Origin of the sequence: Pseudoalteromonas sp. CO109Y (genome assembly GCF_004208935.1) — a bacterium.
Taxonomy (GTDB): domain Bacteria; phylum Pseudomonadota; class Gammaproteobacteria; order Enterobacterales; family Alteromonadaceae; genus Pseudoalteromonas; species Pseudoalteromonas shioyasakiensis.
The window spans coordinates 1-115,343 of record NZ_SGPD01000037.1 but is presented as its reverse complement, the minus strand read 5'-3'; the positions used below and the strand labels follow the sequence as shown (position 1 = coordinate 115,343).

Here is a 115,343-nt window from a genome sequence, read left to right as displayed (position 1 = left end):
TATCGTAGTCGCCACAAGCGATAGGTTGATAAGTCATTAGCTTTTTGGAATTGTTTGAGGAGTTAATCGAGCTTAGAAGATATTAAAGTGAAGAGCAAATGGCGCTCTCGGCAGGGATCGAACCTGCAACTTAGCCTCCGGAGGGCCACGTGATATCCATTTCACCACGAGAGCACATTTGTCGTCGTCAATACTGACTCGCGATATCAGCATGACAACCCGGCAATGATAATGGCATCTTGTGCTAAATGCTAGCATCGAGGCCTTTATATGCACATAAATTCAGCAATTTGCATTAAAACACTTCACTTTCGTGCAGAACCAAGGTATTAACGTATACTTAATAAAATTAATAACAAGGTGGCAGTATTGCCATGTAAGGGGAATTTGATCATGAGTTTAATGTCTACAGAGCAAGTCGCGGAGTTTTTAGGTGTAAAAGTCGAACGCGTAAAACGTCTTGCTCGCGAGCATTTACTGATCTCGAAATCACAAGATGACAAAGGTGAACCTTTGTTTAATCCAGAAGACGTAAAAAAATATAAAGAACTTGCCGAGCGAATTGGCGGTCTTTAATTTTTAGCTTTTTCTATGAAGTGGTTAAGCTGTATTAGCAGTGGCGCCACTTTATCCATCGCACCACGTTGTTCGTACCAACAAATACATAAAAGCAAAAACAGCGCATGAAATGCCTCGAGCTTTTCAACTGATAAGTAAAACTCATGATGTTCGCACACTAACGCTTGATAGCGTTTAAGTAACGCCAGTTGCTGCTCGTCATTTAACGCAAAGCTCACTACCAGCGCAGCTAAGTCGAAGTAAACATCGTTGCTTTTGGCATACTCAAAGTCGATTAAAAACATACCCGACTCATTCACAATGATATTTTCTTTCACTAAATCATTATGACAAAAACCCATGTCTTTAGGCACTGAAGCAATATAAGCCAGTGACTGTTTAATTAGCTCTGCATGTTGCTGGTACCGCGCTGTTTGTTGGTAGTAGTTAATTTCGTAGGCAATATCCATAGGTTCAGTAAGCACAGGGTAACGGTGTAAATTAACTAAGTCGGGCAATAAGCTACTACAAAATTCACCGCTGGCAATACTACCTGCCACGTATTCGAAAATAGCCGTATCGGTTGCTTGCTCTAACCAAAGTGGGGCTGGGCAGCAGCTTTGCTTTGCAAAGTGCGCTTGCGCTGCAAGGCCAATCGCCGGCCAATGGTCGCGATAGTGCTTAACCAAGAAATCTTGGCTTGCTGTTTTAACCAGGTAGTTATCATTGCTTAGCCCCTCAACCAGCGGGCTGATTGAGGTGATAACTAAACGTGAGTTGAAGCGCGTAAAAAGCGCGTGAATTTGTTGCTCAGTTTTCATCTATAGCTGTGCAAGCGGCTTAGCCTGATGCTGCTCGTATTCTTCATACCAGGTTTTAAAGCCCCACGCGGCCATAATGGTGTAAAACACGAAAAGTACTAAGGTTGGGTAATACCCTTTTTCAAAGTATAGATACATAGATGCTGCATCAATCACAATCCAGTACAACCAGTTTTCCAGTACCTTCTTGGCAACAAGGTAGGTTGTCACCACCGCAAAACAGGTGGTAAAGCTGTCTAAATAAGCAAAATCAGCGTGAGTGTAATTGGTCATCACAAAACCAATGGCAACTGAGGCCAGTGAGGTGGCAAGCAAAATCACCGCATGACGCTTTAACGACCATGAAATAATGGGCAAATGATCTTTATTATTCATGCCCCTGCGCCAAACCACCCAACCATATACCGCCATATACATGTAGTAAAAATTAAGGAGCGACTCCATCAACAGTGCGCCATTCCAGTACATTACGGTATAAATAAAGGTGCTCACAAACGCGGCTGGCCAGCACCATAAGCTTTCTTTAATCGCTAACAGTAAATACGCCATCGATAGGGCAACGGCAATATATTCCCAATGCGACATGGCAGTAAAGCCAGAGAAGGTTTCGCTTAAAAATTCCATAACTCGCGCTACTTTAGGGTTTAGTCTTCGCTAGGCGACAAGTCACCATGTAAGAATTTACAGACGAAAATAGCTTTACCAAACTCTTCATAAGAACGTTTGATTTCAGTATTAAGTACAGACATCACTAAATCATAGTCACCGAAAATCTGAGTAGATAAGGTGTTGGTGATCACTTTAAGACCTTCGTAACTGTTTACACGGTCAATAAAACCTTTGATAAACGGAATGTAGTCTTGATGTAGTGGGTACTTACTGATCTCTACTGAAAGTTTCATTATGATTTACCGAGTCTTTGAAAAGTATTGCATTGTAACCCGCTTATACTAACAAGTCATGGCTATGGTTATTTTTTAGTGTAAAATCAGCCCCGATAAACATTGAGGATTCATTATGGCACGCCGCATCACTTACAAATTTAAAAACCAGCCTCGCGAAATCAATTTTGCAAAAGATAAATACCGCGATATGTACCATGCCATTGCTGCGGCTGAAGGCATTGATTTAACCAATTATTTAAAGATGGAACAGCAAGTCGAAATGACTTCAAAAGGCTCTGCAGCAGTACGTAACTTTCGTGACCAAGAATTCGCACGAATGGGTTTCAGTGACGTGTATTTTATTAAAGAGTAACAAAGTTACTCTTGATACTCGTAGCTCACACGTGGGGTGATATTACAGAGTAACTCGTAAGGAATAGTTGTTGCGCACTGGGCAATCTCTTCAACGGGTAGCTCAGGCCCCCACATAATCACCTCATCACCCACTTTGATGTTGTCGCGGTTATCACCAATATCCACCGTGATCATGTCCATCGCTACACTGCCAACAATACCATAGCGTTGTGATTTAATAACCACAGGTGTGCCCTGCTCAGCATGACGTGGATAACCATCACCATAGCCCATCGCAACCACCGCAAGCTTAGTCGGTTTATCGCTATGCCAGCGTCCGCCATAGCCAACACACTGATCGGCATCGACATCGCGTATCGCGATAACTCGCGTTGTTAAACGCATAACAGGCTCTAGTCCGTGCTGTTGCCCTACGCCATTGAGCATTGGCGATACACCATAAAGCATCAAGCCAGGGCGCACCCACTCGCCATGACCTTTTGGCCAAGCAATAATGCCAGCAGAGTTTGCAAGGCAATGCTGCTCACTTTTGCCATCTGCCAGTGAGTCAAATAAGGCAATTTGCTGAGCGGTTTTTTCATCATTGATGTCGTCGGCGCATGAAAAATGCGTCATTAACTTAATGTCATCGCGGGCATTCGGGCTTGCTTTTAAGCGACTGTAGAAAGACTCAAATTGCGATGGCGCAATACCCAGTCGATGCATACCCGTATTCACCTTTAACCAGCACGCAATTGGTGCATCAAGGCTTGTATTTTCAAGCGTTGCGAGCTGATTTTCATCATGAATAATGGTTTGAAAGTTATTGGCAAGCAAGATAGGTAAATCATCTTTATGAAAAAAACCTTCAAGCAATACAATAGGTTTTGTCAGTCCACCTGCACGTAGCGCTAGCGCTTCGTCTATTCGAGCAACCGCAAATGCATCGGCATCATTTAAGTATTGAGCAATTTTAACTAAGCCATGGCCATAGGCATTGGCTTTAAGCACTGCCATTACTTTGCAACCAGGCGCAAAGCGCTTCACTTGTGCTAAATTATGAGCAAGTGCTTTTAGGTTGATTTCGGCAATGGCTAAGCGCATTAGTATTCGTCGTCCATAGCTGGACCCGCGTAGTTATCAAAACGCGAAAATTGACCTTGGAAGGTTAAACGTACTTTACCGATTGGACCGTTACGTTGCTTACCTATGATGATTTCGGCCACGCCTTTTTCAGTACTGTCTTCGTTATACACTTCATCACGGTAAATAAACATGATTAAGTCGGCATCCTGCTCGATTGAGCCTGATTCACGTAAGTCGGAGTTGATCGGGCGTTTATCGGCACGTTGCTCTAGGGTACGGTTAAGCTGCGATAGTGCAATAACCGGACACTGCAGTTCTTTTGCCAGTGCTTTTAATGAACGAGAGATTTCAGCAATCTCTAAGGTACGGTTATCCGATAAGCTTGGCACACGCATTAACTGCAAGTAGTCGACCATGATCATACTAATACCGCCATGGTCGCGGGCAATACGGCGTGCACGCGAACGCACATCTGTTGGTGTTAGGCCCGATGCATCATCAACATACATCTTACCTTTTTCCATCAACAAGCCCATGGTTGACGACAGACGCGCCCAATCGTCATCATCTAGCTGACCGGTACGAACTTTAGTTTGGTTAATACGACCTAGCGATGCCAGCATCCTCATCATGATTTGCTCTGAAGGCATCTCTAGTGAGTAAATAAGTACAGGCTTATCTTGTGTCATGGCTGCGTGTTCGGCTAAGTTCATCGCAAAGGTTGTTTTACCCATCGATGGACGTGCCGCCACAATGATAAGGTCAGAAGGCTGCATACCCGCTGTCATTTTATCTAGGTCAGCATAGCCGGTACTTACACCCGTCACACCATCTTGTGGCGACTGATAAAGCTCTTCAATCTTATCAACAGTTTTTTCTAAGATACTGTGTAAGTTTTGTGGGCCTTCGGTGCTTTTACTACGCTGCTCAGCAATTTTGAATACTTTACTTTCAGCAAAATCGAGCAGGTCATGACTGGTACGCCCTTCTGGGCTAAAACCAGCTTCTGCTATTTCGTTCGCAACACCAATCATTTCACGAATAACAGCGCGCTCTCGCACGATATTCGCGTAGGCATCAATGTTCGCCGCACTTGGTGTGTTCTTAGCAATTTCAGCGAGGTAGGCGAAACCACCAACACTACTTAACTGATTATTTTTCTCTAAGCTCTCAGAAATAGTGATCAAATCGATTGGATCACCGCCTTCAGCAAGACTAACCATAGCCTCAAAAATCAGCTTATGGGTTCGGGTATAAAAATCCTGCGCAACCACTAACTCAGCAACACGGTCAAACGCTTGATTATCAAGCATTAAACCACCTAAAACAGATTGCTCAGCTTCTATTGAATGGGGAGGGACTTTTAACGTATCGACTTGCTTATCTGGTTTGGCCATAACATCACAAAACTAAAATTGAATGGCTCTATTCTATCTACTTGCTAAGGCTGTGCAAATAGTTAATACCAATCGACTTAAATATTTGGTCATTCTAGCGTGCTAAATAAAGCGCTAACTGCGTTAGAAATGTCTAAAGTAGAGTAACTACATGTCAAAATTTCAGCCTTGTTATCACTTCATTTATCTGTCGCTATTTAAGACCAACAACTTAACACGATTGGTATAAGCGGGAAGTCCTCCCGCTTTATTGTAATTGAGTGAAATATTGTAATTGAGTGAACTCTAATCGTTATTTCTGTTTACGAAGTTCAATACGTCCACTAATCGTATCCATTTCGATATCAGCATCCCCACCGTTAATACTAAATTCTAAGTCGCTAGATGGGCCATATTTCGCCTTCGTTGCTTTGTCATCGCTGAGCTCATTAACAATTTTACCGTTAGCGTGAGCTTCAATTTCAAACTTTGCCGATACATCAGCTGGGAAGTAAAACTCGGCGTCACCACTGACTGATTCAAAACGAATATTGGCATCTGCTAGTAACTTGTTGATGTGAACTTCTGCTTCACCATTTACGGTATTGATGCGCAGCTTTTTAATTGCATCAAAAGCAAAGTCGATATCACCGTTTACATTTTCAAGGCGAACATCTTGTGCTTTGGTTTTTGATTTAATGTCGCCATTCACCGCGGTAAAGCGTAAAGCACCTTGCGAGTTTTTATCGTTAATTTCACCATTGACTGTTTCAAAGCGAATATCACCGTTTAAGTCGTGGGCATTTACATCACCATTGACCGTTTCAAAGCTCATGTTGCCGCTAATATCTTGCACTGTGATATCACCGTTGACGGTATCAATCTCTGCACCTGCTTCAAGCTCTTTAGCACTAACTGTGACATTCACCCCAGCAAACTCAAGCTCACTACTTTTTGGCATGTAAATGGTCAATCGAGAGCCGTCACCGCTATTCCAGCCACCTAAGTTACGCGGCATTTTTACGATAAATTCAACACGGCTGCCTTCAACCTCTAAACGATAGCCTTGTGCTTTATCGTCAAGCTCACCTTCGATTTTAAGTTGTGGTTTATCCCACCCTTCAATGCGTACATCACCACGTTGGTTTTCAATAAAAATACGTTTATTTGCAGGTACATCAATTTGTTCATTAATAGTTTGTCCTGCCATTGCCATCAGTGGCAGTAATCCTAAAGTTAAGGCTAGTAATTTCATAATTGTCACTCCTAAATCGTTTGCCACTTCGGTGCATGCACCTTGTTAATTAAGTCCAATTGTTGCTGATAAACCTGCGACAGCATTTGTAATAAAGCTGGGTTTTCAGGTTCCTTCTCAAGTGCTTGCTTAATGGCACTTTCGGCTTCTTCTAACTCTTTTAGTTGTTGCTGCCAGTTATCGGTTAATGCAGGTTGATTTTGATACTGCACCAACAAACCTTGCTTTTGCTTGGTAAAATAATCGCTCATTGCCATCATGCTATTTGGCTCACCTTGGCCAACAAAAAGCTGTACGGTCAATAGTGCGGCAATACAACAAGCGGCAACTGCAGCGAGTTTATTCCAGCCATGGGTTGGCTTATCAGTTTGCTCTGATTGCCCTGTTGCAATTGCTCGCTCAACACCGGGCCAGAGATCTTTGTCTGGGCTAATATCTTGCTTATGGTTAAGCGAGTCATTTAAAAATTGTTCAAATTCTGGCTTACTCATTTTCATACCACTCTTTTAATAACTGCCTTGCACGGTGAAATTGCGATTTACTTGAACCGACCGCCATATCAAGCATGCTTGCTATCTCTTCATGGCGATAACCTTCAATTGCATGGAGTACAAACACCATACGTGCTCGCTCAGGTAGTCTCAGTACTAATTTATCGAGGCCGTTAAAGCCGTCGCAATCTGCTGCGCTTTGCTCATCCATACCGCTTTGTTCAAAACTCACTACTTTTTGAAACCAGCTTTTATGTTTGCGAATGTAGCTAATCGCAATATTGCTGGTAACACTGTGTAACCAAGTCGAAAATTGTGAGCGTCCATCAAAGTTCGCGATTTTGTGCCACAACTGTACAAACACTTCTTGTGTTGCATCTTCGGCGTGCTCTTTGTCAGCAAGTAATCGCAAACATAGGCTATAAACCCGCTTCACATGCAACTCATAAAGTGTTGCGTAGGCTGCTTGATCACCGCTTTTTACGCGCTCAATCAAGGCATGCTCACTTTGCTGGGCGAACGCTTGTTCTGCATCTATCAACATCCTGGATGTTGTCCTTTATGATTATTGTTGTGAATTTAGTGTATTAGACGTAAGGAGGGATTCAAAAGGTTTAAATGAAATTAATTTTTTTTGTGTAAGCTACAAATAATTGAGCTTACACAATTTTATTTGAGGCTTTGCGTTATTCTCCAGGTGATGCTTCGCTTTCTTCTTCAGTTGTTTCTGCGGTTTTGTAGCTCCAACCTAAAAATACGATACGTGCCGAAGAAGCAGGCGTACCGCCATTTTGTACTTGTAATAAACCCGCATCATAGTGAGCACCACTGCCCCCTGTTGCGGTAATTGTTGAGCCACGCACACTACCAAACAGCTCACCACTGCCCGATAGCTTCACTGTTGTCAAAGGGGCATAAATAGCCGCATATAAATTCGCAGCACCACTAAATTGCACACCATTTACACCATTAAATGATGAATAAAATGATAACGACGGATGGCCACTGGTGGTTAATCCTTCTTGCTCAGTAATGACTTTTGCGCCTGCACCAATATTTACTTTTCCGGTTAATAACACTGTTAAGCTACTGTCTTTTTTAATTGTTAGGCTGGTATCCCCTTCCATCGAAAAGTCGCCATCAATCAGTAAAATAACATCACCACCAGAAACTTCCATTTTGCCGTCACTGGTCATCTTGAGTCTATCAAGTGCAAAAATGTACTCTTTGCTATTACTGCCATTGGCTTGGTTTTGCGCTTTAGAGTTAAACAAGAAAATATCGGCAAGGCTCGGCAAAATTACTTGGCTACCACCGCTACTAAAAAAGCCCTTTTCAGTATTAAGTTTAAATTGTTGCGTAGGACCAATCGAAACAGAACTATAACTGCTCACTTGGTCTGTGATGTCTGTCATTTTCTCTGGCAAAATTAACGGGTCGCAACTGGTGTCTGGATTTGTTGGGTCATAATCGGGGGCTGTTGGGTCAGCAACGGTTATCGGTTCTACATTCGGGTTTACGTTAAACTTGCTATCACTGTAGTGCACACCATCTTGTTGATTATTGTAGGTGTCTTTAAAATCGCCTGAGCCGCCATACATAATATCCAGAGCTTCGCCTTGGCTATTCGTAATGAATGTTGACCACTGCATTTTCGCATCACCATTGGCTCGCACAACCCCCGAAACAGTCCCACCACGGTGGGTATAATAACCTCGGGTATAGACATTACCGTCAACACGTAAACCACTGCCAGGAGAGATATAAACGCCGGTATTTGAATGGATATTACCAATAATTGGTGATGAACCATTTAAGTAGATAACCCCGGTTGCTTTTACATCGCCTTTTATCGGTGAATGGCCCGATAGCACCACATCTGAATCACCAGCAATCGTTGAAACATCACCATCATTAGATTTGGTTTCTTCATAGGTGCCTTTGCTCGAATCGTAACTATCGATACTGCCACTTCCCGACAAGTTAACCCCTTTACAGCCCACCATCGCATTAGTGAAAATCGAGCTTCCCTTCGCGCCTTGTACAGCAAAACGGGCGACTAAATTACTTTGCGCATCACCATCAAATCGTTGCCCTAAGCTTGCAATTTCAAGCTCACCGGCAGCGTTTTGACTTAAACTGGCATTAAAAATGGCATCATCAGCGATAACACCAGAGCCCGATGCATTACTGGTTTTACTGATCAAATCTTCAACCGCTAATACACCTTCCTCATTCAAGGTTTGTTGCAATAACTTAGCTTGTTCAAACACACCTTTTTCAGCCATTAAGCGACTGTTTAATTTCTTTTGAAAGTTACCACTTAAGCGCTCTTGAACAATGTTTTCACGCAGCGAACTAAGCACCACGATGCTGGCCATACTGGTTAAGATCAACACTGTTATTAGGGTAAAACCATTTTGCTTGTTATACACTGCCAGCTCCGTATGCTTTGACTAATATTGCATTGGTTAAGGCAATATCAATATTAATGCCATTGCCAAATTGAGCAGGTAAATCATTTGGCTTTACAGTAACGGTAACAAGCTCCCCGGCGATATCAAATGACAAAGCTTCGATACCTGTCAGTAATCGCTCTGAGGCAGCACCATCGAGTGAACACATTAAGTTACTACCATTTAAGCTATATACTTCAACCACCTGCGCAGTTGTTGCAGAGCCATCACAGGCAATGACACCACTTGGCTGAGTAATAGTAATTGTGCTTTTATCTGCACTTATGGTGGGTGTTAGTTGTGTTTGCTTTATGCTGCGGTTGAATACTTTACTGGTATAGCGAATCACTTCTTGAGCGTTTTCAAGCTCTTTACTCACTTCAATCGTGCTTTTAATCGCCGAGTAAGACAAGCTCACCCCAGCTAATAAAAAAGCACCTGCTGCCAATGCCACCATCAGTTCAACTAAGGTAAAACCCTGAACGTGTTTATTCATGAGCACACCGCCGTTAAATCAGGGAAACTGGCATTTAGGCTAATTTGATTTTCTGCATTGTCTGTCATGCGCTTATCAACCCAAGCCACATTAACTTGCATATCATCACTGTAAGTAGCTGGAATAGTCAGCTGATAATCACTAACTTGTGGCGCGAGCGAAGCTCTAAATGTCGCGTCTTGAAAAAGTGCGGTATTGGTTTTTTGAATTTCACAAATACGCGGCCACAAACGCTCTATGGTGTTTTGCCCTTGAATAAGTGACACGGTGTAATTAAAGCTATTGGTTGCATATTGTAGCGATTTTAGCTGCGCTGCCGCCAAGCCTAATAATGCGATGCCAGCGATCACCACTGAAATCATCACTTCTAATAATGAAAAGCCTGCCTGCTTATTCATGCACATCCTCGCTGTGAATTTTCTACTAACCAGTTTTGGCCACTTTTAAGCACACACATCACGTAATCTGTGGTGTTTGTGTGTTCATCTTTCACTAAAATTTCAGCTTGTTTATCAACTTCACCACTGGCACTAATGGCCAATGCGACTAAGTTGACGGTAACTCCGCTTTTTGTGACCGAAAATTCTTTTAAAACTGTGTCTACCCCGCCCTCGTTGAGGGTCACTTGCCAGCTATTATTACTGACAACTAGGTTAATAGGTTTGTCGCGTTTGACCGCTTCACTGCGTGCAAATTTATAGGCGCTATTTAATTGATTTGCAGTTGTTACCACGCGATCTTGCAAAATTTGTTGGCTAAAAGACGGAAAAGCAAGAGCTGCCATAATGCCAATAACACTCAGCACAACCATTAACTCAATTAAGGTAAACCCTGCAATTCGACGCAATTGTGTTACTCCCAGCAATCACTAAATGAAGCGCTATAACTACCATCATGTTTAACGGTTAAGTCACCACAGCGATCACTTGCTTGCGCCGAACCCGATTTAGGAGCGGCTTTTAAACTGTAGCCACGATTTTTAAAGTCGCTTACAGCACCTGATACTTTATCTGTTGCTGTGTAGGTAAAGGTGTAATAGTCGGTATTTTGGGTTACGAATGCATTAGGGTAGCCGCCATTTCGTGAATAAATACGTTCAAGGCTGGCGCTGTATTGCAGTAACTCTTGTTGAATATCAGCACGGCGACTACGTTGCATGTGCTCAGTGTAAGCAGGCAATGCTACGCTATATAAAATCCCTAAAATAGCGATCACGATAAGAATTTCTACTAATGTAAAGCCTGTTTGTTTACCCATTCCATGTGGTACTAATGCACTTTTCAACCTCAACCCCTTAATACTTTTTAACCAGCACAATATAAATGACAGCGTTGTCAGTGTCAATTTTAACCAATTTACTTTTACTCATTCGATTATACTGATAAGAACAAGAAAATTAAGAAAAAAGAATGTATGTTTGTAAAATAGGTAATCTTATAGGATGGTATTTATATGTTTAAAATATAGAAACCAATACTATTGGATGATCAACGAAGAAGCAATAGCGGCACAAAATGCTACAATTTATAAATTTCGGGCACAAAAAAGCCGCACCTAAGTGCGGCTTTTTTTACTTAATATTGCTATTAAGCTTCAGCGATAACGATTACTTTGATAGTAGCCGATACGTCTGAGTGTACTGCGATTGCTACGTCAAATTCGCCAGTCTCACGGATAGTACCTAGAGGTAAACGAACTTCTGATTTAGCAACTTCAACGCCAACAGCTGAAATAGCTTCAGCGATGTCGCGAGTACCGATAGAACCGAATAACTTGCCTTCGTCACCAGCTTTAGAAACTAGTGTAACTTCAGCTAATGCTTCTAACTTGTCAGCGCGAGCTTGAGCAGCAGCTAGATCTTCAGCGATCTTAGCTTCTAAATCAGCACGACGTGCTTCGAAAGTTTCGATGTTAGCTTTAGTTGCAGGAACTGCCTTACCTTGTGGGAAAAGGAAGTTACGTGCGAAGCCAGATTTAACTACAACCTGGTCACCTAGGCCACCTAGGTTTGCGATCTTGTCTAGTAGAATAACTTGCATGTCTCTACACCTTTTAAAAACTGTTAATCCGCTGCTTACTTATGTAAGTCAGTGTATGGAAGAAGGGCTAAGTAGCGAGCACGCTTGATAGCAGTTGCTAGCTGACGCTGATATTTAGCGCTAGTACCTGTGATACGGCTAGGTACGATTTTGCCACTTTCTGTAACATAGTTTCTAAGAGTAGCTAGATCTTTATAATCGATTTGTTGTACGCCTTCCGCTTTAAAGCGGCAGAACTTACGACGTCTGAAATAACGTGCCATGAGTAAAATTCCTCAAAAAATTCTTTCTATATGTTGAGCATGCAAGACCAATTGGCTTAAGCCGTTTCGGCCTTCGTGACGGTTTAAAAACCCCGTCACTTGCACTTGTTGCCCAACGTGCAATTGTTGAGTTTGTTGTTGCATTGGCGTGCCGCTGGCAACAACTTGAAGCCTGACATAACTATTACGGTTAAGGTCTGCTTCAACTTGCATCGATTTATGTTCAAGAACAAAAATACAATGCGGTATACCAGCAGGGCTTTGACTATATTTAGGTGTTTTACAAACAACCCCAGATAATGTCAGCTGATTCATATAAGGATTAAGCGGTTGGCTCATCTTTTTGTCTCAACTGCAAGCGCCATGCTTGAACTCAAAACGATTAAGCAGCTGGTGCTTCTTTCTTCTCTTCTTTCGCAAGAGGAGATGCTTCAGTTACAGCGTCTTTAGTACGCATAACTAAGTTACGAAGCACTGCATCGTTGTAGCGGAAAGTAGTTTCTAGCTCGCTGATTACTTCAGTAGGTGCTTCAACGTTCATAAGAACATAATGAGCTTTGTGAAGCTTGTCGATTGGGTAAGCCAATTGACGACGGCCCCAGTCTTCAAGACGGTGGATAGTACCACCAGCTTCAGTGATAGAACCAGTATAACGTTCGATCATACCAGGTACTTGCTCACTCTGATCAGGGTGAACCATGAATACGATTTCGTAATGACGCATGGATATTCCTTACGGTTAATAGAGCCTTCTACCGTTTCGGCCAGTCGGTTTAAGGCAAGGAATTAAATTTAATAAGCCGAAATGAGCGCGCATTTTACGCTTAGATTGATAATTAAGCAAGATAAAACAGCAAGCCAAGCTAGATTATTGTGCTCTATTAAGATTTTCTAAACGCTAAAAACAAAAAACCCAGCCGAGGCTGGGTTTTTGAATTCTGAAAACTAAAATTACTTGATTTTAGCTTCTTTGAAAATCACGTGTTTACGAGCTTTAGGATCGTATTTTTTGATTTCCATTTTTTCAGGCATGTTACGCTTGTTCTTGTCGGTAGTGTAGAAAAAACCAGTACCAGCAGTTGAAACTAAACGGATCTTATCGCGCATGATTCAGTTCCTTAAACTTTTTCGCCACGAGCACGGATTTCTGTAAGAACCGCGTCGATGCCTTTTTTATCGATAATACGCATACCTTTAGTAGTAGTGCGTAGTGTTACAAAACGTTTTTCACTTTCAACCCAAAAACGGTGAGTTTGTAGGTTAGGTAGGAAACGACGTTTAGTCGCGTTTCTCGCGTGTGAACGGTGGTTACCAACCGCTGGACGCTTACCTGTAACTTGACATACTTTAGACATGTCTATATATCTCCAATAACTTCGCTCGAGCTTAATTTTCCCTTAGGCCAGTATTTGTGCCCCGGGATAAATCGAAGGGCGCTCTTTATACAGCTTATACAGGCAAAGATCAAGTAACAGATCTTATCCAATCAGCTCATGTGTAAATTTGATAGCGGCTAATTATAAAGATCGAATGCCCTTAGGGAAAGTAAAAACTGCATTTAAATTAAACTAATTTCTAAAATCGCCCTAAACTGCTCATTTTTAACACACTCTCTAATACAGTTGGCTCTATATAAGCCCTCTTTCAGCAAACGAAACACAATTTTCACCACCCACTATGATGTGATCCAGCACATTTATGTCAATTAAGGCTAAGGCTTGCTGTAATTTTGTGGTGATTAATTTATCGGCCTGACTAGGTTCAGCAACCCCACTTGGGTGGTTATGAGCAAGTATCAGAGCCGCCGCATTATTACGCAGTGCAGCTTTAACAACTTCGCGTGGGTAAACAGAAGCGGCATTAATAGTGCCGTAAAAAAGTATTTCGTCTTTAATTAGCTGGTTTTGACTATCTAAGTACAGCACCATAAATACTTCTTGCTGTAAGCCTCGCAGCTGAATAGTTAAATAGTCATACACTGCTTGCGGCGAAGTAAATAGCGCCTCGCGCTTACATTGCTCAAGCATATAGCGCCGGCTTAGCTCAAGTACCGCTTGAAGCTGCACATACTTAGCAGCTCCTAAACCCTTTTGGGCACAAAACTCTTGTTCAGATGCATTAAATAAGTTGTGCAAAGTGCTGTTTATATCGAGCAGGTGCTCAGCCAGCTCAATGGCATTCATGCCCGGCACACCGGTACGTAAGAAGATTGCTAATAACTCTGCATCTGAGAGTGCTTTGGCGCCTTGGGCAAGTAACTTCTCCCGCGGCCTTGCTGATAAAGGTAGATCGGTTAATGGCATTGCTTCATCCTTAAAACAACTATTCCACTTATTAAACTGTACTATAAAATCCAATTTTTTCCTGTCTGTATAAAAGAAAACTTCATGCTATCGGTAAAGATTTGCTATCGTTAGCCCATATCGACAAAGGTTAAATTTCACGTAATGACAAAATCAGTAAATAAAAAAATCCTGCTAGGTATGAGTGGTGGTATTGCAGCCTATAAATGCGCAGAACTTGTTCGCCGTTTAAAAGATCAAGGCTGTGAAGTAAAAGTCGTCATGACCGACTCAGCAAAACACTTTATTACTCCTTTAACTATGCAAGCGGTTAGCGGTGAGATTGTTTCTGATTCATTACTCGACCCAGCAGCAGAAGCCGCAATGGGTCATATCGAATTTGCCAAATGGGCAGACCTTATTTTAGTCGCCCCTGCAACCAGTAATATTTTAGCGAAAATGGCGATGGGTATTGCGGATGACTTACTAACAACCCTACTACTGGCTACCCCTGCAAAGGTAGCGGTTGCGCCTGCAATGAACCAACAAATGTATGCCCACCCTGCTACACAAGCAAATCTTGCCACACTAAGTGAGCGCGGCGTGGCTATTTGGGGCCCTGGTAAAGGCGAGCAAGCTTGTGGTGATGTAGGCGCAGGCCGTATGTTAGAGCCTCATGAGTTAGTCGCGCTTTGTACACAACCTGAAGTAGAGCCATTACTTAAAGGCAAAACCATCACGATTACTGCAGGACCAACCCGAGAAGCCCTCGACCCAGTTCGTTATATCTCTAACCACAGCTCAGGCAAAATGGGTTATGCCCTTGCAGAAGCTGCACTTGCGCTAGGTGCAAAGGTAAATCTGATTTCAGGCCCCGTAACAATTAAAGCACCTGCCAATGCCCTGCTTACTAATATAGAAAGTGCTGAGCAATTACTCGCTGCCTCAATGAAGCTAGCCGCGCAATCGGATGCTTTTATTGGCTGTGCAGCAGTGGCTGATTACCGTGCAGCTGCAATTCATGAGCAAAAGATGAAAAAGCAAGGTGATGAACTGACCCTTACCTTAGTTAAAAACCCAGATGTTATCGCTAACGTCGCTGCGCTTAGCGAAAACCGCCCTTATACCGTTGGCTTTGCGGCAGAGACTCAAGATGTTGCAAGCTATGCTCAAGGTAAATTAAAGAACAAAAACCTCGATATGATCTGCGCAAATGACGTATCAAAAGAAGGCCTTGGCTTTAATTCTGATCATAATGCTTTAACACTCTTCTGGCACAATGAGCAGCTAGATTTAGCAATGGGAAGTAAAAAAGATTTAGCCATGAGCGTAATGACTGAGCTTGCCAAGCGTTTGTAAAAATGCTGGAAAGAAACTGAATAAAACATTAACATAAGCCACTCATTTGCACAAAAAATGGCTTGTCTGACTCCCAACAGCGCAAGTAATAAATTATAAGAAAGGAATGGTCATGCCTGCGACAAAAAGAAGTAATCGCAAAGAGCAGATTCTGCAAGCACTCGCACAAATGTTAGAAACCAGCCCAGGTCAACGTATCACCACCGCAAAACTCGCGGCTGAGGTAGGTGTGTCTGAAGCTGCGTTATATCGTCATTTTCCGAGTAAAGCACGGATGTTTGAGGGCCTAATCGAGTTTATTGAAGATACCCTGTTATCACGCATTAACCTCATTTTAGAAAATGAGAAAGAAAGCCAAACACGTGTATACAATATTTTGCTGTTATTGCTAGCCTTCGCCGAGAAAAACCCGGGCATTACCCGCATTTTGACCGGTGATGCCTTACAAGGTGAACAAGAGCGTTTACGTGAACGTGTACAAGGCTTATTTGAAAAGCTAGAAACTCAGTTCAAGCAAGTGCTACGCGAACGCAAACTTCGCGAAGGTAAAGCATTCCAGTCAGACGAAAGCACCCTAGCCAACTTCTTACTCGCCTATGTAGAAGGTAAGATGAACCAATTCGTGCGCAGCGACTTCAAAGCAAAACCAAGTGCACAATTTGAAAAACAATGGCCAGAACTACAAAAGATTTGGTTGTAGTGAGTTGCTAGGGGAAAGAGTAAAGTTGGAGCTGTCAGCCTTCAGCCGTCAGCTATCAGATTGAATTCCAAACAGTTAGCGAGCTTCTAGGGGAAAGAGTAAAGTTAGCAAGCTGCTTTCTAACTTTCCTCATTCTTTTCTCATTCACTTCTCTTTGTGCAATTTTTTCTCGTGAAATAAATTTCACGCCTACAAGCTTTAATCTCGCTAACTTTCCCCTAGCAACTTTCCCCTAGCAACTTTCCCCTCGTAACTTCCCCCTTCCACCTCCCCAAACACGCCACTTATCGTATCTACTCGAATTGTTTATTAAAAACGCTACACTGGGTGCATCAATTTAAAAACAACGAGAAAGATGAATGAAAGCGCAATTATCACTTTTGAGCTTAGCCTTGGTGACAAGCCTTGGTAGTGCACAGGTTGGTGCGAAAGAAGCTCTGCAATTTAAAGACGTGTTTGATTTTAAATACGCAAAAGGCACCCAACTTTCTGAAGATGGCCAAATTCTTAGCTTTAGTGCCGACCCTTATCGCGGTAATGCACAAGGTCAGGTTTATACATTAAACAACAACACCCTGCTAACTAGCGTTGAGCGTGGTACTCGCCCAACTATTAATAAAGCAGCAAACTGGGTCGCTTTTACTCAGGTACCTACCCTACTTGAAAAAGAAACTACCAAGAAAAAAGACCAGCTAAAAAACAACCTTGTTTTAGTGAATACTAAAAATGGTGAGCAACAAACCTTTAACGATGTAAAAGACTATGCGTTATCAGATGATGGTGTATGGCTTGCTTACCGACTCGATAAGAAAGCTGATAAAAAAGACAGCGAAGAAAAAGACGAAAACAGCAGCGAAATCAAGCCAGACAAAAAAGACAAAAGCTTTGATTTAGTGCTTGTTAACCTACAAGACAAAACCACTCACACTGTAAATAATGTATTTAGCTATGCGATGAGCAGCACTGGCGAGCAATTACTAGCAAGCCAAAGCTACAGTGATGGGGCCGACAACCAAGTAGTGTTAGTTGACCTTAATAATGGCTTTGCAACGAGTGTACTGATTGATGAGCCAGGTGTGGTTGCAAATAAAATTGCATGGCAACCAAACAGTAATACCGCAGCGCTGTTAGTTGGTAATTACGTTAATGATGATACACGCCGTCGCGACCACAGCTTACAGCTTTTACAAAACGGCACACTTTCAACCATTAACTCTACAGATAGCAGCTGGACTATCGGCAAAACAGCATCGCTAAAATGGTCTGAAAATGGTGCTCGTTTGTACTTTGAAAACCACCCTAAACTCGCTGCAAAAGTTGCCCTAAAAGAATACAAAGATGAAGCCTCTTTATATGATTTCGATACCATTCGCGACCAAAAGGGCCTAAACGTTTGGCACAATAAAGACGCTGAAATTAAGCCACGCGAAGAGCAGCAATGGAACAAAGCGAATAAGCTTCGTCATTACCAAGCGGTATATCATGTAAATGGTCAGCAAGTTGTGCAGTTAAGCACGCCTAACATGCCTGAGGTTTCGCTAAATACTCATCGCGAAGCGCTATTAGGTTATTCAGACCGACCGTACCTAGAACGTGTTATGTATGGCGGTTTTTACGCAGATTACTTCAGTGTTGATGTTAAAACCGGTAAACAAACCGCTATTGTCAGCGACTATCCGTTTAGACCAAGCCTTGCGCCTAATGGTCAATTTGCAGCATTTTTCCAAGACAGCCAAGTTCAGCTAAAAGATTTAGGTAACAACAAGGTTTCAACCTTATCTAAAGCAATTAATGCTATTTTTGCCGATGATAAGCATGACTACCCATCACCTCAACCGGGTTATGGTTTTGCAGGCTGGTTAAACGACAGCAGCCAAGTACTGGTTTACAGTAAATTTGATATTTGGGCTTTTGATGTCACAACACAAAAAGCAACGCGCCTAACTCAAGGTAAAGAAACCAATACCCAATATCGTGTTATTAAACTTGATAAAGACCAAGTGGGCTTTGCCAAAGACGAAACATTATTGCTAAGTGCAAAGAACCTGCAAGATAAGCAAACTGAAATTGCCAAACTTGACTTAACAAGCAATAAAGTAAGCAAAGTACTTTCGGGTAAAAAGCGCTTTGATGTAGTGAAAAAGGCGAAAAATGCCGACAAATACCTATTTACTGCACAAACATATCAGCAATTCCCTGATTACTACCAAACTGACTTTAGCTTTAAAAAGCCACAACGTGTTACCAACCTAAACCCACAAATTAGCAACTTTGCATGGGGTGAAAAACCTGAGCTTATTAGCTACAAAGGGTTTGATGGGGAAGATTTACAAGGCGTATTAATTAAGCCTGCGGGCTACAAAAAAGGCGATAAGGTTCCGGTGGTTGTGTACTTCTACCGTTATATGAGCCAACGCATGTATGACTTCCCAAAAATGGAGTTAAATCATCGCCCTAACTTCCCGATGTTTACCTCAAATGGTTATGCGATTTTCTTACCTGATATCCGTTTTGAAATTGGTCACCCAGGTAAATCGTCAACTCAAACGATGATCAACGCCACTCAAAAGTTAATTGATTTAGGCATTGCTGATCCAGATAAAATTGGTTTACAAGGTCACTCATGGGCAGGCTACCAAAGCGCCTTTATGATCACTCAAACAGATATGTTTAAGGCAGTTGTATCGGGTGCGCCAGTATCTAACATGACCAGTGCTTATAGTGGTATTCGCTTAAAATCAGGCCTTGCGCGTCAGTTCCAATACGAAACAGGTCAAAGTCGCATTGGTAAAACGTTATTCGAAGCCCCAGAGCTATACATCGAAAACTCACCAGTGTTCTTCGCAGATAAGGTGAATACCCCAATTCTGATTATGTTTGGTGACAAAGATGATGCTGTGCCATGGCACGAGGGTGTTCAATATTACCTCGCGCTTCGTCGTGCAGGTAAAGATGCCACCTTCTTACAATACGAAGGTGAACCACATCACCTGAAGAAATTCCCTAACCAAGTGGATTTCTCAGTACGCATGATGGAATATTTTGATCACTACTTAAAAGGCAAACCAGCCGCTGAGTGGATCAAAAATGGTGTACCCTTTATTGAAGAATAAGCAATAAGCTAAATTAAAGCTTACTGCAAACCTCCCCCAGAGCCAGCATTTTTGCTGGCTTTGTTCTATAAAATCAATCACACCATCTATTTTTTCGATTTTATCAATCGATTTAAACCCCAGTTTGTAAGTGGAAAGTTAACCAGAACAAATCTATATTTCACCCAACTTCTAACTGGAGACAACACAATGTTTAAGAAATCAACGTCAGCTTTGTCTAAAGTAGCTGTTGCGGTATCACTATTGGTGGCAACAGGCGTACAAGCTACAAACAACATCAAATCAAACCAATTCTGGTGGCCAGAGCAATTAGATCTTAGCCAACTTCGTGCCCATGGCGCAGAGTCTGATCCTATGGGTCCTTACTTTGATTACAAAAAAGAATTTTTAAAGTTAGACCTAAACGCTGTGAAAGCTGATATTGAGAAAGTATTGACTGATTCTCAAGATTGGTGGCCTGCTGACTACGGTCACTATGGTCCGTTCTTCATCCGTATGGCGTGGCACGCATCAGGTACTTACCGTACTTTTGATGGTCGTGGTGGCGCAGGCGGTGGTCAACAACGTTTCGACCCATTAAACAGCTGGCCTGATAACGCGAACCTTGATAAGGCGCGTCGTTTACTTTGGCCTATTAAACAAAAATACGGTCGCAGCATTTCTTGGGCTGACTTAATGGCGTTAACAGGCAATGTTGCGCTTGAATCAATGGGCTTCAAAACCTTCGGTTATGCCGGTGGTCGTGAAGACGATTGGGAACCAGATTACGTATACTGGGGCCCTGAAGGCAAAATGTTAACTGACGAACGTCGTGACAAAAAAGGTAAACTTAAAGGCCCATTAGCGGCAGTTGAGATGGGCTTAATCTATGTAAACCCAGAGGGCCCTCACGGTAACCCTGATCCACTTCTAGCTGCAGAAGACATTCGTTTATCATTCGGCCGCATGGCAATGAACGATGAAGAAATCGTTGCGCTAATCGCCGGTGGTCACAGCTTTGGTAAAGCACACGGTGCGAAAAAAGCGACGTGTTTAGACAAAGAGCCAGCAGCAGCAGGTATCGAAGAGCAAGGTTTAGGTTGGAAAAACAAATGTGGTAAAGGTCACTCTGAAGATACCATCACTTCAGGTCTTGAAGGTGCATGGACAGTGACACCTACACGTTGGTCAATCAACTACCTACAAAACTTATTCAGCTTTGAGTGGGTTAAAACTAAGAGCCCTGCAGGTGCGACTCAGTGGATCCCTGAAAATGGTCAAGCGTCTAACCTAGTGCCAGATGCGCACATTAAAGGTAAGCGTCATGCGCCTATCATGTTCACAACTGATATCGCGTTAAAAGCAGATCCTGAGTTCCGTAAGATTTCAGAGCGTTTCTTAAACGACCCGAAAGAGTTCGAACTGGCATTTGCTAAAGCATGGTTCAAACTAAACCACCGCGATATGGGTCCACGTGCTCGTTACCTAGGTGACTTAGTGCCAGAAGAAGTATTAATTTGGCAAGACTATATCCCTGCGGTTGACCACAAACTAGTTGATAGCAAAGATATCGCGTCACTTAAAGCTAGCATCTTAGATTCAGGTTTATCTGTATCTGAACTAGTCCGTGTTGCTTGGGCTTCAGCAGCAAGCTACCGCGACACAGATATGCGTGGTGGTGCAAACGGTGCACGTATTCGCTTTGCTCCGCAAAAAGATTGGCCGGTAAACAACCCGAAAGAAGTAGCTAAAGTACTTAGCAAACTTGAGAAAATCCAAACTAAGTTCAACAAAAAAGCATCTGGCGGTAAAGAAATTTCACTAGCAGATATGATTGTTCTTGGTGGTGCGGCTGCAATCGAAAAAGCAGCAAGCGACGCGGGTTTCTCTATCGCAGTACCGTTCAAGCCTGGTCGTATGGACGCGTCATTAGAAATGACTGACGTTGAATCATTCGAAGTACTTGAGCCAACAGCAGATGCGTTCCGTAACTACTACAGCTCAGCATGGAAATCACCGGCTGAAATGTTAGTTGAACGTGCTGATTTATTAAGCTTATCAGTACCAGAAATGACTGCACTACTAGGTGGTATGCGTGCCCTTAACGCGAATACTGACCAAACTAAACACGGTGTATTCACGAAAAAACCTGGCACATTAAGCAACGACTTCTTCGTTAACCTATTAGATATGTCAACGAAGTGGTCTAAGTCTTCTGAAGAAGGTGTTTACGAAGGCCGTGACCGTAAGTCAGGCAAACTTAAGTGGACAGCAACACCAGTAGATTTAATCTTCGGTTCAAACTCAGAGCTACGTTCAATTGCTGAAGTGTATGCCTCTGACGATGCTAAACAAAAGTTCGTTGATGACTTCGTAGCAGCATGGACTAAAGTAATGACGCTAGATCGTTTCGACCTACGTTAATTCTTATTTTCGCAACCGACAAAGCCGCTAAATTAGCGGCTTTTTTATTTTCGTTGATAATTTACTCGACAAGGCAGCGGTTTACGTTAAAAATAAAACTTTATCATTATATTTATTGGACACAGGCATTAGGGATGATTGCGCGCTTTTTACTGCTTTTTGTTTTCTACTCATTATGCCTAAGCATGACTAGCCAAAGCCGTGCCGATAACTCCCCGATTGTTAATATCGATCAACGTAGCGTTGACCTCACTCAATTTGCTATGAGCTATTTTATTGATAGCACAGGCACTATGCCTCTTTCACAAGTTCAGCAGCAAAATTTTATCAACAGTTCAAACGAGCTTACTTTAGGCACCAACGCTAAAACGACGTGGTCAAAAATAGTTATAAAAAATAGCTACAGCGATACCCTACGCTTATTTGTGCATAACCCAGATGCCTATCATTTAGAAGAAGTCAGCTTTTACGAAACACAATCAGGACAACTGATAAACCAATCGGTTATTCAACTTGATAAAACAGGGCCTAAAGCCAACATGTTTGGTGGCAGTGCCGTGTTTTCGTTTTATATTGCCCCCAACCAACAAAAAACAATTTACGTAAAAAGCGTCACCTTTTCTCATCAGTGGTTTGCACTAACGATTTATGATGAAGAGCATTCAAAGCGAGCCCTTGTCGGGAACGGTAATTACATTGCGCTACTTGTCGGGATGATGTTAGCGCTGATGATTTATAACTTCTTCTTGTATTTATCGGCCCGTAAAATCGAGAACATTGTTTACGCCCTGTATCTTATCTCTGGCACGGTTTGGGTGGCGCTATCTTATGGTGTTGCTGCTAACTTCTTTGGTATTTTTAGTGCTGAGCTATTACAGCTCAATTCTAACTTACTGAGCATGCCAAGCTTTTTAGTAATTTTTGTAATGCTCATTTTCGAAACAAAGAAGCACTACCCTAAAGAGCATATCGCGCTGTCGATTATTTTGTTCTTACTGGTTGCTGACTTTATCTATAGCTTGTTCGATATTGTGGGGGCATTAAAACCTGCTAGCAGCTTGGCTGCTTTAATGATGACAGTGACATTTGGGGTATCTATTTCACTGTGGCGCAAAGGTAACACACTGGCAAAATACTTTTTGCTCGGCCACTCTATGTTCGTTATTTTCAATATGCTGGCAGTGCTTTATTACAAGGGGATCAGCGACGCAAACGTGATAAATAGCCACGGTGTAGGCATAGGTATTTTGCTCGAGGCGTTAATGATGGCGTTTATTCTTTCTTATCGAATTAAGAGCCTCGAAAAAATTAAAGCACAGCAAACTGAGCTCAATCGCTTGGTCGATACAGATCCTATGACAGGCCTGTATAACCGCCGTTACTTTGACAGAAAAAGTGAGGAATTGATTGCCGCTATGGCAAGTAATCAGCAAGAGTTAACCCTCCTAATTGCTGATCTCGACCACTTCAAAAACATCAACGACACATATGGTCACGATGTTGGCGATAAAGTCATTATCGCTTTTGCCAACATACTCACCTCAGAGCAAGGCCTTGCTGATATTGCCTGCCGTTACGGCGGCGAAGAGTTTGTGTTACTACTCAATTGTAACCTACTTGATGCCAAGCAAATTGCAGAGCGAATTCGCCAAAAAGCCCAAGAAACCTACATCACCATTGATGAAGTACAAACCGTGCAATTTACCGTGAGTATTGGTGTACATAGCGTAGCTCATGCTTCAACAACCGTGAAAGAAACCCTCACCATTGCCGACAAAGCATTGTATAAAGCGAAAAGTAACGGCCGTAATTGTGTTGAAGTGGCTGCTTGAGGGGAAAGTTTCAAGTTTCAGAGCAACTTAAGACGTTAAAACCATTAGCTGAAATGAATGATGGTTGTTCCGGGTTGCTTTTTAGCTTGGTACATAGCCGCATCCGCTTCTTCAATTAGCTGGTTTGCTGCATACACACCATCGCCGAGAAAATGTGCTGTCACACCGATACTTGCTGTGACTTCAATTGACTTACCTTTACAACTGAAAGGGGCTGAAAATTGATCCGCAATTTTATGTGCCAAGCGATTCAGAATCGTCGTGTTAGTTACGCCTGAAATAGTCACTAAAAACTCATCTCCCCCCATTCTTATCACATAATCGGTACTTCTGACGGCAGCTTTAAGTTGCTTTGCAACCCATACCAAAACTTCATCGCCTAGTGTATGACCATGCTGATCGTTGATTTGTTTAAAATCATCTAAGTCGATATAAATAAAGCCCATTCCTTCAGCCACATCACCATTTTCACTAAATACATCATTTAATAATTGCTCTAGATAACGACGGTTCGGTAATTGAGTAAGCGGGTCAAGATTCGCAAGCTCAATCAAAGCCTGCTCTTTATTTTTTCGAGCTGAAATGTCACGCACAATCGCAAGAAGATAGCTTTTCCCTTGATGGTCGATATGACACACACTCACTTCTGTAGGAAAAACCTGACCATCTTTTTGTTTTAAGCACGACTCAAAAATAGTGGTTTCTTGAGCTTTTATACGCGCCACCCTTTCTTGCCATTTAGCCTTGGTATCGTAGTCAGGGTTAATGTCTGGAATGGTTAGTTTTAAAAGCTCCTCCTTTTCATAACCTAAGCACCTATAAGCAAATTGATTACAATTAAGGATTTGACCAAACTGAGGGTTTGCAACAAAGATGGCATCATTCGATTTATCAACCAAATGGGTCAGCAAAATATCCGCGGCCGCCTCTTTATTGACTGTTGTTAAGTCAATAATTTGCGAAATATAACGCACAACATTACCGTCATTATCCATCTCGGCAACAATATTTAGCTGACAATAAATTGCATGACCCAACTTATGCATGTAACGCTTTTCGATTTGTAATGGCTGCTCAGGAAACTGATTAAGCTTGGCACGAATAGCTTTATTTAACTCTCTGTCATCAGCATGAGTTATAACAACATCATCTGCGTACACCTCATCGCCTTCGTAACCTAAGAGTTGTTTTAGTGCCGGGTTTGCATATTCGAGTTTGCCGCTAGGTGAGGAAACAATGACAGGGATAGGTGTAATTTCTATTAACCGATAAATAGGATTAACAAACATCTGTACGTCATTAAGTTTCATGGGCAACCCGAGTCCAATACATTATTACTACTCAGTAAAATGAAAGAATAGACTATAAATCAGCTATCAGCTATCAGCTATCAGCTATCAGCTATCAGCTATCAGCTATCAGCTATCAGCTATCAGCTATCAGCTATCAAAATTATGTAGGGCGTCATTTGTGGTGGCAAGTATTGATTCTTGGTTTTAGGTGCTAGGTGCTAGGTGCTAGGTGCTAGGCGCAAATAAAAGACATCGTGTTTCTTCTTTGAGTCACTGTTTTTGAAAACAACCCCAGATTCCACTAAGAATATATTTGGATTCAAACTAAGGTAGAATCCTCTTAATTTTTAATCATCAATAAGGTCGTAAGATAATTCTGCTTTCTTAATCTCGAGTTCCAACTCTTTTGTGTATGGCATCCTTACAATATTTCCCACAAGAATTTCATTCACAGTGGTCTTTGCCTCTGCAATCGTCATTTTCAACTCTCGACGCAATACCTTATTAAAAGATATTTTTCTAAAACCCGTGGACCACTTCGTAATTTCAATAATCATTTTCTTCCAGCTTTATACTTACTGATCTAGGTTATTTACATACACATGGGCTTTTGCTTTTTGCCACTACCTCGCACATGGCGTCAGAAAATGATTTAGCTTATCCCCAATGGTTTTGCTTAACTACTTATCACCAATCATATGCATGAAAAATAAATGGGTAACATTATAGTTGTCTAGTTTAGTTACTAGGTGCTAGGTGCTAGGCTTTAGGTGCAAATATAAGATATCGAGTTACTTCTTTGAGCCATGTTTATTAAGAACAAAGCCCGAGAGTGCGAAGCTCTGAATTAAAAAGATATTATCTATTTGTCGTTTGCTACTTTTTCATCAAACCAAACATGTTCTTGCCCTCCACCCAGCATGAATCGATAACCAGGTGGCAAAGCCATATAAATAGCTACTTCAGGTCTATATTTTACAATATGAGTAAAGTGAACCGTTTTTAAACTCGAAATATCTCCATTATATTCGTCAGTGGTTAACCACCAACCGCTCATATGGTCCGGTGAAGGGTAACGAACTCCTTCTAAAGGCAGCCCCTCATATACACCGTCAGATATTACTACCATTTGCTCCTCGTCAACTGGTGTATATTGTGCACTATAGTGTTCACAACACTTCTGTTGAACTTCTAGCAGATGAGTTATTCCTTTCATCTTAAATTGGATACCACACAATTAATTAATCTATCGAGAATATCATCAAAGTTGAAAACAACAAAAAACCCCCGCGAGTGTGAAGCTTAGAATTCAAACTATGTCGTCAAATATTTAATAAAGACTCATCAAACCAAACATCAACATAATCTCCTGCGATTAAAAACCTATAACCCGGAGGTAGCGCAAGATACTTTTTGATATCAGGACACCTCTCACTTAAATGAGCAACATGAAGAGGAACGAAAAAATCAGGTTCTTCAGAAAACTCTTCTCCACCCCAAATGTACCAACCTGTTGTATCTCCTTCAGGGGAATGTCTTAGTCCATTAATAGGAATAACCCCTTGCTTGACGTTACGAGAAATCCCAACTTTCATATCTTCGGGAGATGATACAAAGTCAGCATTAAATTCACTACAGACCAATCTTTGAATGTTTGTAATTTCAGTCATTAAAAATCATGCACCTTTTTCTTCGCTTTAAACACATGGGGTTAGGTCTTGCTTTTGTCACTACCTCACCCATGCCAGCAAGCGGTTCTTTTCATTGAGCAGCTTAGCCAGTTTTGAAAACAAAATCCAAGCAAGCTACTCCAGAAAAAACAAAGCCCCGCTAGTGCAAACCTTAGGTCTGCGAGTGCGAGGCTTTGTTCGACAGCGTTAGCTGTTCATTAATTCTCTTACTTGAATTTGTATTTGTTTTTCGCATTATCCAGCGTTAAGTGAATCAAACTCGGTGCACCTGCGCCATGAAAGCTTGAGTCGTCGTAGACTAGCTCCCAAAGACGCCCATCATTAGGATCTCGCAGTAAAGTTGACCACCCATCATCGGAATATGCAACGACTAACATTACGTTATTTTTTAAATAATCAATTCGCTGTGCCATTTTATCCGCCACAACTTTACCGTTTAAAAAAACATGCTTACCGATTAATTTGTTTTCATCTTTCCTTAGATTCATGTCTTATCAACCTAAATGCTGTTCTTCTGGTACTTTTCAGTTTCGGATTACAAATCCCTCCAGCGCGCTAAAGCACGACCTACAAGCAAGTGCTAACCTAGCTCCTAGAGCCTAGCGCCTGTGACCTGACCACTAACCACTAACCACTAACCACTAACACCTTTCCCCTTGCAACTCGCAACTAGTAACTAGTAACTCAACAATACTGCCCTGCTGCAAAGCCGCAGCTCCAGGCATATTGGAAGTTATAGCCGCCTAGCCAACCGGTGACGTCGGTGACTTCGCCGATAAAATAAAGGCCCGGTGACTTTTTCGCTTCGAAGGTTTTTGAGCTTAACTCGTCGGTGTCTACACCGCCAAGCGTTACTTCGGCTGTTCTGTAACCTTCGGTGCCGTTGGGTTTAATTTGCCAATTGTGAATGTAGTCATGTAATGCGTCGATTTGTGCATGGCTTAGTTGGTTTACATTGCAATCAGGGATCGCTTTCGTGTCATGCAGCATTTCAACAAAGCGTTTTGGTAAAATTGTCGCAAGGGTATTTTTTAGTGACTTCTGCCCTTGGCTTTGACGCCACTGCTCAAGCTGCTGTTTTAAATCGAGCTCGGGTAACAAGTTGATGTACACAGTTTGCCCTGCACGCCAAAAAGAGCTGATTTGCAGAATCGCTGGGCCCGACAGGCCACGGTGAGTAAACAAGATGTTTTCTTTAAACTGGGTGCCATCTTCACTGGTAACCAGACAAGGAATGCTGATCCCCGATAATCCATCAAAGCGATCTTTATCATGCTGGTGCAACGTAAATGGCACTAATGCCGCCATGGTTGGCAGCACAGTTAAACCAAATTGCTCAGCAATTTTATAACCAATTGGCGATGCCCCAAGCTTAGGCATGGTTAATCCACCCGATGCGACAACTAACGACTCACATTGATAGCTGTCTTGTTCGGTAATAACTTCATAACCCGCATCGGTTTTAGTCACGCTGAGTACTTCGTTACGCAGAGCAATGTTAACCCCCGCCCACTCGCACTCAGTTAGAAGAATATCAACGATATCTTGAGCGCTGTTATCACAAAATAACTGACCCAGTGTTTTATGGTGATAAGCCAAGCCGTGACGGTCCACCAGCTCAATAAAGTCATGCTGGGTGTATCGGCTTAAACACGATTTTACAAAGTGAGGATTACCACACAAGTAGTTGTCTGGGCTTGCATTTTCATTGGTGAAGTTACAACGTCCGCCGCCGCTAATTAATATTTTACGGCCCGGCTTTTTGCCCATATCAAGCACAGTAACATTGCGACCACGGTAGCCAGCTTGTGCAGCACACATCAAACCTGCGGCACCGGCGCCAATCACAATTACATCTACTTGGGTCATTACTCATACTCACTAAAAAAATTTAGCTGATTATAACAAGTTATTGTCGCTGCTGTGTTAACACTGAGGTGTTTTTACAAAAAAGATAAAACCAAAAAACGAAATAAAGTAAAAACTCAAAACAACAAAATTATAACTTTATTATGAGAAAACTACTAAAAAGCACCATAAAAAGACTATTTTAGACGTCTATACATTTAGTTATAACCAAAATAGAGACAACCATAATAAAACGATATTTTAACTAAATTTACATTTATTTTACCTTTGTCCCCCTTCGCGAAAAATATCGTGGAGATTTACATAACAATCTAGGGATCATTATGACAACTAACAACAACTTGAAGAAGTGCGCAATTGCACTGAGCTTGACTGCGTTGTTTGGGACGACGGCAGCAATGGCTACTCCAAACCAACTAATGTCACCATCTATGCAGGAAACTGCGGCGAAATTACAAGGTCAAGAAGGCTTTGGTACACAATTCATCATCAAGTATAAAAACAACAGTGATGAAATGATGACAATGTCGGCAGCAGAACAAACGCCGAGTATGATGAACAAAAAAGCAAAAGGCTTTGTTAAAAACTTCACCAGTAAAAAAGGTAAAGTAAAAGCACAATATGTTCGTGCAATGGCGATGAGTAATCACCACGTAATGCGTGCTGATAAAAAACTTTCTGCTCAAGAAGCACAAGAATTCATGCAAGAGATGGTTGCATCAGGTAACGTTGAATACATCGAAATCGACCAAATGTTAAAGCCATTTGCAACGCCTAACGACCCACGTTACGACGACCAATGGCACTACTACGAGCAAGCGGGTGGTCTTAACCTTCCTACTGCGTGGGATACAGCAACGGGTAGCGGTGTGGTTGTTGCGGTACTTGATACAGGTTACCGCCCACATATTGATTTAAATGCCAACATCCTTCCTGGCTATGACATGATCTCTAACGTGTCTGTAGCTAACGATGGGGGTGGTCGTGATAGCGATGCACGCGATCCGGGTGATGCAATCAGCGCTAACGAATGTGGTTACACACATGGTGCGCAAAGCTCAAGCTGGCACGGTACGCACGTTGCGGGTACTGTTGCGGCAGTAACTAACAACGGTGAAGGTGTTGCCGGTGTTGCATACGATGCGAAAGTAGTTCCTGTACGTGTACTTGGTAAATGTGGTGGTTTAACTTCTGATATCGCTGACGGTATTATCTGGGCTTCAGGTGGTTCGGTTTCTGGCGTACCAGCAAACGCTAACCCTGCTGATGTTATCAACATGAGTTTAGGTGGTAGCGGTTCATGTAGCTCTACAACACAAAGCGCTATCAACCAAGCACGAAACAACGGCACTGTGATCGTAATCGCTGCGGGTAACGATAACGATAACTCTGCAAACTACAACCCAGGTAACTGTAATGGTGTTGTAAACGTTGCATCTGTTGGTCGTAACGGTGGTCGTGCTTATTACTCAAACTACGGTAGCAACATTGATGTTGCAGCACCGGGTGGCGCACAAAGCTTTGCGAATGACTCTGAAGGTGTTTTATCAACACACAACTCAGGCTCTACAAGCCCAAGCAGCGATTCATATCACTACTCGCAAGGTACATCGATGGCAGCACCACATGTTGCGGGTGTAGCAGCGCTAATCAAGCAAGCTAAACCATCTGCAACGCCAGATGAAATCGAAAGCATCTTAAAATCAACAACTCGTTCTTTCCCTGCAACATGTACAAGCTGTGGTACAGGTATTGTTGATGCAGCAGCCGCTGTGGCAGCAGCATCAGGCACAACACCGCCACCACCAACAGGCAATGTGTTAGAAGATGGTCAAGCCCTAACAGGTTTAAGTGGATCTGCTAGCAGCCAAACTTTCTACACAATGGAAGTGCCAACAGGTGCAACTAACGTAACCTTCACAATGAGTGGCGGTACAGGTGATGCTGACCTTTACGTTCGTGCAGGTAGCGCACCAACAACGTCAACCTATGACTGTCGCCCGTATAAAGGCGGTAACAACGAAGTATGTTCTATCGATAACCCAACAGCAGGCACTTACCATGTAATGCTCAATGGTTACTCTGCATACTCAGGTGTTAGCCTTGTGGGTGATTTAACAACTTCTGGCGGTGGTTCAGGCTCAGGTTCACCACAAGCAGGTGGCGGCACTGTGACTGATATCTCTGCAAGTGCTGGTCAGTGGAAACACTACACGCTAGAAGTACCAGCAGGTATGGCAAGCTTCACTGTTACGACGTCTGGTGGTTCGGGTGATGCTGACTTATTCGTTAAGTTTGGTAGCCAACCAACGTCATCTAGCTATGACTGTCGTCCGTACAAAAACGGTAACGCAGAAACATGTACATTCAGTAATCCACAAGCAGGTACGTGGCACTTAAGCTTAAATGCTTACCGTACTTTCTCTGGTGTAACATTGGATGCACAGTATCAACCTTAATAGTTGATCTCCCCAGTATCCCCCTGGGACTTTTCAGCCGGACTTACGTCCGGCTTTTTTGTACTTATATCAATAAAACGAATTGCTATTAAAGCTTTTCGAGCACAGCTTCAGCGCGGCTTACTACAAACTCTTTGTCTTGTTCAACAAACAGCCCTGTTACCGTTTGGTTTTCAACGATCATCGCATAACGCTTTGAACGTACGCCACCAAAGCCAGCTGTGTCTTTATCTAGACCAAGTGCTTTAGTAAAGCTTGCATCACCATCGGCTAACATACGAATATGCTCAGCGTTATGAGCTTCACCCCATGCTTTCATTACAAATGCATCGTTCACCGATACACAGTAAATTGCATCAACACCTTTCGCGGTAATTTTATCGGCTAGCGTAATAAACTCAGGTAAGTGAGCATTTGAGCAGGTTGGCGTAAATGCACCAGGCACCGCAAATAACACTACTTTTTTATCTGCAAATAATGCCTCTGTTGATAGGGTTTGCATGCCCTCGCTAGTTAATTCACTAAGGGTTGCTGCAGGTAAAGTTTGGCCTTGTTCGATCATTGTAATTCCTTGAAAGAAAATAAGAGTACAGAGTATATACCCAAAAAATTGAATACCGCATGATTTAAGGGCAAACAATGCAAACCATTGCTCGCCCTTGAAGAGTTATAAACCTAAGCTGGTTTTAATGGTGTGCATTTGCTCTTGTAGGCGGTGCTGAATATCACTAACCAGTGAGTTTGATTCACTTACCTGCCCTTTCATGCTCTGCATTGATTGGCTAAAGTTTTCGAGTAAGGCATTTTGCTGTTTAGCAAGCTCCATAGCATCAAACGCGACTTTATTAGCATCTTGCGCGTTATCGGCAACACCTTCTGAGTTACGTTTAAGCTCTTGAGCATTTTGTGTTTGTAGCTCGGCATCAGTAGCCAGTGCACTAATTTGCTCTGATACCATGGTTGAGTTTTCACTTAGGCGGTTTAGCTGATTATTGATATCATCAAGCGAGCCTTGTGTTTGTCTGGCAAGCTTTCGTACTTCGTCAGCGACAACCGCAAAGCCTCGACCATGCTCACCTGCACGTGCCGACTCAATCGCCGCATTCAATGCCAGTAGGTTTGTTTGCTCAGCAATGTTTTTGATCACCTCAATAACTTGGCCAACATCATCAACGCCTTTTAATAGCTCTTTTAAGCTATCTAGACCTTGCTCAACGCGCTCTTCAGTGCGAGAGCTTGCGGTTAACATGCTGTCGGCAAAGCCTAAGCTCTGCTCCATCGCACCAAAGGTTTCTTTGGCGTTATCAGCAACTTGACCATTAATGTTATTGACCTGCTCACCAATGTGTTGAATATCAGTAAGTAAACCTTGGTTTTGTTCAACCTGAGAGTGGCTGGCATCCGTTTGCTGAGCAATGGTATGTAAGTGCTCGCTCATCTCTAGCATAAAGTCGTTAATAACCTTAAGCATTTGTGCTCGCTCTTCTGCCTCACCACGCTGGCGTTCAATCAATTGATTAAAGTAATGAGCAATTTCACCAACCTCGGTTTTCGGATTCTTACTCTCAATGTTTTTAAGCTCATTACTTTCAATCAAGAAGGCAAAGCCATCACGCAATTGGCGCAATGGGTTAAGCACTTGGTTACGCTGTACGAAATACACACCCGCCGCTAAAACCACCAGCATGCCAATAGCGACACAAAACACGATAAACACTTGTTGCTTAAGCTGGCTTTGTTCATCTTTTAGTTTTTGCTCTGCACCGAGCACCGTTGCAGACAACGCGCCGATTTGTTCGCGCAGTGCTTGCATGCCGGTTTGTCGTTGCTCAGCTTGCTCAAGTGTTGATGCTAAATCACGAGGGAAACGTTTAGGCCAGCTTGTTAGCTCAGCTTTAATATCACCGGCTAAATCTTCTGCTTCTTCGCCAAAGAATAAAGCGTCTTCATCCACTTCACTCATTACACCTAGGTTTTCGAGTCTGTCGATTTTAGTAGCAAGGGCATTTAAGTTTTCAACACTTTGATTAAGGCTGTTTTTAGTGTCTTGATCAAAGTTGATCACTAACTTGTACGTATACAAAGCAAGTGATGTCACTTCGCTGTAGTAGTCAGCAGCAAGTTGATAATATTCAAGCGCAAGCGCTGTTTGCGGCTCGGCTTTACGTGCATAGCCAATTAACGAAGAGGCAGAGCCTGCCATTTGTCTTAACGAGTTATCGAGCAGTGCCATTTCGTTACCCGATAGCTTACCTAAAGCGCGATACTTACCGTTAATGTCTTTATCGAGGGCCGTCAGTTGGCTATTTAGTTGACCTGCTAGATCTTTAGGTAGCTCAGCTAAATGCTGCTTTTTAACATCGCTAATCAGCGTTGAGGCTTTATTTAAGTGTTGGCTGTCACCTTGCTCTAAATAATCATCAAGGTAACTTTTTAAATCAATAATGATGGTGTTTTTCAGCTTATTATAAGCGTTATCTTGCTGCTCTAAGCCGAGTAAGGTTTGACTAGCCCAGAACAGGGTGGCTGCCAGTAAGATACTGGCGAGTGTGAGTAAAACGGCCAATAGCCGAGTAAATGATGACACGCGCATAAACGATATTCCCAAGTAACGTTACGCGCGTAGAATATTAACCTTTTATGACAATTTGATGTAAACCGTAAAAAATAACAGGTAAAAGCGATAACAACTAACCCAAAAGGGTTAAATAAATACCAATTCGCTTAATATTGCGGATGGTATCAGACCATTGCAGCTTTTACGTATACATCAAAGCGGTTCTTCTTGGTTTTGATTTGCATACTCGGGGTTTTGTCATTTAGAAATGGGGCGTAATCAGGGCGCTTCACAACGACTCGCTTACTAGCAAGCGGATAAGCAAATTCTAATAGATCATCGGCATCGCTATCTCCGCCAACAAGCTCTTGGAATACTCGCATTTCTTTTTTAACGAGGGCTGATTTTTCACGATGAGGAAACATAGGATCTAAGTACACAACATCAGGTGTATCACTACACTGCGCTAGTAAAGTATGGCTTGAGCCAAACACTAGGCTCATGTTTTCTTTCATCCAAGGGCCAATTTCAGCATCGTTATAGGCGCGTTCTAGGCCGTCAAATAATAGTGCAGCTACCACTGGGTGGCGTTCATGCAAAATCACTTTACAGCCTAGTGATGCCAGTACAAAACCATCGCGGCCAAGGCCTGCAGTGGCATCAAGCACTACTGGCGTGGCACCTTTGTTTAACCCTACAGCCTTAGCTATTGCCTGCCCTTTACCACCACCAAACTTGCGTCGATGAGCTGCAGCACCCGTTACAAAATCAACATGAATAGCACCAAGCTTTGGCTCGTCCTTTTTCTTCAGGCTAAGACCTTGGTCGTCATAATGAAGCGAAAAGCCTGCATTTTGTTCAGCCCATTCGGCCAAACCAAAACGCTGTTCAATCGCATCTAAATAAGGACGCATTTCTTTAAAAGGACAATGAATTACCACGCAAAACTCCGAGCTATATTATTCGCCGCCAGTATAGCATGGCTTAAAATAGCTCGATATCCGTTTGTGAGGTCACATCTTCGGTCTCACTCGGCTCAGCCATTTTCTGTAAGCTCGCTAAAAGCTCACTACGCGATTCGATAATATGTTTTAGCTGAAACTTTATAAACGATAAGTCTTCATTCAGTGAGGTAAATATTAGCTGAGTTTGCTTTAATTGCTGCAAGTGAAATGCGACTTCGTCGCTGCCCGATAAACCACTTTGCTCAATAGACTTATTTAGCTCATCAAGTTGGGCGGCAAATTTCTCTACAGCATGTTCGCGCGAATCACTGTTTTGGTACATTTGATCAGATAACTCATTAAACGAGTTACCAATTTGCTGCGCCTGAGTCAGTGCCCGCTCATTGTTTTCCATATCTTGTACTTTGGCGTTAGTCACCTCAAGAATATGCGGAAATAGATCTTTATAACGACCATAAAGCTGGGCATCATCAAGTGGCATGTTTTTGATCAGCATCGACACTTTAGGGTAATTAATAATAGTGCGATGGCTAAAATCAACAAAGCGATTTGCATCACGGTGTTTTTCGAGCAGCTCTTGCTCAAGTGGACACACCCCGCCCTCAGCACTACAAAATATGCCTACATCTTGATACCAAAACGCCAGTACGACATCGAGCTCCATCGGATTAAAAAACTCAAACATATGCTCAGATAAGGCTTTGATATCGTGTGCATGATAGCTTTGCCCAACGTAGCGCATTATACGACCCATATCCCCTGAATCTGTCATCGCGATTTCGGCAGTGATTTGCGCTCGCTCTACATCACTTTTAAGCTTTTTAGAGTGCTGACGATATTGATATAACACGCGAATACGTGCCATCAGTTCTTCAGCATTAAATGGTTTTACAATGTAGTCAGCTGCACCCGCGTTATAACCTTTTACACGGTCTGGTAGGTCAGCTTTACCCGATAAAAACATCACAGGCGTGTCTTTTGTTTGCGGGTTAGCTTTTAATTCGTTACATACCTCAAAGCCCGTTTTACCCGGCATTTCGATATCTAGTAAGATGATATCAGGGTTGTACTTTAACGCCTGTCTTAATCCTTCGTCGCCATTTTTAGCATGGATCAGTGTGCAAAAGCCCGATAGCGATTCCTCAATCACATGATGGATATATTTATCATCATCAATGGCTAATACAAGTTTTGACATGCTTAATTCCTATAAACTCTTTTTTAAGAAGGATAGTACGAGAGCGTGATTTTGCGAAGAAATATTAATAAAAAAAGCGCCTTACGGCGCTTTAGATCAACAAACTTTATTATGCAGCAATGCCGCTGTGTCTAAGTAGTGCATCAACTTGTGGTTCGCGTCCACGGAACTTTTTAAATAGCTCCATCGGCTCTTCACTGCCCCCTTTCTCTAAAATGTTCTTTAAGAAAGCTTCGCCCGTTGCTGGGTTAAAGATGCCTTCTTCTTCAAATTTAGAAAACGCATCAGCCGAAAGTACTTCAGCCCACTTGTAAGAGTAATAACCTGCGCTGTAACCGCCCGCAAAAATGTGGCTAAAGCCATGCTGAAAGCGGTTAAATGCAGGCGCTTTAACAACGGCCGTTTTACTGCGCACATCATCAAGAGTTGCTTGAATGTTACATGGCTCACCGGCTTTGTAAGTATGGTGAATAGTAAAGTCAAACAACGAGAACTCAAGCTGACGCAGCATTTGCATACCTGATTGGAAGTTCTTCGCCGCTAGGAGTTTATCTAATAACTCTTTTGGTAACGGTTCATCTGTTTCGTAATGGCCCGAAATAAAGCTTAGCGCTTCTTCTTCGTAGCACCAGTTTTCAAGGAACTGGCTTGGTAACTCAACCGCATCCCATGCAACACCGTTAATACCTGCAACTGGCGCAGCATCAACTTGTGTCAACATATGGTGAATACCATGACCAAACTCATGGAATAACGTAGTCACTTCGTTATGCGTAAACAAAGCAGGCTTATCACCCACTGCTTTATTAAAGTTACACACTAAGTACGCAACAGGGGTTTGTAATTCGCCGTTTGCACGTACTTTACGACCCATGCAGTCATCCATCCACGCGCCGCCACGCTTACGATCGCGAGCGTATAAATCTAGATAAAAACGGCCACGTAAAGTATTGCTACTATCGTAAATTTCGAAAAAACGTACATCAGGGTGGTAAGTATCAAACTCTGTGACTTCTTTTACGCTAATGCCAAATAAACGATTTACAGTAGTGAATAAACCACTTAAAACTTTATTAGCTGGGAAATATGGGCGTAGTACTTCATCAGAAATCGCGTATTTTTCTTGCTTAAGTTTTTCGCCGTAGTAAGCATAGTCCCATGCAGCCAGTTCAGTCACACCGTGCTTATCTTTTGCGTAAGCTGTTAGCTCAGCAAGCTCTTGCTCAGCTTGTGGTTTAGACTTAGCTGCTAAATCTTCTAAGAATGAGAAAACTTGCTCTGGCGTTTCTGCCATTTTAGTCGCCAATGACATATCAGCGTAGCTGTTAAAGCCAAGTAACTCGGCAAGTTCATGACGCAGGGCAAGCTCTTCGCTCATAATAGCAGAGTTATCAAACTCACCGGCATTAGGGCCTTGATCAGAGGCACGCGTCACAAACGCAGTGTAAAACTCTTCACGTAACTCACGGTTATCAGCATAAGTCATGATTGGTAAGTAAGATGGAAAATCTAACGTGAATACCCAGCCATCTAGCTCTTTACTTTTAGCTGTATCAGCACCAAGGGCTAACGCAGACTCTGGTAAACCAGCCAGTTCGCTTTCATCTGTAATGTGCTTTTGCCAAGCGAGTGTGGCATCCATGACATTGTTACCAAACTTAGAGGCCAGCTCAGATAAACGCGCACTGATTTCGCCATAACGCTTTTGTTGCTCTGGCTTTAAAGCAATACCAGATAGCTCAAAATCACGCAGTGCATTAGTAATGGTTTTTTGCTGGGCAATCGTTAGTGTTTTAAATTCGTCACTGTTGTGAAGCGCGTTGTAAGCATCGTATAAACCTTGATGCTGACCAACAAACGTTGAATACTCAGATAACAACGGCAAACATTGCTCATAGGCTTCACGTAGCTCGTCGTTATTAACGACAGAATTCATATGTGATACCGGTGAAAATAAGCGTGATAACTTGTCATCAGCTTCTTCAAGCGGAAGCACCAAATCATTCCATGTGTATGATTTAGTTGCCAGTACCTCATCTATTTTGGTACGACACTCAGCAATCGCTGCTTTTAATGCTGGCACTACGTGTGCTGGTTTAATTTTAGAAAACGGCGGAAGCCCTTCTAAACCAATGAGTGGGTTATTTTCTGCAATTGTCATTTTCGTTCTCAAATTTTATGCGAAGATGATTTTGAAGTTGGGGCGAATTGATGAAATACAAGGGGCTTAACCTTGGTCTTTATTATGCTATTATCAACTTATTACTAAATCGATTAATTAATAAAGAATTATCTATTTTTGAGGACAAACTATGGCTCAGCATTTTGATTACATTGCAATTGGTGGTGGTAGTGGCGGTATTGCCTCTGCAAACCGTGCAGCAATGCGTGGCGCAAAAGTCGCTCTTATTGAAGCAAAACACATGGGTGGCACCTGTGTAAACGTGGGTTGTGTTCCAAAGAAAGTTATGTGGCACGGCGCACAAATTGCTGAAGCAATTAACGCATATGCACCTGACTACGGCTTTGATGTTGAATTAAAAAGCTTTAGCTGGGCTAAATTAGTTGAAAGCCGCGAAGCGTATATAGGCCGTATTCACCAAGGTTACAACAAGTACTTATCTAGCAATGGTGTAACTGTAATCAATGGCTTTGCTAAGTTTGTTGATAACAAAACAGTTGAAGTTAACGGTGAGCTATACACGGCAGACCATATCCTTGTTGCTGTTGGTGGTCGCCCTACTATTCCTAACATCCCAGGCGCTGAGCTTGGTATTGATTCAAATGGCTTCTTTGAGCTAGACGCACAGCCTAAGCGTGTTGCTGTGGTTGGTGCTGGTTACATTGCCGTTGAAATCGCAGGTGTACTTCATAGCCTTGGTACAGAAACACATCTGTTTGTTCGTAAAAACAAACCACTACGTACTTTTGACCCATACATCGTTGATACGCTTGTCGATATTATGGCAAAAGAAGGCCCTACTCTCCACACTGAGTGCACACCAAAAGAAGTGGTTAAAGAAAGCGATGGTAGCTTAACAATTCACTTTGAAAATGGTCACAGCCAAAACGTTGATGAAGTTATTTGGGCAATTGGCCGTACACCTACAACTGACAAGATCAACCTTGCAGCGGCAGGTGTTGAAGTAACTGAAGGTGGTTACGTTAAAGTAGACGAATTCCAAAACACCACAGCTGAAAACGTATACGCAGTTGGCGATATCATCGAAAACGGTATTGAACTTACGCCAGTAGCCGTTAAAGCAGGTCGCATTTTATCTGAGCGTTTATTCAATAAAGAATTACCTGATGATTTAAAAATGGATTACGAGCTAGTACCTACAGTGGTATTCAGCCACCCACCAATCGGCACAATTGGTTTAACAGAGCAGCAAGCGATTGATCAATATGGCAGCGATAACGTTAAAGTATATAAATCAAGCTTTGCAGCAATGTACACAGCAGTTACTCAGCACCGTCAAGCATGTAACATGATGCTAGTGTGTGCTGGCGAAGACGAAAAAGTTGTTGGCTTACACGGCATTGGCTTTACCGTTGATGAAATGATCCAAGGCTTTGCTGTTGCAATGAAGATGGGCGCAACCAAAGCAGACTTTGATGCTGTTGTGGCTATTCACCCGACTGGCTCAGAAGAGTTTGTAACGATGAGATAAACTAGCTTTGCGAGTTGCGAGTTGCGAGTTGCGAGTTGCGAGTTGCGAGTTGCGAGTTGCGAGTTGCGAGTTGCGAGTTGCGAGTCAATTTTAAAACCTTGTGGTGCTGCCACAAGGTTTTTTTATGCTTAAAGCTGGCACAAACCTTGTAGCTGTTAATTAAGTAACCAGTTATAGCAAGAATTTGCCCTTATTTACTGTGTAATTAAGCAACTTTTACGCAGTACTCAAGGCATTTTTACAAGGAGGCACTGTGTCTAAGTCTGCAATTTTATATCGCATGGTGACCGATGAGCATATTTGCCCATTCGGTTTAAAATCAAAAGATTTATTAGAGCGTCATGGCTACGATGTTGATGACCGTCACTTAACCAGCCGTGAGCAAACTGACGAATTCAAACAGCAGCATGATGTAAAAACCACACCACAAACCTTTATCAATGATAAACGCATTGGTGGTTACGATGATTTGCGCGACTTTTTTAATCTGCCCGAGGCAGGTCAGCAAGGTACTAGTTACACCCCTGTATTAGCGATTTTTGCAGTGACCATGTTACTAAGCTGCGGTTTTACTTATGCCAGCGGTGAAGCTTTATTTTCTATGCAAAATCTGATGCTGTTCGTGGCATTATCAATGGCGGTATTAGCGATACAAAAGCTGCAAGATTTATTCAGCTTTTCTAACTCATTTATTACCTATGACTTACTGGCGATGCGCATTGTGCCCTATGCCTATGTCTATCCCTTTATCGAGGCGTATGTAGCGATTGGTATGGTGGCTGAATTACCCGCCTTAGCTGTAGCACCCTTTTCACTATTTATTGGTGGCATAGGTGCGGTATCGGTTATTAAGGCTGTGTATATCGATAAACGAGAGCTGAAATGCGCCTGTGTTGGTGGAGACAGTAATGTGCCGCTCGGCTTTATCTCACTAAGTGAAAACTTATTTATGATTGCCGCGGGTATATGGATGCTTAGTACGCTTTAGCATTAAACTTGTATGTGTATTAGTGGCTTAATTAAGTAATTAAGCCACTTTAGATTAGATGTTAACCACCGGTACGTAAGTCGCGCTCAAATTCACTTTCAGTTTTAACCGGGTGACAGGTCGACTTCACCGAACCTTTATTGCTGTCCTCGTCATCTGTACTAAAAATGGTATAGCTATAATCAGTTTCGAGTTCACCGCCTAAACACTCATGTTCAGCGTAAACCTCATTTGCAGAGCCATCTTTTACTGCCTGTGATGCACAGCCTGTAAACATTAAAAGCGCTATTAAAACTGTAAAAACTTTCATATCGTTATCCCCAAACTTACGTTTTTATTTTTACTGTAAGAAATAAGTTAACTATAAAGTACCTGTATTGGTACTACTTTTATGTAAGTTTTTGTGTAAAGAGTAGGCAAACTGAAATGAGGCAGGTTAAGAGTTTAACCTGCCATAAGGTAGAACGAGCAAGTGGTATTAAGCCGTACCACCCACAGTTAAGTTATCAATTTTAAGGCTTGGCTGGCCCACTCCTACAGGAACGCTTTGGCCATCTTTACCACACACGCCAACACCTTTATCAAGGGCTAAGTCGTTACCTACCATCGAAATTTGCTGCATCACTTCTGGGCCATTACCAATCAGTGTTGCGCCTTTGATAGGTTGTGTGATTTTACCGTTTTCAATTAAGTAGGCTTCAGAAGCACTAAATACAAACTTACCCGACGTAATATCCACTTGGCCACCACCGAAGTTAGGAGCAAAGATACCTTTTTTCACCGAGCTGATGATATCAGCTTGGCTGTGCTCGCCACCTAGCATATAGGTGTTGGTCATACGTGGCATAGGTAAATGAGCGTAGGATTCGCGGCGCGCATTACCAGTAGGGTTAACACCCATCAAACGGGCATTTAGCTTATCTTGCATGTAGCCCTTTAAAATACCGTTTTCAATAAGCACGTTATACGCAGCTGGTGTCCCTTCGTCATCCACGTTCAATGAACCACGGCGATCAGCAATAGTGCCATCATCCACGACTGTACACAGCTCAGATGCCACCTTTTGACCTACTTTACCGCTAAACGCTGATGCGCCTTTACGGTTAAAGTCACCTTCTAGACCATGGCCTACCGCTTCGTGTAGTAACACACCCGGCCAACCTGCGCCTAGCACGACTTCCATGCTACCAGCAGGCGCATCGATTGCTTCTAGGTTTACTTTTGCTTGGCGAACAGCTTCTTCGGCGTATTCCATCCAACGCGGTTTGCCATCGACTAATTCTTTAAAATAGCCATAATCTAAACGCGCACCGCCCCCTGCACCACCACGTTCACGACGGCCGTTCTTCTCAAGTAACACTGAGCAATTTAAGCGAATAAGCGGGCGAATATCGGTGGCAAAGGTGCCATCACTTGCAGCAATTAACACTTCTTCATAAACCGCCGACATTGAGCTGATCACTTGCTCAGCATCCGGCGCTAATTGACGAATATAGTTTTCAAGTTCACGTAGCAGGCTTACTTTGTCATCGTTGCTCATGCTTTGAATTGGTTGATGCGGCGCATACTGCTCTTTAGCAGCTACATCACTGAATACTTGAATCGTTTTGTTTTCGCCAGCATTGGCAATGCTGCGCGCTGCCGTTGCGGCTTTGTTTAACGCTTCAAGGTTAATCGCATCTGAGTATGAAAAACCGGTTTTTTCACCGCTAACAGCACGCACACCCACACCACGTTCAACGTTGTATGAGCCTTCTTTTACTAAGCCATCTTCAAGCACCCAAGATTCGTGGTGGCTCGATTGAAAATACAGGTCGGCATAGTCAACTTGATGTTGATGAATAAAAGCGAGCGTTTTTTCTAATTCTTCTCTCGTTAGTTGGCTGTCATGTAATAAATGCTGTTCAACCGTGTTCATAATAAATGCTCTCTAAATCGTTGCTGAGACTGCACAGGCATGTCTTGGCGAATTGTATTCAAGCGGTTTAAATCAAGCTCATGGCTGATAAACCCGGTACCAGAGGCAAGCTCACTGAGCGTTTCTCCCCATGGTGAAATAATAATGCTGTGACCATAAGTGTGGCGGCCATTCTCGTGCTCGCCCCACTGTGCTGCGGCAACCACATAGCATTGTGTTTCGATTGCCCGCGCAGCTAATAAAATATGCCAATGAGCAGCGCCGGTGACTGTGGTAAAGGCACTGGGCACTAAAATAAGCTCAGCCCCTTGGCGCTGCATGGCGGTGAATAAGCCACTAAAACGTAGATCATAACATACTGCTAAGCCAATTTTACCAAATGGCGAGTCGACCACCACAATATCGTTGCCTGCTTGCGTCGCATCAGACTCTCGGTAACTGCGCGTAGTGTCGGCAACATCCACATCAAATAAGTGAATTTTATTGTACTGCGCAACCACATCGCCTTGGTTGTTAAATAAAAACGAGGCAGCTAAATACTTACCATTTTGCTGTGAAACAGGCAGGGTGCCAGCGGCTAACCAAATATCATGTTGCTTACATAAATCAGCAAGCTTCGCTTTATATGCCTCACTTTGCAGACCTAGTTCATAACTTGCTTGGCTTTGCTTACTAAAGATCAAAAAGCTTTCGGGTAAACACACTAGCAATGGCCGAGTTGCAGGAAGGGTTGATAATGTCTGTGCTAAAAAAGCGAGGTTTTGCTCAGCATTCATGCTTGAGCACATTTGCACTGCAACAACCTGTGGGTGAGGGTTAGCCTTCATTGTTATCTAAACTCGCTGAAGATGCGGCATCTTTTAATTTTAGTTGCGTCGACGACTGCGGCTGGCTTTGCGCGGCTTGCGGTAACGTCACTTCACGGCTCTTACGATCCACTTCTTTCACAACAGGATCGTTCATACTACCTGTTACTTTAAAGTTGATCTCTGAAATCACCCGCGCCGAGTGAATCACCTTATCGATTGCCAGCGCTGCCAGACCACTTACAGGGTTAACCATCCATGCCACAATCACTGGAATACTCGACGTCACCTGCGGTGCAACCGCTAGGTCGTAATCAATTTCAAAGGTGTTTAAGTTTGTATGACCTTTGATCGTCAAATCGGCAGGCACACCATCAAGCTTGGTATCTTGGGTGTAAGCTATGCCCTTTTCTAGCTGCATGGTGCCTTGCATACTGTTATAGAAAAAACCTTTCGAGAATACATCTCTAAAATCCAGTTTCAGCTTACGCACTAACGAATCTAAACTCAGCAAAGAGAATACTCGCGCACCACCATCACTGATCTCAGCAAGGTGCCCTTCACCTAAACGCCAATCTAATTCACCAGCTAAACTTGGTACATCAAAGCTATAAGGTGCGCCTTGCCATGCAAGATCAAACTTAATATTGGCATCTGAATCTTTGACTGTGGTGGTGATATCAAACTCATCAAATAACTCGCCAATATCGTCACTTTGTAAGTTACCACTAAAGCGTGTTTGCCCATCAGCAAATTGTCCTTTACCACGTAATACGTGGTCGCCTTTGTCGATGACCAGCTCAGTAAACAATAGTTTATCGTTCTCCCCAACTAAGCTGCTTTTAATTTTATCGAGCTGATACTCAGCCACTTTACAATCTTCACAGTTAAACTCGATGGCTGGGACTCGGGTTAACCAGCTTAAATCTTCTGGTTCTGAGTCTTGCTCTGTTTGCTCTGCGACTTCGTTAAAATTAATACGCAGGTAGTCAGTAAAAATTTGAATTGGTCTGCGTGTCTCACCTGTTGGAATAAGTGCATCGGCACGTAATTCTTTAGCATTTAGCTTTAGCTCTAAATCTGATTGCTTTGGTGCTAAGCGAAATTCAAAATCATTAAAGTCGATATTGTGTAGTGCCAGTTTATTAAATTTACCCGTTACGTTATTGAAAGCAGGCATCACACTTGGTGCATCTGACTTAACTTTGGTAAGCGCAATAATTTGATCAATTAAGCCAAACCAAGGCACTATTTCGGTTTCTGGTAAATCGATTGATACCGCAAAACCTTCACGATTAAGCCCTAAATCTTGTGCACCTAAAATTAAATGGGCATTACTAAATTTCTTTTCGCCGTTATCTAAGATCGCATTAAAGAATAACTGCTCATCAACATTAGCGGTGATCAAGTTAGAAATACGGTCGCCCTGTACCACTGCAGTTAATGGCCATTTCTGCTCTGCGCTTTTGTTATAAGGTGCAGGCAGCTTGCTGGTCACACCGATTAAATTACCACTCACATCGGCGCGGTAATTAAAGTCATTCGGTAAAAAGTTAAGCGACACATTAATATCAACATCACTTTGACCGCTTAAGTAACCGGCCAGTAAACCATGAGCTTGTTCAATTAAAGGCTCAGCTTCAAGGCCCAGCTTTACCGCAATTTCGGCGCGATAGGTGTCAGCCACATTTTCACTGTTGTAGTTGGCTGTAAGTGGCATGCCCATCCAATCTGCTTTGGCATTTTTTAAGTCGATTTTATCGTTATTAAACTTAACAATACCGGTCATGTGGTTGAGCGTGATCCCAGGTTGTGCAAGGTAAACTGGAATATTAGCCAATTCAACTTCACCAATCGCATCAACATGACCCGAACGTAAATTAACTAACAGCTCAATATCGGCAGTCGCTTCGCCTTGCGGTTGCACAACTTCAAAAACACTCGCCAAAGGCTTGGCAAGCGGAGTGGCCGTAAAAAATGGATTAAGCTTATCGCCATGAGCACGTTTATTAATGGCAACTTTTAGGATATCTGCATTCATTAAATCAGCAATACTGACATGAACACTCTCCCCCAAAGCGAGGTTAACCAGCTTGCCCGACTTGCTATAGATATCCATGCGCTCATTTTCGAAATGTAAAATGACGTTGGCATCTTCAACTTCTGGCCAGCTTGGTGAAAACTTATATTTAGCGTTTTCAACATTCGCTAACACTTCAAATTGACCTTGCTGCTCTTTAAACGGGAACCCTTTAAATGGCCCCGAGAACAGCACTTGAGCTTTATTAACTTCACCGCCCTTAATTGCACCATTTAGGTAATTAACTAGCTTTTCGCTCATTACAGGTAACGGGAAATAATGCCCAGCGACTTTGGCATCAGGGGCATAGGCTTCGGCATATAAATCTAACCGCGGTTCATCGGTCAGGCTTAGCATCATCTCTGCAGCCACAGTAACTTCGTCGTTATCAAGCCAGATATTATTGCTACTAATGCGCCAGCCATCATCGTAATGGTGAAGGTCGAGTTCTACATTTAATTGATTGTAGGCAATATCTTGGCTAAAGCTGCCGTTCGTTAGCAGTTGATTGTTCTCGCCATATAGCTGAATTCGCCCAGCTGATTGATTAATTAAGCCATCAACACGAATCGCCTGACCGCCAGGAATGCCCTGCAGTGACAGCCAATTAATTTGTTCTCCCTGAAACCAAAGTTGCCAGTTATCTTGCTGACCCAACTCAAGATAGGCATCACTTAACTGACCATTGGGTTGACGGGCTAAAAACGGGGCAAGTACTTCAAAGTTACTTAACTGCGATAACTTTGCCAGCAATGCAAAATCAAATTGCTTTAACCAAATTTGGCTTTTATCGCCAAGTTGAGCTTCAAACTGTAAGGTTGGCCATTGTTTTAAGTCACTTTCAAAGGTGAGTCCGGTGCTTTTTAAGCGCCAGCCATTTTGCTTTGGAAATAAATGAAAACCACCTTCACTTAAACTAATTTGGTGCGCTTCTTGGTTTTGTTGCCAGTTAATGAAACTCGGTAGCCACTGCACTTTTACATCGCTGATCAGGCCTTTTTCAAGACTAAACCAGGTTTGTAAATTGATGTCTGAAGTAAGTTGCTGCTTGTCGGTATTAATATATTGCGCCAGCCACTTAGATACATCAACGTTAGCTGCTTGCACATAGATATCGCCAGCCATGGTTTCAAGAGTCGAACCATTCAGCGCCATGCGAGCGTCAAAACTACCAACCGAAATTCCTGGTAACGCTAATGTGCCCGAGCCTTGATGTTGCTCTGGGGTATTTTGCCAGACAATGTTTTCGAGGATCAGCTTGCGCTCTTTACCATCATTAAGGGTAAAATTAAGGCTACTGTCTTGCACCGCAAAGTGACCCGTTTCACCAAGGAATAAGCCTTCAATTAGTTCTTTTTGCTCAAAGTTGCTGGTTTGCTGGTTATTCCCCAAATCAAGCATAGTGGGTAAATCAACATCAGCATGAAAACCATTGATCACAAAGTAGTTCGATTTAAGCTGACGAGTTTTTACTGACTCCCATAAGTTAACTTCAAGGCTCGCTTTATCAATGGTGAGGGCTATCGGTGAGGTTTGGTTATCTTCAAAGGAAATATCTTCGATGACTAAGGCAGGGCCTTGGCCATGCCAACTGGCTGAGATTGAACCAATTGCTAAATTTACATCAAAGCGTTCATACAAAAACGCTTCAATGTCATCTTTATAATCATTTGCGTATGGCAGTGAATACTTTACCACAGAGACAATAACGGCCAGCAGTACGAGAGTAATAGCAAATACTTGCCATAACTTACGTAAACAATAAAAGCAGACCGTTTTTGCCTTCATTACATCATTACCACATCAAACTGTTCTTGGTTATATAAACTCTCTGTTTGAATACTGACTTGCTTACCGATAAATAGTTCCAGCTCAGCAAGGTTGTGATACTCATCGTTGATCAATGCTTCGCTTACCGAAGGAGCTGCGTAAACCATAAACTTATCAGCTGCATAAGCACGGTTTACCCTAACGATTTCACGCAAGATTTCGTAGCAAACCGTTTCTACAGTTTTTTGCGAGCCGCGCCCTGAACACGCAGGACACACATCACAAAGAATGTGCTCTAAGCTTTCGCGGGTCCGTTTGCGGGTCATCTCTACTAAGCCTAGTGCAGATAAGCCGTTTATGTTTGCTTTTGCACGATCTTTTGCAAGCGCAGACTCAAGTGAATGCAAGACTCGACGTTTATGCTCATCACTAACCATATCGATAAAGTCGATGATAATGATGCCGCCTAAATTACGTAAACGTAGCTGACGAGCAATTGCTGAGGTCGCTTCGATATTAGTATTAAAAATGGTTTCTTCGAGGTTACGATGACCAACAAATGCCCCGGTATTTACATCAACGGTTGTCATCGCTTCGGTTTGGTCGATAATTAAATAACCACCCGATTTAAGCTCAACTTTACGATGTAGCGCTTTTTGGATCTCGGTTTCAACATCGAATAAATCGAAAATAGGTCGCTCACCCGGGTAGTATTCTAATGCTCCCGATAACAGCGGCACAAATTCTTCAGTAAACTCTTTAAGCTCTTGATAGGTTAGTTTTGAGTCAACACGAATACGCTCCATGTCTTCACCTACGTAGTCACGTAGAGTACGAAACGCCAGTGTTAAGTCTTCATGCAAGATGCTTTCTTTGCTGGTTTTTTTGCGCTTAGTGACGATTTTTTGCCACAGTTTTTTTAAGAATTCCGCATCGTGACGTAGTTCAGCTTCCGACGCCCCTTCTGCTGCAGTACGAACAATAAAGCTGCCGTCATCATCACCATATTCGGCAACAATTTTCTTTAAGCGCGAACGTTCTTCTTCGGTTTCAATGCGCTGGCTTACACCTACGTGTGTTGCATCTGGCATAAACACTAAATAACGAGAAGGAATAGTGATATCGGTTGTTAAGCGCGCGCCCTTGGTTCCTAGCGGGTCTTTAACCACTTGCACCATGATATGTTGGCCTTGGCGCACAAGCTCACGAATATCTTGTACTTTTTTGATTGGCTGCTCATCAACGCCTTCTACAATTGAGGCACTGTTTACAATGTCTGATGCATGTAAAAAGGCAGCTTTCTCTAAGCCAATATCGACAAACGCAGCCTGCATACCCGGTAGTACGCGACTGATTTTACCTAGGTAAATATTGCCCACGATCCCAAGGTTGCCAATTCGCTCTAGTTGGATTTCTTGCAGTACGCCATTTTCGATTAGCGCAACGCGACTTTCGCTCGGTGTAACGTTGATCAGTAATTCGGTGCTCATGTTACCCTCTTAAAAATTCGTTTAATAACTGCTCTGTCTCATATAAAGGTAAGCCGACAACCGCAAAATAGCTACCCGAAAGGTGACTAACAAAGCGACCACCTAAGCCTTGAATGCCATAACCACCGGCTTTATCTTGCGGCTCTCCACTATGCCAGTAAGCATCAATTTCAGCATCGCTGAGCGGTTTAAATGTAACATCGGTGACAACAAGGCAGCTTTTTACTTGCTCACTATCAGCAATTGCCACAGCCGTCATCACTTGATGAGTACGGCCAGATAAGCGCTTCATGGTGGCGGTAAAATCAGCTTGGTCTAGCGGCTTACCGAGTGCGGTATCATCAATGACAACCACGGTATCGCTGCCAAGTACTGGGCGGTCAGTGTAACCCATAGCAACGCCCGATTGCGCCTTGAGTCTAGCAAGACGCTCTACATAGTCACGCGGGGCTTCGTTTGGGAATTGGCTTTCATCAGCATCAACGCTAAATTGAGAAAACTCAACGCCAAGTTGGCTGAGCAACTCTTTTCGGCGCGGTGATGCAGACGCCAAATAAATTGCGGTTTGCATTATCTAATCCTGAAATGACGGCGATATTTACGCAAAATTAAGAATATCCACCACCAACAAAGCATGCCGGTTAGTACTGGCCACATATAATGCGGGCTAAAGTAAACGCCCATTAAAAAGTGGTTAAGCCAAAACTGCATGAGGTGGTAAAGCGTTAAAAACAAAGCAATTAAAATGCTTTGCTGCCATAAAGAAAAGTTTCTAATTTTTTGGAAGTTACTCGCAGTGATAAATATACACACAGAGTAAGTCAGTGAATTCACACCGAGTGGCGAGCCTGATGCAAGGTCCATTAATAAACCAACCACCCAAGCTGTGCCAATATTTAAACGGTGTGGCACCGCTAACGACCAATACATTAATACCATTAACACCCAGTCTGGGCGGTATGGTTCAAACGAAATCGGTAACGGCATTAATGCCATTACCAATGCAAAGAAGATACTGATAGCAATCAGCAAAAAGTGACGACTATTCATTGCTGATGCTCTCCTGCTGATTACGCCACAGCACAACCAATAAGCGAATACGGTCAAGTTGCGCAATTGGCTCAGCATAAACCTGTGCAAAAGGACGCCCTTCATCACGGTTAATTTCGGTCACTACTGCAACCGGATAACCTTCTGGGAAAGTGCCACCTAGGCCAGACGTAACCAAGATATCGCCAATGCGAACATCAAGGCTATGTGGTACATGCGAAAGTTTTACCACGTTGATTTTGCCAATCCCCTCAACCACGGTACGTACATCGTTACGTAAAATACGCACAGGTGTGGCATGGGTTGTATCTGTCATCAGTAGTACGCGCGAGGTAGTTGAACCCACTTGAGTGATTTGCCCTACTACACCCATTTCGTCAATCACAGCTTGGCCTTCGCTTAGGCCATCCGTTGTACCACGGTTAATAACCACTTGGTGGCTATACGGGTTTGAGTGAACAGAGAGCACTTGTGCAATAATTTTACGATTTGATTGTTTAGCCGATGAACCGAGTAAAGCGCGTAATTTATCGTTTTCACGAGATAAGAATGACAGTTGTTGTAGTTGTTCGCTTTGTAATAACTGCTTCTTTTTTAACGCTTCGTTTTCGGTTAATAGCTGTTCGCGGGTATGCAGATTCTTCGCGCCAATACTAAATAGCTCATAGGGCAAGTTGGCAAGGTAAATAAGTGGGCTAACTAAAGTGTTTAGGCTGGTGCGGATTGTTGTACCACCTTGAGTGTAGCGATCGCCCACGATCAGCACGACACTCAAAAGCACTGCGACAAAAAGTCGCAGTTGCAAAGAGATGGTACGACCAAAAAGTAACTTCATTAGTCGTAACTAAATACGTCACCACCGTGCATATCAATCATTTCTAGTGCCTTACCGCCGCCACGTGCAACACAGGTTAAAGGATCATCAGCAACCACAACTGGAATACCGGTTTCTTCCATTAATAAACGGTCTAGGTCTTTTAATAATGCACCACCACCGGTTAATACCATACCGTGTGCAGAGATATCAGAAGCAAGCTCTGGTGGAGATTGCTCTAATGCAACCATTACCGCGCTCACAATACCCATTAATGGCTCTTGCAGTGCTTCTAAGATTTCGTGTGAGTTAAGTGTGAATGAACGCGGTACACCTTCAGCAAGGTTACGACCACGTACTTCAATTTCAATAGGCTCGTCTGTTTTGAAAGCTGAACCGATTTGGTGCTTGATGTTTTCAGCTGTCGCTTCACCAATTAAGCTACCGAAGTTACGACGTACATAGTTGATGATAGCTTCATCAAATTTGTCACCACCAATGCGTACAGATGAAGAGTAAACCACACCATTTAATGAAATAATGGCAACTTCAGTTGTACCACCACCGATATCAACAACCATTGAACCGGTTGCTTCAGACACTGGTAAGCCAGCACCGATAGCCGCTGCCATTGGCTCTTCGATTAGATATACTTCACGAGCACCGGCACCCATTGCAGACTCACGAATAGCACGCTTTTCTACTTGCGTTGCACCACAAGGCACACAAATAAGAACACGTGGGCTTGGGCGCATAAAGTTGTTGTTATGCACTTGCTTGATGAAGTGTTGCAGCATTTTTTCAGTAACGTAGAAATCAGCAATAACGCCGTCTTTCATTGGACGAATTGCTTTAATGTTACCCGGAGTACGACCTAACATTTGCTTAGCTTCGGTACCTACAGATGCTACGCTCTTAGGGCCACCAGCACGCTCTTGACGAATAGCAACAACTGAAGGTTCGTTTAATACGATACCTTCTTCTTTTACATAAATTAGGGTATTGGCTGTACCCAAGTCGATCGATAGATCGTTTGAAAAAATACCACGGAGTTTTTTAAACATGAGGCTGGATGACCTTTGAAAATTCGTTCTTATACTAGCTGCTCTCACTCTATCATGCTAATCATGAAAAAGCGCAACTGCTTTAATTAAAATGCTAAAAAAGGAAGCATCCATTACTTCCTTTTTAAATTCTTATCGTTCGCGTACTAAACGGAAACCGATATAGTTTGCACGAAAATCTGGCGCTAAGATTAAGCGCGTTGATACGCGTGCTAGGCTAGGAGCAAAATTCCATGCACCGCCTCGAACAGCCACATCAGACTGTCCTGACTTTTTGTTTGTCCATTCCCACACATTACCTACTGTATCGTATAGGCCAAATGCGTTAGGAGAAAACGACCCTGTTGGTGCAGCGCTCTTGTTTGACCATTCGCTACCACACCAGCCACAGTTCGCTAAATTTTTACCAATTTCGTTACCCCAAGGGTATTCAGTTTCTTTACCTGCACGTGCAGCGTATTCCCACTCAACCTCATTTGGTAAACGAAACAGCTGGCCTGTTTGACCCGATAACCAATCAGCATACGCTTTGGCATCGTTGTAAGTTAAACACACCGCCGGAAAATCACTTTCTTGATCAAAGCCTGGGTTGCGCCAGTTTAAGGTTGCTTCCCACACTGGTTCGCCATTTAAGTAATACGCACAGCCGCGATCTTTCTCTGCTTCTGTTTTATAGCCGGTATTCGCAACGAATTGCTCATACTCACCAACGCTTACTTCTTTGCTTTGCATCGCAAATGAGTTAGCAATGGTTTTTTCTACCACTGGGCGCTCATTCGCTAACCCATTGCCGTTAATGTCACCCATCTTAAATTTACCAGCGGGAATAACTACAATGCTGGCAGAACTGGTTTTATTAACAATACTTGCAACAGGTGCTGTTACAGGTTGCTCTGGTGCTGCAGTCACTTCAGCAACAACAGGCTCTGGCACTTTAACTAGGTTTGCATTAATGGTTTGTGCTTTACGCAGATCAATTCGCGCTTTATAGCTTTTGTAGCCACGTTTGCGAATTTCAATATCATGAAAACCTTTTGGTAATGATGTCGTTAACCTAGTTGCACCATAGCTAACACCATCAATAAACACTTCGTCGTCATAAACATTTGAACGCAGTGTTAATTCAACCATTTTAGATTTTTTTAGATCAGGTAATGGTTCAACCTTTATTGGCTTTTTTACAGAATAATCGCTTACTGGTTGCTCACTCATACGTGAAACCGATACCACCTGCCCATTATCCTGAGAGTCACTGAATGTTAACTGACTATCTGAGTACGTAGTGCCGTAGCTTGGCTGAAAGTTACCAGCCAGTGGCGTGCCATAGTCAGCACAAAAACGATTATCTAAGTTAAGTAAGCTACATAAACGGCTGCTGTTTACATCACCGCGCATCGTCACACTTAAGTTAACGTTGTAGTTACCTTGACCACTGAACGCGCTGTTCACGACATGGCTACTTAAAATCTTAACTTGTGCACCGGCAAGGTTACGTTTTGGCTCAACTAAACGCTCTTCAGTTAAGTTAGCAAAAATCTGGTCTACAAAACGTTTAGTTGCTTTTTGTAAGCCCATTTGTTGGCCACGTTGTTCACAGGCAGCAAGTGTTTCGGTGCGCTTACAGTTAATCGTGTGATTAACCTCTAATGTGCCTTCACGAGTGAATTCGTTACGTAAACGCTCAACACGTGCCGTTGCTAACTGCTCTTTTAAACTTTCTAAGGTGTTTAACTGGGTGTGCTTTGATACACGAATTTGCTCAATGTCTTTTCTATGTGAAGCAATTGCCGCCAATTGCATCGAAATATCATCTTTGTTTTGTTTGTGATCAACCACAGCTTTTTGATAGCGCGACTGCGCATTGCTGATATCAAGAGTTGGGTCATCAATAAGTCGGCGGTACATCTCGTTCATTGCATCTAGCGCTTGGTTTTTTTCTTTATCTAGCTCAGTTGAGCGGGCGCGCAATAATTCGAGTTGTTTTTGTAACTGACTTTCTTCTTTTAGGTGTTTTTCGAGGATTAAGGTCGAGTTATCGTATTCGGCTTGTTTTTTACTGATCTCTGATTCAATGCCAGTTACCGTAGCAGTATCTTGTGCAAATGCACTAGTTGCTAGCAAACTAACTGAAATTAACAGAGATAAAGGAGCAATTCGCATATATTCCATTCCCAAAAAGCGGCAATTATTTGGTCATTATTATTTTTTATAATTAAACTCTTATGCTATGTACTTGCAAGGCAAAACACAAGCTTTGTTCAATTATTATCTGAGTTTACATCTATTACCTTAGTTGATGCCAGTAAATAACAAAATCATTTTGGTTTAATTGACTAATTTCTATCTGTAAGACGACTTTGCTACAATTAGACGTGTTTTTTTATGAAAATTAATGCCGTGAATAGCTCTTTTGAATCACCAGTACAAACAATTCATCACCCCTTATTAGCTGCACGTAAAATTCAGCTAAGCATCAAGCGAGATGATCTTATTCATCCGCAAATTAGTGGCAACAAATGGCGTAAGCTAAAGTTTAACCTTGATGTTATGCAACAACAGGGCAAGTCTGAACTACTCACTTTCGGTGGTGCGTTTTCAAATCATATTCATGCCACGGCAACTGCGGGTAAGTTATTTGGCTTTAAAACCCACGGTATTATTCGCGGCCCAGAGCTAGACGAAGCAAATCCAACACTCAACTACGCAAAGCAATGTGGTATGAGCTTACACCCAGTAAATCGAATTACTTACCGCTTAAGGCACGACCAAACGTATTTAGCGCAGTTACAAGCGAAATTCCCCAATGCTTACATATTGCCAGAAGGCGGTACTAACGCTGCTGCGCTTTTAGGCTGCAAAGAATTAGCGCAAAGCTTACCAAGTTGTGATGTGATAGCTTGCCCAACCGGTAGTGGCGGCACATTAGCAGGGTTAATTGAAGGCGCACCGCAGCATACAAAGCTGTTAGGTGTCGCAGTGTTAAAGCAAGCGGACTATTTAATTGAAGAAATTAAGCTACTCAGCAATAAAGCTAAACAACAACAAAACTGGCAACTGTTATGTGATTTTCATGATGGCGGCTACGGAAAATTTAGCGATGACTTATGGCAATTTTGCCAAACCTTCAGTGAGCAGCACGTAATCCCGCTTGAGCCAATCTACAGCGGCAAAATGCTCTATGCCGTTTGGCAATTAATAGAGCAAGGTTACTTTAGTAAAGGAACGCATATCATTGCAGTGCACACTGGTGGGCTACAAGGTTTAGACGGCCTTAAGTACCGAGGGCTAATTGACTAGCTGTAAGGTGTAATATCCGCCAGTTTTTGCAATGGCTCAGCAAAGTAAAAGCCTTGAGCCGCAATGATCCCTAGGTTTTTTAAGGTCGCAAGTTCGTTCTGTGTTTCTACTCCAACCGCATAAACAGGAAAGTTTAGCTCAGTACCCTTAGAAATTATTTGCTTTACAATTTTTTGCTGTTGGGTGTTGGTATCTATATTGTGTATCAGTTCAAATGCTAACTTAATACTGCATACATTTTTGATATTTCTATAAGTTGCTATATGTTCTGCGCTACGCACGTTATCAATAACAATACCAGCAGACAGTTTCTCTAAACATTCAAACTGTTCACTGAGCTTTTTATGCTGTTTTAGATAATCGTCTTCGCTTAGTTCAAATTGCAATTTGTCTGCGCTATTAAACCCTTCCATTTGCTGTTTAAACCACAGCCAAAACTCGTCATTAAACCAGTTCATTGCGTGTAAGTTTATACTCACCGTTAATGAGCCCGTTTCGTTCAGCAGCATTTTCTTCACTTGAGAAATCACAGTTTGGTCCAATAACAAGACATCTTTTTTACTACTCATGTGAGGAATAAAATGCCGAGCCGCAAGCAAGCCTAAACTCTTGTGGCGAATACGGATCAACGCCTCATGCTGTAAAATATCGCCTGTTTGTAAGTCGAACAGAGGCTGAAAAAACAACATAAAATGTTTTTTCTTTATGTACTCAAATAGGTGTTCTTTACTATCAGCAAGCATGCTGGACTGCGTATGACCAAAGGGTAAGCGATGAATGTGCTGCCAAGCACTTTGTTTCGCCAGCGCTAATGCTGATTTAGTAAGCTGATAAACCACGGCCTGATCAGCCCCTGTGCGGTAATTACACACACCAATTTTTATATCAGCACGAGACAAGTCACTACGATAATTTAAACAAGCTTGATATATAACCTGATGTAATCGTTTAGTGTATTTATCAACTTCGGTGGCAGGCACACTGTTTAAGGTCACAGCAATACCACCCGATGGCAATAATTTCACAGAGCGATTTACAAGTTCACCAAATCCTTTTGCAATGACTAACTTAAAATAATTATCAACGTCGAGGTTAGCAGGGAAAGGATTCTTCCAAAAGAATAGCGCAAACAAATGGTTATAGTTTGTTGGCACACCATACAAAATATTTAAATCCTGATGACCTAATGGTTTAGGTGATGCAACTTTTTTGGCTGTAACCTGGGTGTTTAATTGTTCAAATGGTTTGCTCAGCGGTTTTTCTGTTATTGCTAATTGCTTGAACATTTTTTTCCACCAGCGGAAGCCCCAATACCCAGTGCCAAGCAATATTAAATTTAGGAAAATAAATAAGTGACTTTCGACCAACCAAGAAGGCCAATGAAATAAACGCAAATTAACCGTTTTATAGCTAAACACCTCTTGCTCTAAGTCGATAAAGTTTGCAAAGTTATGTGGTACATCACTAGCGCTCATTGCAAAGCCTTGGCTTTTAACTAAGGTAGCAATAATATCTTGCGAGGCAATCGGGTCGAGGTTTAATTCATACACTTGTTTGGCAAGCTCTGTACCGGTGCGATGAACTTTGTCGTGCAACACATCACTTAAGAAAATATTAAAAACAACTAATAGCAAAAAAGCGGCCGCCACATAGATGGCCACCGGTTGCCTTATTTGTGAAGCTAAGTCTCGTTTCATTTCACAGGTTAGTTGCTTAAACATATACAAAGTGTTGTTCAAGAACCCTATAAATACAAGGCTGCAGGGCGATTTAAAGCAATATCAGAAATATCCTAGAACCAGCGCTGTCAAAAGTTTTGTAATTTTAAACACCTAGCAAAAACAGTTAATGAGAATTATTTTGTAACCGACAAACTGCTACTTAAAGAGTAGTAAGAAAGTTTGCAGTGCTAAAGCTTCTCCAAATCAACGCAGTTGCTAATCAACTTTAAACACATTTAGGGCATCGGATGTTCTTTGCTGTGCATTTTCTAAATCTGTAATTAACTTCTCAAGTAACGCTAACTCGTTTTGAACATCATGCATGTTTGAAGTGATATTTTGACTTGCTTTGCTCGCTTCTTCAGCAAGCTGACTTTGCGATTCAATTGCATCGGATACCGTATTTGTTTGACTGCTCACATCAGCAATATTCGCTGTTAAGGTATCTATATTCGATAACGCTTGTTCACTGTTATCACTAACCATTTGCGTTGAGTCAGTGGTATTTTCCATATACACCTGCAACTGCTGAACCTGCTGTTTTATATCATCTAGTACTGAAGATATTTCAGATGTAGAGTCTTGGCTACGTGTAGCTAAACCACGAACCTCATCGGCTACAACAGCAAAGCCACGGCCTTGCTCCCCTGCCCGAGCAGCTTCTATTGCCGCATTCAATGCAAGTAAATTAGTTTGCTCTGCAATGCTCGAAATCGTATCGAGTACAGATTGAATACTGTTTGTTTTAGCACTTAGGGCATCTGATTGTTCATGGGCTTGCTGTATTAACTCTGACAACGAGCTAATACTTGCTTTATTCCTACCAATAATTTGTTTAGTACTTGCAGATAGATCATTCGCCTTTATCGTATTTTTAGAGCTCTCTTCTGCAGATACTGCTATTTGCTCTATCTGGCTATATAGCCTAGTGAAGTTGTCATGCAATGTTGCGGTCGTTGAATTAATATTTTCAACACGCTCAGATAGCTCTTTAGCAAATGTGATCAATGATTGAACACTGGATTCGCTGGTGTTATTTGCTTGCTGAACTTGCCTAATTAAATCGGTAAGCGCATCGACGAGCTCATCAACGCTTCTGGAGATTGCACCAATTTCATCACTCGAATCATCGTTAATTCTCACCGCTAAATCATGGCTGGTAGCAATAGTGCTAATCACATCTCTAACCCTAGTTACTTTTCTCGCCAGCGACTTAATAACGAATAACCCAAAAGCAAAGAACAAACCAATAAGAATAATGGCAAAGCCACTAGTGGCATAAACCTTAGTATTTGCACTACTACGACTTTGCTCAATCAGCGACTCTAAAGCTTGCTGCTTATTTAGAATATGCTTACGGACCTTACCTATCAACTCAGTGGAGTGAGCAAACCAATCTGATGGTGTTGGGTAGTTTAAAGATAACTCACCACTTTCTTGATTAAGCTTTTCAACAATGTTTTTTACATCTTGATAAGTTTGCGAGTTGGTCAATTCTGCTAGCCATTTTTTATCAGCTTCATCTGTAAGTGTTAAAGAAAGCAAAAACAAGGTTTCTTCAATATTGTGAAAATAGCTACTGACTAAGACTTGATTACTCTCAGAAATAGACTTGGAAGATAAGACACCATTCACTTTACCTCGCACTTGCCCAAGCCTCTCCTTCAATAAAGACATTTCGACTATCGCAAGACCAGAGGCGATTGCCTCACTTTGTTTGACCTGTGAGACTCGTCTGTTGGCAACATCGAGCATAAACTTGTTTGAATCAGAATAGACCACAAACGCTTGTTTACCTTGCTTCTTGTCGACACTTTCTCTCAGCTCAGTGATTTTCTTATGTTTTGCTAATACCGCATTGAATAGTGTTGATGAAACCTTATGCTGCTGAGTGTAACGGGCAAATTTATCAAATGCTTTATCGACCACTACACGCTGCTGTGCAACACGCTCTTTATTTTGACTATAACCAGAGCCAATTAGGCCTGCCGTTAAGCCTCTTTCAACAGCCGTTTCGTGAGCTATCTCATCAATCATTAAAGCTTCACGTATATATACAGCATCTTTCTCAACTGTGCTTTTTCTAACAAGCGACTCATTGATAACAGTATAAGACGCTGCAAACATCACAACCAAAGCAAAAGCGATAACCGCTGCAAGCGCCTGTTGAAAACTAATCTTCCTTAAAAGCTGCATAGTTAATAATAAAGTTGTGGAATTAAGGTTCTATAAACTTAGACCAGGTTTTGAATATAGCCAATTCGGCCTATCAAATTGCTTTTATACCAATCCGCTTAATTAAGTAGTCTATTTTGAGGCAATAAAACCTCGTTGATAACAAGGCAAAAACTTCGTTATTTAGTTGTTCTAAATGAGAAATTTTTAACGCAGTTAGCGACAGGTTTAATCCCTCAAAATGATTAAGTATTATTGCGGGTTGGTATTAGGTTAAGCATTAACTCTCGCACATAAAAAAGCCCCGCTTATGCGGGGCTTCTTAAAAACTAATTACATAGTTTTGCTATATCAGCAATTAGAACGGAATATCGTCATCAAAGTCGATTGGTGGTTCCATTGGGTTTGATGCGCCGCCTTGTGGTGCATTTTGTGGTTTAGGAGCAAAACCGCCTTGTTGAGGTGCGCTGCTTTGCTGCTGACCATAACCGCCACCATATTGGTTATTACTTTGTTGTTGTGGTGCAGATTGCTGTTGTGGACGCTGTTGCTGCTGTGCTGGCGCAGACTGTTGCTGTGGAGCATAGCTATTATTACTTTGTGATTGCTGTGCACCACCGCCGTAACCGCCACCTTGTTGTTGACCACCTTGGTAACCGCCTTGTGATTGACCACCTTGATAGCCACCACCTTGCTGCTCACCACGACCGCCTAACATTTGCATTTGACCGCCCATGTCTACCACGATTTCTGTGGTGTATTTTTCTTGGCCTGATTGATCAGTCCATTTACGCGTTTGTAAACGACCTTCAATGTATACTTGTGAACCTTTACGAAGATACTCACCAGCAACTTCTGCTAGTTTGCCAAATAACACAACACGGTGCCATTCAGTACGCTCTTGCATTTGCCCTGTGTTTTTATCTTTCCAGCTATCTGTCGTAGCAATGCTGATATTCGCTACGCCATTGCCATTAGGCATATAACGTACTTCTGGATCTTGGCCTAAATTACCAACCAAGATAACTTTGTTCACACCGCGTGCCATGGAACTTCTCCTATAAAACGTTAGATTAAACCAGCCACTTTGCGTGCTTGGTCTAGGTCAAATTCTTTATCATTAATCTTTAAATAGCTGCGATTTTCATCACAGACAACCGTTGCTTCAATTACGCCCGGTAAAGCAACAAGACGAGAAGCAAGCGCTTGTGCCTGCTGCTCTGAACTTAATTCAGTCATTAAGCTAATTATTTTACTTCTTGGTGGGACTTGCATATTCCAAGCAAGGATAAGCCATATTACCCCAACAAGTGCCGCCGCCGCAAACACTGCTTGCGCACTTAATGCTTGAGCAACGTAACCCCCTAATAAACCACCTAAAAAGGCACCAAAAAACTGCGTAGATGAAAATACTCCCATCGCAGAACCTTTCTGGTTTGCAGGGGCAATACGCGAAACAAGTGCAGGCATGGTTGCTTCTAAAAAGTTAAAAGCAATAAAGTAAACCAACATACAAATACCGATGCCAATCACCGAATCAACCCATAACGACATCGCGAGCATACTTAAAACAAGCAGCGCGATTGAGCCAATAAAGGCTTGTTTTTCTTTTTCTTTACGAATAGCCACAATCATCATTGGTGCCATCAAGAAAAACGCTAAAAACAGTACAGGGATATATAAATACCAATGGTGGTCTGCGACTAAGCCATCTTTTATCAGCTGGCCCGGTAAGGCTACAAATACGGTAGTTAATGTAAGATGAAGCAGCATCACACCAAAATCAAGGCGTGCTAATTGTGGATGTTTAATTAGTTGCTTAATATCATCAAGGGTAGCAAGTGTGTCACCTTTTGGCGCCTTATTGACAGCATTTGGCACTAAAAACAACACAATTAAAATACCTAAAATGGCCAGTCCTGCAGTAAGCCAAAATACTCCAGCAACTCCCCACGATGCAGCAACAATTGGCCCTAGTAGCATAGCAATGGCAAAGCTCATACCAATACACATACCAATAACGGCCATAACTTTCGGACGCTGTTCATCACGGCTTAAATCAGAAGCAAGCGCCAATAAGGCACTGGCAATTGCCCCCATGCCTTGTAGTGCACGCCCTAGCGTAACCATTTGCACAGACTCAGCGGTTGCCGCAATAACAGAGCCAAGTGCAAACACACAAAGGCCACCAATAATCACTTTTTTACGACCAATTTTATCAGACAACCAACCCATAGGAATTTGCAGCACGGCTTGCGTTAAACCATAAGCACCAATAGCAAAGCCAATCCAAAGCGGCGAAAACCCTTCTAATTGCTGACCATAAATCGCCAATACTGGCATCAGCATAAATAGGCCAAGCATACGGAATGCAAAGACGCTCGCCAACGAAACGGCAGCGCGTTTTTCTCGAGAGTTGAGTGAAGATGCTGTCATGAATTACTGATCTTGCTGTCTATTAAAATTTGAGCGTGGATTCTACCACAAGCGAAAACTAAATAATCACCTGTAAGTGATGATTTTTTCTTTGATCAAGGATTAATCTTATCGCGTATTATGAGATACTGAAAAAATAATTAGGTAATAAAACGAGATAGCATGGAAAACATTGAAGTCCGAGGCGCCCGTACGCACAATTTAAAAGACATCAGCCTAACCATTCCCCGTGATAAGCTGATAGTTATCACTGGCCTATCTGGTTCAGGGAAATCGTCTTTAGCGTTTGATACTTTGTATGCAGAAGGGCAACGTCGTTATGTTGAATCACTGTCAGCGTATGCAAGACAGTTCTTATCGCTAATGGAAAAACCCGATGTTGATCACATCGAAGGTTTATCGCCAGCTATCTCTATCGAACAAAAATCAACGTCACATAACCCGCGTTCAACGGTCGGTACTATTACCGAGATTTACGATTACCTTCGTTTATTATTTGCCCGTGTAGGTGAGCCACGCTGCCCTACTCACGACTTGCCACTTGCCGCACAAACTATCAGCCAAATGGTCGATACGGTTTTAGCTCTGCCAGAAGGTAGTAAGCTAATGCTATTAGCACCAGTGGTAAAAGATCGTAAAGGTGAGCACGTTAAGCTGCTTGAGCAACTCGCAAGCCAAGGTTTTATTCGCGCCCGTATCGATGGCGAAGTCTGTGACTTATCAGATCCACCGACCCTTGAGCTTCATAAAAAGCATACTATCGAGGTTGTGGTTGACCGCTTTAAAGTAAAAGATGGTCAGCAACAGCGTTTAGCTGAATCATTCGAAACGGCACTTGAGCTATCAAGTGGTATTGCCCATGTAGCGGCAATGGACGATTCACTCAGCGAAGACATGCTGTTTTCTGCTAATTTTGCCTGCCCAACGTGTGGCTATGCCATGAGTGAACTTGAGCCGCGTTTATTCTCGTTTAACAACCCTGCGGGTGCGTGTCAAAGCTGTGATGGTTTAGGTGTGCGTCAGTATTTTGATCCAAACCGTGTTGTGCAAAACCCTGAGCTAAGCTTATCGGGCGGTGCAATTAAAGGCTGGGACAAACGCAGCTTTTATTACTTCCAAATGCTGCAAGCAGTCGCAGAACATTATAAGTTTGACCTAGAAGTGCCTTTCCAAGAGCTTGGAAAAGATGCGCAAAAGGTGATTCTTGAAGGTTCTGGCAAGACTAAAATTGCCTTTAACTATCGTAACGACCGTGGCGATTTAATTACGCGTAACCATGAGTTTGAAGGCGTTTTAAATAATATGAATCGCCGCTACCGTGAAACCGAGTCAAACTCAGTTCGCGAAGAGCTTGCTAAATACCAAACAAGCCAAGCGTGTCCGAGCTGTCATGGCTCTCGATTACGCGAAGAAGCTCGTCACGTATTTATTGGCCAAACAAACCTGCCAGCTATCACCACAATGAGTATTGGTGAAAGCATGGCATTTTTTGATGGTTTGAATCTAACTGGTCAGCGCGCCCAAATTGCCGAAAAAATCCTCAAAGAAATTCGTGACCGTTTATCTTTCTTAATTAATGTAGGCCTTAATTATTTATCACTTGAGCGAAGTGCCGATACCCTGTCGGGTGGTGAAGCGCAGCGTATTCGTTTAGCGAGTCAAATCGGTGCAGGTCTTGTTGGTGTTATGTACGTATTGGATGAACCATCAATTGGTTTGCACCAACGCGATAACGACCGCCTACTAAAAACCCTTATTCACTTACGCGATTTAGGCAACACGGTCATTGTGGTTGAGCATGACGAAGATGCTATTCGCGCTGCGGATCATATTATCGATATCGGCCCGGGTGCCGGTGTTCATGGCGGCCATGTTATTGCACAAGGTACCCATGACGATATTCTAGCCAGTAAAGATTCAATCACGGGTCAGTACCTCTCTGGTGAGAAGAAAATTGAAGTGCCGGAGGCTCGCCATCAAACCAACGACAAATGGCTTGAGTTATTTGGTGCCACAGGTAACAACTTAAAGAACGTTGATTTACGCATTCCATTTGGCTTAATGACCTGTATCACCGGTGTGTCAGGCTCAGGTAAATCGACACTTATCAACGACACTTTATTTAAACTGGCTCATACCGAGTTAAATGGCGCAACGACCGCAGAAGCGGCACCGTATAAGTCAATCAAGGGTCTAGATCATTTTGATAAAGTGATTGATATTGACCAAAGCCCTATTGGCCGTACTCCGCGTTCAAATCCTGCAACTTACACCGGTATTTTTACCGGTATTCGTGAGCTATTTGCGGGTACTCAAGAAGCCCGTTCACGTGGCTATAAGGTCGGTCGTTTTAGCTTTAACGTTAAAGGTGGTCGCTGTGAGGCCTGCCAAGGTGATGGCGTGATCAAGGTAGAAATGCACTTTTTACCTGATGTATATGTACCTTGTGATGTATGTAAAGGTCAGCGCTACAACCGTGAAACCCTTGAAGTACAGTACAAAGGTAAAAACATTCACCAAGTACTCGAAATGACCGTAGAAGATGCCCGTGACTACTTTGATAAAATTCCGGCTATTGCACGTAAACTGCAAACCTTAATGGATGTAGGCTTGTCGTATATTCGCTTAGGTCAAGCTGCTACGACTCTCTCCGGTGGTGAAGCGCAGCGTGTGAAACTGGCTCGTGAACTTTCAAAACGCGATACCGGTAAAACCTTATATATCCTTGATGAACCAACTACGGGTTTACACTTTGCTGATATTCAGCAATTATTAGTAGTACTCCACCGCTTACGCGATCACGGTAATACCATTGTTGTTATTGAGCATAACCTTGATGTGATTAAAACTGCTGACTGGATTGTCGACTTAGGCCCAGAAGGTGGCTCTGGCGGTGGTGAAATTTTAATTTCTGGTACACCTGAAGACGTTGCCGAGTGTGAGCGTTCACACACAGGAAGGTACTTAAAACCACTACTATAAAAAGGATATTGCGTGCGTAGGTATTTAAAAATTGCAAAATGGCGCGCTAATAAACAGTTTCAACAACAGCAACGTAGCTGGCAGCCTCATAAAACGAGGCTGGTTGAACGATTACAAGCCATTTGGTTTAACTTAAGTACCGCACAAAAGCTCTATCTTTTAGCATTAAGCAGCCTGATTGTTCTGCAATCGGGCTGGTTAAGTGCCACCATCACCATTATTGCGCTTGTTATTGAATTTTGGCCCAAGTTTAACCAACTTTGGCACTCTCTTGCCGGCAAAGCACTGATTTTAATCTTCTATGCCAGTATCGCTAATTTTGTATTAGCTGGTGCGAGCGGCATAGTTAATGATGTGACTCATGTGTCTTCCAGTCATTTTAACTACACCCATAACTTTGCCACCCTTTTATATTTACCCCCTTGGGCAATGGGAATAACCTTAGGTACTTTATTGTTATTTCAACTTTTTTTACCCTTCTATATCTTTGTTTTATTGCTAATAAAGCCATTTGGCTCTGAGCGAGTTAAGTTTATTAGTCAAAGCTATTCACCACTGTTAACTGCCATCGTGCGCTTTGTTTTAGCGTCAGTGGTCTTTATTAACCTAATTTCGTTCCTTGATGATAAGCCACCTGAAGAAGTACTCGATAATATGGTTAGCACCTTTTTAGATAGCAAAGTTATTGCTAAAGAATCAGGTGAAGAGCAGCAAAAAGCAGTCGAACAACTCGGTGAAAAACTCGAACAACAACTTCCTGAAAGTACACAAAACTCAACCCCTAACCAAGACGTCAATATAGAAGGTGACAGTGAAACCGCCGAAAACCTTCGTCAGTTTCTAGATACCAAAGGTTACTTTGAGCGTAGCAAACGTTTAATTGCGATGTTTGCTTACAGCTTTGAAGCCGATAGCTATTCACGCTGTTTAAAAGCAGAAAACAGTAAAGCCGTTGAGCTGAATGATTACGAAATAGTGCAAGTAACCCCTGATCACCATGCTGAGTATGGCTATCGATTTGAAGTTATTGCTTGTGACTCGCCAGGCGTTACCCCTGTAGAAAAATAGCGCAGCAATCAATATTACTCGCTTGGCTTACTGCGTTTTTCTCTTATGAAATGAAATATCGAAAGCCCAATAAAACCAAAGCAAACTAAGGCGATTACTAAATTAGGTATAAAAATAAGTAACATAGTAGCATCATAGCCGATCTTTGCGAATGCAGCACAAAGGCTACCAATGATAAGTTCAGTTAAGATTATACCAATTCGCTTAATTAAGTGATCTATTTTGAGGCAAGAAAACCTCGTTGATAGCAAGGCAAAAATTTCGTTATTTAGTTGTTCTAAATCAGAAATTTTTAACGCAGATAGCGACAGGTTTAATCCCTCAAAATGATTAAGTATTATTGCGGATTGGTATTAGCTCCCATTCTAATGAGCTATTCGCAGGTACAGTTTTAGCCGCATAATGTTTTACTTTAAAACCCATATCAAAGCCTCCAAGCTCCTATTTGCTACATTCAAATTATCATCAATAGGCAAAAACACAAAAATAAAATGATTTAAAACCTTATTTCCTCTCATAAGAATTACACTTAAACTATTGAAAATATTTAAGTTAACATTTTAAAACCTTATATATAAATCGCTTAGAACTAGATAAGCGACTCAAGCAACTTTCCTCGCTATTGTAGTTTCCATCAACGGGCCACCAACCAACTTTGCTTCGCTGATAAAACTAATCAACCAATTAAGAGAATAAAGTTATGAGCAACTCAGCTTTAAAAATAGTGTCGATACTCGCAGTAAGCACGCTTGTTGTTACACTGCCAAACCCCTTATTTAATAGCCAAGATACTCAAAAATTAGAACAACATCTTGAGATATCTATCGAGGTTTCTATCGAGCAAATGAACAAAAAAGTTGACCATCAAATTGAGTTAAAACTCAACAAGTAATGCCCTGCTTGCCCAGAACATTGGGCAAGCTTTTTCAATTAACAGGCTAAAAGAATGAAACAACTAACTCAATTACTGCTCTCAACAATTGCTGCATCATGCTTGTTAACAACGAGTATTTGTAATGCAAAAAGTGCCGTTTGGCAGGTAAGTAAAGGTGATGAATTTATTTACATTGCCGGGTCAATTCATGTTTTACCGCCCAAGGAACTACCGCTACCGGCCGAATTTAATCAAGCATATAAACAAGCCGATACCCTAGTACTTGAAGCCGATATGCCAGCGCCAAGTAATAGCTCAGCACAACTTACTATGCTTAAAGCACTAAGCTACCAAACTGGTGAAACATTAAGTAGTAAGCTCTCTGCAACAGTAAAAAAACAATTAGAAGCACAGCTTACTCAATACGATATGCAACTTAGCGAACTCGACAGCTTTCGCCCTTTTATGGTGAGCTTGCTGATGATGTCGCTAGAACTACAAAAGCAACAGCTTTTCGGTGAAGGTGTTGATAGCTATTTCGCAAAGCGAGCCAAACAAGACAGCAAAGAATTAGCTTTCCTCGAAACCTTGGCATTTCAATTACACCTTTTTAAGCAATTAGGCAGCCAAGACGAAGATGCCTTTATTCAGTCACAGTTAGCTCAAGTATCAAGTTACCAAGCGCTTTACAGTGCAATGCTTGATGCATGGCGCAATGGCGATATGCACGCAATGAATGAGCTAACTATCATGCCATTAAAACAACATGATCCCCTCACCTACCAAATACTCATTAAGCAACGTAATTTGAATTGGCTTAATCATATTGAGGATTACTTTACTGATCAGCAAAAAGAGTTGGTACTTGTTGGCGCTGCTCATTTGGCCGGTGAAGATAGCCTATTAGCCTTGTTAGAAAGTAAAGGCTACGTGATTGCACAGTTGAGCGCTGATGAGGAGTAAAAAAATGGAAAAAACAGACAAAACCGCTGCCGCACTTATCTGCTTGTTTACTGTTTTAATTGTGCTGAGTTTTTAATAAAAAAATACCGCTTTATAGCGGTATTTTTATTTCAATAATTTGTGCAAGCTTACGGGCGAGGAATAAAACCTACCGCATCGTAGACTGCTTTTAATGTTTTTTCAGCGCGAATACTCGCCTTTTCAGCACCTGACTTCATAATGCTATCAAGTAGTGACTGATCTTCGCGAATTTCTTTAAAGCGCGCTTGGATTGGCTCAATCATATTAACGACCGCTGCTGCAGTGTCTTTTTTCAGGTGACCATACATTTTGTCTTCATATTCAGGCACTAAGTCTTCAATTGAGCGCTTAGTTGCGACTGATAATAAAGTAAGTAGGTTTGATACACCTGGTTTTTCTTCACGATCAAAGTAGATACGAGCTTGCTCGTCTGAATCGGTTACAGCTTTCTTCAGTTTCTTTTCAATCTTCTTCGGCTCATCTAATAACATGATGTAACCGTTTGGATTTTCATCTGATTTAGACATTTTCTTGAGCGGATCTTGTAAGCTCATTACACGCGCGCCAAACTCAGGAATGTAAGGCTCAGGTAATTTGAACACGTCACCGTATAGGTTGTTAAAACGTGTTGCGATATCACGTGTCAATTCAAGGTGTTGCTTTTGATCTTCACCCACTGGCACTTGATCTGCTTGGTATAACAAGATGTCTGCAGCTTGCAGTACAGGGTAAGAGAACAAGCCCACATTAACGTTATTCGCATGCTTAGAAGACTTATCTTTAAACTGCGTCATACGGTTAAGCTCACCCATTTGAGCGTAACAGTTTAAAACCCAACTAAGCTGTGCATGTTCTGGCACTTGAGATTGTACAAATAACGCCGCTTTTTCTGGGTCGATACCACATGCAGCATAAAGCGCAATACCGTCAAGCACGCGCGAGCGTAGCTGCTCAGGATCTTGGCGTACAGTAATGGCGTGTAAATCTACTAACATAAAGAAACTTTCGTGGTCTTCCTGTAGCTTAAGCCACTGGTTAATAGCGCCAACATAGTTGCCTATTGTCATACCACCGGTTGGCTGAATGCCACTTAACACTACTGGTTTACTCATGATGTTCCTTTATATTTTTACTAAACTAAAAAGACGAAATTAAAATGCACTTACCTTTGGGTAAGAACGGGTATTATATCTAAGAAATTCTCGCAGAGGTACTCTGGATTGAAATCAGCGAGGTTTTCACCTTGGTTATAGCCATAACTGAGTGCGACAACGTCAACCTTAGCAGCTTTTGCTGCCAAAATATCACTTTTTGAGTCGCCTACCATAACCGCTTTGGCTGGGCTGACATCTAATTGCTGACAAGCAAATAGTAAAGGCTCAGGTGATGGTTTCTTTGCCATATCATCACCACATACAATCAACTGAAAATGACTAGTCAGTGAAAGCTTATCAAGTAACTTTTCGGTAAAACGACGTGCCTTATTGGTGATCACCACTTTAGGAATACCAGCAAGTGCAGCAAGCCCAGTTTCTACATGTTGATAAAGCGCACTGTAGTCACCTACAACTTGGTCATAGTGCTGATAAAACAAATTAATTGCACGCTCAGTAAGGGCTTCATCTAAATGCTCACTGATTTGCATATCGCCACTTAAACCACGCTTTACAAGTGTTTCTATGCCATTACCTACCCAGCTCTCAACTAGCTTTTGTGTAACAACCGGAAATGCGAGGTCAGTTAGAGTCAGATTCATCGCAATGTATAAATCATAAACACTGTCGACTAAGGTGCCATCTAAATCGAAAAATGCCGCATCGTATTTCATGACTCAACCTTTGCAAGCTCGCTGCGCATCGCATCGATAACCGCTTTGTAATCTGGTTGATTGAAAATCGCTGAGCCTGAAACAAACATATCAGCGCCCGCTTCTGCAATTTCAGCAATGTTATCAACACCAACGCCACCATCAACTTCTAAACGAATATTGCGACCTGAGTCATCAATAATTTTACGCGCTTGACGAAGCTTTTCGAGGGTATGAGGAATAAAGCTTTGGCCGCCAAAGCCAGGGTTAACCGACATTAATAGCACTACATCAACTTTATCGAGCACGTGCTCAAGGTAGCTAAGGCTGGTTGCAGGATTAAATACAAGCCCTGCTTGGCAACCACTGTCTTTTATAAGTTGCAAGGTACGGTCAATATGCTCGCTAGCTTCTGGATGAAAGCTAATAATAGAAGCGCCTGCTTCAGCAAAGTCGGGAATTAAGCGATCGACAGGCTTAACCATAAGATGCACATCTATCGGGGCTGTAATACCGTAATCGCGCAGTGCTTTACAAATCATTGGGCCAAAGGTTAGGTTTGGCACATAATGGTTATCCATCACATCAAAATGTACAACATCTGCCCCACTTGCGAGTACACGATCAACATCTTCACCTAAACGGGCAAAGTCAGCTGATAAAATAGAAGGGGCTATTAAATACTTTTGTAATGTTTCCAACATGAGAGATTCCATCATAATTTGCGACTGCAAGAAGAGCGCATAATGTAACCCAATCGACAGCTGATTAAAACACCACAGCTAACTGTTAAAACGCTATTACTCAAGGCTAATCCTTTTAGCTTATTGAATTAATGTAAATTTAATCAAAAATTGAACAATCGTTCTATTCAGCTGCTTGCATAAATGCATTTAAATGAAACAAAATATAAACATAAAATTTACTTTAAAAGACTAATTTTATTAAATTTTTATTTAATTCAGCCGTAATTAAGTTTGTTATTTGAGCAATTGTTATGTATGCTTGTCTAAATAACACAAACAAGGGTTATTCTCATGCGTGCTTTTAAAATAGGGATCTTAATCGCGTCCGCACTTACGGTTGCTGCGTTTGTATCTTTTTCATCTGCTGATGAAGACGACTTTTTAGCAGCGGCGTCTGGCTGCTCATGCAATACGCTTAACGTATCATCATCTTCTGCTCAATGTATGAAAGCAGAACAAGAAACAGGATGGTTTTCTTGGTTAACGGGTGATAGCCGCAGCGCTCAGTTCCATTATCTTGATTTACTTGAGTTATTAACAAGTAGTGAAGAGTCAAAGAAAGTTAGCGGTTTAGGTTCTAAGTTCTAAATCGCATGAACAAATTCATTAGTGCATTACAAAGTGTCTTTGCGGCATTTTTTGGTGTGCAATCAGAAAATAAGCGTCAAGCTGACTTTAAAGAGCATTCGCTCAGTACTATTATCGTCATTGCCCTCGTTTTATTCAGCCTGTTTGTAGCAGCGATTTATTTCACCGTTTCTTTGGTGCTAAATACATAGCCATTAGCTCATTCACTTTATTGCGTGAACCGCCCTTCGGGCTAATCGTGCGCTTTACCTGAATTTCATCCAGTGATGCTTGGCTGTAGATCTTACGAGTCCACACCGTATCGTGGTTAGAAATAAGTACCGGCGTGTTATTTTCGAATGCAGCCTGCTCAGCTAAATTCGCCAAGTTAGCTTGATCATCTAAATTGAAACCGCCTTTAGCGTAAGAAGTAAATGAAGCTGTTTTACTCAACGGCACATAAGGTGGATCGCAATACACTACCGCATTATTAGGAATAAGCTTAAAGACTTCATCATAGCCTAAACACGTAAAGGTGGCTTGCTGGGCTTTTTCAGCAAAGAAGTGCATTTCTTTTTCAGGAAAATACGGGCGCTTATATTTACCAAAAGGAACGTTAAAAATACCTTTAAGATTGTAGCGGCACAGACCGTTATAACCATGACGATTCATGTATAAGAATAAAATTGCGCGCTCATACACATCGCTGCTCTGATTAAACTGAACACGGTACTCATAATAGGCTTCAGGATGGTTATTGAGCTCTACAAATAGTTTTTTTGCATCGCTAATAAATTCGTCAGGCGTTCGCTTTAGCTCGGTGTACAGGTTGATCAGATCCGCATTAATATCATTTAAAATATAATGCTTAAAATCAGTATTGAGGAATACAGAGCCAGCACCAACGAAAGGTTCAACTAAGGTGTCAGCATCCATACTCGCTTGCTTTAAGCGGGTACGAATATCTTCAACTAGGCTGTATTTTCCACCCGCCCATTTAAGGAAGGCTCTGGTCTTTTGCTGCATCTGCTCTTAACTTCAATTCGGTGTTGCGCGATTTTACACTAATCAGTTTTAATTTACTGATTTAGTGAAGCGATTTCTTGTTTAATTTTACTTATTTTTTTATAAAACGGCTGATTTTTACGCACATTATCAGAAAGTGTTGTTACGCCCTTCTTAGCATCATTCAGTGTGGCATAACTGCCATAAGTGACAATCCACCACGGCTTACCGCTCCGTAAGCTTTGGTAAGTATTTACCTGCCCTTGCAAGCCATTTTCATTAATAAACTTATCACTGATCTCTTGCTTAGTGACCGCTAGTAATTGGATTACGAAATTGTCGTCTGGCTGAGACAAATACCATGCATTCCCAACTAATGGCTGCTCTGGCTCAATTGCAGACTCAGCATCGCTGATGCTGGCTGCTACAACTTCATCTGCCATTGATTGCTCAGTCTCTTGTGCTATTGGCTCTGCTGGCAAAAGGCTATCAACAATCGCAGCCACGTTATTGTTATGACTTTCATTGTTATGGTTTTTACTGTCAGAGCCATCAACTGGCATCTCGGTTTCCAGAGTCGTGTTGTTATCATCATTAGTAGCAACTGGCTGCTGGGCTTGAGACTCATCTTGAGCTTGTTCTAGAACTGGCTCTTTGCTTGCTACAGGGCTATTTATTACTGCTTCTGCAGGCAGTGCTGTTGCCACAGAGCTTGTTGTATCTTGTTGGTAATGTGCTTTCCACCACTCGGTCATATCAGCTTTATATAAAAAGCCAATGATCAACAGCATGGTTGTGATTAAGAGCAAAATTAAATAAAGCAGTTTATAGCTTTTCTCGGGTGTACGAATATCCGCAGTTTGCTGTTCAGGCTGCCAAGCTAGCAATAAGGCAGGGTTACCATGCGCTTCTTGTAAAAATGTGCGAAAAACTGGGTCTTCTTCAACAGGTAGGTTATCGAAAAACCAACGCATAAGTTGCTTACTTTCGCTCAAGTTAAGCGCTTCAAGATGAATTTCGACCGCTTGGCTAAACTGGCCGACCGATTGTGATGCAATCAATATGTATAACGTGCTTGGGCTTTGCTTGGCAAGAATTTCTAATTGCTGAATTAACTCTTCAGATAAATGACGCCCTCCATCAATCACCCATAAACAATCACCACAAGGCTGTTGCTTATAGAGTTGATAGAAGTTTTCAGACAAACTTAAAGAATGATCAATTAGCGGATTGCTAAAGCTTTGTTCTAACAGTTCAGTCATAAACTGTTGGTCAGTCATTTTTCCAGACAACTGAACAAACGCTTTATTAAAGTCGAGGTATTTATCAGTAATGAAGGTTTCTAATAAATAGCTTTTACCAAGGCCTGACGGGCCAAGTAAGCAAATTAGATTTTGCCCATATTCAAACTGCAGAGCGATTCGATCAACTAGCGCAGCACGGCTAGGCAATATTTGCGATTGCATTAGCGCGCTATTAAATCACAAACCTGCTGATCAGTAACATCACTTACCAGCGCACATTGACCAAATTGAGTAGGTAGAATAAAGCGAATCGTACCTTTTTTGTTTTTCTTATCTTTACGCATGTGCGTTAAAAACTGCTCGCTTGTCATTTCTGCCGGAATATCGACTGGTAAATCATACTCAGCAATCAATTTAACAATGCGTTCAACTTCTGCAGTAGTTAAGTCATCACGGGTATGTGCAAGGCGTGCTGCCAGCACCATACCTGCCGCAACGGCTTCGCCGTGTAGCCAGTTACCGTAACCCATTTGTGCTTCGATAGCATGACCAAAGGTATGCCCTAGGTTAAGTAAGGCGCGTAACCCTGCTTCTTTTTCATCTTGTGCAACAATCAAGGCTTTGATTTCACAACAACGGTAAATCACATGCTGTAATGTTTGCTCATCAAGTGATTTAAGGTTAGCGATATTTTGCTCTAGGTAGGCAAATAATTCAGTGTCGTAAATGAGGCCGTATTTAATTACTTCAGCCATACCTGCTGCGAATTCACGCTCAGGTAAAGTATGAAGTGATTGCGTATCGATAAACACGGCTTGCGGCTGATAAAATGCACCAATCATGTTTTTACCAAGTGGATGGTTCACTGCCGTTTTACCACCAACCGATGAGTCCACTTGCGAAAGCAAGGTAGTTGGTACTTGAATAAAAGGCACGCCACGCTGATAACATGCAGCAACAAAACCAGTTAAGTCACCTACAACACCGCCACCTAAGGCAATAAGGCAAGTATCACGACCACAGTTATGTTCAAGTAAGAACGCCGATATCTTTTCAAACCACTCAAGTGATTTATATTGTTCGCCATCAGGGATGGTAAAAGATAACGGGTTAAGATCAGCCAACGACGTCATTACATCATCAAGATATAAAGGTGCAATGGTGTCGTTGGTGATAATGATAGGCCGACAATCACCTATGTGCTCGCGTAGCCGACCAGTCTCTTTAAGAGCAGATTGACCAATATAAATAGGATAACTTCGCTCGTCCAAATTAACTGTTAATTCAAGCATAGCTAGTTTCCTTTTTATTATTGGTTTTTAAAAATCTAATTTCTCGATGATTTGATTAGCAACAACTTTCGCGCTTTGCTCATCAGTGCGGACAACAAAATCAGCAACTTCTTTGTATAACGGTTCGCGTTCTTCAGCTAAGCGTTCTAATACATCACGCGGTGCTTCTTCTGTTTGCAATAATGGGCGACGCTTGTCGCGCTGCGTGCGTGCAACCTGCTTTTCGATTGGTGTCTCTAGGTATACAACGATACCGCGAGCTGATAGCTTGTTACGCACTTCTTTACTGATCACAGAACCACCACCAGTAGCAAGAACAATACCTTGCATCTCTGTTAGGTCTGAAATTACAGTTTCTTCACGAAGTCGAAAGCCCTCTTCACCCTCAAGATCGAATACCCAAGCAATGTCTGCTCCAGTACGACGCTCGATCTCTTGATCTGAATCGAAAAATTCAAGGTGTAATTGGTCAGCAATGTGACGACCAATTGTGCTTTTGCCAGCCCCCATAGGGCCCACTAGAAATATATTACGTTTCTCAGCCATATCTTTTTAGTACAAACGAACTCTAAAATTTGAAATAAAACCCCGCCTAACGACCTGGCCCCAAAATTAAGGAGGGGATTATCTCAGTAATTGCTTGGGTATTTCAAGTCAATTAGCATAAAAAGCTAGATAACGAGCAATTAAACATGCTAATTGCTCGTTGCTTAAGAAAAAATCACTTAATCGATTTGAATTTTTGGTGTTACAAAGATTAACAGCTCTTTCTTCTCGTTAAATTCACTCGTACTTTTGAACAATACGCCTAAGTAAGGAATATCGCCTAACAGAGGTACTTTCTTAGTTGAGTTAACGATTTGCTGTTGGAAGATACCACCAAGCACCACAGTTTGGCCGTTTTCTACTAATACCTGAGTTTGAATTTCTTGGGTATTAATTGCTACAGCAGAACCTGTTGGTGTTTGTACTGTATCACCACGCGTGTCTTGCGTGATAACGAGATCTAAAATCACTTTGTTATCAGGGGTGATATGTGGCGTTACTTCTAAGCTCAATACTGCTTTTTTGAAGGTTACTGTCGTTGCACCACTTGATGCTGCTTCAACATAAGGGATCTCAGTACCTTGCTCAATACGGGCTTTTTGTTGGTTAGCCGTCGTAATACGAGGACTTGCGATAATCTCACCACGGTTTTCTTCTTCAAGGGCACTTAACTCTAAATCTAATATTGTGCCGTTAGCTAATTTAGCTACTTGAACACCAATACTACCCGCAGGGCTAGAAACCGGTAAGTTAACATTTAAGCGGTCAGAAATACTTGGGATATTATCGTAAGAGCCAGCACCAAACATGCCACCAGCGCCCTCTAATGTGCCAGAGATAGCACCGTCGCTACCTACATCGCTGATACCCCAGCGCACACCTAAGTCTTCTTGCACATTATCATTCACTGTTACCATGCGTGATTCAATCACCACTTGCTTAACAGGAATATCTAAGGTTTCCACCATACGGCGCACGCTTTCGATGCTTTTCGCTGTATCTTTGATAAGTAAGGTATTAGTACGTTTATCAACAGACACACTGCCTCGCGCAGAAATAATACTGTTGGTGTCTGTTTTCAATAAGTCAGCAAACTCTTCTGCTTTAGCATAGTTAAGGCGGATGTATTCACTGTAAAGTGGCTCTAAATCCTCAACTTGCTGTTTTGCCTTAAGCTCTTTTGCTTCACGTGCGGCAAGTTCTTCTGATGGTGCAACCATCAAAATAGTACCGTCCATGCGCTTATCTAGACCTTTAATTTTAAGCACAACATCAAGTGCCTGATCCCAAGGAACACCATCTAAACGCAATGTGATATTGCCTGTAACTGAGTCACTGGTTACTAAGTTAAACTCGTTATAGCCTGCAATAATCTGTAGCACAGAGCGAATTGGAATATCTTGGAAATTAAGGCTCATTGGGCGACCTTGATATTCAATGCCGCCTTCGAGGTAGGCACGCTGTGTATCATCTTTTTCAACAGTTAGCGTAAAGATATTTTCAATTTGTTGGTGAGTAAACTTAAACGCGGCATTGGGTTCAACCACAATGCGCGTCATATTACCTTCTTTGAAGGTTTCGATGTTACTTACAACCGTACCAAAATCCATCACATCTAATTGATACAATAAGTCGTCTAAAATATCTGTGTGGTGGAACTCAGCAATAATTTTGCCGCCACTTTCATGAACATCAATTGCTGCTTGCGTATCTTGTAAAAAAACTAACAGGCGAGCTTCGCCTTTCTCACCACGGCGAAAATCAATCGACTGTACTGTATTAATAAAGTTGCTAGACGCTGTCAGTCCATCCGCTGAATCATCCGTTGCGATTGGGTTATCTGAAACATGCAAAGTAACGATATTGTCTTTCGCCATTGTTTTATAAATTTTTAGCTTATCTAGCGTTACAACAACTTTTAAACCGTCTGCGGTCAAAGTACTGGTTACATGCTGGATACCTGCTTGGTTAACAGGCACATCACGCACTTCATTATCAACACCTACATTACTGAAAAGCATTTCAATACGAGCTGGGGCGTTATATACCTGAACTTTTGGTTCAAATGTCAGCGCTTCATCAAATACTAGCTGTAATTGTGTTTCGCCTTTCATTAGCGGGTTATAACGTACGTCATACAGTAAAGGGGCAGCGATTGCTGTCTGCGTCAAAATTAAGGCTAATGCAGCTAACATGAATTTATGCATGTGTTTTAACCAAGCCATTCCTTTATGCATCTTCTTTTTACCTTTCATAAGATTAACTTGCACCATTTGTATTCGCCTCTAACATTTCTAGCTTAGTCAGGCGCTCTTTCCAACAACCAGCCCCATCCGGGATTAATTCTAATAATTCTATATAATTGTCGTGCACTTGTTTAATTTCACCGTGATACAAACCAATATAATTACCTACAGTAACTCGATAAAGCGTATCGTCTGCAGCTTTTATCAGCGCCCACGTATTACCAACACGGCCTATAGTTCCTTGCATAACAAGGTTATCTAGCGGGTACTTTTCAAGTGGTTGACGAACACGATCAGGATCTGGGTGTAAGCAGTTTTTAACTTGCACTAAATTGCTCTGAATAATTTCCGGTTTAGGCGCCACAAATGGACTACGTAATTTTCCGGCATTATAAGCAAAGTGTTCGAACTTAGTGATCTCAGGAATCGGCTCAACTTTAGGCGTTGTACTTGCTTTAACTTGATCAATAAACTCTTTTTGTTCTGAAGTATCATCATTACACGCGCTAAGTACAAGTGTCATCGCAATAATCAAGGGAAGCTTTTTCATTTTTTAGTGCCCCCTTCATAACGATAAGTCTTAGCAACAACACTAAAAGTGAGTTCATTATTGCCGAGAGTTTGAATAGTAAAGTCATGCAAACTTACAATTCGCGGTAACTGAGCAACTTTACCAACAAATTCACCAAATTCATGATACGTCCCTACGACTTCTATTTTAATTGGCAGCTCTGTATAAAACTCTTTTTCCACTTCAGGTAACCAGCCAATTTTCAAAAACGTCAAACCACTAGTTGTGCCAACGTAAGATAAGTCGTCTAACAAACCAGGTGTCTCGTTCGAGGTTGGTAAGCGCTTTAATAGCTGCGAGAACTTATCTTCCATCTCAACCATTTGCTGGCGATATAATTCTAGGTTACTCGCAATGGCATATTTTGCTTTGTATGTTTGGCGTAGCTCGGTTTCTTTGGCTACCGCACTGTGATAACTGGCGATTTCGTCAGAAACTAATAAGCTGTAACTAAAGTATAAAACCAGCGCAGCCACAAACGCACAGCATAGAGCTTTAACAGCAATAGGCCAATCGCCCATGTTTTCAAGCTCAATTTCATTCCAATCTATGTCAGTTAACGCTTTGATATCAAGGTTCATTGCGTGCCTCACCTATCTGATCAAATGGTTTAACGTAAAAATCCATATTAAAGTCACTCAATAATCTTGAGGTTTGTTCACCTGCGACAATACCTTGCATAATAGGTCGTTCTAATAAATATGAGCTCTGAACTTGACGCAGCATGGTAGATAAACGGTTATTTGATTCACTGCGACCAATTACATGAATGCGGTCATCGCGACGTTCAAGTTTCGTTAAATAAACCCCAGCAGGAACAATCTTGGCGACTTCATCCATGATTTGTGTACCTAGGTTACGGTTACTTTGTAGCTCTTCGATTAGACGCATACGCTGTTGTAAGTTTTCTTTTTTCTTATCAAGTTCGTTAATTTCACGAATACGTTGGTTCAATAACGCGATTTCTGTATTCAAAAAGTTATTTTTTACATTTTGCCCATCGCGTAATCCGCCATAAAAAGAGCTTAGTAAATACATACTTAAGAAGCTAATAACAACGACACCAAACAACACAGTAACGAACTTATTTTGTGAGTCTTTTCTTTGTTGTTCGCGCCAAGGCAGCAGATTTATATGTGGCATGATGAAAAGCTCCTTAATGCCAATCCTGTGGCTATCGCAAATTGAGTGCGGTGACGCTGCAACATATTGCGATCAATCTTTGGCGAAATTTCAATGTTAGCAAATGGCTCTGCAACAACAGTGTGAATGCCTAGCTCTTCAATTAGGAGCCTATCTAAGCCTTCGATCATAGCAGTGCCGCCAGTCAGGACAATGTAATCAACTTGATCTTTACCACTGGTTGTTAAGAACATCTGCACTGCACGACGAACTTGTTGTAACAATGAAGTTTGGAATGGAGCTAAAACTTCGAAGGTATAATTTGGTGGTAAATCACCTGTAGTTTTACCAATTTCAGCTTCATCAAAGCTTTTGTTGTAATACGCAACAATGCTATTGGTATACTGGTCGCCACCAAATACTTGGTCACGGGTGTAAATTGTTTCACCTTCTTGTACAACGCTAACAAGCATCAGCACAGCACCAATATCAACCACAGCGACACATTTATTGTATGCATCACTAGGTAATTGTTGATAATACACATCCATTGCTCGACTTAGCGCATAAGTTTCTACATCGACAACCGCAGCTTTTAAATTGGCTGTTTCAAGAGCACCAACTCGCGCTTGCACACTTTCAGTTCGCGCAGCAGAGAGAAGAACATTCACTTTACTTGGATCAGCTTCATTGATGGCAAGTTTTTCAAAATCGATATTTACTTCATCAAGTGGATATGGGATTAAACTATCAGCTTCGATGGCAATTTGTGACTCTAATTCAGCATCTGTTAATGATACATCCATAAAAATTACTTTCGTAATTACAGTTTGACCTGAAACAGCTACTGCTGCGGTTTGCACTGATTTAGGAATTTTTCTTTTTAGTTTAGCGATAACATTACCTATCGCTTCTATGTCTTGAATAGAACGCTCAGACATAGCGCCTTTAGGCATAGGTTCAATAGCTAACGCTTCAAGCCGCAAACCTGCGTCTGTCTCTTGCAACAACACTGCTTTTATACAGTGCGATCCGATGTCGATTCCTACCATCATAGATGAAGGCTTTTTAAATAGCTGACTTAGCATGTTTGCAACTTGGCCTTTGTTTTAATAATAAACAAGTTATAATTTTTATCTGAAAAAATATTATTCATTTTTTAATCAATATATACTAGCAGTCTCCGATTCTAATTGGGAGTCCATTTAGGGAAAATATAAGTGATTTTATTAAAGCGAACTTTACAATTTATTATCATCTGCTCATTTTTAGGACTAATCACTTTAGTTGGTCTATACTATTACGTTAAACCTGATATTCCTAGCGTACAGGTTCTAAAAGACGTTCAATTACAGACACCTATGCAGGTATTCTCACGTGATGGATTATTGATTAACCAATTCGGTGAAAAACGCCGCATTCCCGTTACAATAGACCAAATCCCCCAACCATTAATCGATGCAATTTTAGCAACAGAAGATAACCGTTTTTACGAGCATATTGGTATCGATCCAATTGGTATAGTACGTTCAGCCATTGTACTCATATCTACAGGCGAAAAGAAACAAGGCGCAAGTACTATAACCATGCAGCTTGCCCGTAACTTCTTCTTAACTAGAGAAAAAGCATACATTCGTAAGGTCAAAGAGATCTTCATTGCTTTACATATTGAAAGTATATTAAGTAAAGACGAAATCCTCGAATTATATTTAAATAAAATTGAATTAGGTAACCGCGCTTTTGGTATTGGTGCAGCAGCACAAGTTTACTACGGCAAAGACCTCAATGAGCTTACTTTAGCGCAAATGGCGATGATCGCTGGCTTACCTAAAGCTCCTTCAGCCCTTAACCCTATTCGCAACCCTGTACGCGCAAAGGCACGTCGCAACGTTGTACTAGGCCGTATGTATACCGAAAAGTATATTACACAGAGTGAATACGAAGAGGCTATCAATGCACCAATTACAGCTAAATTCCATGGTGCAGAAATTGAAGTGTACGCCCCTTATATCTCTGAGATGGTGCGTGCTGAAATGGTTGAACGCTATGGTCATGAGCGTGCTTACAATACTGGTTTTAAAGTTTACACCAGTGTTGATTCAAATATTCAGCAAGCTGCACAAGATGCCATTGTTGATAATCTACACGCTTACGACATGCGTCATGGCTACCGTGGTGCTACGGCTCAGTTATGGGACAGTGAAAACGAAAGTCCACTTAGCCAAGAAGAAATCTTATCTAAATTAAAAGATGTCAAAGAGTTTGGTCCACTATTAGCTGGTGTTGTCACTAATGTCGCTGAGCAATCAATTGATGTGCTATTAAAAAGCGGCGAACAAGTGACGGTTGAGTGGGATGGTCTAAAATGGGCACGCAAATATATTACCCGTTACCGTCAAAGTTTCGCACCAAAAACGGCTACTGAAATTTTATCAGCGGGAGCGCAAATTTGGCTGCGTAAAAATGCAGATGAAAGCTACATTCTTAGCCAAGTGCCAGAAGCATCTAGCGCACTTGTTTCACTTGACCCACAAGATGGTCGTATTAAAGCCATTGTCGGTGGTTACAGCTTTGAACAAAGCCAATACAATCGCGCAGTTCAAGCAAAACGCCAGGTTGGTTCAAACATCAAGCCATTTATTTATTCAGCAGCACTTGAAAACGGCTACACACTCGCTTCAATTCTTAACGATGCACCAATTAATCAATGGGATAAAAGCCAAGGTGTTGCATGGCGCCCTAAGAATAGCCCGGCGGTTTATAATGGCCCTATCCGAATTCGCCGAGCACTCGCTCAATCGAAAAACGTAATTTCTGTACGTTTACTACGTGGTGTAGGTCTTGAACGTACTGCAGATCACTTACTTAAGTTTGGTTTTTTAAATAGTGATATTAATCGTAGCGAGTCATTGGCCCTAGGTAGTGCCTCAATCACTCCTCTTGAACTAGCTCGCGGGATGAGTACTTTCGCCAATGGCGGCCACTTAATTACCCCTTACTTTATTTCTGAAATTCAGGATTCTGCTGGTAATGTGTTATTCAAAACAGAGCCAGAACTGGCCTGTGATGAACCAGAGCAAGTTGTTACACCAGAGTTCGCATCATTAGATGATAACCAATTGGATCAAGCACAAAGTGTGAGCACGCCACGTTGTGCTCCGCGTATCATTTCAAAGCAAAATGCATTCTTAATTTCGCAAGCTATGCACAGCGCAATTTGGGGTGGTGGCAGCTGGACTCACAAAACCGGCTGGAGTGGTACAGGTTGGCGTGCACAGGCGCTTGACCGTCGTGATCTAGCAGGTAAAACAGGTACCACCAATGACTCGGTTGATACCTGGTTCAGTGGCTTTAACCGCAATGTGATGACCTCAGTATGGGTTGGTTTTGATAACCCTGGAAAAGCCCTTGGTCGTTCGACCTACAACAGTAACCTCGATAAGTCACAAATCTCTGGTGCAGAATCGGGGGCTAAAACCGCGCAACCTGCATGGGTCGACTTTATGCGAGCGGCTCTTGATGGCATGCCAGAAGCACCTATTGAGTTTCCTGAAGGTTTGGTATCGGTTCGTATCGACTTAGCAACAGGTCTTTTAAGCCATAAGAATGACTATACCAGTCGTTTTGAATACTTCATTAAAGGCACTGCACCAACCAAGTACGTACTTGATCAACCAACAGACGTATTTGAAGAAAAGCTCACCACAGAGGAAGAGTTGTTCTAAATAGCTAAGTTGCTATAAGACATAAAAAAGCGCCCTTCTGGGCGCTTTTTGCTTAGCTATTTAAACTAAGATCAGCAAAATTATTTTAGGTTATTTACCAGCCAATACAGGTCTGAATGAACCCCAGCCGCAGTGACTTCTTTACCCGCTCCAGGGCCTTGGATCACCAACGCATTATCTGTATACCACTGTGAATTGATCACAAAAATGTTATCGCCCGGTTTAAGGCTGGCTAATACATCATCTTTACCAACATTGACTAAACCAACCTGAGCTTGAACCTTACCATCAACGAGTGTAATAGCTCCGGTGTAGCGCACCACTTTGTCTTCTGCCCCAGCTTGGGCTGCTTTTTCTATCATGAATTCATCAAGTAGCTGTTTGTTTGCAAGAAAATCTTGCCAGCTACCTGCTGCAAGCTGTTCAGGCATCAGAGGTGTCAAAGCAATATCATCTAGCTCTAAATCTAGGCCTAAGTCACGTGCTAAAATCAGTAGTTTACGCTGCATATCACGGCCAGATAAGTCTTCACGAGGATCTGGCTCTGTATAACCCATTTGCTGAGCTTGAAGCACTAAATCTGAAAACGGCACGCTGCCATCGTAACTGCTACATAACCACGATAAAGTACCCGAGAATACCCCTTCAATACGGTTAATGCTGTCTCCGCTATTTTGCAAATCAGCTAAAGCAAAGTTAATCGGTAAACCTGCGCCCACACTGGTGTTATAACGCCACAACAAGTTTCGCTCAGCCAAATTAGTGCGTAGGTTTTGATACCAGCTATTTTCTGCAGTGCCCGCATATTTGTTTGCACTGATCAAATGACAGTTAAGCTCTACAAAGTCAGGATACAACTGGCTAAAAGCCTCACTGGCAGTGATATCAATCACTACTTTGTGCTCATAATCTAGCTCATTGATACGTGCTAATAACTCAGCTTTATCGTAGCTTTGCGCTTCATTGTGCCACTGCTCTTGCCATGTTTCGGTATTTAAACCACTGGCACTAAAAAGCATTTGTTTAGAGCGTAAAAGAGCTACTACTTTTACTTTGTACTGAGCAGATAAACGAGCAAATTGAGCTTGTAGTTGCGATAAGAACACTTCGCCTACATTACCAAGGCCAGCAACGATAATGGCCAACTCTTGACCTTTGTTTACCAGCTTGTCATGTAGAAGAGTTAAAACATCACTGTCAATTGCCTGATCGTTTAAGATCAACACATAGTTATCGTCTTGTTGTACAAAACGAGGATGAATGCTTTGCTCTTTTAAAAGCGCTGTTGCTTGCTCTGTTAGCGCAATGACATCAGCTGTTGGTGCAACCACTGCACAACCACTTAAATTAGACTCGACAATATTTGCACGGCCCGCTAAGTGGCTTACAACTTGGTGAGTGCTTTGACCTGGCACTAACAAGTAAGTATCGCCATCTTTAGTAAAGTGGTGCAGGCTGTGTTGAATTAACTGACTAAGCTCACCAACTTCACCACCGCTTAGTTTATCAACCCGTAATAAATCGATGTTATCTAAGGTAGTAATAAAACGCTTTGCTTTACTGTAACCTTCTTTTACTACTTCGGTTGGCGTTGCATCACAATCAAAACTACTTCTTACCACCAATTTAATTTCTGTGTCTTTTAACGGCGACAAGGTTTTTGCATGCAATACTGGGTTACCCAAACGCGCTAATAGGTTAGCTTGCTCGCGGCACACCTTGGCATACTTAACTGCATTTTTAACTTTCCGAGGGTCAGTACTAAATACCCCTTGTGTGTCTGTCCAGATAGACACTTGCTTGGCAAAAGTATAACTCGCTAACAAGGTGGCACTGTAATCACTGCCATTGCGGCCTAATGTCACCGTATTACCTTGGCAATCTGAAGCTATAAAACCCGTTACTACGTTGATATGTTTTCTGCTAATCGCATCACTGCATTGCTGTTGGTTTTTTTGATGTAAAAGCTGACCATCATTTAGAGTAAATAACTGCCTTGCATCAACATCTTGCGCAGCGACACCTAACTGATTTAGGTAAGCGGCCAATAACCGTGCCGACCACACTTCACCATGAGCAAGTAAAGGTGCTTCAAGTAACTGCTGCTGACTAATTAATTCATTTAATACGGCAAGTTCATCTTTTAACTGTGCCAAGGCCTGTTGTTTATTCTGACCTGTAAGTAGCTGCTCAATTAAAGCCCGTTGATTGTTATCAATAAGCAATAGAATATCGCTAACAGCCTGACTATCTTGCTGCTGGTAACTTTGCCAAAGCTTTACTAGGGTATCGGTTGTTTTACCCGATGCCGACACAACGATGCAATCGCCCTGCTCAGTATTCGCAAGAACGATGTTCGCTACCGCATGATAACGATCTGCCGAGCTTAAGCTTGAGCCACCAAATTTATGAACAATATTTACCATTTCTTCTACCACAATGCCGTATGTGCTGGCGTTAACTTAAATGACGCGTTTTGTTGGGTATCTTGCTGTGCTTGCTTAGCTTCAGCTTTTGCAACTTGTTGGCCTTGACCTGGTTTTACTAAATTGAAAACACGGTCTAAATCTGCAATGAGATCTTTTACGTCTTCAATACCTACAGAAATACGGATCAGCGTATCGCCCACACCGGCCTCAAGGCGCGCTTTAGGCTCCATTCCTGCGTGGGTCATTGTTGCAGGGTGACAAATCAAGCTTTCTACCCCACCTAGCGACTCAGCAAGGCTAAAGTCTTTAAGGCTTGTTAAAAACGCTGCTGCATCGTTAATGTCGCCTTTAATATCAAAGCTCACCATGCCACCAAAGCCACGTTGCTGTGCTTTAGCAAGCTCATGTTGTGGGTGAGAAGCAAGGCCTGGGTAATAAACTTGGCTTACATAAGGTGAGCTTTCTAAATACTCAGCAATGGCAAAGGCATTTTCTTGGTGCTGCTTTAAACGTACATTTAAAGTACGTAAACCACGAAGCGTTAAGTAGCTGTCAAATGGTGCACCAGTAATACCGATATTATTCGCCCACCAAGCAAGCTCATCGCCTAGCTCTTGCGTTGCAGCAATTACCGCACCACCAACCACATCAGAGTGACCATTGATGTATTTAGTGGTTGAGTGCACAACAATATCAACACCAAACTCAATTGGGTTTTGTAATGCAGGTGATAAGAAGGTGTTATCAGCCGCAACCAAAGCACCACACTGCTTAGCAATACTAGTGATTGCTTTAATATCTGTTAAACGCAAAATTGGGTTACTTGGCGTTTCAATCCAAATCAACTTAGGTTTAATTGCTAAAATTTCTTGGAGGTTTTCAGTCTTGGTTAAATCCAAAACTTTTAGTTTTAACAGGCCACGTTTTTCAAGCGAGGTGAATAAACGGTAACTACCGCCATAACAGTCATGTGGGATCACTAACGTGTCGTCACTGTTTAATAGCTGAGTTGCTAAATGCACAGCAGACATACCTGTTGCAGTGATAATACCTCTAGCACCACCTTCAAGCTCAGCTAAGGTTTCAGCTAAGATATCGCGATTTGGATTACCGCTACGACCATAGTCATACTGGCGCTTAGTATCAAAATCAGCAAATGAATAGGTGGTTGATAAGTAAATTGGTGGTACAACCGCACCATGATGTTTATCGGCTTCGATGCCGTGACGAACAGCAATCGTCGCTTTATTTTTTTCGCTCATTTCATCACCTATTCTTAAATTGGATGTTTAGACGTCTAAAAGGTTAGATGATCAAATATGAGAAGTCAAAGCATTTATGGCTTACACATAGAAGTTTATACATTTACACCACTAGATGGCTAAATAACTAGTATTTGACTATCTTTTTTAAAGAGATAGAATTTCCGCATCTTGCGCTGTGAATAAGGCGTAAATCACTGACAACCGAGGCAACGAAACAACTTATGGCTAAATGGAACGGTGAATACATTCACCCATATGCAGAACACGGTAAAAAATCAGAACAAGTAAAAAAGATTACCGTATCGATCCCACTCAACGTATTAAAAGTATTAACTGACGAGCGTACACGCCGCCAGATCAATAACCTGCGTCATGCGACGAACAGTGAGTTATTGTGTGAAGCTTTCTTACATGCTTTTACAGGTCAACCATTACCAAATGATGACGACCTACGTAAAGACAACCCTGAAAAGGTACCTGAAGAAGTTAAAAGAATTATGCAAGAAATGGGATTAGATATCCCAGTGCTTGATTCAGAATAAGTATTTCGGCCATCGGATCACCGCCGATAATCGCAGATATAAAAAAACTCAGCCTAGGCTGAGTTTTTTATTGCGCGATGTACCTAATAGCTAATTAAGCTTAACGCATGTAATCTTCTGGCATGTCGATTTGCGCCACACCCGACTCTACTGCTGCTTCAGCAACAGCACGTGCAATACGTGGTAATAAACGCGGATCCATAGGCTTAGGAATGATGTACTCGGCACCAAACTCAAGTGACTCAACGCCAGCTGCTTTTAATACTTCACTTGGTACAGGCTCTTTCGCGATGCCGCGAATAGCATGAACTGCAGCAATTTTCATTTCATCATTAATTGCCGTTGCACGAACATCTAACGCACCACGGAAAATGAATGGGAAACAAAGCACGTTATTTACTTGGTTAGGGAAATCTGAACGACCCGTTGCCATAATTAAATCGTTACGCGCACTGTGTGCAACTTCTGGAGCAATCTCAGGATCTGGGTTTGAGCATGCAAACACGACTGGCTTATCAGCCATCAGCTTAAGATCATCTGCTGTTAACAGGTTAGGACCTGATACACCAACGAATACGTCAGCATCAGCAATAACATCTTGTAATGTACGCTTATCGGTATTGTTAGCAAATAATTGCTTATACTCGTTTAAGTCATCACGACGTGTATGGATCACACCTTTACGGTCAAGCATATAAATGTGTTCACGCAGTGCGCCACACTTAATTAAAAGCTCCATACAAGCAACAGCAGCAGCACCGGCACCTAAACATACGATGATAGCATCTTCGATATCTTTACCTTGCACTTCAAGGGCGTTAAGCATACCAGCAGCAGTCACAATAGCTGTACCATGTTGGTCATCGTGGAAAACTGGAATATCACAGCGCTCGATAAGCGCTTTTTCGATTTCAAAACACTCTGGCGCTTTAATATCTTCAAGGTTGATACCACCAAACGTATCAGCGATGTTAGCAACCGTATTAATGAAATCTTCTGTTGTGCGGTGTTTAACTTCAATATCAATTGAATCAAGACCAGCAAAACGTTTGAATAGTAACGCTTTACCTTCCATTACAGGTTTTGATGCAAGCGGACCTAAGTTACCTAAACCTAAAATTGCGGTACCGTTTGAAATAACTGCAACCATGTTGCCTTTGCCTGTGTATTTATAGGCATTTGCTGGATCAGCAGCAATTTCACGGACTGGTTCAGCCACACCTGGGCTATAAGCTAAAGCGAGATCGTTAACCGTTTCGGCTGGCTTGGTTAGTTCAACACTAATTTTACCTGGAACGGGGTGAGCGTGGTAATGTAATGCTTGTTCACGAAAATCTGACATAACGCGATAGTATCCTGCAAAAAGTTAAAAAGTGAGAGAGCTTGCATCAGTACGATACCTGTAATGTATAAAAATTCCAAGTATTATCAGGTCTATCCTGTTATATGCTATATCGCTTAATTTTAAAGGATTTCCCAACAATTTCTGTGCATAGTTGCGATTAATCAGACATAAAAATTCACCTATTTATGACCTTTTAAGCACGTGTTTTTGTATTTTATACGCACGAACACTGCAATTAGCCGAAATTAGCCAAAAATAGCTATTTCAACGAAGTTCACAGCATTTACTCACAAAGTTATTTAAATTTATTATTTTTAATAACTTTTATTAAAGTTTATACAAAAAAGAATATAGCCAAGGGGTGGCACTTTGTCTGCAAAATTAGCGACATAATGGGCATAACAGCCAGAAATAGTTATGCAAGATACATAAGTGAAGATGATAAGTAAGTGGCAGCGTTATACCAATTCGCTTAATTAAGTGATCTATTTTGAGGCAATAAAACCTCGTTGATAGCAAGGCAAAAATTTCGTTATTTAGTTGTTCTAAATCAGAAATTTTTAACGCAGATAGCGACAGGTTTAATCCCTCAAAATGATTAAGTATTATTGCGGATTGGTATCAATAATGAGTTTTGTGAATTTTAGGCATAAAAAAAGCACCCTAAGGTGCTTTTTTTAACTAAACAGCAGAGATTACTTCTTGCTGCTAAGTGCACCGAAGCGCTTGTTGAAACGATCAACACGGCCGCCAGTGTCTAAAATCTTTTGCTTACCAGTGTAAAACGGGTGACACTCAGAACATACGTCTAAGTGGATGTCTTTACAAAGAGTTGAGCTAGTTTCGAATTTGTTACCACATGAACAAGTTGCAGTGATAGCTTCGTACTTAGGGTGAATACCTTCTTTCATAGGGAACCTCTAGTTAAGGCCGTATCGCTCTCCAAACCCGAAGTCTGGCACCATACGCAGTTAATACAATTAATAGGCCGCGTATTTTATAGCTCAAGAAGCCTTACGACAAGCTTTAAATACATCTTTCGCTAAAAAAATAACCAAGTGGTCTGTTGTTCAGTATTTGTTGGTAGGTTTTTAACTGCAATTTTAGTACATTATCTTTCTATCTTTGTTTCAGTTGAGTTGTTATGCACTTTGTAGAAGTTGCCATAAAAGTCCCTTTACAGCGTACCTTCGATTATAAAGTTGAACAGCTGCTGCATAGCCCTGAGTTAAAGCCAGGTATGCGCGTTCGCGTGCCATTTGGTAGCCAAAAAAAGGTTGCCGTGGTCTTGGCTCTTAAAACATCAACCGATGTTCCCGCTGACAAAATAAAGCCGATTATTGATGTTATAGACGACACGCCAGTGTTATCTGAGCAACATTTAGCATTACTAAAATTCACAGCACGCTACTACTGTTACCCATTGGGCGAGACCATTCATACGGCACTTCCGGCTGCATTAAGGCAAGGCGAATGCCCAGATAAAACCAGCATTAACATGGTTGAGCTAACCGATAAAGGTGCAAAGCTGCCGTCGCTGAAAGCAAAAACCCAGTTAAATTTATTAAAGCAGCTAGCCGAATCGGGCAAATCATCAGTTACAGAATTAAAAGCACTCGGATTTACCAAAAAAACCATCGACAGTCTGCTCGATAAAGAACTGATCACTCAATTTATTGAACATGATAACCAATGGCAGCAACGCGCGCCGACTGTTGGTAGCAAGCCGGTGCTTAATAAAGAGCAAGCTGTTGCCTGCACCAGCATTAACCAAGCTCGTGGCTTTACCAGCTTTTTACTTGAAGGTGTCACAGGCAGTGGTAAAACCGAAGTGTATTTGCAATGCCTAGAAGAAGTGCTAAAAAAAGGTCAGCAAGCCTTAGTATTAGTGCCTGAAATTGGCTTAACGCCACAAACAGTCAACCGTTTTCGTCGTCGCTTTCCTGATACCCCGATTATGCTATGGCACTCAGCCCTAACAGATAACGAACGCTTACAGACTTGGCGTTTTTGTGAAAAAGGCAGCTGCGCCATAGTGATCGGCACACGTTCTAGTATTTTCTTGCCCTTTTTATCTCTTGGCATGATCATCGTTGATGAAGAGCACGATAGCTCGTTTAAGCAACAAGATACATTGCGCTATCATGCTAGAGATTTAGCCGCTTATAGGGCATACCAACATAATATTCCGCTCGTTCTAGGCAGTGCCACACCAGCACTTGAGACCTTACATAAGGCAATTAATAACAAATATCAGCTGTTGAGCCTCACTGAACGGGCCCAAACCAGTACTGATAACCAGTTCCACTTAATGGATATGAAAGGTCAGCCTGAGCAAGCAGGGATTGCCCATGCCAGCCTTGCTTATATGCGCCAACATTTAGAACGTGGTAAGCAAGTGATGGTGTTTTTAAACCGTCGTGGTTTTTCGCCTACCCTTATCTGCCATGAGTGTGGCTGGCTAAGTGAGTGCTCACGTTGTAGCACCAGTGCAACCTTTCATAAAGCCATTGGCCAGATGATTTGTCACCACTGTGGTGAACAACATCAGGTGCCTCATCAATGCCCTGATTGCGGCAGCACGCAGATTTTTCCAAATGGCAAAGGCACTGAACAAATCGAAGAGTTTTTAACACAAACTTTCCCTGACATTCCGATTAGTCGTATTGACCGAGATTCAACTCGTCGTAAAGGCAGCTTAGAAAAAGCCCTTGATGATATTAACCAAGGCGGTGCGCGTATCTTAGTTGGCACGCAAATGTTGGCAAAAGGCCACCACTTTGCCGATGTTAGCCTTGTTTTAATCCTAGATGTCGACAGTGGATTATATTCGTGTGATTTTCGCGCCACAGAGCATTTAGCGCAACTTGTTACGCAAGTGGCAGGCCGCGCAGGTCGAAGTGGTGAACCTGGGCAAGTGTTATTACAAACTCACTTTCCTGAGCACCCGCTACTGCAAGACTTAGTTAATAATGGTTACCAAGATTTTGCCCGTTACGCACTCACAGAGCGAGAAGACGCGCAACTTCCGCCAGTCACCAATATGGCTATGGTTCGTGCCGAAGGACATAACATAAATCAAGTGATGGATTTTTTAACTGATTTGGTTCCTGTCCAGAACGTATCTGGTATACAATTGCTCGGTCCGATACCTGCACCATTGGAACGTGTAGCAGGTAAATATCGCTTTCAGTTACATATTCAGGCGCAGGAACGCTCCCACTTACACCAATATTTAGCGCAAATGGTCGACTATATAAGTACCAGTAAATTAGCGCAAAAGGTGCGTTGGAGCTTAGATGTTGATCCTATAGATATGATTTAAAGGCCAATTAAGAGTCATGGCACAGCACGATTACATAAATAAAAAACCAGCAAATCGAAATAATAAAAAACAAGCCCCGGCGAAAAAGCCCTTCCCTATTATTCTTGTTTTAATTGCGCTTATCTTAGTAGGCGGGTTTGGTTACGGCCTATGGTATATCAAACATAATGCTGACCCTGAGTTAGTAGAGCAGCAAGCAAACCCGACTAAAAAAGAAGAAGTAGTTATTCCACCACCTAAGACACCTGAATTTATCAAAGAAATTAAAGAGCACGAAGTTCAGGTTGAAGTAAAAGAGATTGAACAAAAAGGCCCATATGTAATGCAATGCGGCTCTTTTAGAACATTAGAGCAAGCACAAACATTAAAAGCTAAAATCGCTTTTGCCGGCTTAGTGGCCGAAGTTAAGAAAACTGAGGGCAGCAATGGTATTTGGTATAAAGTGCGCTTAGGACCATACGAAACCAAACGTTTAGCCGAAAGTGACAAGAATAAACTTAAACGCATCAAAATAATGGGCTGCGGAATTTGGCTTTGGACTTGATTTTAGTTCATTCACCCATATAAACACCTCATCAATCGCTTTTTACGAGCGGCCTTGCCGCTCGATGATGAGGAATAATCATGACCACTATTGTAAGTGTACGCCGCGACGACAAGGTCGTTATTGGTGGCGACGGCCAAGTTTCACTTGGTAACACCGTAATGAAGGGCAACGCCCGCAAAGTTCGACGTCTTTATAATGGCAAAGTAATCGCTGGTTTCGCTGGCGGTACTGCTGATGCCTTCACCCTTTTCGAACGATTTGAAAGCAAACTAGAAATGCACCAAGGCAACTTAACCAAAGCTGCCGTAGAAATGGCCAAAGATTGGCGTAGTGATCGTGCACTTAGAAAGCTCGAAGCACTATTAGCAGTTGCAGACGAAACTGCTTCATTAATTATCACAGGTAACGGCGATGTTGTGCAGCCAGAAAACGACCTAATTGCGATTGGCAGTGGTGGTAACTTCGCGCAATCAGCAGCCACAGCGCTACTAGAAAACACCGACCTAAGTGCACGTGATATTGTAGAGAAAAGCCTTACTATTGCAGGCAACATCTGCGTATTCACGAATAATTTCCAAACTATTGAAGAATTGTAATAGGAACTGCCATGTCTGAGATGACGCCAAGAGAAATCGTTCACGAGCTTGATCAACATATTATTGGCCAAGCTAAAGCTAAAAAAGCAGTTTCAATCGCGCTACGTAACCGCTGGCGCCGTATGCAACTGAGCGATGATTTACGCGCAGAAGTAACGCCTAAAAACATTTTAATGATTGGCCCAACTGGTGTGGGTAAAACTGAAATTGCTCGCCGTCTAGCTAAACTTGCTAATGCGCCTTTTATTAAAGTTGAAGCAACAAAGTTCACCGAAGTGGGCTATGTTGGTAAAGAAGTAGAAACGATCATCCGCGATTTAGTTGATATCTCGATTAAAATGACGCGTGAACAGCAAACCAAAAAATTCAAACATCGCGCTGAAGAAGCGGCAGAAGAGCGTATTCTAGATGCCCTTTTACCACCAGCACGCGATACCTTTGGTGAGTCAAAAACAGAAGAGAACTCTTCTACTCGTCAATCTTTCCGTAAAAAATTACGTGAAGGTCAGTTAGACGATAAAGAAATTGATATCGATGTTGCACAAGCTCAGCCAAATGTTGAGATCATGGCTCCTCCTGGTATGGAAGAAATGACCAACCAGCTTCAGAGCATGTTCCAAAATATGGGTGGCGATAAGCGCAGCAAGCGTAAGCTAAAAATCAAAGAAGCATTTAAGCTATTAGTTGAAGAAGAAGCAGCAAAACTTGTTAACCCTGAAGAGTTAAAAGAGCAAGCTATCTTCGCAGTTGAACAAAACGGTATCGTGTTTATCGATGAGATCGATAAAATCTGTAAACGTGGTGAAGCATCTGGCCCAGATGTTAGCCGCGAAGGTGTACAGCGCGACTTACTACCATTAATCGAAGGTTCAACAGTAAGCACTAAACATGGCATGGTTAAAACTGACCACATGTTATTTATCGCATCTGGCGCATTCCAAATGTCTAAACCATCAGACATGATCCCAGAGCTGCAAGGCCGTTTACCAATCCGCGTTGAGCTTGAAGCACTAAGTGCTGATGACTTTAAACGTATCTTAACTGAGCCTCATGCTTCATTAACTGAGCAACAACGTGAGCTGTTAAAAACAGAGCAAGTTGACGTTGAGTTTACTGATGATGCCATTGAACGTATCGCGAAAGCGGCTTGGCAAGTAAATGAGAAAACCGAAAACATCGGTGCCCGTCGCTTGCACACAGTGATGGAAAAACTAATGGAAGAAATTTCATTTGATGCCTCAGAAAAAGCAGGTTCAACACTGACAATTGATGCCAATTACGTTGAGCAGCACTTAGGTGCACTTGTTGAAGATGAAGACTTAAGTCGTTTCATTCTTTAATCAACAAATTAGCGTTATAATTAAAAGCCTCCTGTTGGAGGCTTTTTAGTTTATAAATCGTATATTCGAGGCTCACATGAAAGAAGTCACTAAAGTGCATTATCACAGCGTTAGCAAAGTATTAGATGTTCATTTTGATGATCAGACTATTGCTCAATTTAGTGCTGAATTTTTGCGTGTTCACTCACCGTCTGCTGAAGTGCAAGGTCATGGCAATGAACCTATGAAACTCGTACTCGGTAAGCAACAGGTAGGAATTAGCAAGATTGAGCCGGTTGGTCATTATGCAATTCGACTGGTGTTTAGCGATAATCACAATAGCGGTTTATTCAGCTGGCACTATTTAAGTGAGCTGCAAGCTAACCATGATGAACTTTGGCAGCAATACCAAGCGAGAGTCTCTGAACACGAAGCAAGCAAAGACAGCGTGCCTATTAAGCTTGTGCCTTAATACCTTGTCGCGGTATACACCCCCAAACAAAAAAGCGCGATGACGACACCGTCACCGCGCTTTTATTTTTCAACAGGCTAATTTATTAAACTTATCGATTGCCTGATTAAACTTTAAACTTATCGATTGCCTGATAGAGCACACGTGCTTGCTCAGACACCTCTTCGCTGGTTTGCGCATTAGTCGCCGCATGACCAGATGCCTCTTGAGCGATATCACGAATGCGTACCACGTTTTTATTCACCTCAGAAGCCACTTGGCTTTGCTCATCAATTGCGGTGGCAATGTGAGTACTCATATCCATTATGGTTTGTACATCTTCGGTGATTGAACGAAGCAGTTCACCTGCTTTACTTGCCTGTGCTGCACTTTCGCCACCTTGCGTACGACATTGCTGCATAATGCTCACCACTTCTTGCGTACGCCCTTGTAAGGTAGAAATAATGCTCTCAATCTCTTGCGTTGAATCTTGGGTACGTTGCGCAAGTGAGCGAACCTCATCTGCTACTACCGCAAAGCCACGGCCTTGTTCACCGGCACGCGCCGCTTCAATGGCGGCATTGAGTGCCAGTAAGTTTGTTTGCTCAGCGATGCCACGAATAACGTCTAGTACAGAGCCAATGGTTTCAGCGTCTTTTTCTAACTGCGACACCACGCTTGACGCATTACCGAGTGAATCAGATAAGTGGTTAATTTGCACCACCGTTGATTCAACCTCAGAACGACCTTGCTGCGCGCTTAAGTTAGTCGACTCAGCTTTTTTCGCTGCGGCTTCAGTATTGTGTGAGATATCTTGAATCGTTGCCTGCATTTCGGTGGCAGCTGTGGCAACCATATCAGCTTCGTGCAGCTGCTCTTGCATACCTGAGCTAGTTGCTGCAGTCGTTTCAGATAAATGTTCTGTTGCCACGTTAAGAGTACTTAGCGCTGTATTTACCTCGTAAATCAGCTTTTTAAAATCACTGATCAAGCTATTAAAGTCGATCGTCATAGTGGTGATTTCGTCTTTACCTGATTGAGTAATCGACATGCTTAAGTCGTTATTGCGACGAATCTCGTTAATCGTGTGGTACACACGTTCGATAGGCTGAATAATTGAGCGGCTAGTAAAGTAAACTAATAACATCACTAAAATGCTCGCAATTATAAACACAAGAATGGCAATCAACTGCGCACTAGCAGCACTCGATTCTACAAACTCTTTAGTTTGTGTGGTCAGTTGGCTGACAATTGCATCACTAAGCTCAACACTGCGTTTCATCTCACCGAGTGCCCCTGATTCTAAATCAAGGCCCAAGGCAACTTGTGCATCAACTAAGGCTTTAAATTTACTTTGATAAGTCGCAAGCAAACTAAGCAATTGATTTTCGTAATTTGCATCGAACCCTGCGTTTTTAATCTCTGAGCTAAAACTAGCAACTAAATCATCAAACTTACCCATGTACTTTAAATCAAAGCGCAGCATAAAGTCTTTTTCTGCACGGCGAAGCTGTAGCATTAAAGTTAGTAATTTATAGTTTTCGCGCTCACTTAATAATGTTTCTACTTGATGCACCGCACCACGTAAATCACCATAAAGTGCATCTTTAGGGTGTAAACCTATTTTCTTTTGTAGTACCACAACTTCATTGAAGTCATCGTAATAAGTTTTCGCAAGACGTCTAAATTCATTTAGCTTAGATGAGTCCATCGACAAATCTTTCACTAACTCGTCTAGTCGCGCCATTTTATTTTTTAGCTGCGAATACTCTTTTTCAAAAAGCTCAAGGCTATCGACATCTTTGTAAAACAAAAAGTTTTTTTCATGTTTACGCATCGCAAGTTCATGAATGTCGAGCTCCTCCGCATTTTGAATTGTTTCGTTGAGCTTTAGCATCATGCGCGACTCAAAGATAATTACACACAGCATCACAATCATTGCAAGACCAACAACGAGCGCGTTTAACTGCAAACGTCGCTTTATAGTTAAGTTTTGTAATACATTCATTCAAAGTGCCCTATAGAAACATGCATTTAAAGTATAGCTAAACTATTTAAAGCAGCTAATAAAAAGTGGTTAAACTTGCCGCGCATTTTCCAATATAAGGTACTTTTAAACAATCAGTTTTTGTTCTAAATCAACCTGTTGCCATAGATGTTTATGCAATTTATCCAGCTTTTCCCATTGTTTTTTTTGCAACCAATCAACCAAAGGCGCTGGATCGCTCGGAAAATTGAGTTTTTTGTTCTGTGGCGATTGCAACCAATCATCCATCGCATTGGGGTTTAAATAGCTCATCACATGGGCTGCACCCATCGACAATAGCGTCTGCGCATTAATCCCCTGCTCAAATTGTTTTCCAAGTGGTTTTAGCAATAGCTTTTTACCTAATTGTAACGCTTCACTCGCAAGTTCAAATCCGGCGTTGCCAATTACACCACCAGCATTGGCCAAATCATTTAAAAACCCAACGCGTGAAGGTGCCCGCAGATGAATATTTCCGATTGAACAATCTTGCGCATCTGGGTGATAACAGTAAAACTCACGCTCAGGAAAGTCTTTAAGGTAGTCGACCACACTATCTAAATTCTCAAAAGGTAGATACACCAACACCTTATTTTCGACCATCACCGGGTTATCATGATGATGATTTGCAATAAATGGCGGAATGATGTTTTCTGCATAAGGCTGCCAATGCACTCCTAAATAAACACTCGCTGGCGCATAGTTACGGATTAGGGCACGACGAAAGAAAGCTCGGCCAAACATCGGCACTTTATCAGATAAAAACGCCGCTTGATGGCTCATACCAATAACTGGGATACCTTGCTGTTTAGCAGCCCAAGCGGTAATCGGCTCAAAGTCATTAAACACCAAGTCATAGTGACGTAAATCAAGGTTTTTTATATCTTTAATCAATTGTAGTGGGCGCGCATTTTTCAACGTTTTAAAGCTATCAACTTGCCCCGATTTGCTGGTAAACGACAAACCTCGGAAAGCTCGGTAATCAGCAAAATCGTCCATATCAAAGTAGTCTTGCTCTTTACGACCCGAAAACACATAGTCAACATCGACGCCTAATGCTTTAAAGGTCGTTGCCATTACTCGAGCTCGAGTAATATGGCCATTACCCGTACCTTGAATACCGTACAAAATTCTCATATAGATCCCACCACCATTACAGCTAATACTGCACAACTTGAACCCATCACTGCGCCAATCACCACATCAGCAGGGTAATGCACACCAATAATCACTCTAGATGCCGCAACCCCTGATGCCCACATTAGCCACAGCACAGCAAATTCCGGAAAATAGATAGTCAAAATCGTCGCTACCACGAATGCCCCTGCACTATGCCCCGACGGTAAGCTAAATTGATCGCTCGGCACTAAATAAGCACCTTGCACTAAGCAGTCGCAAGGTCTAACCCGCGCGATACGCTTTTTAGCTAAAAAGTAAATAGGTCGCTCAATAGCAAAGCCCACCAATATACTCATCGCCAGTTGTTGAAAGTGCAGCTGCTCGGTGAACCACCAAAAACCAAGAAACAACACCACGTAAAGTCCGCCATCGCCGCTTTTCGAAAAGCCGAGCGCTGATCTTCTAAGCCAAACTGGCGAAGCGTCATTGAATACACTTAAAAACAGCTGTTCATCCACTTTTGCCAATTTAGTAAGTATGTTGTTTGCCATGGTGAGCTCCTTGTCATACTTTGCGTCTAATTTTTATACTCATCTCAGCTTAGGCGCTAAAAATAACAATTAGGTGACGCTTTTGAGACACTAATGTTGCGATGGCGAAATTCCTTTGATTTAAACCAATAATCCGCTATTAAGTCGTTGTTATTGAGTTGTATCAGGGTATACTGAGTACTAAACAGACAGTCTCTTTAGAGGATGAAAAAATGGATTACAGCACTTCTGATTTATGCGACCACTTTGCAGATGTGGTTGATGTGCTCGAACCAATGTTTATCAATTTTGGTGGACGCCCAAGCTTTAGTGGTCGAGTAAAAACCGTTAAATGCTTTGAAAATAACGAGCTGATCCGCGAAATTTTATCAACCGATGGCACCGACAGCGTGTTATTGATTGATGGTGGTGGTTCTACCCGACGCGCCCTGATTGATATAGAGCTGGCTGAAATCGCATTAGAAAACAACTGGCAAGGCATTATCGTTTACGGTGCCATTCGTCATGTTGATGAACTTGAAGAGCTAGACTTAGGCATTCAAGCAATTGCCTCTATTCCTGTTGCTGCCGATAGTGAAGGTGCAGGTGAAGACGGCATTGGCGTTAACTTCGCAGGCGTATCTTTCTTTGATGACGACTTTGTTTACGCTGATAGCACCGGTATTATATTATCTGCTGAAGAATTAGAGTTAGAAATAATAGAAGACTAATCTCGGTGACAAACTACCTTAAAATTTATGATGAAGCGGCGGTAAAGCACTTATGTGTCCGCCGCGCTAACGAACTCAAAGCTTGGCAAGCCCTTGCCCTTCTCGACACTCAAGTTAACGCCCCACAAGCACTCATCGATGCAAAACAATTCGGTATTCGCTATGTTTTAGTTGGCGTATGTGAAGATATTGGCCCTCGCGCTAACTTAGGTAACGGTGGCTCAGGGCAAGCGTGGCAAGCATTTTTAAAACGCTTTTTAAACCAAACGCATAACCAGTTTTTAAATCACGAGCGTGTGTTGCTACTTGGCGAAGTGGCCCTTGATGACTTAAACCAACAAGCTGCTGACCTTGATAATAAAAACGACGCCGACTTAGCCAAACTACGTGAATTATGCGCTGATATAGACACCCGCGTTGAGCAAGTGCTTGCAATGATTTTTGCAGCTGGCCTTGAGCCAATTGTAATCGGTGGCGGCCATAACAACTGCTTAGGTATTTTACGCGCCCTTAGTAAGCAACATGGCAAACCAGTCAACGCTATCAACTTAGACCCTCATGCTGACTTCAGAGAGTGTGAAGGCCGTCATAGCGGTAATGGTTTTAGATATGCTTACAGTGAAAACCACCTTGCTGATTATCATGTGATGGGTTTACACGAATTTAAAAATAACCAAGCGATTATGGATGCCCTGACAAGCGCAAACTTCACGTTTGATAGTTACCAAGACATTCAAGTACGTCGCAAAGTTGATCTATCTTCAGCGTGTCAACACGCATTAGCGCAGTTTGATAATGCACCGCTTGGAGTCGAAGTCGACCTAGACAGCATCTCACTAATGCCGGTTAGTGCATACACCAACTGTGGCTTTAGTGTAAGTGATGCCGAACACTTTGTGCATTTAGCTGCCAGCCAAACAACGGCTCGCTACCTTCATTTATGCGAAGGCGCCCCATCACAACACCCAGTTGGTTTAGAAGCAGGTATGAACGACGCAGGCCAAATAATCACCGCCCTAGTGAATGCGTATTTGCAGGCGAGAGAGGCAAGTTAGAAAGAAGCGTGTAACGACTGATTTTTGTGAGGTCGGGACGAACTAAGCGATACCAACACATAGAAGCGGTCAGCTCTCAGCCTTCAGCGGTCAGACGCGCGAAACAAGTTTCACGCCTACCTGTACGACCCTTAAATTGGCAGCAAGATTCGAGATAAAACGCGATGTAACAAGTCAAACTGCTCGCTAACTTTCAATCTGATAGCTGACGACTTTAACTTACCCCTGATGCTCTAACCGCCACTGTTTTAACCACGACATCATGCCTACGCTGCTAAGCGGGTAATTAAAGTAATAGCCCTGGGCGGCGTAGGTGTTCAACGACTTAACAAATTTAAGTTGCTCTAGGGTTTCTACCCCTTCACAAATCACCTTGGCATTATTTTGATTATGCATATCCACCATGCCAGAGACTAGGCTACGAACTTGGCTTTGATGGGCAAAATCAGCGGTCAACGATGCTGCTACTTTAATATACTCAACATTAAGATTAGGCAGCTTAGCAAGCCAAATAGGCGTGTCACCAAAACCATCGATACACAGCTTTATACCAATGCTATTTAGCCTTGCTACCATGGCTTTACCTTGGTCATCTAAGCCCATAAATAAATCGAGTGGACATTCAATGATTAAATCACCCGGTTCTAAGCGGTGCTCAGTCATTATGCGGTCAACAAATTCAATAAACTCTTCGTGCAGCATTTCTGGGCCAAACACGTTAATACTAAGAGGCAGTTCAATACCTTCCATACGCAGTGCCATAGCAAGCTCTGCAGCACGCTCAATAACATACGCTGCCACAGGGTAACTTAGGCCAGCGACACGAATATCATCAATAAATTTGTTAGCCGAAAGAATGCCTTGTTTTGGATGCTGCCAACGTAGCAGCAATTCTAAAAACTCAATTTTCTCGTCGCTGTTACGAATAACTGGCTGAAAATAAAGCTCAAGTTCGCTGGCAAAATCTAAGTGAGCTAATTCGCGTAGACGTGCTTGTTGCTCTAATTGCTCGATCATCATTTGCGGATGATAAGGCACAATTTCTCGCTCAGGGTTTGAATCAAGGGCAAGGTTGGCAAATGAAATTAAGTTTTCGAAGCTGTATTCTGGTTCGTCACAGTTCACGTAACTGGCGCGCACTTTTACTTCAATCGTACAATTAGCAACGTTGAATGGCTTTAATGTGACTTGCCTAATTTGGCTGATCAGCTGCTCATGAAGGTGTTTTTGCTCTTCGAGTGAGCAAATAAACGCAAAGTTTAAGCCCCCTAAATGCGCTAATTTTTCTGTATTTGCGGTGTTACTTGTCATACTCAGTACAGCATCAACACTGAGTTGCTGTTTAATACGTGTGGCCGATTGCGCTAATAATAAATCACCAAAGTCACGACCAATATGCTGGTTAACATCGTTAAAGCCTTCAAGGCGGATCATCACTAGTGCGCAGTTTGCTGAGTGCTCTTGGGTCCATGAAACAAAGCTATTTCTAAGTGCATTACGATCAGGTAAGCCAGTCAGTGGAGCGGCATCTAAATCATCGTTATGGAGCGGTTCTACTTCAACCTGCTCATCTTCTTCGGGCTCTTCGTAATTAAAAAAGCCTGAAACAGATAAAATAACTACCGAGAAAACAAGCCAATATAGGGCTGTGTCGAGCAATAGGTGGGCAGAGTATAAAACCGCAAACGAAATTGCGGCAGAGACACTCAATATTATGGCAAGCCAATTAGTGGTGCGAAATGCTTGCCATAAATGAAAACATAAAGCTAAAGCAAGTAAGATCACCAGCCAAGGTAATCCTAAGCTTAAAATAGCTAAACCTAGTACGCCATTAACGACTAGGCTTAGTCTTAAAATAGGGTTTTGGGTTACGCATAGGGCACAGATCATTGCCATAAAAACGCTACCAGCTAAAAACACTGGCACTACATCACTTGTTAAATTTACGAGTTGCGTGCTACTACTCGCTAAACTAAAAATCAATGACATGTAATCCAAACTGCGTAATAAAACTTATCTAACTAAGTCTACCCAAAATCCACAGATTTAACAGTTTATTTACGCCGAATTGGTAACTTAATTGTGCTGGGTGGGATATTTGCCAATGAGCAATATCAGCACGAGCCCCCACTTTTAACACACCACGATCGTCAAGACCTAACGCACCCGCGGCGTTTCGTGTTACGCCAGCTAATGCTTGCTCTGGTGTCATACGGAAAATAGTGCACGCCATATTCATCATTAAGTGCAATGAACATAATGGTGAAGTTCCAGGGTTGAAGTCAGTTGAAATGGCGATCGGAACTTGGTACTGCTGGAGTAGTTCGATCGGTGGGTATTTTGTTTCGCGTAAAAAGTAAAATGCACCTGGTAACAATACCGCTGCAGTGCCCGCTTTGGCCATTGCTTGAATGCCTGCTTCATCTAAGTGTTCAATATGATCTGCCGATAAGCCATTAAATTCTGCAACGAGCTCTGCGCCATGTTGATTAGATAACTGCTCAGCGTGCAACTTAACCGGTAAATTGTGCTTTTTAGCCGCTTCAAACACACGGCGAGTTTGCTCGTTGCTAAAGCCAACGTTTTCACAAAAAGCATCAACCGCATCAGCTAAACCAGCTTCAACAACACGGTCAAGCATCTCACCGCACACTAAATCAATGTACTCATCGCTACGGCCTTCATATTCAGGCGGTAATGCATGAGCACCTAAAAACGTGGTTTTAACATCAACCGGGTGGTTCTCGCCGAGTAAACGAGCCACTTCGAGAAGTTTAATTTCGTTTTCGCAATCAAGACCATAGCCAGATTTAACCTCGACAGTCGTCACGCCTTCTGCGTATAGCACATTTAAGCGCTCTTTAGCACTAACAAACAGTGTTTCGTGGTCGGCTTCGCGAGTTGCACGTACGGTGCTTGCAATACCGCCACCGTTTGCAGCGATTTGTTCGTAGCTAACACCTTGCAAACGCTGCTCGAATTCTTCTGCGCGGCTACCGGCAAACACTAAGTGAGTGTGACAATCAATTAACCCAGGTGTTAACCACTGCCCTTTTGCAGATACAGTTGGCGTTTCTAACGCGTCAAATTTAGGTAAATCGGTTTGTGCACCTAACCAGGCAATTTTGCCATCTTTAACGGCAATCGCTGCATTTTCAATGGCGCCGTAGGGTGCATCAACAGCAGGATCCATTGTGGCGATATTGGCATCTGTGATCAGTAAATCCCAGAGCGCTTGATCATTGTTGGTTGTGTGCATTTTTCACCTATCTTGATGCTTGCTAAAGGCTCAGTATGAGCCTAAATTTAAATTTGCTTAAAGTTTATCAACTCATCTTGTATATACAAGAAAATTATGTCACCTTGTAACACACTGTTAACTTATAAATAAACTTTTCATAATGAGCGTCCCTAAGTTTGCGCAAATAAAAGAATTCATTCTGGAAAATATTCAATCGGGAGAATGGCAAGAAAACGACCGTGTCCCTTCAGAAAACGAACTCACCAGTCAATTTCAAGTTAGCCGTATGACAGCTAGGCGCGCGCTCAGTGAGTTAACCGATGCAGGTATCTTAACCCGCAGCCAAGGCCAAGGTACTTTTGTTGCCAGTTTCAAATCACAATCTTCGTTACTAGAAATCAAAAACATTGCCGATGAAGTTAAAGCACGCAACAGCAATTACAGTTGTACGATTTTAGTGATGGAATCAATCAGCGCTATTGCCCCCATCGCGATTGCTTTGGGTGTCGAGGTCGACAGCCATGTTTATCGAAGTGTGATTGTGCACAATGAGAACGAGCAACCTCTGCAAGTTGAGGAGCGTTTTGTGAACCCTGCTCTTGCTAAAGACTACTTACAACAAGATTTTCACAGCCTAACACCCCACGAATACTTATCGCAGAACGCCCCGCTCACTGAGGCTCGCCATACGGTCGAAGCAATCATGCCCAATCAAGAAATGTGTGAATGGCTCAACCTGTACAACGAAGAGCCATGCTTACAAGTGATCCGCCGAACTTGGTCATCGCAAGGCATTGTAAGCTTTGCGCGCTTAGTCTCACCGGGCAGTAAATACCGACTGGGCGGCCACCTAACTTTTAAAAAGTAGCTAAATAGGCGCTTGATAACGAAAATTCAGTGACTCAATCGCCGAGCCATCAATGAGGCGCTCACCTTTATCATGGCTAGTAAATGTCGGTGGCTGATTACCCTGCTCAGCACATTTTTGCTGGTAATAATCTACTTTTGTTGGATGCGCCGGATTAACCACATTATAAATGCTGCTCGCGCTTGACCAGTTTCCAATTACAGAAAAAATCGCCGCTATCACATCTTGCTGCTGTACCATATTTACCACTTGCTGACTTGAGCTAGACAGCTCTTTACCTGCAACAAACTTACCTGGGTCGCGCCCAGGACCAACAAGGCCCGCTAAACGTAATACTTTACCACCGGCATTTAGCACTAACTGCTCAGCATCAAATAGCAGTTGCTGGCGCGCTGATTGGCAATTAATTGCTGTGCTCTCATCGTAATGACCATTATCAGCAGGGTAAACACCTGTCGAAGAACATAAAATAAAGCCTTTACACTTTAGCTGCTTGGCAAGCTCAAGCCCTGCTTGCAAAGTGGCTAAATAATTACTTTCTGAGCTGCGACTACGCGGTGGAATTGCACACACCCACCATGCCTCTTCAAGCGATACATCATGTACAAGTTCATCGCCAGCAAACGCAAACTGACGCTGAAAATGATGTTCGTGTTCGCGACTACGGTGTGTGCCTTGCACTTGCCATGCTAATTCTTTTGCCTTAATACAAAGAGCTTGGCCGAGCCAGCCTGCGCCTAACACTACCATTTTGTTATCACTAACAGTCATTTAGTAACTTACCTTATGTATTATGTAATATTTTATTAATAACCATCGCTTTGCAGTGTAGCGATTTGGGTGCAAATATGATTAGATAGGTAACTCTACCCGATAATAAAAACACGTGCACCTATGTTAAATAACCTCTCTTTACGTAAAAAAATATTACTACTCATCGGCGGGACGATAAGTGTACTACTGATCATCGCGTCTAGTTTTTTTGTTAGCCATATTGCTGAACTATCGCGCCAAGCTATTCAACGCGAAGCCGACAGCTATTTACAGAGTGAGCGACTTTCAATGCAAGGTTACTTTGCCAAATACGGTAAAGTAGTACAAACCTTCGTGACAAATCCGCATTTAGTGAATTGGTTCGACAACTGGACTAAACGTGACCAAAGCCTTGATAACCAGCCTGGATACGACAGCGTTAATCAAGATTTTGTGCGTATCAGTGGCAACGATGACAACATCTTATCTGCCTTCTTTGCATCTGCAACAACAGGTGAGTACTTCAAAGAAAACGAGCGTACCACTCATTATAATGGCCAACCTTACTACGCTTACAAACGTGGTTGGTGGCAAGATGCCTTAAAGATCAACAAACTTTATGTTGGTCCTATTTCTGTGGATTTAACCACGGGTAATGCCTCTGCAGTTGTACAACAGCCTGTTTATAAACAAAACAAACTAATAGGCTTCGGTGGTGTTGATTTACAGCTAAATAATATCAACGACATGGTTGAAGAAATTCGCTTTAATGGCCAAGGCTTTGGTTTCTTGCTTGATGGCAATCAAAAGGTTGTGCACTTATCTAAGCGCACTGGCCACAAGCTATCTGTGACTGACGAAGGTCCGAATGGCAAAGAAGGCTTAGATGCCCTCGAAAAACAATTTAGCGACACATCAGGCTTTAGCGAATTAAACCGCGCGATGAAAAGCCAAAAAGATGGCAGCAGCTTTGTTACTTTCAAAGGTGAGCAATATTACGTTGTATACAACCGCCTTGAGCTAGAAACCCCTTACCTTGATTGGTACGTGGGTATTTTAATTCCAACAAGTATGATTGATGAGCCAGTAAATGATGCAGTGATGACAACCACAACCTCAGTGATCATCATTCTTGCGATTATCATTGCGATGATCTTCTGGGCCACGCAAATGATCACCAAGCCGCTGACTAAACTGACTTACATTATGCGTGATATCGCATCAGGTGATGGCGATTTAACACAGAAAATCGAAATCAAGAGTAATGATGAAGTGGGCCAACTTGCTCATCACATGAATACCTTCATCGATAAACTTCGTGCAATGATGCTAAATACGGCTGCGCAGGCCGAACAACTTAGCCAAGCTGCGAGCCAGTTGAAAATTGTATCGCAAAAAACCAACGATGAAATTCAGCAAGAGAAGCAACAAGTTGACAGTGTGAGTGCGGCTGTAACCGAAATGGCGTCTACAGTGATGGAAATCTCGCGCAATGCCCAGCACACTAATAATGCCGCTGAAGAAGTGCAAACCATCACCGTTGACGGTACGAAACGCTCTACTCAAGCTCAGTCAGTCATGACCGCTCTTGCAAGCCATATTGGTGAAGCGTCTAAAGTGGTTGCGGGTCTTGAGCAAGAAAGTGGCAACATTGGCGCGGTAGTTGATGTTATCAACTCAATAGCAGAGCAAACCAACTTACTCGCACTAAACGCGGCGATAGAAGCAGCCCGTGCTGGCGAGCAAGGTCGAGGCTTCGCTGTTGTTGCTGATGAAGTTCGTTCACTGGCAAGCAGAACGCAAGAATCAACAGATGATATTCGCAACATGATTAGCCGTTTACAGCAAATTGCCCAACAAGCATCGACTATGATGCAACAAGGTCAAGAGCGTGCTGAAGGCTCAGTTGAGCAAACACAAATTGTATTGCAAGCTCTACAAGATATCGCGCAATCTGTGACAAATGTGCAAGATCAAAGTCATCAAATTGCGACTTCGACAGAGCAGCAAACTGTGGTTGCAGAAGATATTAACAATAGCTTGGCAGCGATTAATCACTTAGTGAATAGCACTGCGGATCATGCCCATGAATTGGCGGATGAAGCACGTGATTTGAATGAATTGGCAGCCGCTTTAAATAAGACGGTGAATCAATTTAAGTTATAAAGATAAATTGCTGAAGTAGTTAAAAACCCGATGTCACCTGAAGATGACATCGGGTTTTTATCGTCAGCCTTCCCTGTTAGTCGTGGCGCAACCGCTTTCGCGTGTTCCATAAATTCGTGCCACTGTTGCTTGTTCCATAAAGCAACTCCTTTGTCGGTCAATCCTTGTATTGGTTGCGTTTGTACTTGTTCCATATAGTCTCCTCCTTACGCTAGCTTCATCCTGTTTGGCTCCTGCCTAAGCTTATTCCTTGCTATCATCTCCATTCACTTTATCCATAAAGCGTTGCCATTGTGCGCTACTCCATAACGCCTTGTTACTTCCTTGTTGTCCTTTGTGCGTAGTTACATTATCCATACTGTAAACTCCTTGCGGTTTATCGTCCGTTACTCCTACAGCCCTTCCTTGCTGTGCTCCATTACCCATCCTTGTAGATTAATGCGGTGATTATCGCTTAGCGATGATATACACAGCATGAATCAAACCTGGAATGTACCCTAATAAGGTTAAAAGAATATTAATCCAGAACTGCGCACCTAAACCTACCTGTAAAAATACGCCGAGAGGTGGAATTAAAACCGATAAAATAATACGTATTAAATCCATGACTCACTCCTTGAAAAAGATAAGCCCAGCCAAAGCTGGGCTATATAGGGCTTGCTATTATTCAGCAACAATCGTTAATTCATCGATTACTTTGCGAACATCTTCAGCATTTTCAGCAATGCTTACCGCTAATTGCTTTTCTGCATCAGACTCAACAGTACCTTTTAGTGTTACCACACCCATGTCAGTATCAACATCGATGTCTGTACCACCTACTTCTGAGTTAAATAAATAACGTGTCGTGATCACAGTACTGATTTTTGCGTCGGTTAAGTCGCTTTCTGCTGAATCAGCTTTGTCTGATTTCATGTGCTTAGCTTTCATGTTTTTAACAACAGTTAGTTTGTTATCAACAGAGCTAACACCGTCTAGGCTAAGAACTAGCTCTTCAGCAAGCTCTTTATCTAATTCGCTATCAACTTTACCTGTAAGTACAACCTTGCCATTCGTTACATCAGTGTTGATGTCAAAGTTGTTAAGGTTTGTGTTCATAAGAAGCACAGTTTCTGCCTTACCATCAATCCAAGCATCTTTACTTTCATTTTCCCAGCTGCTTGCCTGAGCTGACATGCTAGTTGCACCAATTACTAAAGCGGCAATCATAGATTTGTTAAAAGTGTTCATAATCTTTCTCCTTTTGATTAAAGACACTTTTACTAATGCGACTATAATGCCAACTATTTATTTGTTTATTTTCAGTGAGTTAAACACCTATTCAGCGACTATTTATATTCATTTAGGTAAAGATTTACAAGCTGCTCGGTAAGAAGTTCACGATGTTGCAAAAATGGCCACTTAGTTGCTGATTTTATTAATCTGTGGTTAATTTAACGAAGTTGTTTATTAGCAAAAAACACAAACCATTGATTTATATAAAAATAAACTTTGGCCTAAGGCTTGCTTCGTAATTAATAACTAAAAAATCACCTTTAAAATCACAACAGGAAACTACCATGGCCGTTAAACTTGAAGATCGCCCAATCGATCAAGTAAGAGAAGAAGTCATTGATCAACTCATTTATAACTACAGTCATGCTGTTATTTCAGCCGAAGCATTTGAACGCCGACTAGACCAGGCAATGGCAGCCACTAGCAACGAAGTACTGGTTGAACTAGTTGCAGATTTAGAGCTAAAAGCAGATATTGACTACAAATCGCATAAGCATGCGCAATTTAAACCTCACTATAGCCACAGCAGCGACAACGAAAGCCTGCAGCTTCGTAGTATTTTGGGTTCAAATGAGCGCAGCGGCCAATGGGTAGTACCAAAAGAAATTCACCTAACAAACTGCCTAGGTTCAATCGAACTCGACTTTAGCGAAGCAATTTTCCAACATCAGCATGTCACCATTTACGTGAACTGCATTTTAGGAAACGACGAAATCTACGTACCAGAACATGTAAATGTGGTATCTAAATTGTTTAGTGTAATTGGCAGTGTAGAGAATAAATCTGTAGCCTTAAATAAAGGCCAAGGCCCAACCATCACTATTGAAGGTAATGTATGGCTAGGCTCAGTCGAGATTTCAGTTAAACGTACCATGAAAGAAAAGTTCATCAGCTTTGCCAACAGCCTAAAAGCCAGTTGGAAAGAAATGAATAAGGTGCAGTAAAAGTTGCGAGGTGCTAGGTGCTAGGTGCTAGGTGCTAGGTGCTAGGTGCTAGTTATCGTAGCCACAGTTTTACATCGCGCAATATAATAAGATAACGCGCGAAATAAATTTCACGCCTACATCAAACGTGGGAACGGCTTTAGCCGTGAATAAAGTAAAGCTGTTCGGCGCTAAAACGCACCCTACACCGTAGGCGTCACGCTTGCTTGGCGCATCTTAAACACCACACAACACGCAACCATCGCGCGAAATAAATTTCACGCCTACATCAAACGTGGGAACGGCTTTAGCCGTGAATAAAGTAAAGCTGTTCGGCGCTAAAACGCATCCTACACCGTAGGCGTCACGCTTGCTTGGCGCGTCTTATATGCAACGCCATTCCATCAACCTATGCCTGACCAACAAACAACACCGCTCGGCTCAAAACTGACGCCTGAAAGCTGATAGCTCACTAAACTTCACACCCACATCAAAGACATCTAATCGCACAAAGAGGATATGAGGTGCTTCGCTTTAGAGATAACAAAAATATTATTATCACTTCCTCATTCTTTTCTCATTCACTTCTCTTTGTGCAATTATTTTCGCGCGAAATAAATTTCACGCCTACACCGTAGGCGTCACGCTTGCTTGGCGCGTCTTATATACAACGCCATTTGATCAACCTATGCCTGACCAACAAACAACACTGTTCAACTTAAAACTGACAGCTTATGACTTAAAGCTTCACTGGTCATTATTCCTCTCACTCGGGATATCACTAAAATACTCTACAAACTCAACTTCAAAACCTGCAGGGTCGATGAAATATACATTTTTACGATATGGATTTTCTGGGCCGTGTTTATCAATTTCATAACCGGCTGAAACAAGACGTTCAACTACGGCATTAATATCGTTTGTCACATAAGCAAAATGAGCAAGGCCTACTTGGTGGCCTGCTAAATCACGGTTTTCAGCTTCACCGTTATCGCTTAATGCAAGATATTGGTAATCATCACCAAAGTGCAGCCACTTGCGCGGTTTGCCCGACCATTTGCTATCGCCTTGGCTACGCACACGCCAATGCGGGAACGCGGCTTTATAAAAGTGCAGCATGTCATCAACATTACTAACAACAAGGTTTACGTGTTCTAAATACATGGTAGTTTTCCTTTTTATTTTTAAACTGCCACCAAGATAAAACCTCAAGTTAAGTTTAGGTAAAGCGTTTTTTCAAATAAAAAAGCCCCACTAAAGTGAGGCTTTTAAAAAATGATTCGTTATTTATAAATTAACTACCTGCAACCTGCATTTGTTCAATCAATACAGAGCCAGTTTGAATACCGCCGCGGCGCTCGATGTCTCCACCTAAGCCCACAACAGCCTTAAACATATCTTTTAAGTTACCAGCAATCGTGATTTCACTTACTGGGTATTGAATTTCACCATTCTCAACCCAGAAGCCCGCTGCACCACGTGAGTAATCACCCGTTACCGTGTTCACACCTTGGCCCATAAGTTCAGTTACTAATAAACCTGTGCCCATGGTTTTTAAAAGCGCTTTTAAATCGGCATGGGTTTGTTCAACTAACCAGTTATGAATACCACCAGCATGACCCGTTGGTGCCATCGACAGTTTACGTGCCGCGTAGCTTGCTAATAGGTAAGTTTGCAGCTCACCACCTTGAATAATTTCACGGTCTACAGTTTTTAAACCTTCAGCATCAAACGGTGAAGACGCTAAACCTTTTAATAAATGCGGGCGCTCAGAGATATTTACACAATCGCTAAATACTTTAGTGCCTAAGCTATGAAGCAGGAAGCTCGATTTACGATAAAGCGCACCGCCACCAATCGCCGACACTAAATGACCGAATAATGAGTTAGCAATATCTGCTCTAAAGATCACTGGTACTTTCATGGTACCGAGCTTTTGGCTGTTAAGCTTAGCCAAGGTTTCGGTTGCTGCTTCGAGGCCTACTTTTGTAGCATCATTTAAGTCATCTTTATGGCGCGCGATGGTATAAGCCGAGTCACGCTGCATTTGCTCGCCTTCTTTACCAATCACCATCGTACTAATGCTATGACGCGTACGCGGGTAACCTGCAATCATGCCATGGCTGTTACCATAAACACGTAAACCTTGGTGAGAAGAAAAACTCGCACCATCTGAATTTACAATGCGCTCATCGGCATTTAACGCCGCTTGTTCTGCTTGATGACAAAACTCCACACCTTGCTCTGGGCTAACTTCCCACGGGTGGTATAAATCTAAATCTTGCGGTGCAAATTCAAGTAACTCTTTATCAGCGATACCATTAAATGGGTCGTCAGAGGTGAACTTTGCAATATCAATGGCTTTTTCGACCACTGTACGTAATGTTTTAGGGTTTAAATCGGCTGTTGAAGCAGAGCCTTTGTTATTACCCACATAAACACTAATACCTAAGCCACCGTCTTGGTTAAACTCTATTGTTTCAACTTCGCCCATGCGCGTGCTGACAGACAAACCTGATGTGCTTGACATCGCCGCTTCAGCCGCAGTAGCACCCAATTTTTTTGCATGCTCCAGTACTTCGCTTACAGCGTCTTTCACTTCAGAAATGTGTTGATAAATAGGATCTTTCATCTTGTGTGTCCTAGGTTCTGATATTTTTTATAGTGTAACGAATGCTAACACACTGCGAGACCTGCATCAGCTAATATTAATCATTAACTAAATGGCGTATAATAGCGAATAGTTAAGTTTACTGAATGAGCATCCTTATGGCGAAGAAGAAAAAGCCACTTATCGAAGAAGAAATTATTTACGTATCAAAAAGCGAATTAAAACGTGAAGCCATGCAATATCATGGTCTGGGTGCTGAAATTGCAAAAATGCCGAAAAAGCAACGCGATCGTTTACCGCTTAATCACGACTTAAAAGAAGCGTTAGTTGTTTCTGATAAAGTAAGTGATAAGAGCGATGCTTACCGTCGTAACTTAAACTACATCGCAAAAGTATTACGTACCACAGAAAACGTTGATGAAATCCAAGCGATGATCGACATCATGCTTAATAAAAACAATCAAGCCGATGTTTTGATGAACAAAATCGAAACCCTGCGCGATGATTTGATTAAACAAGGTGACGACCTGATCAATTCAACAATTGATCAATACCCTTCTCTTGAGCGCCAAAAAATGCGCCAATTAGTGCGTAGCGCCGCAAAAGAAGTGAAAGCAGAAAAGCCAGCCAAGAATTACAAAGAGTTATTCCAGTATCTAAAAGATGCGATTATGGTTTAATTTCTTCACGCGAAATAAATTTCACGCCTACATCACCGTAGGCGTCACGCTTGCTTGGCGCGTCTTGAACACCACTCAATACTCAACCATCGCGCGAAATAAATTTCACGCCTACAACCAAATACAATTCCAAAACGGGTAATCGCCAACGTGTTTAACTAATCTTGCGCGTAGAGGGTTTGCGACTACATATCGAGCTTGATGTATTAGGTCGTTTTCATCTCTGATTTGATGATCATAAAAATTACTTTGCCAGACTACGACTTTGCGCCCCTTTCTCTTACGAATAGACATGGTCACCATGCTTTTATACAGCTTAATTACTGCTGATAAGTTTTGCTGAGGGCGAAGTTGAAATATCCAATGTAAATGGTCAGGCATGAGAACAAAGCAGATTGTCTCTACTTTATCTTCCAAATAGTATATTGCTTTGGCAGCATCAACTGCATATAGGTAGTTGGCAAATATAGGTACTCGATTCTCACAACAAAGAGTTACTGAATAATAGCAATTTGAATGTGAGTTACGCCCTTTAAGTCTCTTCCTTGACGAAAACATAAACCTATCAATCCTGAAGGTAAAACCTGATCTTAGAACTTAAAAACACACCTAGCCAATTTACACCAAAAATGTTTGAACCTCGCAATACAAAAACATCGCGCGAAATAAATTTCACGCCGACATCAATCGTAGGCGTCACGCTTGCTTGGCGCGTCTTGAACATCACACAAGACAAAAACACTGCGCGAAATAAATTTCACGCCTGCATCACCGTAGGCGTCACGCTTGCTTGGCGCGTCTTAAACACCACACAACACGCAACTAACGCGCGAAATATATTTCACGCCTGCATCACCGTAGGCGTCATGCTTGCTTGGCAAGTCTTAAATGTCACACAATACTCAACTATCGCGCGAAATAAATTTCACGCCTACATCAATCGTAGGCGTCACGCTTGCTTGACGCGTCTTGAACACCACTCAATACAAACACATCGCGCGAAATAAATTTCACGCCTGCATCACCGTAGGCGTCACGCTTGCTTGGCGCGTCTTAAACATCACACAATACTCAACTATCGCGCGAAATAAATTTCACGCCGACATCAATCGTAGGCATCACGCTTGCTTGGCGCGTCTTGAACATCACACAAGACAAAAACACTGCGCGAAATAAATTTCACGCCTGCATCACCGTAGGCGTCACGCTTGCTTGGCGCGTCTTAAACACCACACAACACGCAACTAACGCGCGAAATAAATTTCACGCCTACATCAAATGTCGGCTGAAAGCTGACAGCTCCAAACGAAAAAGGCTCTGAGCATGCACTCAGAGCCTTTTTTAAATCGATAATCAATTACCAGATTTTTACGCGATCTTCTGGTTTGATATACATCTTGTCGCCTTCTTTCACATCAAATGCCTGATAGAATTCTGGCATGTTTGAAAGAATACCGATTACACGGTAATGGCTTGGTGAATGAGGGTCTGTCATTAGGCGGTTACGTAACTCTTCGTCACGATATTTACGACGCCAAATTTGCGACCAACCCATGAAGAAACGCTGATCACCTGTGTAACCATCAATGATTGGCGCTTTTTCATCACCAAGTGATAATTGATAAGCAGTGTAAGCAACTGTTAAGCCGCCTAAGTCACCAATGTTTTCACCTAATGTAAGCTGACCATTTACGCTAGCATCTTCAAATGGTTTGTACTCGTTATACTGAGCAACTAACTGACCTGTACGCTCTTCAAACTGTTTAAGGTCTGATTCGCTCCACCAGTTACGTAAGTTACCGTCACCATCGTACTTCGCACCTTGGTCATCAAAGCCGTGACCTAATTCGTGGCCGATTACCGCACCGATTGCACCGTAGTTAACAGCGTCATCAGCTTCTAGGTTAAAGAATGGCGGTTGTAAGATAGCCGCTGGGAATACAATTTCGTTATTCACAGGGTTGTAGTAAGCGTTTACTGTTTGTGGTGTCATGTGCCACTCAGAACGGTCAACTGGCTTACCTAGTTTTGCAGTCATATCTGCATATTCCCACTCGCTGTGGCGAATGTAGTTACCTACTAAGTCATCACCTTTAACTTCAAGTGCTGAGTAGTCTTTCCATTTATCTGGGTAACCAATTTTTGGTGTGAACTTATCAAGCTTTTCTTTAGCCGCGATTTTTGTTTCTGGGCTCATCCACTCAAGGTTTTCAATCGCAACTGCATAACCTTTGATTACGTTATCAACTAACTCTTCCATACGCGCTTTCGCTTCAGGTGGGAAGTTTTCTTTAACGTATACTTTACCTAAGATTTCACCTAATACACCGTTTGATGCATCAACTGCTTTTTTCCAAAGTGGTGATTGCTCTGTTACACCGCGAAGTGTTGTGCTGTAAAAATCAAAGTTAAGGTCTACTAGCTCTTTATCTAGTAGGCGAGAATAGTTGCTAACAAAGTGGAACTTAAGGTAGTTCTGCCACGTTGCTAAGTCTGTATCGTTATAGATACCTGCGAATTTTTCTAGGTAGCTAGGTTGGCGAATGATTACATCTTCAGTTTTGATACCTGATGCATCAAGGTAAGCTGCAAAATCAAAGTCGCCAGTAAGTTTGTTAGCATCTGCAACACTCATCTTATTGTAAGATTTAGTTGCATCACGGCTTTCAACACGGCTCCACTGCGCATCAGCAATGCTTGTTTCAAGATCGATAATTGCTTTAGCCGCAGATTCTGCATCAGCTACACCAGCCTTGCTTAAGATTGCTGTTACGTATGCTTGGTAAGCTTCACGAATTTTTGTGAATTTCTCTTCATCTTTTAGGTAGTAATCGCGATCTGGTAAACCTAAACCTGACTGATAAACATACATCGCGTTTTCGCTAGAATTTTTCGCGTCGTTATTTACGTACCAACCAAACGGTAGGCTACCGCCTTTAATGCGAAGTTCTGCCATTAAAGCAACTAGATCAGATTTGTTCTTAACTGCATCAACGCTTTCTAGCACTGGTGTTAATGGCTTGATGCCTGCCGCTTCACGGCCTGCTTCGTCCATATAGCTGTTATAGAATGCAGCTAGTTTAGCTTCATCAGAGCCTGGCTTAACGTCTTTATTTGCCGCTGCTTTTTCTAGCACTTCTTTCATCGCTTTTTGCGAATCATCGTAAAGCTGAGTGAATGAACCGTAGTTTGATTTATCACCTGGAATTTCTGTTTTCTCTAACCATTCGCCGTTTACGTGATAGTAAAAGTCATCTTGTGCGCGAACAGACTTGTCCATGTTCGCCAATTCAATGCCTGAATTTAAAGGAGCTTTTGCTTCAGTTACGGTCGCAGTTGCTGGTGCTTTAGTTTCTTGTTCTTTTTCACCACAACCAACAAGACCGAGGGCTAGTGCAATACTTGCCGCGGTAAGTGTTACTTTTTTCATGGGAGTCCCGTACTAATTATTTTTTGATGTATTTATCGAAAAACTAGCAAACCTAATTAATCATTAGTTTTTCGCTTTCACCATAATAAACCTCTCAAGCAAAACAATAAAACCGAATATGTAACAATTCTTATCAAAACAAGATAAGACGCATTTTTGAGCGGTGGGAGGGGGAGATTTAGTGGTTAGTGGTTAGTGGTTAGTGGTTAGTGGTTAGTGGTTAGTGGTTAGTGGTTAGTGGTTAGTGGTTAGTGG

The 115,343-nt window shown here is 42.2% G+C and carries 105 protein-coding genes and 1 tRNA gene (1 of these 106 running past the window's edge); 30 read left to right on the top strand and 76 right to left on the bottom strand.

Features of this window, described 5'->3' with window-relative positions:
• Both EXT43_RS14635 and EXT43_RS14630 read right to left on the bottom strand, forming a co-directional pair.
• Positions 1–37, bottom strand: partial view of a Rho-binding antiterminator gene (locus tag EXT43_RS14635; protein WP_058583795.1) — the 5' end (the start) only. Its footprint begins 185 nt before the window's first position; the window shows 37 of its 222 coding nt (coding positions 1–37); the start codon lies at positions 35–37; its stop codon lies beyond the left edge, outside the window.
• 62 nt (positions 38–99) lie between these two features.
• Positions 100–174: transfer RNA gene (locus EXT43_RS14630), tRNA-Arg, on the bottom strand.
• A 219-nt stretch (positions 175–393) separates the two neighbouring features.
• On the opposite strand from EXT43_RS14630, the gene EXT43_RS14625 reads away from it, so the two are divergent.
• Complete coding sequence (locus tag EXT43_RS14625) at positions 394–576, top strand: hypothetical protein (RefSeq protein WP_062565959.1); 183 nt, start codon at positions 394–396, stop codon at positions 574–576.
• On the opposite strand, the gene EXT43_RS14620 is transcribed toward EXT43_RS14625, so the two are convergent.
• From EXT43_RS14620 to EXT43_RS14610, 3 genes are read right to left on the bottom strand one after another with little or no spacing between them, the layout of a single operon-like run.
• Positions 573–1,379 (bottom strand): phosphotransferase, encoded by an 807-nt coding sequence (locus EXT43_RS14620; protein ID WP_062565960.1) that lies wholly within the window; start codon positions 1,377–1,379, stop codon positions 573–575. The two genes, EXT43_RS14625 and EXT43_RS14620, sit on opposite strands and share 4 nt — an antisense overlap.
• Positions 1,380–2,003 (bottom strand): nicotinamide riboside transporter PnuC, encoded by a 624-nt coding sequence (gene pnuC / locus EXT43_RS14615; protein WP_058583797.1) that lies wholly within the window; start codon positions 2,001–2,003, stop codon positions 1,380–1,382.
• A gap of 20 nt (positions 2,004–2,023) precedes the next feature.
• Positions 2,024–2,281: a YkoF family thiamine/hydroxymethylpyrimidine-binding protein gene (locus tag EXT43_RS14610; protein ID WP_054563401.1), complete on the bottom strand. Its 258-nt coding sequence runs from the start codon at positions 2,279–2,281 to the stop codon at positions 2,024–2,026.
• A gap of 115 nt (positions 2,282–2,396) precedes the next feature.
• Here EXT43_RS14610 and EXT43_RS14605 point away from each other — a divergent pair, with 115 nt between their 5' ends.
• Complete coding sequence (locus EXT43_RS14605) at positions 2,397–2,636, top strand: DUF2960 domain-containing protein (RefSeq protein WP_054554201.1); 240 nt, start codon at positions 2,397–2,399, stop codon at positions 2,634–2,636.
• A gap of 5 nt (positions 2,637–2,641) precedes the next feature.
• Here the strand turns inward: EXT43_RS14605 and alr are convergent, their stop codons facing one another.
• The 17 genes from alr to radC form a co-directional block, all read right to left on the bottom strand.
• Positions 2,642–3,721: an alanine racemase gene (alr, locus tag EXT43_RS14600; protein ID WP_062565961.1), complete on the bottom strand. Its 1,080-nt coding sequence runs from the start codon at positions 3,719–3,721 to the stop codon at positions 2,642–2,644.
• Entirely contained in the window at positions 3,721–5,100 is a 1,380-nt protein-coding gene (dnaB, locus tag EXT43_RS14595) for a replicative DNA helicase (RefSeq protein ID WP_054563398.1), read from the bottom strand. The genes alr and dnaB overlap by 1 nt, the downstream gene beginning before the upstream one ends.
• A 292-nt stretch (positions 5,101–5,392) precedes the next feature.
• The gene (locus tag EXT43_RS14590) at positions 5,393–6,334 is read right to left on the bottom strand and encodes a DUF4097 family beta strand repeat-containing protein (RefSeq protein ID WP_062565962.1); all 942 of its coding nucleotides are present in this window, start codon (positions 6,332–6,334) and stop codon (positions 5,393–5,395) included.
• 11 nt (positions 6,335–6,345) lie between these two features.
• Positions 6,346–6,831, bottom strand: coding sequence for a hypothetical protein (locus EXT43_RS14585; RefSeq protein ID WP_082710941.1), 486 nt, complete (start codon positions 6,829–6,831; stop codon positions 6,346–6,348).
• Positions 6,818–7,369 carry an RNA polymerase sigma factor gene (locus EXT43_RS14580; RefSeq protein ID WP_054554197.1) on the bottom strand — a complete coding sequence of 184 codons (552 nt, stop codon included), beginning with the start codon at positions 7,367–7,369 and terminating at the stop codon, positions 6,818–6,820. Before EXT43_RS14580 ends, EXT43_RS14585 begins: the two co-directional genes overlap by 14 nt.
• Before the next feature lie 142 nt (positions 7,370–7,511).
• Positions 7,512–9,260, bottom strand: coding sequence for a polymer-forming cytoskeletal protein (locus EXT43_RS14575; protein WP_240701507.1), 1,749 nt, complete (start codon positions 9,258–9,260; stop codon positions 7,512–7,514).
• Positions 9,253–9,777: a prepilin-type N-terminal cleavage/methylation domain-containing protein gene (locus EXT43_RS14570; RefSeq protein WP_062565963.1), complete on the bottom strand. Its 525-nt coding sequence runs from the start codon at positions 9,775–9,777 to the stop codon at positions 9,253–9,255. The genes EXT43_RS14575 and EXT43_RS14570 overlap by 8 nt, the downstream gene beginning before the upstream one ends.
• Positions 9,774–10,175, bottom strand: coding sequence for a prepilin-type N-terminal cleavage/methylation domain-containing protein (locus tag EXT43_RS14565; protein ID WP_054563395.1), 402 nt, complete (start codon positions 10,173–10,175; stop codon positions 9,774–9,776). The genes EXT43_RS14570 and EXT43_RS14565 overlap by 4 nt, the downstream gene beginning before the upstream one ends.
• Positions 10,172–10,624, bottom strand: a complete 453-nt coding sequence (locus EXT43_RS14560; protein WP_058583802.1) for a GspH/FimT family pseudopilin — start codon at positions 10,622–10,624, stop codon at positions 10,172–10,174. The genes EXT43_RS14565 and EXT43_RS14560 overlap by 4 nt, the downstream gene beginning before the upstream one ends.
• A 5-nt stretch (positions 10,625–10,629) precedes the next feature.
• A complete protein-coding gene (locus EXT43_RS14555; protein WP_306464842.1) occupies positions 10,630–11,061 on the bottom strand; it encodes a type IV pilin protein in 432 nt (143 codons plus the stop codon).
• A 302-nt stretch (positions 11,062–11,363) separates the two neighbouring features.
• Complete coding sequence (gene rplI / locus EXT43_RS14550) at positions 11,364–11,816, bottom strand: 50S ribosomal protein L9 (protein ID WP_054554192.1); 453 nt, start codon at positions 11,814–11,816, stop codon at positions 11,364–11,366.
• 35 nt (positions 11,817–11,851) lie between these two features.
• Positions 11,852–12,079 (bottom strand): 30S ribosomal protein S18, encoded by a 228-nt coding sequence (gene rpsR, locus EXT43_RS14545; protein WP_002962753.1) that lies wholly within the window; start codon positions 12,077–12,079, stop codon positions 11,852–11,854.
• Positions 12,080–12,091: 12 nt separating this feature from the next.
• Positions 12,092–12,394 (bottom strand): primosomal replication protein N, encoded by a 303-nt coding sequence (priB, locus tag EXT43_RS14540; RefSeq protein ID WP_036973732.1) that lies wholly within the window; start codon positions 12,392–12,394, stop codon positions 12,092–12,094.
• Between the two features lie 67 nt (positions 12,395–12,461).
• The gene (gene rpsF / locus EXT43_RS14535; protein ID WP_036973113.1) at positions 12,462–12,803 is read right to left on the bottom strand and encodes a 30S ribosomal protein S6; all 342 of its coding nucleotides are present in this window, start codon (positions 12,801–12,803) and stop codon (positions 12,462–12,464) included.
• Positions 12,804–13,030: 227 nt separating this feature from the next.
• On the bottom strand, positions 13,031–13,186 hold the full coding sequence (gene rpmG / locus EXT43_RS14530; RefSeq protein WP_022946036.1) for a 50S ribosomal protein L33: 156 nt from the start codon (positions 13,184–13,186) through the stop codon (positions 13,031–13,033).
• 11 nt (positions 13,187–13,197) lie between these two features.
• Positions 13,198–13,434: a 50S ribosomal protein L28 gene (gene rpmB, locus EXT43_RS14525; RefSeq protein WP_036973115.1), complete on the bottom strand. Its 237-nt coding sequence runs from the start codon at positions 13,432–13,434 to the stop codon at positions 13,198–13,200.
• 273 nt (positions 13,435–13,707) lie between these two features.
• Positions 13,708–14,382 carry a DNA repair protein RadC gene (radC, locus tag EXT43_RS14520; RefSeq protein ID WP_062565965.1) on the bottom strand — a complete coding sequence of 225 codons (675 nt, stop codon included), beginning with the start codon at positions 14,380–14,382 and terminating at the stop codon, positions 13,708–13,710.
• 144 nt (positions 14,383–14,526) lie between these two features.
• On the opposite strand from radC, the gene coaBC reads away from it, so the two are divergent.
• The 5 genes from coaBC (at position 14,527) to EXT43_RS14495 (ending at position 23,768) form a co-directional block, all read left to right on the top strand.
• Complete coding sequence (gene coaBC / locus EXT43_RS14515; RefSeq protein WP_062565966.1) at positions 14,527–15,720, top strand: bifunctional phosphopantothenoylcysteine decarboxylase/phosphopantothenate--cysteine ligase CoaBC; 1,194 nt, start codon at positions 14,527–14,529, stop codon at positions 15,718–15,720.
• A 112-nt stretch (positions 15,721–15,832) separates the two neighbouring features.
• On the top strand, positions 15,833–16,420 hold the full coding sequence (gene slmA, locus EXT43_RS14510) for a nucleoid occlusion factor SlmA (protein WP_054554189.1): 588 nt from the start codon (positions 15,833–15,835) through the stop codon (positions 16,418–16,420).
• 359 nt (positions 16,421–16,779) lie between these two features.
• Complete coding sequence (locus tag EXT43_RS14505; RefSeq protein ID WP_130167297.1) at positions 16,780–19,533, top strand: prolyl oligopeptidase family serine peptidase; 2,754 nt, start codon at positions 16,780–16,782, stop codon at positions 19,531–19,533.
• 189 nt (positions 19,534–19,722) lie between these two features.
• The gene (gene katG / locus EXT43_RS14500) at positions 19,723–21,936 is read left to right on the top strand and encodes a catalase/peroxidase HPI (RefSeq protein WP_130167296.1); all 2,214 of its coding nucleotides are present in this window, start codon (positions 19,723–19,725) and stop codon (positions 21,934–21,936) included.
• A gap of 185 nt (positions 21,937–22,121) precedes the next feature.
• Positions 22,122–23,768, top strand: coding sequence for a diguanylate cyclase (locus EXT43_RS14495; RefSeq protein ID WP_240701506.1), 1,647 nt, complete (start codon positions 22,122–22,124; stop codon positions 23,766–23,768).
• A 44-nt stretch (positions 23,769–23,812) separates the two neighbouring features.
• Here the strand turns inward: EXT43_RS14495 and EXT43_RS14490 are convergent, their stop codons facing one another.
• The 6 genes from EXT43_RS14490 to EXT43_RS14465 all read right to left on the bottom strand — a co-directional run bounded on the left by EXT43_RS14490 (position 23,813) and on the right by EXT43_RS14465 (position 28,620).
• The gene (locus EXT43_RS14490; protein WP_130167294.1) at positions 23,813–25,078 is read right to left on the bottom strand and encodes a diguanylate cyclase; all 1,266 of its coding nucleotides are present in this window, start codon (positions 25,076–25,078) and stop codon (positions 23,813–23,815) included.
• A 329-nt stretch (positions 25,079–25,407) separates the two neighbouring features.
• Complete coding sequence (locus tag EXT43_RS14485; RefSeq protein WP_130167293.1) at positions 25,408–25,617, bottom strand: hypothetical protein; 210 nt, start codon at positions 25,615–25,617, stop codon at positions 25,408–25,410.
• Between the two features lie 305 nt (positions 25,618–25,922).
• Entirely contained in the window at positions 25,923–26,276 is a 354-nt protein-coding gene (locus EXT43_RS14480) for a hypothetical protein (RefSeq protein WP_130167292.1), read from the bottom strand.
• A gap of 106 nt (positions 26,277–26,382) precedes the next feature.
• Positions 26,383–26,730 (bottom strand): hypothetical protein, encoded by a 348-nt coding sequence (locus tag EXT43_RS14475; protein WP_130167291.1) that lies wholly within the window; start codon positions 26,728–26,730, stop codon positions 26,383–26,385.
• A 227-nt stretch (positions 26,731–26,957) separates the two neighbouring features.
• Positions 26,958–27,239: an Imm27 family immunity protein gene (locus tag EXT43_RS14470; RefSeq protein WP_130167290.1), complete on the bottom strand. Its 282-nt coding sequence runs from the start codon at positions 27,237–27,239 to the stop codon at positions 26,958–26,960.
• A gap of 196 nt (positions 27,240–27,435) precedes the next feature.
• On the bottom strand, positions 27,436–28,620 hold the full coding sequence (locus EXT43_RS14465) for an NAD(P)/FAD-dependent oxidoreductase (protein ID WP_054563381.1): 1,185 nt from the start codon (positions 28,618–28,620) through the stop codon (positions 27,436–27,438).
• A 323-nt stretch (positions 28,621–28,943) separates the two neighbouring features.
• Here EXT43_RS14465 and EXT43_RS14460 point away from each other — a divergent pair, with 323 nt between their 5' ends.
• The gene (locus EXT43_RS14460; RefSeq protein WP_130167289.1) at positions 28,944–31,079 is read left to right on the top strand and encodes a S8 family peptidase; all 2,136 of its coding nucleotides are present in this window, start codon (positions 28,944–28,946) and stop codon (positions 31,077–31,079) included.
• 88 nt (positions 31,080–31,167) lie between these two features.
• Here the strand turns inward: EXT43_RS14460 and EXT43_RS14455 are convergent, their stop codons facing one another.
• The 5 genes from EXT43_RS14455 to prlC all read right to left on the bottom strand — a co-directional run bounded on the left by EXT43_RS14455 (position 31,168) and on the right by prlC (position 37,960).
• On the bottom strand, positions 31,168–31,641 hold the full coding sequence (locus tag EXT43_RS14455) for a peroxiredoxin (RefSeq protein WP_063529354.1): 474 nt from the start codon (positions 31,639–31,641) through the stop codon (positions 31,168–31,170).
• 105 nt (positions 31,642–31,746) lie between these two features.
• Entirely contained in the window at positions 31,747–33,672 is a 1,926-nt protein-coding gene (locus tag EXT43_RS14450; RefSeq protein WP_130167288.1) for a methyl-accepting chemotaxis protein, read from the bottom strand.
• A 149-nt stretch (positions 33,673–33,821) separates the two neighbouring features.
• A complete protein-coding gene (locus EXT43_RS14445; RefSeq protein ID WP_130167287.1) occupies positions 33,822–34,577 on the bottom strand; it encodes a class I SAM-dependent methyltransferase in 756 nt (251 codons plus the stop codon).
• Positions 34,578–34,620: 43 nt separating this feature from the next.
• Positions 34,621–35,799 (bottom strand): response regulator, encoded by a 1,179-nt coding sequence (locus EXT43_RS14440; RefSeq protein ID WP_062565980.1) that lies wholly within the window; start codon positions 35,797–35,799, stop codon positions 34,621–34,623.
• A 109-nt stretch (positions 35,800–35,908) separates the two neighbouring features.
• Complete coding sequence (prlC, locus tag EXT43_RS14435; protein ID WP_130167286.1) at positions 35,909–37,960, bottom strand: oligopeptidase A; 2,052 nt, start codon at positions 37,958–37,960, stop codon at positions 35,909–35,911.
• Between the two features lie 151 nt (positions 37,961–38,111).
• Here prlC and gorA point away from each other — a divergent pair, with 151 nt between their 5' ends.
• Both gorA and EXT43_RS14425 read left to right on the top strand, forming a co-directional pair.
• Positions 38,112–39,473 carry a glutathione-disulfide reductase gene (gorA, locus tag EXT43_RS14430; RefSeq protein WP_130167285.1) on the top strand — a complete coding sequence of 454 codons (1,362 nt, stop codon included), beginning with the start codon at positions 38,112–38,114 and terminating at the stop codon, positions 39,471–39,473.
• A 253-nt stretch (positions 39,474–39,726) separates the two neighbouring features.
• Complete coding sequence (locus tag EXT43_RS14425; protein ID WP_130167284.1) at positions 39,727–40,461, top strand: glutaredoxin family protein; 735 nt, start codon at positions 39,727–39,729, stop codon at positions 40,459–40,461.
• A 61-nt stretch (positions 40,462–40,522) separates the two neighbouring features.
• On the opposite strand, the gene EXT43_RS14420 is transcribed toward EXT43_RS14425, so the two are convergent.
• From EXT43_RS14420 to EXT43_RS14375, 10 genes are all read right to left on the bottom strand, one after another.
• On the bottom strand, positions 40,523–40,771 hold the full coding sequence (locus tag EXT43_RS14420; protein WP_171037169.1) for a hypothetical protein: 249 nt from the start codon (positions 40,769–40,771) through the stop codon (positions 40,523–40,525).
• A 168-nt stretch (positions 40,772–40,939) separates the two neighbouring features.
• Positions 40,940–42,379, bottom strand: coding sequence for a metalloprotease TldD (tldD, locus tag EXT43_RS14415; RefSeq protein ID WP_055021391.1), 1,440 nt, complete (start codon positions 42,377–42,379; stop codon positions 40,940–40,942).
• Positions 42,376–43,206, bottom strand: coding sequence for a carbon-nitrogen hydrolase family protein (locus tag EXT43_RS14410; protein ID WP_130167283.1), 831 nt, complete (start codon positions 43,204–43,206; stop codon positions 42,376–42,378). The genes tldD and EXT43_RS14410 overlap by 4 nt, the downstream gene beginning before the upstream one ends.
• Positions 43,196–47,053, bottom strand: coding sequence for a YhdP family protein (locus EXT43_RS14405; protein WP_130167282.1), 3,858 nt, complete (start codon positions 47,051–47,053; stop codon positions 43,196–43,198). Before EXT43_RS14405 ends, EXT43_RS14410 begins: the two co-directional genes overlap by 11 nt.
• On the bottom strand, positions 47,053–48,525 hold the full coding sequence (gene rng / locus EXT43_RS14400; protein WP_054563357.1) for a ribonuclease G: 1,473 nt from the start codon (positions 48,523–48,525) through the stop codon (positions 47,053–47,055). The genes EXT43_RS14405 and rng overlap by 1 nt, the downstream gene beginning before the upstream one ends.
• 1 nt (position 48,526) lies before the next feature.
• Positions 48,527–49,096, bottom strand: coding sequence for a Maf family protein (locus tag EXT43_RS14395; RefSeq protein WP_054563356.1), 570 nt, complete (start codon positions 49,094–49,096; stop codon positions 48,527–48,529).
• Positions 49,096–49,575, bottom strand: a complete 480-nt coding sequence (gene mreD, locus EXT43_RS14390; protein ID WP_058583828.1) for a rod shape-determining protein MreD — start codon at positions 49,573–49,575, stop codon at positions 49,096–49,098. The genes EXT43_RS14395 and mreD overlap by 1 nt, the downstream gene beginning before the upstream one ends.
• Positions 49,568–50,410 carry a rod shape-determining protein MreC gene (gene mreC / locus EXT43_RS14385; RefSeq protein ID WP_054563354.1) on the bottom strand — a complete coding sequence of 281 codons (843 nt, stop codon included), beginning with the start codon at positions 50,408–50,410 and terminating at the stop codon, positions 49,568–49,570. Before mreC ends, mreD begins: the two co-directional genes overlap by 8 nt.
• Positions 50,410–51,453 (bottom strand): rod shape-determining protein, encoded by a 1,044-nt coding sequence (locus tag EXT43_RS14380; RefSeq protein ID WP_054552787.1) that lies wholly within the window; start codon positions 51,451–51,453, stop codon positions 50,410–50,412. The genes mreC and EXT43_RS14380 overlap by 1 nt, the downstream gene beginning before the upstream one ends.
• A 132-nt stretch (positions 51,454–51,585) precedes the next feature.
• Positions 51,586–53,613, bottom strand: coding sequence for a formylglycine-generating enzyme family protein (locus tag EXT43_RS14375; RefSeq protein ID WP_054563353.1), 2,028 nt, complete (start codon positions 53,611–53,613; stop codon positions 51,586–51,588).
• Positions 53,614–53,835: 222 nt separating this feature from the next.
• Between EXT43_RS14375 and EXT43_RS14370 the strand changes: the two genes are divergently transcribed.
• Positions 53,836–54,750, top strand: a complete 915-nt coding sequence (locus EXT43_RS14370; RefSeq protein WP_130167281.1) for a pyridoxal-phosphate dependent enzyme — start codon at positions 53,836–53,838, stop codon at positions 54,748–54,750.
• On the opposite strand, the gene EXT43_RS14365 is transcribed toward EXT43_RS14370, so the two are convergent.
• The 4 genes from EXT43_RS14365 to EXT43_RS14350 form a co-directional block, all read right to left on the bottom strand.
• Positions 54,747–56,411, bottom strand: a complete 1,665-nt coding sequence (locus EXT43_RS14365; protein WP_165385107.1) for an EAL domain-containing protein — start codon at positions 56,409–56,411, stop codon at positions 54,747–54,749. The genes EXT43_RS14370 and EXT43_RS14365 overlap by 4 nt on opposite strands.
• Before the next feature lie 276 nt (positions 56,412–56,687).
• Positions 56,688–58,667 carry a methyl-accepting chemotaxis protein gene (locus EXT43_RS14360; protein WP_130167279.1) on the bottom strand — a complete coding sequence of 660 codons (1,980 nt, stop codon included), beginning with the start codon at positions 58,665–58,667 and terminating at the stop codon, positions 56,688–56,690.
• Between the two features lie 337 nt (positions 58,668–59,004).
• Positions 59,005–59,694, bottom strand: a complete 690-nt coding sequence (gene ssb / locus EXT43_RS14355; protein ID WP_054563349.1) for a single-stranded DNA-binding protein — start codon at positions 59,692–59,694, stop codon at positions 59,005–59,007.
• A 20-nt stretch (positions 59,695–59,714) separates the two neighbouring features.
• Positions 59,715–61,082 (bottom strand): MFS transporter, encoded by a 1,368-nt coding sequence (locus EXT43_RS14350; RefSeq protein ID WP_062565992.1) that lies wholly within the window; start codon positions 61,080–61,082, stop codon positions 59,715–59,717.
• A gap of 162 nt (positions 61,083–61,244) precedes the next feature.
• Between EXT43_RS14350 and uvrA the strand changes: the two genes are divergently transcribed.
• The 4 genes from uvrA (at position 61,245) to EXT43_RS14330 (ending at position 66,969) form a co-directional block, all read left to right on the top strand.
• Positions 61,245–64,064: an excinuclease ABC subunit UvrA gene (gene uvrA / locus EXT43_RS14345; RefSeq protein ID WP_062565993.1), complete on the top strand. Its 2,820-nt coding sequence runs from the start codon at positions 61,245–61,247 to the stop codon at positions 64,062–64,064.
• Between the two features lie 12 nt (positions 64,065–64,076).
• Positions 64,077–65,132, top strand: a complete 1,056-nt coding sequence (locus EXT43_RS14340) for a hypothetical protein (RefSeq protein WP_130167278.1) — start codon at positions 64,077–64,079, stop codon at positions 65,130–65,132.
• 700 nt (positions 65,133–65,832) lie between these two features.
• A complete protein-coding gene (locus EXT43_RS14335; RefSeq protein ID WP_062565996.1) occupies positions 65,833–66,024 on the top strand; it encodes a hypothetical protein in 192 nt (63 codons plus the stop codon).
• 54 nt (positions 66,025–66,078) lie between these two features.
• Positions 66,079–66,969, top strand: coding sequence for a TraB/GumN family protein (locus EXT43_RS14330; protein WP_130167277.1), 891 nt, complete (start codon positions 66,079–66,081; stop codon positions 66,967–66,969).
• Positions 66,970–67,097: 128 nt separating this feature from the next.
• Here EXT43_RS14330 and trpS read toward each other — a convergent pair whose 3' ends face one another.
• From trpS to rpe, 3 genes are read right to left on the bottom strand one after another with little or no spacing between them, the layout of a single operon-like run.
• Entirely contained in the window at positions 67,098–68,102 is a 1,005-nt protein-coding gene (gene trpS, locus EXT43_RS14325; protein ID WP_054552798.1) for a tryptophan--tRNA ligase, read from the bottom strand.
• A gap of 50 nt (positions 68,103–68,152) precedes the next feature.
• Positions 68,153–68,818 (bottom strand): phosphoglycolate phosphatase, encoded by a 666-nt coding sequence (locus EXT43_RS14320; protein ID WP_130167276.1) that lies wholly within the window; start codon positions 68,816–68,818, stop codon positions 68,153–68,155.
• Complete coding sequence (gene rpe, locus EXT43_RS14315) at positions 68,815–69,501, bottom strand: ribulose-phosphate 3-epimerase (RefSeq protein WP_054563342.1); 687 nt, start codon at positions 69,499–69,501, stop codon at positions 68,815–68,817. The genes EXT43_RS14320 and rpe overlap by 4 nt, the downstream gene beginning before the upstream one ends.
• A gap of 333 nt (positions 69,502–69,834) precedes the next feature.
• On the opposite strand from rpe, the gene EXT43_RS14310 reads away from it, so the two are divergent.
• Both EXT43_RS14310 and EXT43_RS14305 read left to right on the top strand, forming a co-directional pair.
• Positions 69,835–70,131, top strand: coding sequence for a hypothetical protein (locus tag EXT43_RS14310; RefSeq protein ID WP_062565999.1), 297 nt, complete (start codon positions 69,835–69,837; stop codon positions 70,129–70,131).
• 5 nt (positions 70,132–70,136) lie between these two features.
• The gene (locus tag EXT43_RS14305; RefSeq protein WP_054563341.1) at positions 70,137–70,322 is read left to right on the top strand and encodes a DUF2970 domain-containing protein; all 186 of its coding nucleotides are present in this window, start codon (positions 70,137–70,139) and stop codon (positions 70,320–70,322) included.
• Here EXT43_RS14305 and EXT43_RS14300 read toward each other — a convergent pair.
• From EXT43_RS14300 to EXT43_RS14260, 9 genes are all read right to left on the bottom strand, one after another.
• Positions 70,294–71,136 (bottom strand): Dam family site-specific DNA-(adenine-N6)-methyltransferase, encoded by an 843-nt coding sequence (locus EXT43_RS14300; RefSeq protein WP_054563340.1) that lies wholly within the window; start codon positions 71,134–71,136, stop codon positions 70,294–70,296. The two genes, EXT43_RS14305 and EXT43_RS14300, sit on opposite strands and share 29 nt — an antisense overlap.
• Before the next feature lie 53 nt (positions 71,137–71,189).
• Entirely contained in the window at positions 71,190–72,581 is a 1,392-nt protein-coding gene (locus EXT43_RS14295) for an AAA family ATPase (RefSeq protein ID WP_130167275.1), read from the bottom strand.
• Positions 72,581–73,651, bottom strand: coding sequence for a 3-dehydroquinate synthase (aroB, locus tag EXT43_RS14290; protein WP_130167274.1), 1,071 nt, complete (start codon positions 73,649–73,651; stop codon positions 72,581–72,583). Before aroB ends, EXT43_RS14295 begins: the two co-directional genes overlap by 1 nt.
• 27 nt (positions 73,652–73,678) lie before the next feature.
• Positions 73,679–74,197 carry a shikimate kinase AroK gene (aroK, locus tag EXT43_RS14285; RefSeq protein WP_036973192.1) on the bottom strand — a complete coding sequence of 173 codons (519 nt, stop codon included), beginning with the start codon at positions 74,195–74,197 and terminating at the stop codon, positions 73,679–73,681.
• Between the two features lie 179 nt (positions 74,198–74,376).
• Positions 74,377–76,470: a type IV pilus secretin PilQ family protein gene (locus tag EXT43_RS14280; protein WP_082401713.1), complete on the bottom strand. Its 2,094-nt coding sequence runs from the start codon at positions 76,468–76,470 to the stop codon at positions 74,377–74,379.
• A complete protein-coding gene (locus EXT43_RS14275) occupies positions 76,457–76,993 on the bottom strand; it encodes a pilus assembly protein PilP (RefSeq protein WP_130167273.1) in 537 nt (178 codons plus the stop codon). The genes EXT43_RS14280 and EXT43_RS14275 overlap by 14 nt, the downstream gene beginning before the upstream one ends.
• The gene (locus EXT43_RS14270; RefSeq protein WP_130167272.1) at positions 76,990–77,595 is read right to left on the bottom strand and encodes a type 4a pilus biogenesis protein PilO; all 606 of its coding nucleotides are present in this window, start codon (positions 77,593–77,595) and stop codon (positions 76,990–76,992) included. The genes EXT43_RS14275 and EXT43_RS14270 overlap by 4 nt, the downstream gene beginning before the upstream one ends.
• Positions 77,585–78,157, bottom strand: coding sequence for a PilN domain-containing protein (locus EXT43_RS14265; protein WP_055021382.1), 573 nt, complete (start codon positions 78,155–78,157; stop codon positions 77,585–77,587). The genes EXT43_RS14270 and EXT43_RS14265 overlap by 11 nt, the downstream gene beginning before the upstream one ends.
• Complete coding sequence (locus EXT43_RS14260) at positions 78,145–79,224, bottom strand: pilus assembly protein PilM (protein WP_054563334.1); 1,080 nt, start codon at positions 79,222–79,224, stop codon at positions 78,145–78,147. The genes EXT43_RS14265 and EXT43_RS14260 overlap by 13 nt, the downstream gene beginning before the upstream one ends.
• Positions 79,225–79,356: 132 nt before the next feature.
• Here EXT43_RS14260 and EXT43_RS14255 point away from each other — a divergent pair, with 132 nt between their 5' ends.
• Complete coding sequence (locus tag EXT43_RS14255; RefSeq protein WP_130167271.1) at positions 79,357–81,861, top strand: PBP1A family penicillin-binding protein; 2,505 nt, start codon at positions 79,357–79,359, stop codon at positions 81,859–81,861.
• Between the two features lie 80 nt (positions 81,862–81,941).
• Here the strand turns inward: EXT43_RS14255 and metL are convergent, their stop codons facing one another.
• Both metL and metB read right to left on the bottom strand, forming a co-directional pair.
• Positions 81,942–84,287, bottom strand: a complete 2,346-nt coding sequence (metL, locus tag EXT43_RS14250) for a bifunctional aspartate kinase/homoserine dehydrogenase II (protein ID WP_130167270.1) — start codon at positions 84,285–84,287, stop codon at positions 81,942–81,944.
• A gap of 5 nt (positions 84,288–84,292) precedes the next feature.
• Positions 84,293–85,552, bottom strand: coding sequence for a cystathionine gamma-synthase (gene metB / locus EXT43_RS14245; RefSeq protein WP_130167269.1), 1,260 nt, complete (start codon positions 85,550–85,552; stop codon positions 84,293–84,295).
• 224 nt (positions 85,553–85,776) lie between these two features.
• Here metB and metJ point away from each other — a divergent pair, with 224 nt between their 5' ends.
• Entirely contained in the window at positions 85,777–86,097 is a 321-nt protein-coding gene (gene metJ / locus EXT43_RS14240) for a met regulon transcriptional regulator MetJ (protein ID WP_036973203.1), read from the top strand.
• Positions 86,098–86,197: 100 nt separating this feature from the next.
• Here metJ and EXT43_RS14235 read toward each other — a convergent pair whose 3' ends face one another.
• Positions 86,198–87,439 (bottom strand): malic enzyme-like NAD(P)-binding protein, encoded by a 1,242-nt coding sequence (locus tag EXT43_RS14235; protein WP_054552813.1) that lies wholly within the window; start codon positions 87,437–87,439, stop codon positions 86,198–86,200.
• Positions 87,440–88,137: 698 nt separating this feature from the next.
• Complete coding sequence (rpmE, locus tag EXT43_RS14230) at positions 88,138–88,353, bottom strand: 50S ribosomal protein L31 (RefSeq protein ID WP_036973208.1); 216 nt, start codon at positions 88,351–88,353, stop codon at positions 88,138–88,140.
• Between the two features lie 233 nt (positions 88,354–88,586).
• On the opposite strand from rpmE, the gene priA reads away from it, so the two are divergent.
• From priA to EXT43_RS14205, 5 genes are all read left to right on the top strand, one after another.
• A complete protein-coding gene (gene priA, locus EXT43_RS14225; protein ID WP_130167268.1) occupies positions 88,587–90,767 on the top strand; it encodes a primosomal protein N' in 2,181 nt (726 codons plus the stop codon).
• A 16-nt stretch (positions 90,768–90,783) separates the two neighbouring features.
• On the top strand, positions 90,784–91,311 hold the full coding sequence (locus EXT43_RS14220) for an SPOR domain-containing protein (protein WP_130167267.1): 528 nt from the start codon (positions 90,784–90,786) through the stop codon (positions 91,309–91,311).
• Positions 91,312–91,391: 80 nt separating this feature from the next.
• Positions 91,392–91,910: an ATP-dependent protease subunit HslV gene (gene hslV, locus EXT43_RS14215; protein ID WP_054552816.1), complete on the top strand. Its 519-nt coding sequence runs from the start codon at positions 91,392–91,394 to the stop codon at positions 91,908–91,910.
• An 11-nt stretch (positions 91,911–91,921) separates the two neighbouring features.
• Complete coding sequence (gene hslU / locus EXT43_RS14210) at positions 91,922–93,250, top strand: HslU--HslV peptidase ATPase subunit (protein ID WP_062566006.1); 1,329 nt, start codon at positions 91,922–91,924, stop codon at positions 93,248–93,250.
• A 76-nt stretch (positions 93,251–93,326) separates the two neighbouring features.
• The gene (locus EXT43_RS14205) at positions 93,327–93,701 is read left to right on the top strand and encodes a gamma-butyrobetaine hydroxylase-like domain-containing protein (RefSeq protein ID WP_130167266.1); all 375 of its coding nucleotides are present in this window, start codon (positions 93,327–93,329) and stop codon (positions 93,699–93,701) included.
• A 106-nt stretch (positions 93,702–93,807) separates the two neighbouring features.
• Here the strand turns inward: EXT43_RS14205 and EXT43_RS14200 are convergent, their stop codons facing one another.
• The 3 genes from EXT43_RS14200 to EXT43_RS14190 form a co-directional block, all read right to left on the bottom strand.
• Positions 93,808–95,688, bottom strand: a complete 1,881-nt coding sequence (locus EXT43_RS14200) for a HAMP domain-containing methyl-accepting chemotaxis protein (RefSeq protein WP_130167265.1) — start codon at positions 95,686–95,688, stop codon at positions 93,808–93,810.
• Positions 95,689–95,793: 105 nt separating this feature from the next.
• Complete coding sequence (locus EXT43_RS14195) at positions 95,794–96,843, bottom strand: MJ1255/VC2487 family glycosyltransferase (protein ID WP_130167264.1); 1,050 nt, start codon at positions 96,841–96,843, stop codon at positions 95,794–95,796.
• Entirely contained in the window at positions 96,840–97,376 is a 537-nt protein-coding gene (locus EXT43_RS14190; RefSeq protein ID WP_130167263.1) for a phosphatase PAP2 family protein, read from the bottom strand. The genes EXT43_RS14195 and EXT43_RS14190 overlap by 4 nt, the downstream gene beginning before the upstream one ends.
• 212 nt (positions 97,377–97,588) lie before the next feature.
• Between EXT43_RS14190 and rraA the strand changes: the two genes are divergently transcribed.
• Both rraA and EXT43_RS14180 read left to right on the top strand, forming a co-directional pair.
• Positions 97,589–98,086 (top strand): ribonuclease E activity regulator RraA, encoded by a 498-nt coding sequence (gene rraA / locus EXT43_RS14185; protein WP_054552822.1) that lies wholly within the window; start codon positions 97,589–97,591, stop codon positions 98,084–98,086.
• Between the two features lie 5 nt (positions 98,087–98,091).
• Positions 98,092–99,141 carry a formimidoylglutamase gene (locus EXT43_RS14180; protein ID WP_130167262.1) on the top strand — a complete coding sequence of 350 codons (1,050 nt, stop codon included), beginning with the start codon at positions 98,092–98,094 and terminating at the stop codon, positions 99,139–99,141.
• Between the two features lie 219 nt (positions 99,142–99,360).
• Here the strand turns inward: EXT43_RS14180 and EXT43_RS14175 are convergent, their stop codons facing one another.
• Positions 99,361–101,037 (bottom strand): GGDEF domain-containing phosphodiesterase, encoded by a 1,677-nt coding sequence (locus tag EXT43_RS14175; protein WP_171037173.1) that lies wholly within the window; start codon positions 101,035–101,037, stop codon positions 99,361–99,363.
• A 121-nt stretch (positions 101,038–101,158) separates the two neighbouring features.
• Positions 101,159–102,400, bottom strand: coding sequence for an imidazolonepropionase (gene hutI, locus EXT43_RS14170; RefSeq protein WP_130167260.1), 1,242 nt, complete (start codon positions 102,398–102,400; stop codon positions 101,159–101,161).
• 142 nt (positions 102,401–102,542) lie between these two features.
• Between hutI and hutC the strand changes: the two genes are divergently transcribed.
• A complete protein-coding gene (gene hutC, locus EXT43_RS14165; protein ID WP_055021370.1) occupies positions 102,543–103,250 on the top strand; it encodes a histidine utilization repressor in 708 nt (235 codons plus the stop codon).
• Here hutC and EXT43_RS14160 read toward each other — a convergent pair whose 3' ends face one another.
• Positions 103,251–104,021 (bottom strand): NADP-binding protein, encoded by a 771-nt coding sequence (locus tag EXT43_RS14160; RefSeq protein WP_130167259.1) that lies wholly within the window; start codon positions 104,019–104,021, stop codon positions 103,251–103,253. It abuts the gene before it with no gap.
• Between the two features lie 123 nt (positions 104,022–104,144).
• Here EXT43_RS14160 and EXT43_RS14155 point away from each other — a divergent pair, with 123 nt between their 5' ends.
• Positions 104,145–106,169: a methyl-accepting chemotaxis protein gene (locus tag EXT43_RS14155; protein WP_130167258.1), complete on the top strand. Its 2,025-nt coding sequence runs from the start codon at positions 104,145–104,147 to the stop codon at positions 106,167–106,169.
• On the opposite strand, the gene EXT43_RS14150 is transcribed toward EXT43_RS14155, so the two are convergent.
• The 3 genes from EXT43_RS14150 to EXT43_RS14140 form a co-directional block, all read right to left on the bottom strand.
• Positions 106,154–106,363: a hypothetical protein gene (locus tag EXT43_RS14150; protein WP_130167257.1), complete on the bottom strand. Its 210-nt coding sequence runs from the start codon at positions 106,361–106,363 to the stop codon at positions 106,154–106,156. The genes EXT43_RS14155 and EXT43_RS14150 overlap by 16 nt on opposite strands.
• Positions 106,364–106,616: 253 nt before the next feature.
• Positions 106,617–106,775, bottom strand: a complete 159-nt coding sequence (locus EXT43_RS14145; RefSeq protein ID WP_064971745.1) for a YqaE/Pmp3 family membrane protein — start codon at positions 106,773–106,775, stop codon at positions 106,617–106,619.
• A 57-nt stretch (positions 106,776–106,832) separates the two neighbouring features.
• Positions 106,833–107,399: a BON domain-containing protein gene (locus tag EXT43_RS14140; RefSeq protein ID WP_054563315.1), complete on the bottom strand. Its 567-nt coding sequence runs from the start codon at positions 107,397–107,399 to the stop codon at positions 106,833–106,835.
• A gap of 329 nt (positions 107,400–107,728) precedes the next feature.
• Here EXT43_RS14140 and EXT43_RS14135 point away from each other — a divergent pair, with 329 nt between their 5' ends.
• On the top strand, positions 107,729–108,388 hold the full coding sequence (locus EXT43_RS14135; protein WP_054563314.1) for a LiaF domain-containing protein: 660 nt from the start codon (positions 107,729–107,731) through the stop codon (positions 108,386–108,388).
• 726 nt (positions 108,389–109,114) lie between these two features.
• Here EXT43_RS14135 and EXT43_RS14130 read toward each other — a convergent pair.
• Both EXT43_RS14130 and pmbA read right to left on the bottom strand, forming a co-directional pair.
• Positions 109,115–109,531, bottom strand: coding sequence for a VOC family protein (locus EXT43_RS14130; protein WP_062566018.1), 417 nt, complete (start codon positions 109,529–109,531; stop codon positions 109,115–109,117).
• A 130-nt stretch (positions 109,532–109,661) separates the two neighbouring features.
• Positions 109,662–110,999, bottom strand: a complete 1,338-nt coding sequence (pmbA, locus tag EXT43_RS14125; protein WP_130167256.1) for a metalloprotease PmbA — start codon at positions 110,997–110,999, stop codon at positions 109,662–109,664.
• 137 nt (positions 111,000–111,136) lie between these two features.
• Here pmbA and yjgA point away from each other — a divergent pair, with 137 nt between their 5' ends.
• Positions 111,137–111,658 carry a ribosome biogenesis factor YjgA gene (gene yjgA, locus EXT43_RS14120; protein ID WP_130167255.1) on the top strand — a complete coding sequence of 174 codons (522 nt, stop codon included), beginning with the start codon at positions 111,137–111,139 and terminating at the stop codon, positions 111,656–111,658.
• A 111-nt stretch (positions 111,659–111,769) separates the two neighbouring features.
• Here yjgA and EXT43_RS14115 read toward each other — a convergent pair whose 3' ends face one another.
• Both EXT43_RS14115 and EXT43_RS14110 read right to left on the bottom strand, forming a co-directional pair.
• Positions 111,770–112,216 carry a transposase gene (locus EXT43_RS14115; RefSeq protein ID WP_130167254.1) on the bottom strand — a complete coding sequence of 149 codons (447 nt, stop codon included), beginning with the start codon at positions 112,214–112,216 and terminating at the stop codon, positions 111,770–111,772.
• Between the two features lie 799 nt (positions 112,217–113,015).
• Complete coding sequence (locus EXT43_RS14110; protein WP_130167253.1) at positions 113,016–115,088, bottom strand: M13-type metalloendopeptidase; 2,073 nt, start codon at positions 115,086–115,088, stop codon at positions 113,016–113,018.
• Positions 115,089–115,343 lie beyond the last annotated feature (255 nt).

Coding starts and splice junctions, on each gene's coding strand:
- EXT43_RS14300 (WP_054563340.1), bottom strand. CDS start 71,136: ATGCAGCAAAAGACCAGAGCCTTCCTTAAATGGGCGGGTGGAAAATAC.
- rng (WP_054563357.1), bottom strand. CDS start 48,525: ATGAGCACCGAATTACTGATCAACGTTACACCGAGCGAAAGTCGCGTT.
- aroK (WP_036973192.1), bottom strand. CDS start 74,197: ATGGCTGAGAAACGTAATATATTTCTAGTGGGCCCTATGGGGGCTGGC.
- EXT43_RS14160 (WP_130167259.1), bottom strand. CDS start 104,021: ATGACTGTTAGTGATAACAAAATGGTAGTGTTAGGCGCAGGCTGGCTC.
- EXT43_RS14490 (WP_130167294.1), bottom strand. CDS start 25,078: ATGAAACTTAATGACGTACAGATGTTTGTTAATCCTATTTATCGGTTA.
- EXT43_RS14270 (WP_130167272.1), bottom strand. CDS start 77,595: ATGAACCTTGATATCAAAGCGTTAACTGACATAGATTGGAATGAAATT.
- rpmE (WP_036973208.1), bottom strand. CDS start 88,353: ATGAAAGAAGGTATTCACCCTAAGTACGAAGCTATCACTGCAACTTGT.
- rpmB (WP_036973115.1), bottom strand. CDS start 13,434: ATGTCTAAAGTATGTCAAGTTACAGGTAAGCGTCCAGCGGTTGGTAAC.
- coaBC (WP_062565966.1), top strand. CDS start 14,527: ATGACAAAATCAGTAAATAAAAAAATCCTGCTAGGTATGAGTGGTGGT.
- aroB (WP_130167274.1), bottom strand. CDS start 73,651: ATGCTTGAATTAACAGTTAATTTGGACGAGCGAAGTTATCCTATTTAT.
- hslU (WP_062566006.1), top strand. CDS start 91,922: ATGTCTGAGATGACGCCAAGAGAAATCGTTCACGAGCTTGATCAACAT.
- EXT43_RS14195 (WP_130167264.1), bottom strand. CDS start 96,843: ATGAGAATTTTGTACGGTATTCAAGGTACGGGTAATGGCCATATTACT.
- EXT43_RS14580 (WP_054554197.1), bottom strand. CDS start 7,369: ATGTTGATAGATGCAGAACAAGCGTTCGCCCAGCAAAGTGAGCATGCC.
- EXT43_RS14175 (WP_171037173.1), bottom strand. CDS start 101,037: ATGGCAATGATCTGTGCCCTATGCGTAACCCAAAACCCTATTTTAAGA.
- priA (WP_130167268.1), top strand. CDS start 88,587: ATGCACTTTGTAGAAGTTGCCATAAAAGTCCCTTTACAGCGTACCTTC.
- EXT43_RS14335 (WP_062565996.1), top strand. CDS start 65,833: ATGAGCAACTCAGCTTTAAAAATAGTGTCGATACTCGCAGTAAGCACG.
- EXT43_RS14140 (WP_054563315.1), bottom strand. CDS start 107,399: ATGAACACTTTTAACAAATCTATGATTGCCGCTTTAGTAATTGGTGCA.
- radC (WP_062565965.1), bottom strand. CDS start 14,382: ATGCCATTAACCGATCTACCTTTATCAGCAAGGCCGCGGGAGAAGTTA.
- EXT43_RS14565 (WP_054563395.1), bottom strand. CDS start 10,175: ATGAATAAGCAGGCAGGCTTTTCATTATTAGAAGTGATGATTTCAGTG.
- EXT43_RS14395 (WP_054563356.1), bottom strand. CDS start 49,096: ATGCAAACCGCAATTTATTTGGCGTCTGCATCACCGCGCCGAAAAGAG.
- yjgA (WP_130167255.1), top strand. CDS start 111,137: ATGGCGAAGAAGAAAAAGCCACTTATCGAAGAAGAAATTATTTACGTA.
- rraA (WP_054552822.1), top strand. CDS start 97,589: ATGGATTACAGCACTTCTGATTTATGCGACCACTTTGCAGATGTGGTT.
- EXT43_RS14265 (WP_055021382.1), bottom strand. CDS start 78,157: ATGCCACATATAAATCTGCTGCCTTGGCGCGAACAACAAAGAAAAGAC.
- EXT43_RS14610 (WP_054563401.1), bottom strand. CDS start 2,281: ATGAAACTTTCAGTAGAGATCAGTAAGTACCCACTACATCAAGACTAC.
- pmbA (WP_130167256.1), bottom strand. CDS start 110,999: ATGAAAGATCCTATTTATCAACACATTTCTGAAGTGAAAGACGCTGTA.
- EXT43_RS14260 (WP_054563334.1), bottom strand. CDS start 79,224: ATGCTAAGTCAGCTATTTAAAAAGCCTTCATCTATGATGGTAGGAATC.
- EXT43_RS14350 (WP_062565992.1), bottom strand. CDS start 61,082: ATGACAGCATCTTCACTCAACTCTCGAGAAAAACGCGCTGCCGTTTCG.
- EXT43_RS14220 (WP_130167267.1), top strand. CDS start 90,784: ATGGCACAGCACGATTACATAAATAAAAAACCAGCAAATCGAAATAAT.
- EXT43_RS14405 (WP_130167282.1), bottom strand. CDS start 47,053: ATGAAGGCAAAAACGGTCTGCTTTTATTGTTTACGTAAGTTATGGCAA.
- metJ (WP_036973203.1), top strand. CDS start 85,777: ATGGCTAAATGGAACGGTGAATACATTCACCCATATGCAGAACACGGT.
- EXT43_RS14620 (WP_062565960.1), bottom strand. CDS start 1,379: ATGAAAACTGAGCAACAAATTCACGCGCTTTTTACGCGCTTCAACTCA.
- gorA (WP_130167285.1), top strand. CDS start 38,112: ATGGCTCAGCATTTTGATTACATTGCAATTGGTGGTGGTAGTGGCGGT.
- EXT43_RS14585 (WP_082710941.1), bottom strand. CDS start 6,831: ATGAAAATGAGTAAGCCAGAATTTGAACAATTTTTAAATGACTCGCTT.
- uvrA (WP_062565993.1), top strand. CDS start 61,245: ATGGAAAACATTGAAGTCCGAGGCGCCCGTACGCACAATTTAAAAGAC.
- EXT43_RS14460 (WP_130167289.1), top strand. CDS start 28,944: ATGACAACTAACAACAACTTGAAGAAGTGCGCAATTGCACTGAGCTTG.
- EXT43_RS14280 (WP_082401713.1), bottom strand. CDS start 76,470: ATGGTGCAAGTTAATCTTATGAAAGGTAAAAAGAAGATGCATAAAGGA.
- EXT43_RS14485 (WP_130167293.1), bottom strand. CDS start 25,617: ATGATTATTGAAATTACGAAGTGGTCCACGGGTTTTAGAAAAATATCT.
- EXT43_RS14570 (WP_062565963.1), bottom strand. CDS start 9,777: ATGAATAAACACGTTCAGGGTTTTACCTTAGTTGAACTGATGGTGGCA.
- EXT43_RS14465 (WP_054563381.1), bottom strand. CDS start 28,620: ATGACCCAAGTAGATGTAATTGTGATTGGCGCCGGTGCCGCAGGTTTG.
- EXT43_RS14305 (WP_054563341.1), top strand. CDS start 70,137: ATGAACAAATTCATTAGTGCATTACAAAGTGTCTTTGCGGCATTTTTT.
- EXT43_RS14235 (WP_054552813.1), bottom strand. CDS start 87,439: ATGTCAGATTTTCGTGAACAAGCATTACATTACCACGCTCACCCCGTT.
- priB (WP_036973732.1), bottom strand. CDS start 12,394: ATGAATCAGCTGACATTATCTGGGGTTGTTTGTAAAACACCTAAATAT.
- mreC (WP_054563354.1), bottom strand. CDS start 50,410: ATGAAGTTACTTTTTGGTCGTACCATCTCTTTGCAACTGCGACTTTTT.
- katG (WP_130167296.1), top strand. CDS start 19,723: ATGTTTAAGAAATCAACGTCAGCTTTGTCTAAAGTAGCTGTTGCGGTA.
- EXT43_RS14155 (WP_130167258.1), top strand. CDS start 104,145: ATGTTAAATAACCTCTCTTTACGTAAAAAAATATTACTACTCATCGGC.
- rpe (WP_054563342.1), bottom strand. CDS start 69,501: ATGTTGGAAACATTACAAAAGTATTTAATAGCCCCTTCTATTTTATCA.
- EXT43_RS14275 (WP_130167273.1), bottom strand. CDS start 76,993: ATGAAAAAGCTTCCCTTGATTATTGCGATGACACTTGTACTTAGCGCG.
- EXT43_RS14470 (WP_130167290.1), bottom strand. CDS start 27,239: ATGAATCTAAGGAAAGATGAAAACAAATTAATCGGTAAGCATGTTTTT.
- hslV (WP_054552816.1), top strand. CDS start 91,392: ATGACCACTATTGTAAGTGTACGCCGCGACGACAAGGTCGTTATTGGT.
- EXT43_RS14440 (WP_062565980.1), bottom strand. CDS start 35,799: ATGTCAAAACTTGTATTAGCCATTGATGATGATAAATATATCCATCAT.
- hutI (WP_130167260.1), bottom strand. CDS start 102,400: ATGCACACAACCAACAATGATCAAGCGCTCTGGGATTTACTGATCACA.
- tldD (WP_055021391.1), bottom strand. CDS start 42,379: ATGAACACGGTTGAACAGCATTTATTACATGACAGCCAACTAACGAGA.
- EXT43_RS14130 (WP_062566018.1), bottom strand. CDS start 109,531: ATGTATTTAGAACACGTAAACCTTGTTGTTAGTAATGTTGATGACATG.
- EXT43_RS14410 (WP_130167283.1), bottom strand. CDS start 43,206: ATGAAGGCTAACCCTCACCCACAGGTTGTTGCAGTGCAAATGTGCTCA.
- pnuC (WP_058583797.1), bottom strand. CDS start 2,003: ATGGAATTTTTAAGCGAAACCTTCTCTGGCTTTACTGCCATGTCGCAT.
- EXT43_RS14320 (WP_130167276.1), bottom strand. CDS start 68,818: ATGAAATACGATGCGGCATTTTTCGATTTAGATGGCACCTTAGTCGAC.
- alr (WP_062565961.1), bottom strand. CDS start 3,721: ATGCGCTTAGCCATTGCCGAAATCAACCTAAAAGCACTTGCTCATAAT.
- EXT43_RS14380 (WP_054552787.1), bottom strand. CDS start 51,453: ATGTTTAAAAAACTCCGTGGTATTTTTTCAAACGATCTATCGATCGAC.
- EXT43_RS14625 (WP_062565959.1), top strand. CDS start 394: ATGAGTTTAATGTCTACAGAGCAAGTCGCGGAGTTTTTAGGTGTAAAA.
- EXT43_RS14360 (WP_130167279.1), bottom strand. CDS start 58,667: ATGCAGCTTTTAAGGAAGATTAGTTTTCAACAGGCGCTTGCAGCGGTT.
- EXT43_RS14110 (WP_130167253.1), bottom strand. CDS start 115,088: ATGAAAAAAGTAACACTTACCGCGGCAAGTATTGCACTAGCCCTCGGT.
- EXT43_RS14115 (WP_130167254.1), bottom strand. CDS start 112,216: ATGTTTTCGTCAAGGAAGAGACTTAAAGGGCGTAACTCACATTCAAAT.
- EXT43_RS14370 (WP_130167281.1), top strand. CDS start 53,836: ATGAAAATTAATGCCGTGAATAGCTCTTTTGAATCACCAGTACAAACA.
- trpS (WP_054552798.1), bottom strand. CDS start 68,102: ATGAGTAAACCAGTAGTGTTAAGTGGCATTCAGCCAACCGGTGGTATG.
- metB (WP_130167269.1), bottom strand. CDS start 85,552: ATGAGCGAAAAAAATAAAGCGACGATTGCTGTTCGTCACGGCATCGAA.
- EXT43_RS14480 (WP_130167292.1), bottom strand. CDS start 26,276: ATGAAAGGAATAACTCATCTGCTAGAAGTTCAACAGAAGTGTTGTGAA.
- EXT43_RS14200 (WP_130167265.1), bottom strand. CDS start 95,688: ATGAATGTATTACAAAACTTAACTATAAAGCGACGTTTGCAGTTAAAC.
- EXT43_RS14450 (WP_130167288.1), bottom strand. CDS start 33,672: ATGCGCGTGTCATCATTTACTCGGCTATTGGCCGTTTTACTCACACTC.
- rpsR (WP_002962753.1), bottom strand. CDS start 12,079: ATGGCACGTTATTTCAGACGTCGTAAGTTCTGCCGCTTTAAAGCGGAA.
- slmA (WP_054554189.1), top strand. CDS start 15,833: ATGCCTGCGACAAAAAGAAGTAATCGCAAAGAGCAGATTCTGCAAGCA.
- EXT43_RS14375 (WP_054563353.1), bottom strand. CDS start 53,613: ATGCGAATTGCTCCTTTATCTCTGTTAATTTCAGTTAGTTTGCTAGCA.
- rpmG (WP_022946036.1), bottom strand. CDS start 13,186: ATGCGCGATAAGATCCGTTTAGTTTCAACTGCTGGTACTGGTTTTTTC.
- EXT43_RS14205 (WP_130167266.1), top strand. CDS start 93,327: ATGAAAGAAGTCACTAAAGTGCATTATCACAGCGTTAGCAAAGTATTA.
- rplI (WP_054554192.1), bottom strand. CDS start 11,816: ATGCAAGTTATTCTACTAGACAAGATCGCAAACCTAGGTGGCCTAGGT.
- EXT43_RS14590 (WP_062565962.1), bottom strand. CDS start 6,334: ATGAAATTACTAGCCTTAACTTTAGGATTACTGCCACTGATGGCAATG.
- hutC (WP_055021370.1), top strand. CDS start 102,543: ATGAGCGTCCCTAAGTTTGCGCAAATAAAAGAATTCATTCTGGAAAAT.
- EXT43_RS14420 (WP_171037169.1), bottom strand. CDS start 40,771: ATGAAAGTTTTTACAGTTTTAATAGCGCTTTTAATGTTTACAGGCTGT.
- EXT43_RS14605 (WP_054554201.1), top strand. CDS start 2,397: ATGGCACGCCGCATCACTTACAAATTTAAAAACCAGCCTCGCGAAATC.
- EXT43_RS14310 (WP_062565999.1), top strand. CDS start 69,835: ATGCGTGCTTTTAAAATAGGGATCTTAATCGCGTCCGCACTTACGGTT.
- EXT43_RS14295 (WP_130167275.1), bottom strand. CDS start 72,581: ATGCAATCGCAAATATTGCCTAGCCGTGCTGCGCTAGTTGATCGAATC.
- ssb (WP_054563349.1), bottom strand. CDS start 59,694: ATGGCACGCGGTGTGAACAAAGTTATCTTGGTTGGTAATTTAGGCCAA.
- EXT43_RS14455 (WP_063529354.1), bottom strand. CDS start 31,641: ATGATCGAACAAGGCCAAACTTTACCTGCAGCAACCCTTAGTGAATTA.
- EXT43_RS14505 (WP_130167297.1), top strand. CDS start 16,780: ATGAAAGCGCAATTATCACTTTTGAGCTTAGCCTTGGTGACAAGCCTT.
- EXT43_RS14330 (WP_130167277.1), top strand. CDS start 66,079: ATGAAACAACTAACTCAATTACTGCTCTCAACAATTGCTGCATCATGC.
- EXT43_RS14475 (WP_130167291.1), bottom strand. CDS start 26,730: ATGACTGAAATTACAAACATTCAAAGATTGGTCTGTAGTGAATTTAAT.
- prlC (WP_130167286.1), bottom strand. CDS start 37,960: ATGACAATTGCAGAAAATAACCCACTCATTGGTTTAGAAGGGCTTCCG.
- EXT43_RS14145 (WP_064971745.1), bottom strand. CDS start 106,775: ATGGATTTAATACGTATTATTTTATCGGTTTTAATTCCACCTCTCGGC.
- EXT43_RS14495 (WP_240701506.1), top strand. CDS start 22,122: ATGACTAGCCAAAGCCGTGCCGATAACTCCCCGATTGTTAATATCGAT.
- EXT43_RS14150 (WP_130167257.1), bottom strand. CDS start 106,363: ATGGAACAAGTACAAACGCAACCAATACAAGGATTGACCGACAAAGGA.
- dnaB (WP_054563398.1), bottom strand. CDS start 5,100: ATGGCCAAACCAGATAAGCAAGTCGATACGTTAAAAGTCCCTCCCCAT.
- EXT43_RS14135 (WP_054563314.1), top strand. CDS start 107,729: ATGGCCGTTAAACTTGAAGATCGCCCAATCGATCAAGTAAGAGAAGAA.
- rpsF (WP_036973113.1), bottom strand. CDS start 12,803: ATGCGTCATTACGAAATCGTATTCATGGTTCACCCTGATCAGAGTGAG.
- EXT43_RS14190 (WP_130167263.1), bottom strand. CDS start 97,376: ATGGCAAACAACATACTTACTAAATTGGCAAAAGTGGATGAACAGCTG.
- mreD (WP_058583828.1), bottom strand. CDS start 49,575: ATGAATAGTCGTCACTTTTTGCTGATTGCTATCAGTATCTTCTTTGCA.
- metL (WP_130167270.1), bottom strand. CDS start 84,287: ATGGTAAATATTGTTCATAAATTTGGTGGCTCAAGCTTAAGCTCGGCA.